Source organism: Psychromonas sp. psych-6C06 (assembly GCF_002835465.1).
Taxonomy (GTDB): Bacteria; Pseudomonadota; Gammaproteobacteria; order Enterobacterales; family Psychromonadaceae; genus Psychromonas.
Genome location: NZ_PIZM01000002.1, coordinates 1 through 115,343 on the forward strand (window position 1 = coordinate 1; position 115,343 = coordinate 115,343).

Consider the following 115,343-nt stretch of genomic DNA (forward strand, 5'->3'; position numbering starts at 1 on the left):
GGAAACTGGAGTTACTCTGCCGATAACTCTCAAACAGCGATTCAATCTTTGGGCGAAGGAGAGCAGTTAACAGACACAATTAAAGTGACTTCCAAAGACGGTACAACGCATGATGTCGTGGTAACCATCAATGGTAGTAACGACAGGCCTTATTGCTCTTCAGAAGTACAGCTCAACGCAGGAACTGAAGATACGAGACAAACCATTACAGCGGTACAACTTTTACAAAATTCAATAGATGTCGATAAAAATGACTCTGGACTGCTTACAGTAGCAAACCTTCATCCAGATCATGGCTCGATTTTAGATAACCAAGATGGTACATACACTTTCACGCCAGAAAAAGACTATAACGGCCAAGTTCACTTCACTTATGATGTGCAAGATGCTCACGGCGGGATTACGCATACTGGCGCAAGCACCTCACTGAGTGCAGTGCGTGATGCAGCCATTATTACAGAAGTAACCAGCGAAAATATCACAGAAGATGGTTCACACAGCAGCCACAATGCAGGGGTTACAACTGAGCTCGCGAATGGAAGACTACAAGTTGTGGACCCAGATAGCGGGGAGAATAAATTCCAATACAGCCAGTTTGGTGAATCAGCAGTTCACGATCCGTTTGGTGGCATGTTACGTATTGATAGCATGGGCAATTGGGGGTACAGCGTTAATAATGCCAATTTGCAACACCTTGCTCAAGGGCAAACTGAAACCGTTATCTACCGTGTTCATAGTTATGATGGAACGGCATACGAGTTGCACATAGACGTTGTAGGCACCAATGATGCGCCAACCGTTACCCAAGTTGCGCTAAGTAACGGCACTGAAGACACGCACTACCAAATGCAAGCTAGTCAGTTTGGTTTTACTGATGTTGATAGTGGCGACACATTACATGCCATCAAAATCACAGATATCCCAGCAGTATCCCAAGGTAAGTTTGTGCTTGATGGACAAGAGGTAAGTGCGGGTCAAAGTATATCAACTGCCGATATCAGCAAACTACAATTTGTACCGGCTAAAGACTTCAATGGTGATGTACAATTTAAATATACCGTTAGCGATGGTCGTACTGATTCAGTAGAAGCAACGAATACTTTGCACATAGCCAATACAGATGATGCTTCTGTTATTTCTGGTGATAGACAAGCTGTTGTTAATGAAGGCGATATTGGCGATACCGTTACTGCTACAGGGCAGTTATCAATTACAGATGTTGATACTGGTGATAATCCAAGCTTTATAGATGTAGCATCAACGGCGACAACATACGGCCATATTCAAATGCGCAATGGCCAATGGACCTATACCCTAGACGAGAGCAAAGTTCAGCATCTAGATCCCGATCAACCTGCGGTACAGGATCACTACACATTTAAAGCCAGTGATGGCTCGACGCAAATTGTAGATATCACCATTCAAGGCACCAACGATAAACCTATCATCGAGTCAGCACACGCAGCACCGGTAGGCACATCAAGCACCTTAAAATTACAAGATGTTGACGTAATCTCAAACCCAACAGGCGCCAACATTGATGTTGCGCCAAGTAATGCAGAAAATATGGCGCGTTGGGGGACTGATCAGGTCGGTGTCGGATCAGGGGTAAAATTAGTCGGACTATATAAACCTGGATCAGATCATAACTGGATAACAAACCCTGCAACAACAACAACAGCACATAGTGGCGCAGGTGGCTTCAGCCGAATTGATAACCATGATTGGTGGCATACAAATGGAGTTCCAGATACGGTAAACACAGGCTCTGGCGGAGCAACGGGCCATGGCAATGCATGGACAGGCGGGATAGCTGTATTTGAAGATAACACAGGCCATCAGACAATTGCGATTGTAAATCGTGTTTGTACAGGCGGTGGCAGTGAAGTAGATTACCTCTACTATCACTCATATCAACACCTACAAGTAGGTAATACTGTTTATAGTGGCACTGCAACTGCAGGTGAAACAATCAATGTGATGGAGGGTAATCATCAAATAGCCTCTGTTATTGCCGATACTAATGGCCATTGGGAAATTTCTGCAAGCAATTTAACTGATGGTAAACATACTATACATGTCGAAAATAGCGCAGGTGAACATTCTGCTGAAACTATTTTACAAGTCAGTGGCCATACGGTTCAAAATATTACGCCTGCAGCACTTAATGCAGAAATAAAAGAAGATGCAGCTCAAACAACAATCAATGGTGAATTAAGAACATCAGATGTTGATACAGGCGATACTGCAAGTTTCACGGTACAAGCTGATCACGCAACTAAATATGGCCATTTCTCCATAGATAGTAATGGCCATTATCATTTCACCATTGATAATAATAATGCTGACGTTGATCACCTTGGTGTACATCAGACATTAACTGAAGTCATTCCAGTGACCTCAACTTCAACAGATGGTACTTCAGTTACCACAAATGTCACAATCACTATTCAAGGCTCACTAGATAAACCAATTCTAAATGCGACAGCACCAGATGCACAGCAAGGCACCACTATTGCGTTAAATTTAAATGTGGCTACAACAGATACGGGTGGTGATACTGAAGATCTGTTAATAAAAATTAGCGGCTTACCTGATGCAGCTACACTAAATCATGGTACACACGATGCGGTTGCAAAAATGTGGGTTCTTCATAAATCAGACCTTAATGGTTTAGAACTTAACCTTCATAACGCTAACTTCCATGGGGATTTGCATTTTAATGCAACAGCAACAGCTTCAGCGGGAAGTGAATCTCAATCAGCAACGCAAGCTATTTCATTATTTGTAAATGCCCCTCCTTCAGTTACTTCCGGAGTAACTGGCAGCAAAGCTGAAGACTCAGGAATGGGTGCAATAGATCTTCTTTCTGGTGCTACTGATGCTGATACAGGCGATACATTATCTGTTGGCCATATCGAATATCAAATAGGGGCCAATACAAAAACGGCTACTATGCCGTCTTTTTTAACATTGGCTAAAGATGGTCACACGTTAATTATTGATTCAAATATACAAGTATTTCAACATTTAGCTGCCGGAGAAACTGAAACAGTAACACTGTCATATAATATTAGTGATAGTCATGGCGGAGCTGTAAAGCAGACAGCGACTTTGATAATTACGGGTACGAATGACAAACCAGTGATTAGTGGTTCAACCACTGCAAGTGAACTAACAGAAGATAACAACGTATTTGCCTATAATCATCGAATCAGTTCAAACCAGCACAATATAAATATTGTGGACCCAGATAACCAAGAAAGCCTTATGGTACCCACTGGGCATTTAAATGGAACTGGGAGTGCTGCAACAGGTAGCTGGATATCAGGCGATAAAAGTGTCGGCGAATTTATAGTACATGCAGATGGGCGTTGGTTATATCATGTCGATAACCAAAATACGGCTATTCAGGGTCTAAAAGAAGGGGAAACCTTCACCGAGACAATCACGGTTCATACCAAAGATGGCACTGATGTCACATTAACTGCCACAGTTAACGGCACGGACGATAAACCTGTCGTCAGCGGAGCCGTTGACTTGGGTAGCACGGCAGAAGACACCACCAAACATTTTAGCGCGGCTGACTTATTGGCGAACACCACAGACGCAGATGGTGATGCCCTTTCCATCGTCGATGGTTCTGTAACCGCTGAGCATGGCACCCTATCGGGCGATGCTGTGCATGGCTTTGTCTTCACCCCCGACGCTAACTATCATGGCACAGACATCGCTATTACGTTTACAGCCACTGACGGGCACTCAATAGTTGCTGGCACGGCGACACTTGATGTAACAGCAACCAACGATGCAACAAAGGTCGTAGCGACGAGCGCTAGCACCACAGAAGACACCGATATCGTCCTGACTAAATCGCAGCTTTTGGCTGGCGCGACCGACGTAGATGGCGACACGCTGGATATCAACAGCGTAACTGTTAATGGTGGCCACGGCACAGTAACTGATAATCACGATGGTACTTGGACGCTGCACCCTGAAGAAAATTACAAGGGTGACATCACTTTAGGCTACAAGGTCAACGATGGCACCGCGGATGTCGATAATCACATGACCGTGGCGGTGACATCGGTTACCGACGCTGCGGAGATAAACCTTTCTGTTGCACCGCAAAAAGGCTTTCAGACGGATTCTGCCCATCATCTTTCAATCGATGCGATACTTAATCCTGATGGCGGTGGTGACCACACAGCTAAAGACTACGGAGATACGCTGACCTTTGAGATGGGGATCACGCTTGATAAGAGCGAGAGTTACCACAATGGTGATGTGATCGCCCAGTACGGAGGGCATATTAGTAGTCCAGGTAAATTGGATTATGCTCAAATGCATTATTATTCGGATGGTTCGAAATTCGGGAACGGCGGAGTAACCCTTACAAACCCCCACAGTGTTACCGTTTGGATTTCGGGCATGGATCCTATTGAAACCCACATTGATATTACCGATGGCAAACACCACCGATTAACGGTGGTTGTAGATGATGGGCAAGGCATTAAAGCGCCCACCATGTCGATATTCGATAATGGTAAGCCTGTTGATTACCCTGATGGTTCAAACTCTGAAAGTATGCCAACGCATTATCTAGGCGACAGCGGTTCGAGTGAGCATTATTTAACAGCACCGAAAGCTGGCATGACACTAACGGAAGATGGCTTTGTTGACGCGTCAACTATCTCGATCCCTTACGGCGGTGGCCACGCGAATGTGCCCAAGTCTATTGTCGAGCGAGCAGGCTCGACCGAGCTACTAATCGGAACGGGTCGAAGCCCTATATCACTTGGAGATGGGCGTTATGCTACTGGATATGAGCATGGCCATATTGTCTGGAGTCACGGTTCGAATCACGGTGGCGGAAACGTACCTCCCATTACACCCATCGTCGCAACGATCGAACACGTAACGGTAGTAAAAGAAGCAGTTGCAGCGGCTCAGGTAGCTCAAGGGCCACTCGGTGAGCAGGGTCTAGATCCAAAACATGTGTTGATCGATCTAGGGGTGAACGGGGCAGGTATTGTTGACCATACCGGGCTCCACAGCACCGTAGTTCCTTCTGGGTCAGACCATTCGCACGTGATAAACACGGCAGGAATCAATGTTACCAATGACCCACACCACTTAGTCATCAATGCCGATGTGACGCCACACGATAAAGACGACGCGCTCCAAGCTGTTCATCTACACGGTCTACCCATTGGCTCAGTTGTCACTGATGGCACACATACGCACACCATCGATGCGACGGACCAAAAAGATGGCTTAGATATTTTGGGTTGGACACGTGGTTCACTCGAAGTTAACATTCCATCTGGTGTTTCGTACAATGCGATTATTACCGTGGAAGCAACCACTCAAAATCAGGATGGTACCAGTGCGCATAGCGCATCATCGGCACCGGTAATACTAGACCCAGCACATGCGGGTGATGTCATTGTATCTGCTCCACCAATTAGTGGTGTTGAAGACAAGGGGCCCTACGACCTTACCTTAACCGCTATCGACCCAACAGACGCTCATGCAGCAGTCACTTTTGCGGTATCAGGTTTGCCTGCAGGGGCAACGTTAAGCGCTGGTAGCTACGATGCGAATACCAAAACGTGGACAATTACACCAAGTGAGGCGAACGGTCTGCAGATAACGCTGCCGAAGGACTTCTCAGGCAGTGTGACCCCCCACATTACAGCAACATCAAGTGCCGGCCATAGTCATAGTATTGATATGAGCGGAAGTATCACCGATACACAAGATGTAGCGGTGATTTCAGGCACCGATAGCGCGAGTATCACAGAAGATATTCACGTACAGTCGTCGGGGATAATTGAAACCAACCAGAATCAGCTCAATGTACAGGATCCAGACGCAGGTGAAGCCCTGTTTACGCCTACGGGCACTCCATCGGGGTCGGGTAGCACAGCAACGGGTAGCTGGGTTGCAGGTGATAAGGGGATAGGGCAGTTCATTCTGCATGCTGACGGCCGTTGGCTCTACAAAGTTGACAACGATAACCCCCATATTAACAGTCTCGGCGATGGTGATACCTTTACCGAAACCCTAACCGTTCATTCTAAGGATGGTACAACACACCAATTAACGTCGACGATTCATGGTACTAACGACAAACCTGTCATTGATGCTACTTCAGCCGTTACTGCTATTGAAGGTGGCCATACTGCGCATAAAGGGCAAATCACAACAACAGATGTTGATACTGGTGATAGCGCTACATACACGGCAATTACGCCAACGACGGGTCAGCATGTTCCAGGCTTTACACTTAATGCAGATGGTAGTTATGAGTTTGATGCCACCGATGCGGGTTACGATCATTTAGCATTAGGTAAAACTGAACAAGTAAGCGTTTCTGTAACGGTAACTGATGGCGCAGGCGCTACGGATCAAAAAGACTTAATCATTACAATCACTGGCACCAACGACAGACCAACAGTTGTTTCGTCACTTGCTCAGCATATTCACTCGATTGATGAAGATACAACACAACACTTTAGCGCTAAAGATTTTGGTTTTATCGATAAAGATCACGGCGACCAGCTTGACCATATAACGATTACCGCACTGCCAGATGCTTTTAAAGGGCAATTTGAGTATGACGGCCACCCTATCACTATTCCTTTGGATGTGTTGACGGCTGATATCAGTAAATTAACCTTTGTACCTGCTCAAGATTATAACGGCGGCGTGCAATTTGGCTTTACCGTAAATGATGGACATACCGATTCCTTTCCTAAAATAGGTAATTTCGAAATCATACCGGTCGATGATATTTCTACGGTTAGTGGTACTGATACATTGTCAATGACGGAAGGGAGTGCCGCCAATACCCATGCAGACTTAACCGTCGCCAAAGGAGCATGGCTAGCGAATGTTGATGGCCATTTTGACTTCCCTGAGGTCGTAGCTAATGACCCTAATGCAGGGCGTTGGTATGCAATAGTGGGGGCAGGTGTAGCGGGAGGCGCAGCCCATGGTATGAAAATCGAAACAACACAATGGGTCATGAACATGGGAGACCCCAATTACGGTCATAATGGCTATATGACATTTACCCGTAATACCAATAGTGCCACTGCTTCCTATAATGCAGTAGACCGTGTCGAGGGAGATTTACTCATTAATGACCCAGACACAGTACCAGCAACCTTTATTGATGTAACCGATAGTTTGGGTGATAACGGTTATGGCAATTTTTCAATGCATAATGGGCACTGGTCGTTTGTTGGTGGTGACAAAACCACTGCGCTAGCGGATGGCGAAAAAGCGACCGAGACCTTTACATTTAATACCTCCGATGGTGTGACACATCAGGTGACCGTTAACCTTACAGGTAGCGATACCAAGGCTGAGTTTAAAGGTGATATTTCTGCCAACCTCAAAGAGGGAGATATCGGTGATACTGTATCTGCACATGGCACCCTTAATATTGTGGATGTTGATACAGGGCAAAATCCGATAATTGCAGATTTTCATGATAAAAGTGGAGTCAATGGTTACGGACATTTTTCAATGGTCAATAATCAATGGACTTATGAGATTGATCAAACGAAAGTTCAAAAACTTAATGCGAGTGAATCAGTTCAGGATAAAATAACGGTGACCGCCAGTGATGGCACCACACAAGATATTGTCATTAGTATAAGAGGTACAAACGATGCTCCTGAAGTGACGGGCGCAGTGGCGAATACCGACGATAGCGAAGGTCATGCAATCGACATGACACTCCCATCAAATTTATTTACCGATGCAGAGGGAGATAGCTTTACGTTAAGTTTAGCTGTTTCGCAACATACTGAGGAAGCAGTCAACCCTGATAGCGTCAACCCAGGTTGGCAAGGTAAAGATACAGCTTTAGGTATGCCAAGTTGGCTTCATTTTGATGAGAAAACTGGGCGCATCTGGGGGACTCCACCACATAGCGCAGACGGTGACTTAGATATCACGGTCACGGCAACAGATGCTAAGGGTGCAACAGGTACTTATGACTTTCATATCGCGGTTACTGATGTTGATGCAAGTGGCATTGCACACGCCAATGTGAATGAAGATGATAGAGCAACGGGTCAACATTCAGCGAATGGACAGTTAGATGCGTATCATAATGGTCAACATATTATCTGGCATGAACAAGCTACAGGGCAAGATAGCACCCCTAATATGATTCAGGGTACATATGGTCACTTGCAAATATCAACAGGTGGCACATGGATTTATTACCTTGATCATGATGGCGCTAGAAGTTATTCCAATAAAGATCTTAATGCTCTAAAAGCAGGTCAGGTAGAGCAGGAGCATTTCACCATTCATGGTTTACAAAATGGTAAAGAGGTCGCTACCGAGCAAGTTATTATTGCGGTTACGGGTAAAAATGATGGTGCGACTATTAATGGTACCATGACAAGTAAAAGCGTAAGTGCAATTACAGAAGATGCTACAAAGGATACATTAGCTGGTCACTTGAATTTAAAAGATGCCGATCATGGTGAAGATCTGTTCACACCAGATCCACACATTGCAGGAACTTATGGACATCTAGAATTAGCAGCCAATGGAGACTGGGTATATCATCTTGATAATAGTTTGGCGACTACAAATTCATTAAGCTCTGCGCATGGTGGAACAGAAACCTTTACAATACACTCACCAGATAATACTGCTTCTCATACAATAACAATTAATGTGAATGGGGTTGATGATCCATTAACTGCTGTTACGTCACCAGCCCCACCTCCGCCAGTACTACATGATGAACCTGACTTTAGTGCTGATACGAGTGAAGCTCCCTCTGTCACCCTTGATGATGTTGGTCTCGTTGTCCCCGATAGCCAACATCTAGCAGTAAATGATCACCCTGTTACTGGCGCAGCTGCTTATCTTGATGCATTGGGGATTACACCTGCAGCGCCTGTAGCAGATGCACCTGAACATCAACTACCTGCTGATATGGATATTGTGATGGCGGAAGCGGATCATATTGTATTAGGACATGATGATGTGGCGCATCTAGATTTATCGGGTGCGCTTGAACACCAAGGGCATGAACATGATACTAACCAACAGGATCACGATGATACGCAACATCATCAAGAGGATGATTTACCAGACATTGATCCCAATAGTTAACGCATAAAATGCCAATCACTAAAACCAAAAAAGGAACACTATTTAGTGTTCCTTTTTATTTCTATTCTCTTTTAAATTTCAGTTATAACTTTTAACTATAAAACAAACTAACGCTCCCCAAACGCGACACTCACGTTGGTATAAATCGGTTTCCATAAATACTGAAATACTGACTTTTCACCCGTAGTAATATCAACTTCGCCGGTCATACCCGGTAAAATAGAGAATTTCTCAGGGTTATCATGAAAGTAAGATTTCTCAACTGAAATGACTACATCATAAAAAATGTTACCTTTTTGGTCTTGCGATGTCGTTGGTGAAATACTTTTAACGGTGCCTTTTAACGCGCCAAAACGACTGTAATCAAAGGCATCAACTTTTACGCGTGCCGATTGCCCCACACTCACAAAACCAATGTCACGTGGTGATAACTGTGCTTTAAAGTCAGCTTTACCGCCGATAGGCACAATTTCAGCGACGGTGCCACCCGGAGGAATAACAGCCCCAATTCGGGTACTAGGTAGGCTTTGTACCAACCCTTGTACAGGTGAAACCAATACTGTATTACTCAATTTAGCTTTACCAGAACTTACTCGTGATCTTAATGCAGAAAGGTCAGATACAGCTTCAGAGCGCTGATCACTGACTTCCACTTTTGCTTCTGCTAATAACTGTTCAATTTTTTGTTCATTACTCTCTGCCTGCTTTAACAATACCGCTTTTTTTCCTAGCGTTTCCTGATACTGCTGTTCGATAGAAGCTAACTTCTGCTGCATTTCAAGGACTCTCAGCTTCGAAGTATTCCCGGCTTTTAGACCTTTTTGTAAAATTTTCAGCTCTTGTTGTGTCGCTGATAATTGTCTTTTATTGGCAGGTAATGATTTTTCGATACTGTTTAGTTGTTCAGCTATTTCTGCACTATTTTTTTCTAATACAATGCGCCTTTGAAAATACAGCGCTTTTTGCGCATTTAACTGTGCTAATTGTTGGCGGGCTATTTCTGGATACTTCGTTTCAAATTCTGAAAAGTTGGGTTCTCTTCCTTCAATTAATGCATTCATTCTTTCAATACTTGCGACCAAGGTAATGCGTTGAGAGTCTAATTCTTCTAATGCTGCTTGCTGAAAGGTGGCATCAAACTCAACTAATGGCTGATTTAATTCGACTAACTGCCCTTCTTTCACTAGTATTGATTTTAATTTCCCACCGATATCACTCTGAATAACTTGTCTTTCTCCCTCGGGGATCACCGCGCCTTTGGATTTAGCTATTTCATCCACTTGGGTAAACACAGACCAAATTGCAAAAGCAAATACACAACACCCCACCGCCCATGTCGCTAATGATAACGTACGACGGGTTACTTCAGATTCAACAATATCTGCATATATTTTAGATTCATGTTGTGACGCTAATTTATCCATGATTTACCTCGGGTTGTGCTTGTAAAGTATCTTGATGTGTTTGCTCAGGAGCTTGTTCGTCTGCTTGTTGCAACGGACCTGCATAAACAACACTGCCTGCCTCTAGTACCACAACAGTATCTGCGAGTTTAATGAGTTCTGGATCATGAGAGCTAAACACAACACTGGCTTTTCCGCGTTTTTGCTCAATAAACTCATTGAAGATCCGTTTATTCGTCGGGTGATTATCCGGCACCGGATTATCTAATAAATACAACGGGTAATCATGTACTAAGGATTTGGCATTAACCAGTATTTGTGAACTATTGGATATTTGCCATTGTTGAATGCCATTAGCTTGAGCTGCTGCGATTTCGGTGTCTAATCCATGATCTAAGCTATTCAGCCATCTTTCACCATCAACCTGACGTATCGCTTCTCGCATTTTTGCATCCGAAATATCTCGACCATCACTTAACCAGTCTCGAATCGATAACACCATTAATTCTGGCAATGCGGCGCGCATAAAACACCAATGTCGATAAAGTTGCGGATCATATTGCGACAAATTCACACCATTAACTTGTACCAGTCCATTTTGGGGCATTACTAATCCAGCCATCAACTCCATTAGCGTTGTTTTGCCGCAACCTGAAGGACCTACGATAGCCACTACCTGTCCGGGTTCAACAGAGAAACTAACACCGCTTAAAGCAGGTTTAGGTTGTTTTGCATAGCGCAGAGTAACTTGATCTAACGTCATGCTAGGCGCTACATCTGTTAAAGGGTGATGTTGATAAGTAAAATCACGCTCTGCAGGTTGCTGCATAATGCGATTTAATTGTGCTGATGATTGTTTAAATGACTGTAAGCGCATTGCACTATTCGCCAACATTTGAGCAGGACCTGTTACCTTAGATATCAGCATCATGGCAGCAATCAAACCACCAGCGGTTAATACATTCTCAAAGATAAGATCGATTCCTAAGCCCATCACAGCAAGAGTTGCACCAATATTTATCAAATAATAGAGGGAGGTGTAACGGCTTTGAATGGTGGTTTGTGAAAAACTCGATTTAGCGGCAAGGTGATTAGCTTTCTCAAAACGGATTAACCAAGCGGTTAACATGCCGGATTGACGAATAAAGCCCAGCTTACTGGTTAATTCGTTCAACATGTTTTGACGATTACTGCCTGCAATGGTTGACTGCAGTGCCCGTTTTGAGCTTACTTTCAAATAACGCATGACAAAAAACGCGTATAAGGCTAACGCCAGTATTGGCACGATCACCAGATAACCACCTAACACTGCAATGGCGATAATAAAAATCAGCACAAAGGGAATATCAAAAAGCGCATTACCAAGCGGACCTGATAACACCGCAGCGATCCTCTCACCCAATTGTGTTTGTGATAACTGACTCGTGGTGCTGCTTTGTTGATTAACGGCGTAACTGTTATTTAAAATTTTGTGCACAACCGCTTGCGATATTTCTCGGCTGAGTCGATTTGAAATCATGGTAAATGCTTTACTACGCAACATCCGTAATAACCCCATCATCACAAATAATAACAAGGCACCAATAGCAATACCTTGCAACTCATGTCCTGCATCGCCACCAATCACATGGTCATAAATAGACATGGTAATAAATGGAATACACAGCGCAAACAAGTTACTGATAAAACTGACCAGTAACAATTTCGGTAGCATCGGTCTAAATGCGTGTAGACGCTCTCCTACCCAATCTGTGCTGGCTTTTTCTTTCGGCGCGTTTTCAATTAATACATAAAACATGACAGCCGTGTCTGCTTTCACATGCCGGCTTTCTAGTAATTGTATGTTTGTTTCTGACTGAACGGAAAAAGCCCAATGATAGCGATTCATGTCTTGATGCTTAACATTTGGTACTAAAACATAATCAAGTTGAAGCCTGTCAAACAGCGCAAATAAGTCGTCTAAATTCGACAGTCCATTCTCTTCACTCCATTGCTCTGCAAAATACTGAATATTCGCATTCAGCTCTAATTGCTGCAGTGCCTCTAAGGTGACTTGTTTAACATTACTCATTCACTTCCCCCTTATTTGACTGCTTAATTCGAAGTTTTTTTGTCGCTAACGCAATAAGCTGTGGATGGTAAGTAACCATTACAATGATTCTGCCTTGCTTAGCCTCTTCACTTAATGTGTCAGCTAGTTGATTGACACTTTCAATATCTAAAGCAACATCAGGACGTTCTAACAAAACAAGTGGTAATGGCCTTGCTAACTGTGCGACTAAAGCAACGCGCTTAATACTGCCCATGCTAAAGGGAACTGAATGGCTATGTCCTATTTTAGTTTCAAGGCCTTCAGATAATTGGGTGATTATATTATGAAGCCCTAACCGCTTACTGAAATCGATTGCTGCATTGGTATTATTAACATCAAAACCACATAAGTTATCCAGAATTGACCCCGAAATTAATTGCGCGTTTGCAGGGCAAAAAGCACTACTGGCAAATAATGTTTTCAGGCTATCAGGATTATCATCAATGCAGATTGATCCACTTAAGCTATCCCCAGCTCCAGCTAAACTTGCTAAAAAGTGGCTTTCTAAATCAGAATATTGACTTTCTAATAAGACAATATCTCCCGGATTTAGCCACATCTGCTCTAAACTGAATTGCTCCGTACCATTGGCTAATGAAATCTCTTTTAATTGAATTTGGCTATTCGGTGCGATGACATTGTTTATTTTCGCCTGCGTTGGTAATGAATGAAGTGCTTCAATAGCTTGTTTCGCACTATGCATACTATTTAACCTGATGCGGATCCCCATCAGTGCACTTAAAGGCGCAACAGCACGTCCAGATAAAATTGAACAAGCCGCTAGGCCACCACTGGTCAGGTCACCGCTTAAGACCCACAAGCTACCGACTATCACTAAGATAACCGAGGTCGCTAGTGCCGCAAGTTGGATGCACTCCTGCGCCAATGCATTTTTACGCTCTTCTGCAATTTTACTGGTAAATCGTTGTTCATTTCTGGATTTGAACTGTTGAAAAATGCGCGATTCAATCGCTTGACGTTTGATGCCTTGCAATGTATTTAATGCAACGTTCAGAAAAGTACGGCTCTGTAATTCATTAGCCGCGCTTTGTTCACTGAGTTGCTTAGCTTGCATCGACGCAATGTATACAATCAACAAGGTAATTAACCAGACAGTGATCGGGACAAGCACCAACACGCCACCAATATAATAAACTAAGCCTAAAAAGATAATCGCAAAGGGGAGATCGATAAGCCCGACCAACACCCCACCTGAATACCACTCTTTGACTCTGGCGACAGCGTTAAAACTTTTAGACACCCCATCTCGACCTAAATTGTTCAGTTGATCATTAGCGGTAAGGTTAATTTTTTGTAATAGGGAAGAGTAAGTTATTTTCTCTGTATTGCTCGCAGCAGCCGCTAATAACCAAGCGCGCACAAAGCGTAAAAACGCTTCCATTAACAAGGCGATAAAAGCACCCGCAATCAATAAGCTAGCCGTACCATAACTTTGATTAGGTAAGATACGATCATAGATTTGTAAAACCGTTAACGGTACAGCTAGAGAGAGAAGATTGATCAGTAAAGAAGGCATCAATACTTTCATAAATAACGATGACTTTTTGAGTTCTAATGCTTGCATACAAAATCCTTTGTCGTTGAACTAAATAGATTGGTATACATGAGCGGAATATGCAACTAGTTGATTGTATTTATTTTAATGTTACAAAGCTCATCACTGCAAAAAGATATTATGAGCAGTAATCAAAATAATTAACTTCCTTAATAATGAATTCAAGGAGTTAATATATGGATTAAATAGATGAAGAAACGCGACACACTATCGCCATTTAATAAAGTAAAAGGACAGTAAATAGACAAGAGAAGCGCATAAAATTAGTTTGTTGGTATCTTGGCTATATTGACGGTTCTTGCACAGTTTTACATAACCTTGCTCTTACTTACCTGCGTAAATGCACAGGGAGTGCACAGAGAAGACAGGATATGAACCATAAGTTCATAATCAAACGTAAATTAAGCAGTTAAAAACAAGTCATAACATTAAGCTAAGCAGAAAAAAAAAGGAACCTAACCTACTGATAATTAAAGCATAAACAACAAGGCACTGGAAAACCTTCCCTTTACTGTTTTCTTTTATTGCACAGTTGATGATTTAGCGCATGCTCTTGCACCAAACGGACTTTTTATCCTGAACAAAAATCAGGTAAGATACAACGCAATGACCCCTGCCTGCGCGGTAGCGGTAAAAAATTTAAAAAATGTTGCGCTAATCATTAGCAAGAAAACCGAGATAAACATGGAAAAGAAAATACTATTGACCGATTGCCCAGATAGCAAAGGTCTGATTGCACAAATTACTAATATTTGTCAAAAGCATCAGTTAAACATCGTCAAGAATAACGAGTTCGTAGATCATCAATATGGTCGTTTTTTTATGCGCACAGAAGTAGAGGGTTATTTTAATGATGAAACCTTACTTGCTGACTTAGATTACAGCTTACCTAAGGGCTCACATCGTTCACTTATTTCAGCAAGAAAAAAACGAATTGTAATCTTAGTAACAAAAGAAGCACACTGTATTGGTGATATTTTAATGAAGAGTACCTATGGTGGTATCGATGTTGAAATTGCAGCAGTTATTGGTAACCATAGCGTACTAGAAGATTTGGTGAGCAAGTTTAATATCCCTTATCATACAGTGAGCCATGAAGGTTTAACACGCGAAGAACACGAACAAAAAATGTTAGATACTATTGCTCCTTACACGCCTGATTATGTTATTTTAGCTAAGTATATTCGTATATTGACGCCTAATTTTGTAGAGCAATACGAAAACAAAATTATTAACATTCATCACTCATTTTTACCTGCTTTTATCGGTGCTAAGCCTTATCAGCAAGCATTCGATCGCGGTGTAAAAATCATTGGTGCGACTGCGCATTTTGTTAATAACGCACTCGATGAAGGACCTATTATCACTCAAGATGTCGCACATATTGACCATGCTTACAGCGCGGCTGACTTAGCAAAAGCAGGTCGTGATGTTGAGCGCTCAGTCTTAAGCCGAGCACTACAACAAGTACTTGATGATAAAGTTTTTGTTTATGCAAACCGTACCGTTGTATTCAAGTAATACGGTAATTTTTCAGTTTATTTTGTATAAAAATAAGGGAAATGTAGCGTATTACCTTACACTTGCTTTGCAATCAATACCGGATAGCGCTAGTATTGCCTGAAATAACTTGTTATTCATCACAAAATGGGAATTAAAAATGAAAAAATTACTTATAGCTTCAACTCTATTAGCTTCAACAGCAGCTTTTGCAGAAGAAGCACCGGTTATGTTTTCTACAATCGATTTTAATGCACCAGCTGCAGAATCAGTTAAAGGCGCTCGCTTAACGGTATTACACGGCAAGGTTGATGAGCTAACAGGCGTAGATTTTGCTCTCTTGGGAATGTCAGAAACAAACAAGACAACAGGTGTTAACTTAGGTATTTGGGGTGCTGCAAAAGTAAACCAAGATATGACAGGTGCATCATTAGGTCTGTTCAACTGGATACCAGGACAAACTACAGGTTTAAACCTGGGTACAGTTAATATCACTGGCGATGTTAAAGGCGCAAACCTTGGTTTTGTAAACTATTCAGAAGGTAACACCGTTTTTGACTGGGCTGCGGTTAGTGTTTCAGATTCATCAACGGTTCAACTAGGTTTTGTTAACGTTACTAAAGAGATACGTGGCGTTCAGATCGGTATTTTAAACTGTGCAGACAATGGTTTCTTTAAATGTTTCCCAATTGTTAACTTTGCAAAGTAATTTCAATAAAAGAGAAATATACTGATAGTTGCACTTGAAAAAAGCCCCATTAATTTGATTAATGGGGCTTTTTATTTTAACAATTTAATTACCATCTTAAACATTAAAATTTACTGCCGGTAAGCATTCAAAACCAGGTTTGGCAAAGTAATATCCTTGCATTAATTCAACGCCCGCTTTTTTTAACCATAAATACTCTTCATGGGTTTCTATCCCCTCAGCTAACGCCGTTATGTCTAAATCGTCGAAAATCCTCAAAGAGTGACCAATAATTGATTGCCTTGTAATATCTGCATCAATATTACGAATTAATGCCATATCAAGCTTTACAATATCTGTTTGAAAATCAGCTAATAAATTAAGCCCAGAATAACCAGAGCCAAAATCATCTATGGCCGTTTTAAATCCCATCGATTGGTAACACGCGACAATATTCTTTACATGCTCACAGTCTTCAATTTTTTCAACCTCAGTAAATTCAAACATAATCCTTGATGCTGGGAATTGATGTTTTTTAGCGGCATCAAGTGTTGTTCTGATACAACGCTCAGGTTTATAAATTGCATTGGGTAAGAAGTTGATACTTAACATTGCATTAATTTCTAGCTTTGCAGCTAAAGCAATCGCTTTGACACGACAGAGTTGATCAAAAAGATAACGATTTTCATCATTTACTTGTGAAATAATTGAATATGCTGATTCATTATTTAGGCCTCTGACTAAGGCTTCATAACCAAAAATATTGTTACTTTTACAGTTAACAATTGGCTGAAATGCCATTGTGAAATCAAAGTCTAGCGTTTGAGTATCCTTGCAGTTGTCACAAAATTTTCTACTACAGTCGAACTCACTCTGTTCCATTATTATCAGGCCTAAGGTTTGTATTAGTAAAATAAGGTTAGTTAGTCCCGTAAATTAACGCAACCAACAAGTAAGGGCTACACGACATATTTTGAAAACTATCGAAAAACGCGACGCATTGATAAATTTACTAACGAGGAATAAAGTGAATATTTTCCCCTTCTGCAGTTAAAATAGAAACCTGCTCAGGTTTACCGTCACTATCAAGGCGTAACTCTCCTATCGCACTTTTATTGACCAATTTATTGTGATTAACACCATTATGATCTCGTTTAGAAATTAATAAATTTTTTCGCTTAGTTAACCAGTTTAATGGTGAATGAGGGCTGTAAAGGATCCTATCCAAAAAGTCACACACTCGCAGTAATGCATTCGGAAATTCATTTTTGAATCCACTACAGGTAATTTGATAGATATCGGGACTAGATTTACTGTGGCGTAATTTAATGTCATAAGCAAAGGAGTAATGCACGTCACCTGATAAAATAACAAAATTTTGCGGTGTTTTAGGATGGGTGAGAATATTTAATAGCGTATTTGCTGAGCCTGCATGCGCCATCCAGTTTTCAGCATCTATAACTAAAGGTTGGCCAAGTACCGTCATTGCCTTTTGTAAAGCTTCTATAAACTTAACACCAAAAACAGGAGCAGCAGAAACAATGATAATCGCCTCTTGCTCAATTAATTCATGTTGTAAATCCAATAGCGCTTCCCAATCCATCAGCCCTGAAGGTTTATTGGTATTTGACTCAGATCTCCAACGACGAGTTCGTGTATCTAAGACAACCACTTTGGGTGTTGTAGCAATACTATAATGCCATTGTTCAAAGCGTTGTAGTTGCCACATCAAGTCGCAATGCTGTTGATGCTGATAGTCACTATATAGTTCACGGAAATGACCTATAAACTCATCATCAAACTGTTCGGGGTTATTTCCCCAACCTTGACACAAAAAGTAACTCATTAATCCATTACCAATAACCTGGGAAGCTAATGGGTGACCATTCACAGCATTTTCCCAGCCTATGGTTAAATTCCAATCATCGGTGATATCATGATCATCAAAAATCATATAGGTAGGAAGGTGTGCAAATAATTGTTGCACTTCTACTAACCCTTCAACAAATTGTTCAATAATCGGCTTCTCTTTTTGCCATCGCTGTTGCCATTTGCTATTCAGATCAGGCACTGTCTCTGGGAGTGTCACACACTCCCAAAGCGTTGGCGACCAAACCAACAGATACATAACAAAAAACTCAGCAAAGGTGATAAGGTGATTTTGGTGTTCGCTCGCGCTAAAAATAGGGCGTGAACGATACAGGTTAACCCGTGACAAGAAATTAGTCGTATCAGTGTAATGAGGTAAAATTTTATCGCGATGATACAAGTTGTAGGCATCGTTATAAAGTGCCGAACAATGACTGAGTTTATCATCAGGCAAATGTTCCTCAAATAAGCCTAACTGTTTAATAATCTGCTGAATTGCCACCAGCATTGGCCCAGCAACATCATCTGCGTATATCTGATCACCGCTCATCATCAACATGCTTGGACGATCTATAATCTCACTTTTTTTCAATTTTTGATTGGCGACCACTAAACTATCTTTACTAGGATAGTGCGGGTTTCGACAAGAGCCATGCAATATATAGTCAGCCTGATCTTTAATAATCAAAGAAAACTGGTCATTTCCTGGGTAAAGAAGCTCAGGTAATAAACGCGATAATGTGCCATGTTGCGTCGAGATATCGTAATAAATAACACTATTGAGTGGAAACGTTTGTTCGCATTGTAATAAATAAACCCATGCATGTTTACCTAACTGAATGCCCTGATTATCATTGATTTCAAAGTCATATTTATCCTGACCACAATTAAAAGTCGTATATCCTTCAAGGCGCTCTGAAGTGGTGAGCCATATACTAATCTGGCTAGCACTGACTTTTCTTATTATTGGTCCAGCTAGAATTAAAGGTAAGCTCTGTTTCATTAATGCAAAAAACTCCTAACGGTAATAACGGGTTAAAATGGCTTATCTGTTCGTTGAAGCTTTAAAAAAGGAATCACCATTTACGTCTGCCTTTCTCTGAATTGACTCATTTTTCTGGGCAAAGTTTAGAGCTCAGACTTAATTCAATTGGTAAAAAGCGGGATAAAACATCGACAATGACATAATATACCCTATCATTTTGGCATAGAATGTCTCAAAAAATTAGTTAAAACTAAGCACTAGGTCGTTAACTTAGGGGTTAAAAAGTTATTCGCTATGGTGTGTATGTTATTAGCAGTCACCCTACTTGATACTATCAAATCGCTTAATGGTCTGCTTTTTCACTTTCTGATAGTTGATACGTTAGTAAAGCTTGTGCTGTTGTAATGCCTAAGCAGGTATTGTTGTAGTTATTAATAATGATCACATCTGAGGGGTGCTGCGCAAAAAAATGTAGCGCTTTTTCGATGGGGGCATCAATGTGTAAACAGAAAAAATCTTTTCGCATAATTTGATGCGCACGCTTACTTAAGGTAAGCAAATCTCTTTTTTGTTCTCCTTTAGTGCCAATATAAGGACTGACAGCCGCATGATAATCCTCACGGCATAATACTCCCGCACACTGTTTATTATCGAGAATAATAAAATGTTGATCCTCACAATTTTCAAAACGCTTTTTAATGCTTGAAAGGCGCTCATCAAACTCAACGACCGTAAACTCTTTACAACAAATATCACGCAGTGTCGGTTGATAGATCTCATAAACACTCGTTGCAAGCGTTTCAGAATAGGGTGTGATTGGCGACGCTAATAACGTCTCTAAGCTCATAGGACGACTAAATAGGTATCCCTGTAATAAATCGACCTTTGCTCGAGACAGTAACCTAAAGTCGTCAACTGTTTCAACGCCCTCTGCAATTACTTTTGCCCCCATTTTATGGGCAAGTTTGCAGAGCATTTCAATCATTGTATATTCATTACTCTCTAAGGTTAAACCAGTAACAAATGAGCGATCAATCTTGATATAATCTACCGATAAATTGTGCAGGTAAGCAAAGGAAGAGTAACCAGTACCAAAGTCATCAATAGCAACCTTAGCCCCCTGTTTTTGAAGTGCTTCAACCCATTGCTTTTGTTGATCAAAATTATCAAAAACAGCTGACTCAGTTAACTCTATCGTTACTTTGCTAAGATCTGCCTTAGAATCAAGTAAAATAGCAATCGTGTCCTGTAAGCAACAATGAGTGACTCTGTCGTTAGCTAACGAACGATTAATCGCCATAGCAATGTTATCATTCTGATAATGTTGTTGAATTTTAGGCAAAGAGGCCAAAGCTACTTTAGTCACCATGGCATCAATTTCATCAATCCAATTATAGGTTTCAGCAATGCCAATAAGCTCTTGCGTATCGTAATCTAAATCAGTATCTAAATTGATTCGAAATAGAGCTTCAAATTCTTCAATTTGCAACGATGGGATCGCAACAATAGGCTGATAGTAAACCTCTACTTTCTTTTCTTTTAGCGCATTTTTTAATAAGCTAGCCAGTACTTGGTTGCGATCAAAACGTTTAGATAATCGAGGGTCAAAATAATATACTGATGAGTAATCCTTAGCAGGGTTTGCAATTAATGTTTGCATACTATGCGCGATCAACTGTGCAGGCTTTTTAGCATCAACAGAGAGAATGGAAACACCAATATTCACACTCGAAAAAAGATCAAAGCCACTTTCATCAAAACCATCACTAAATATTTTTAATAAATTTCGTAATAAGCCGTCTATTTTATCGGGGTTTTTATCTTCAGCCCAGAAAATAGAATATATCCCTTTGCTAATTTCCCCCAATGTACCTTGTTGTTTTGAAAGTTGAAACCGCTGCAATATCAACCAACTTTCCGTAAACTCACTTATTTTTTGTAACCATTTAATTTTAAAAGTGGCAACCACAATAGTCTGGTCGCTACTCAGCGTTTTAAAAGCTTTTTGTAATGCTTGTACATAACTATCTTTATCAGGCACATTTGAAGGGTGATCTCCGGGTGCTTGGAGATCTAACTGTGATGAAGGGATGTCTAGTTTGACGCTACTAGCAAAGTAAAAATGACAACCATCTTCCATATCAAAACGCTGTAAGCGCATATCGCGCGCATATACTTCCCCTTGCTTATTTTTTGCTAGTAGCTCCCCGCGCCAATGCTTAGTGGTATCAACGGTCTCCCATAGTTTTGCATAAAATTCTGGCTCATATTGACCAGATTTGATGATTCGAGTGCTTTGGCCTACCAACTCATGCTCTTTATAACCCGTTTCAGCACAGAAAGTTTTATTAGCCATAACTACACGGTGATCACTGGTTGCTAACATACGTGCATTATCTGCTTGTAAAAAAACCTCTTTTAAAAACTTACTTTCCAAATCAATACTTGGGAAAGGTTGCACATAACAAAGTGATCCTTCAACAATATGAGGATTAGATTCATTTAAGAAAATTGAAAAATCTACAATATAACGATGCTCAGCGCTATTAATTAATGTTTGAGTATCAAAGCGTGTTTGAGAAGCAATAACCTCTTTAAAGGCTTGACTGATAACGCTTGCTTGATGCGATTCAAAGCGACTAAAAAATTGCCCTAATGATATTTTTTTAGTCGCTTCAAAACCTAAAAAGGGAGGTAGCAAAGGATCACAATTAAATATCTTGTTCGATAAATTGAACTGCCAAGTAAACTGTTGGCCTGATTTAAATGTACTAGCTAATTGCATAAAGAGAAGATTCCCATTTTAGTTATCGTATTTTCTTTTAAGGGTAATACATCTATCCTATCTAGCTCTGCAATTATCATTTTACTCGCTTAACTTTCTAGCTAGATCACCTTCTTATCACATAAAAATATAGCACGGGTTCATATTGTCAAACTCTTCCATAAAAGATTTATTAAAATAGTAATATAAACCCGTAATTTAATATTCAGAACGATTACTAATCCGCATAAGCATTTGATCTAAATTGATTGTTAAAACAATAGATAATGACGTTGCCTTCCATCGTATTAGCGAGCAATTACGCAATCATGCGCTCCTCTCTGCATTATTTTTCATCAACAAGATCTGCTCACAATAAGATGTGTAATGGTATAAGTACAATGGGGGGGAATAGGTGAGCTATAGGAAAAGGTAAAAGGGGAAATCCCCCGTATATCATACCTCTACGCGTTTGATATTTTTAAATTCGCTTATCACCCCAATAAACAGCGAATGCGCGATTTAAGTAAATCGGCAGCAATACGGTTTTTGCCACCACGCGGAACGATCAGATCAGCATGTTGCTTGGAAGGCTCAATAAACTGCAGGAACATTGGGCGCACCGTCGCGGTGTATTGTTCAATAACCGATTCCATACTTCGACCACGCTCTTCAATATCACGTTTTAGGCGACGCATTAAACAGATATCAAGTGGTGTATCTATAAAAATACTTGCATCTAGCTGCTCACGAACACTGGCATCAGTTAGAAGCAATATTCCTTCTAAAATAATAATTTTCTTTGGAGATAACTTTATTGTTTCATTTAAACGGGTATGTTCAGTGTAACTATAAACAGGAATATCTACCGACTGCTTATTTTTAAGTGCTTTTAAATGATCGCAAAGCAGATCATGATCAAACGCTTTAGGGTGATCATAATTCGTTAAAACACGTTGCTCCATTGAAAGGTGCGATTGATTTTTGTAATAGGCATCTTCGGAGACAATACCTATCTGCTCAGTGCCAAGCTCTGCACACAACTCATTGTAAATAGTATTTGCAATCAGACTTTTACCAGATGCAGATGCTCCTGCAATCGCAATAATCACACAATCTTTAGTATTCAATTTACATCTACCTTATTTTATTCGTTGTTCAGATCTGGCTAAAGCCCGCATTGTACATGATTAACAATAAAGTGTAGTCGTGCAGTAAAAATTTGACGAAAAACTTATCTTTATCATAGAGGTGCGCAAATCAATAAGGGCACTCCGCTTCCTGCTGTTTGAACATTGTTGTTGCTTGAACTCTCATTGCTATCACTTATAATCGCGCTTTACCTATTTGATAAGCAAAAGAGAACACTTGTGGAACTACTAAAAATTGACTGCCTAGGAAAAATGCTTCGCCTTGAGGGCTCTATGGCCGGTTGGCAACAGCTCTATTGGGGTGACACCGTTGTTGCAGTGAAACATGCTAGTGCAGATAATGAAGGCCCTTATCGTCATGAGTTTGAATTAGTCAGTCAAATCCCACAAAGTACAGAAACTAAGACAACCACTATTCGTCTTGAAATTGACCTGCAATGGCAACCTTTTAACTTAAAATACCAACTATTTAATGGGCAAGAGTTGCTTACAGAAGGTAGCCGAAATACTAAAGATATAGAACAACAAGTTCCAGTTACTCCCGTTGAAGTTCAACGTAAAATTAGTTTAGTCGGCATTGCCTCACTGGGCTTTAAACTACTCAAAAGCGCAAAAGTGATTAAAGTGGTGCTCGCAGGAGCGAGTGTGGCTGCATATTCATGGCTATTTTCTTTACAATTTGCACTCGCCCTAATCGCTTGTTTGGTGTTTCACGAGTATGGCCATATTAAAGCGATGAAACATTTTGGAATGAAAACCAAGGGTATTTATCTGATCCCATTTATGGGTGGATTGGCAATGAGTGATGAAAAAATCAATACTCGTTGGCAAGATGTTGTTATCTCTATCATGGGCCCCTGTTTTGGATTGTTCATGTCGGTTGCATCGCTGATTGCCTATTGGCTGACTGGTGAGTCATTTTTTGCTGGTCTAGCGGCTTTCAATGCACTACTTAACCTATTTAACTTATTACCAATTTTACCTCTTGATGGTGGCCATATTCTTAAAAGTATCAGCTTTTCTATGAATAGCACAACTGGGCTTTTCGCGTGTATTGCAGGGGCAGGAATTGGGGTGTATTTAAGCTATAGTTTAGGCTTAGCCTTACTAGGTTTTCTGTTATTAATCGGTAGCCTTGAGATAGTCTTTGAATGGAAAACACGACATCAAAGCCATTTATTACCGCTAGACAGATACGGACAAATTTTTTCCGCGCTATGGTATTTTTTGACTGTCGGTGCCTTAATTGCAATTATCTGGTACTTCGCAAGTAGTGGTGATGAGATATTGGCTTTACCGCTTAAAATCCTGCAAAGTTAGTGACGATGACAGTGTTGAGTTTATTGTTACAAAATTAAATAGAAAAAATACAGCTAAAATTATGAGCATTGTTATGTAGGCTCAATAGCCTCTAAGAATTGTATCGTTACTTGCTTTACAGATAGGAATCTTTTATGAATTATCGCCTACTTCTTCTCTCATTTTTCGCAATGTTATTGTTTGCATGCTCAGATAAAAATCAACAAGCGACGATTGAACATGGCTCTCTACAAGTACGCGATAGAATCGTCGATCATGCAGACCCTCTTGCCAAGCAGTACCATGAAGAGGTGAAACCAGTGCTTGAAAACCGCTGTGTGGTTTGCCACGCCTGCTATGATGCACCTTGCCAATTAAAACTTTCATCGCCAGAAGGAATAGACAGAGGTTTTTCTCCTGAGCTTGTGTATGGCACGCGTTTTAAAGAAACCGACCCGATGCGTTTATTTATCGATGCACAAACAACACAACAGTGGCGAGAAAAAGGTTATAAGGGTGTATTAAACGAGCGCGATCAATCTCCACAAGCCAATCTTGAGCAAAGTGTTCTTTATCATCTGCTTGAACTAAAAAAGAATAACCCACTTCCTCAAACAGAAACGCTCTCAGGGAAAGACTTTGATTTTGCGCTTAATCGCGAGCAAACCTGCCCAGATATGAGCAATATTGATGATTATAAGCAACAACAGCCTTTAGCTGGTATGCCTTACGGTTTACCAGGGCTTGATAATAATGAGTTCAACACATTAAAGTCTTGGCTTGAAAAGGGCTCTCCAATGGCACAACCTCTCCCACTTAGTGCCAGCGTAGAACAACGCATCATAGAGTGGGAAAACATCTTTAATCAGCAAGATAAAAAATCTAAACTTATCAATCGTTACCTTTATGAACACCTTTTCCTCGGACACCTGTATTTCTCGGAGGAGCCTTTTTCAGATTCACAAGGGCCAGTCTTTTTCAATTTAGTGCGTTCATCGACTCCACCCGGTGAAGCAATACAAGTGATCCCTTCAAGACGCCCCTATGATGATCCAGAAGTGCAAACATTCTATTATCGACTAAGGCAATACACTGGCACTATTGTTAATAAAACCCATATGCCCTATGCCTTAAATGCACAAAGGTTACAACGCTGGAATGAACTCTTTTATGACGCGCCTTTTAGCGTTGATACCCTACCAGGGTATCAAAATGGTAGTAATCCATTTAAGAACTTTGTGTCACTTCCTACAGCTTCGCGCCATCAATTTCTATTAGATGAAGCACAGTACACCATCATGGGCTTTATCAAAGGCCCTGTCTGTCGAGGACAAACCGCATTAGATGTTATTCAAGATAAATTTTGGGTGTTTTTTACTTCACCTGAAACACTGCATTCAAAAAAATACAGCCAGTTTATTTTCGAACAAGCTGATAACTTAGAGCTCCCCTCAGATTACAGTGCAACGAACTTTGCCATCACCTCTTGGTACAAATATGCCAAAAGAGAGAAAGCCTTTATTAATGCGGAAAAACAAGTTCTTGGGCAGGTAAAGGGTAAAAACTTACAACAGTATATTGGCATCGATAAATTATGGTCAGGGAGTGATAACGCTAGTTTAACGATATTTCGACATTTCGATAGCGCAGAAGTCGTGAAAGGACTACAAGGGGAAGCGCCCAAAAATGCATGGGTCATTAACTACCCTTCTTTAGAGCGTATTCACTACTTATTGGTTGCTGGCTACGATGTGTTTGGCTCTATCAAGCATCAATTGATCACCCGCTTATACATGGACTTTCTGAGAATTGAGAGTGAAATGGCATTTCTTATCCTATTACCAGCAGAAGATCGTAAAGCTGAGCTCGATTATTGGTATACCGATGCAACCTCAGATTTAAAAACATTTATCCATGATAACGACATCATTTTTTCTCAGAAAAATAATATCGTCTATCAAAGCAAAGATGCGAAAAAAGCGCTTTTTTCGATGCTAAAGGAGCAGTATAAAACCGCTAAACAGTACAACTTAGATGTGTATGATGAGCCATTAGCCTCCTTAAACAGATTGCCAAGCCCTGCTATTCAACAACTCCCACAGGTGAGTATGATCATGGTTCAGAATCAGCAAGGTGAACATTCAGTTTATAGTTTGCTACGTCATAATGAACGAACCAATGTCTCTACTTTATTAAAAGAACATAAAACACGCTTACCAGAGCAAGACAAAGCAGAAATTTTTAAAGGGGTATTAAGCAGTTATCCGCAGGTTATTTTCAGTATAGAGGAGACACAGTTAGACACCTTTATTAGCCAATTACAACAGGTAGAAAATAATTCCCAATATCAGCAATTCCTAACGGGCTTTGCAATTAGACGTACCGATCCTGATTTTTGGAAAGTCAGCGATCAATTACATCAAACCTTTCAACAGAAAAATCCTATCGAATATGGCCTATTCGATTATAACCGCCTCGAGAACCGATAACTTATATGGCTAAGAACATACAGAGCAACAATAAAAAACTATCTATAAAAGGGATCACCTGCTTCCTTTTCATCTATTTGTTAAGCGCACAAAGCGTTGCAACAACACAATGGAAATGGAGCGATTTGATTCCTGATAATACGCAACAAGCGAGTAACCCCTTTGCCAACTTTACCTCTATCCAACGCTACGATCTTTTGATTATCAGTAATCTACAACGTTCTCCACACAATGAGAAATTACAGAAAGAATCACAGATTTCATTACAACGGTTTAAAGATGCGGGTATCGATATTTTACCGCTAATCAAAAAACAACAAAAAACGGCAAAAGCACGACAAACAGCGGCAAAAATGGTCAATAAAGCACGCTTAGGTGAACAGGGTAAATTAGCCGGTTACCTTGTTCCTTTACAATTGTCGGGGGAAAAAATCACTCAATTTTTATTGGTTCCTACCGCAGGAGCCTGCATACATAGCCCTCCACCACCAGCGAATCAAATAATTTTGGTTGATTTTCCTAGCGGTTTTGAAATGGTTGGTTTATATACTCCCATTTGGGTTGAAGGAACGCTACACGCCGAAAGTAACCTTCCTAACGTACAGCTTTCCGATGGCGAGTTAGCAGTGAATACGGCTTATATGATGCAAGCTAAAAAGGTTCGTTTATACAATTAGACCTTAAGCCCCTTTTAAATGCCCAGCATGAAAAATTAAGTGCTCATCGATAAAGCTACTGATAAAAAAGTAACTATGATCGTATCCAGACTGCATCCTTAGTAGTAAGTCAGCATTATTTTCCTTAGCGGCTTTCACTAATAATTCAGGGTGAAGCTGGGTCGATAAAAACGAATCATCTTCACCTTGGTCAACCAAAATAGGCAAGCTAGCACCCGTTTTGATTAACGTTACAGCATCGTAAGCAAGCCAATCCTGCTGATCATCACCAAGGTAATGCGTAAATGCTTTTATTCCCCATGGGCAACCTATTGGATGACATATAGGACTAAAAGCAGAAATTGAACGATAACTTTGTTGGTTTTTTAAACCTAATGTTAAAGCGCCATGTCCGCCCATGCTATGCCCAGCGATCGATTTTTGTGCACTAACTGGAAAATGTTTCTCAATTAATTGTGGTAACTCTTGGCTAATATAATCCGCCATTTGATAATGCTTACTCCAAGGTAATTGGGTGGCATTAACATAAAAACCAGCCCCTAAGCCAAGATCATAATCACCATTCTTATCATCAGGAACGCCATCACCACGCGGGCTAGTATCTGGGCAAACAATCGCAATGCCCAGCTCGGCTGCTTTTTTAAACGCTCCCGCTTTTTGCATGAAGTTTTGGTCATCACAGGTCAATCCCGATAACCAATACAATACCGGCACAGGGTTCTCTTCGCTGGCATTCGGCGGTAAAAAAAGAGCAAATTGCATTCGACAATTTACCGTTTGAGCATCATGTTGATACTGCTGATGCAACCCCTCTGCAACTTTATTCTGGCTAATACGTTGTAAGTTCATAAAAATTCCTATGCCCCTTAACTGAAAGTTAAAGGGCTAATAAACCGCTATTTATGCGAATTTCTGCGTTATTCTGCGTTAAATTGATAATGGCGTTCCCATTAACCAGCATTAAGGTTATTTAGCAAAGTGAATCACACTACGGATACTTTTCCCTTCATGCATCAAATCAAAAGCCTCATTAATCTTCTCAAGCGCCATAGTATGAGTAATAAAGTCATCTAATGCGAACTCACCCGCCATGTATCGATTAACAATATCAGGTAACTCCGAGCGGCCTTTTACGCCACCAAAGGCAGTGCCTCGCCATACACGACCAGTCACTAACTGAAATGGTCGCGTTGAAATCTCTTGACCAGCCCCCGCAACACCGATAATAACTGACTCGCCCCACCCCTTATGGCAACACTCTAGCGCAGAACGCATCACATCGACATTACCGATACATTCAAAGGAGTATTCCACGCCACCATCAGTCATTTCTACAATGACATCTTGAATAGGACGGTCGTAATCTTGCGGATTAATACAATCTGTTGCACCTAACTTTTTCGCCAGTTCATATTTACTTTCATTAATATCAATACCAATAATTCGATTTGCCCCCGCCATTTTAGCGCCAATAATCGCAGATAAACCGATTCCGCCTAAGCCAAAAATAGCAATGTTATCGCCCTTTTCTACCTTAGCCGTATTTAATACCGCCCCCATGCCCGTTGTGACACCACAGCCTAATAAACAGACCTCTTCAAGTGGTGCTTCTGGGTTGACTTTAGCAAGCGATATTTCTGGTAACACCGTATATTCAGAAAAAGTTGAACACCCCATATAATGATAAATTGGCAGCCCATCTTTATAAAAACGAGTAGTCCCATCAGGCATTAACCCCTTACCTTGGGTCTCTCGTACTGCACTACAAAGGTTTGTTTTACCCGATTTGCAGAACTTACATTCACCACATTCAGCGGTATACAGTGGAATAACATGATCGCCCACGGCAACGCTGGAAACACCTTCACCAACTTGTTCAACAATACCACCACCTTCATGGCCTAATATTGTTGGAAATACACCTTCAGGATCTTCACCTGACAACGTAAAAGCATCAGTATGACAAACACCACTCGCCACAATTCGCACTAACACTTCACCTTTGCGCGGTAACATCACATCGACTTCCTCTACCGTTAAAGGTTGATTAGGTCCCCAAGCGATGGCGGCTTTAGATTTGATAAACTTATCTGTCATTGTGACTCCTTTTGAATTGTTTTTTATAACCTTCATTGCGAATAATCAAAGCGATATAACACCGCTATTTTCGAAAACTTAGACGTTAAATATCCTACAACTAAACCGTTTTGTGAAAATAATTGGCATAGAATTACGCAAACTGACACTACGGTGTAGAAAATTTAACTGTTTGATTTAAATAAATAATATCGCTGACATCAATCTGAATTGAGGTTAAATAATGGGTAGCGACGCTCTTCGCGTAAATTCCGTCGCTAAATGTAACATCTAAATTTAATTTCTCTGCTACATAATAAGCGCGACGCTTAAGCCCACTAACTATAGGCAAAAACTTGAAACTAAACACGCGCTTTATTATACGAGGGTCAGTAAAAAACAGTTCAGTGCTTTTGGGGATAAAAAGTGACTCGCAAAAATAACTCACATTATAAGAAGGTTTTTATATGACCGACGACATGTGGCTACCACTGCAACCGATTAGCAACAATGGTTTGCTCTTTTTGCAAGGGTAAATCCCCGTTGTAAAACCATACTTCAATCAGATACTGAGATTGATCATTTAATGCCATAAAAGATTGCTGAAACTGACCATTATTCAACTCACCCGCTAAAATTCGACTTGAAGCCTTTGCATAAAACTGTCCGCTATCAAGCTCTGTATAATCGCTATACACCGATAAATAGGCACGTGAAGCACTTCGTTGCTGAGATGCCAATAACGATTGTAGATCAACACTTACCTGTACCTGTTGTTTACTACTAAAACTAAAGCTGTCATCCGCCTGTAAATCATTCATTTTCATCACAGCAGGCTCTAGAGTTGGCGTTATTTGTAATAAGGTTTGCCCAACAACCAGTGGCTTTGAATCACTACTTGTCACTAGCGTAGCAGGCTCGGTAATATTCTGCACCGCGCTACCTGATCCACCTGAACCACCACAAGCGGCTAAAGTTGTGACAATAGCGAAAGCGAAAATTTTATCTATTTTACTATTCATAAGTCCTCCTAAAATTAAAATAAGTGTGAAGCGTTAGCTAGCGTGGATTTGAACCAGGTACTATTTTGAACGCCGTTACTCTCAACAAAAAATTGAAACGCAGGATAAGCAAGCAGCAGCGGAGTGCGTTCCATTGGCCACTGCCATGGCTCTGTGATCTCTAATGCCCAAGGTAAGTTATTGCGGTTTCGAAAATAACGCCCGATTAATGGATCACTGCTATCATCAGCTAAACCATAAAAGTCAGTATTAAATTTGTCTGTTGGCGCGCGATCAACTAAATGAATCTCAAGCCCTCTTCCTGGGTGGCTAGTAAATATATCACCATGATATAAGCCCTCTGTGGCGAAAATAAATGGATCATAGGGCGCGTTAAGTATGTCTAAATCAATGGCATTTATAAGAGGAATACTTAATTCAAAATCGAATTGTTGCGCTTGTTTACAACCTTGCTCAGTGCGGTGATATTGGCAAACTGTATCTACTTGCTTCCAGAGATCTTGGCTAATCATTAATACTGCATTACGGTTACCTGACTCTAAAATAGGGTAAGTGGTTGCACCATTAGTCCCGCTATATTGCTGTTGCACATTATTATGTAACAAGCGCAAACTCTGCTGATTAATATTATCGCTAGCAACATCAGGTAGTTGCACAGCAAAGCCATTGTGGTAATCCCCCCCTAACGCCTGTAGTTCACCAATAATGTCGATACGAACAATTTGGCCATCACGTATCACTTCTACCGTGCGATAATGCATAACTACATCATTCATATCGTAATCATCACTTGCGGGCCACTGATCTTCGTAGGCCAAAGTCACCCAGCTATTGGCACTTGGGTAATAACGGTAACTGATACCAGATTCACTTATCGTCACAGGATGATCTTCTACTTCACCAGAATTACTACCACCAAAATAATTCAAACCCGCTTGCTCGCTAAAACGAAAGCGGCTCCAAGTGTTGCCCGCGACCGCATCATCAGGAACACGAAGCGAAATAATATTTACCCCCTCCTGCAACGCCATATCAATTAAAGTATGTTCATTTGAGTCTGCAAAGTCGCCATCACCATTCCAGTCAAACCATGCACTTAAAATACCTTCACGTGATGCATAAACGGTGATCACTGAATCTAAGCCTACCTCTAAGGCTGTCACAAAATTAACACCGTCTTCATCATCAAGGCTCAATACATTAACGATGCTACTATCATCCGAGTCTGCGCCTGTATAACCATCGTAATCACCATCAGGAGCACTCAGTCCTAAATAGGTTTGATTGTCTAGCAGGTGGCGAGGGCCATTATCAGCCAGGAGTGTCGCATAGCTTGCTGGCGCATCACCAAAATCAATCGTAGAGGGGGTATCTTCATCTATCAGTGGTGCAGAAGCACAACGTGCACCATCATTTTGACTTGAACTTGGACCATCAGCAAAATGAATAGCAGTTACATCTAGCTCACTGATTTGCGAATGCTCTGTTTCACTATTAAGCATCGACAAATCAATTCGATATATTTTCCCATCCTGATTACGTGATAAATAAAAATAACCATTTACATCAAAGTACATCGCACCAAAAGTCCCCTTTTCACCACTGTCTCCAAGTAAGCTAAAGGCACCTGTTTCAGGGTTAATTTGATATAAATCACCGCTGCCATTATCAACACCATAAAGCATCATATCGTTAGGATGAAAAGCAATGTCTGTGAGATTAACCGATGCGTTTGCAGTAATTAACTGCGCAGTTAAAGAAGCATTAATATCATTATCTAAAGGGGTTAAATCGATACGGTATAAACCGACATTTTTACGGTATAAATAGTAATAATGGTTAGCAATATCACCAACAAAAAAAGAGGTAGAAGCAGGTAAGCCTGTCACATTAAGCGCTGTTGCTTGATAATCACCATCTAATCTCACCACAGTTAAATCACTGGTATTAAAACCGTATAAATATCTATCCTGTTCATCAAAACCAAGGCCATTAATATTAGCATCTACACCTGAATCATCTTCAATTAACGCAAAACTCCCCGTCACTAAATTAACACCATAGGTGGATACAGGGTTTCCTTGAAAAAGGAATGCTTTACTTGGACAAGTGCTAAATGGCGAGGCATAAACAGACTGAATACTCAGCAGTAACGGTAGTAACGCTGCCGTGCCCAGCCTGTGTAGTGAACAACACATCAAACGGTGAATAAATGATGGTGCTTGATATTGCTGATTTAAGTCCATAGTGACTCTCCTTGATTAAATAAATGCAATCTTATTTTCTGCGTAATCAGTAGAAGAGAGTCAATTGTTGTGCCAAGCACAATTTTTTTTAAAAACAATACTAGTGAGCCCTTAGTTCACAAGGAGTGCAACATAAAAATCAGTATTAACAATTCAATATTTTCACGAATTAAAGTGATATAACGGCGCCCTTATTTGCATTTTGCAACGCGAACTGCGTAATGTTTCGCATTTTATCTACAGATGCAGTTATGTAATACCAATGCAATTTATAAAGTGATCTCGTATTGCGGAGGAAAAATTTAAACTACCAGGGAGTGAGTTGTAGAAATTAGTTGTTCTCTCTTCAGGGCTCACAACGCAGGTAGCGTAAATTTTAACAAGTAAGACAGATCACCTTTAACTCTTTTGCTATAAGCCCTCATTCAAAGCCTTTCCTGTCGGCATCAAACTTGCAGTGTTTCATGACAACACCGATACGAGATAACAGCATTGATAATAGTGCGGGAGGGAATGATGGAAAACAATATAATCTGGTTACTGCTCGATAGCAGTAAAGGCGGGGGGATTGAGTCACATGTGATGCAACTTGCTGAAGGTTTACAACAGCATGGAGAGCAGGTTGAAGTGGTTTTTTTGAGCAACTACGGTAAGCACCCGATGCATGATGCATTGCTAAAACAAGGTATTAATAGCCGTACCTTAGATGGATCATTTAGCATGTTAACGCGCACCTTAAAAAACACGCGTCCTCGTGTTGTCCATACTCATGGTTATAAAGCAGGTATTTTAGGTCGGCTCGCTGCATGGATGAACTCTATTGCTTGTATTAGTACCTTCCACGCGGGGGAAATAGCGACTGGTAAACTGGCCCTTTATGATTGGCTAGATAGAATCAGCGCCGGCTTAGCAGATCATCGGTTTGCGGTCAGTCCGCAAATAGCCTCTCGCTTACCCGCTAAAACCTCCCTGTTTAAGAACTTTGTAAATAACCATAACCTTACGACTTCCCAAGGAAATCAAATTGCTTTTGTCGGTCGGGTCAGTGCAGAAAAAGGACCCGATCATTTTGCGGCACTCGCAACGACCTTTGCCAACACACGCTTACATTTGTACGGTGATGGCCCAGAGTTAGCTTCACTACAAGCGCACTGCCCAAGTAACTTGATACTTCATGGACAACAAGATGATATGTCTAAAGTATGGCCTAAAATCGGATTACTAGTGATGCCATCTCGCTACGAAGGATTACCAATGGCGGCGCTTGAAGCGATGGCAAGAGGTATTCCTGTGGTTGCTTTTAATGTTGGCGCATTTGATACTTTGATTGAACATCAGTGCAATGGCTGGTTAGTGGAACCGGGTAATTTAAGCGAGTTAGCAAAGTATATTCATCAATGGCAACAAGCTAGTCCGCAGCATAAACACTTTGTACAGCTAGCATGCCAGCAAACTATTGCATCACAATATTGTAGCGATGTCGCCATTCCAGATCTGATCGAAAATTATCACATGGTAGCCACAGCAAATTAACACTAACTATAAGCTACAACAATACAATGATAAACGATAAGCCCAAACACAGTGGTGCAATGGTTGGGTATAATAAAAACGCTTCAATCGCACCACGCAGCTCGTGCAAACGACTAATAATACCAATTCCGCTAATATAGTGATCAAATATTACGCAGGAAAAAGGAGTTAGTGCAAGGCGAAATTTGATGCAAATGGTTGTTCCCTTTATGAAATTTTTAACGCTGAAATAGCTTCTTTTAACCAGTTAGATTGATCCACTATTTAGTGGATTTGGTATAATAATCACATCTATATCTGTCCTATTTATTTCGGTGACTACTCTCCCATTGCAAAGTGCAATGCAAGATAATAATCGTATCCATTAAAACCTGATTCACCACCAACAAAAAACAAAACAACTTAATAGTATCAGCAACTTAAAAAAATGGCTTAACCTTTGCAGTATTCCTAACTACAACCCCAAACGCGAAATTAATAGCGAGGAATATCACCATGAAAACAGTTAATCACGAGACGCAAGTGCAAACTATTCTCTTCACTCATTATGGTGATAATTGGATCCGTGGTAGTGAACGATGTTTACTTGACCTGTTAAAGCACCTTGATAAAACCTGCTTTAAACCGTTGTTGTGGTGCAATCAGCCAATAATGGAAAGCGAAGCAAAAGCACTTGGAATAGAAGTCGTTTGCACCCCTTTTCCACTTTTATTTGGCTGGCAAGCACCTCGCTTTGATCTACAAAGCTTTTACAATCTAATTAAACAAGCAGAGCAATTAATCAAACAACACGACATTAAGTTAATTCATGCAAACAGTGCAGCACCTTGCCAATGGTTAAATTTTGTGGCCAAAAAATGTGCCGTTCCTCTACTTTGCCAACTGCACACGCTCTATCAACTCCGTGACCGACTCACCCTTGGTTTATATCAAACCGACATGGTAGTGGGAGTAAGCCAGTATGTTGTTGCGCCTTTATACAAAGATAAAAAGCCTCATCAGCAGCTGAAAGTAATTGCAAATGGTATTGATACACAAAGGTTACTTTCACAGCCAGAAGTAAACCTTCGTGCTACTGGTAATGTACGTATCGGTGATTTTGTGATCGCCACGGTTGGTTCATTAATCAAACGTAAAGGTGTCGATAGACTTATTAATAGTATTGCCATATTAATTAAGAAACAGATCCCCGTTCATTTAGTTGTAATCGGTAATGGCCCTGAACTTGAAAATTTAAATAGGCAGATCAAGGCACTTAATTTACAGCGACACATCACCCTGCTTGGCGAATGTGAAAATGCCCACGGTATTTTACGAGGTAGTGCCGACCTGTTTGTTTCAGGTGCGCGTGAAGAGGCCTTTGGCTTAGTCTTTGCTGAAGCGAGCCTTGCAGGACTTGCAATTGTTGCCCCTAATATCGGGGGGATTAGTGAAGTTGTACAGCAGCAAAAAAATGGTATTTTAATTACCGATTCAACCGATAAACATTTTATATGCACTCTGGCAGAAACAGTTGAATTACTTTATTTTTCACCTATTCGCTGCAATGCTATTGGTAAAAATGGTCAACAACATATTCTAAAAAACTTTACCATCGAGCAAAATTGCAAAAAATTCAGCGACCTATACCAACAATTATTAACGAATAAAACAGTACAAGTATCCAGATCTGAGCAACTACTCGGTGCAGGAATGCAAATAAGGAGCATTGGCATCGCTTTGCTCAATGCCTATCGCCGAGCCCATCAAGCAGTAAACGATAACCCTTTCAGTAGTGATGCACCTAATAACAAGACAATATCGAACACTGGCGGAGGATTACTCCATGAAAAATAAACATCACCTTATTATTATTGACCCAACGGCTTTTGCGGGTGGCTCAAAAGTAGCCACCGAAAATATTTTAGCTTTGCTCAATAAAGACAACATTCGCATTACAGTCTTAACTGCAGATAACAGCTCGTGGCAACACGCAAACATTCGACGTGTCTCGCTAAATGAGCCCTCTTGGTTAGCTCAACAAGAGCAAGGTATTGCTTATTTTTTTCGCCATGCTTTTATTGCTTTAATGCTACTGATAACACGTATACGGTTTGGACATATAGATATCGCACTCGGCGCGTCAGGGCCCGGTGTGGATTTAGCACTTTACCTGTTAAGACCAGTGCTAAAATTTCCCATTATTCAATTGATCCATGGCCCTGTTGCGCCCTCACGAACAATCGCACGCTGTTTAAAAGTGGCACATCAAGTTCATTACCTGCAAACATCAGCGCCCTCTTTGCTACTTGCCCTAAATACACTTAATAACGCACAAGAAACACTACCGAGCCACTTTCAACTTTTACAAAATGGCTTGTCAACACAACATTGGCCAACAGCTTGTCAGCAGCATTCAGCCTCTATTTTTTGGGCAGCATCATTATTAAAGTGGAAAGGTTTGGAGCAGTTGCTCGGCGCATTACAGTTAATGCCAGAGGAAAGGCGCCCGACAACACACATTTGTTACATAAAGCCACAGGGATTACAGCTACCGATCAGCGAGGCACCTATAAAAATACCTAAGATTAACTGGTATGAAAATCCACGCAAATTAGACAGCATTCGCGCTAGCGCTAATATTTTTGTGTCCACCAGCATCAACGAACCCTTCGGTTTATCTATTTTAGAAGCCTTAGCGGCCGGGCAAGCGGTCGTTATTCCAAAAGATGGTGCGTACTGGGACCAACAGCTACAACACAACGTAAACTGTATTAAATACCAAACGAATGATGAACATGATCTTAAAGAGGCATTACAAAAGCTCAGTAGCGATCTTCATTTAATACGCCGATTAGGTGCGCAAGCGAAACACGTCGCACTGCAATATCGTGCAGAACAACAATATCGCCCCGTCATTAACGGCATTGAAAACGCTCTTTTAAAGTACCCGGCAAGTAACAGATTAACAGGGAGCGTATAATGAAGATTTTGACTCATAAACTTTCGCCTGCCATGCAACAGGGTATGCTTTACGGCGCCAGCATCGCGTTAATGAAAGGCACATCATTATTAATGCTTCCTTTTATTGCCAATCATATTACAGCAGACCAATTTGGTCGCTTAGAGGTGATCAGCACCTTAGCAGTTATCGGCAGTATTTTAGTTGGTATGGGTCTTGAAGATACACTATTTCGCTTTGCTGGAACGGAAAAATGCACTCATAAACGCGCCAAAATAAGTGCAGAAATATTTACGTTAACGCTTTTAATTGGTTTATTAACGCTACTAGTTAGTTGGTTTGTTGCCCCTCTATTAAGCCCTGTTTTTCCAGGAGGAGCGACAGTTTATGAATTACGTTTAGTCCTTTCCGTTTTAGCCTTAGAGGGTTGCATTGCTATACCACTAGGTTGGTTGCGTATGAACAATCATGCCTTCTCTTTCTTTTTTGCCAGCACTGCTCGAGCCTTACTACAAGCCTTTTTAGTTGTTGTTTTCCTATATTTTGAGCGTGGTGTAAGTGGTATTTTAGAGGCAAGTTTGATTGCAACCGTGGCGCAAATGTTATTCTTAACAGTATTGCAACTACGTGATACAGGAATAAGATTTAATATTGCCACTTGTAAACGGGCATTTATCTATAGCTTACCTATTGTAGCGAGTGGGCTGGTCGCCTTTGCGCTTAACGGAATGGATCGATGGGTACTGGCAGAGCAAACCAGTTTAGCCGACGTCGCACAATTTGCGATTGCAGCTAAGTTTGCTTTAGCAATGGTACTGTTAATGCAGCCCTTTGGCATGTGGTGGTCACCACGTAGATTTAGTGTATTAAATACAGAAAATGGTAAACAAAAAGTATCCCATTATATCGCCATCGGTTGCGTTATCGCACTGCTCATCACAGTGAGTGTCGCTATTATTTCACCGCCACTAATTACGACTCTCTTACCTGCAAGCTATCAACAAGCGACGTATTATGTGGTGGCAATTACCATAATCATGTTATTAAAGGAACTTGTAGAGCTGTTTAATATTGGTTGCTTTAATGGTGAGACTACATCCAGCCAATTAATCATTAACCTTATCGGGGCAATCGTAGGCATGACAAGCATGCTTTATTTAGCGCCGATTTATCAAGTATGGGGGGTGATATTGGCACTATTGTTAGCACAATCATTACGTTTACTCATGTTTTATTACGTTAGCCAGTATTTTTTAACCCTCAACTATCCAATCCGCGCTCTATTGTCATTAAGTATTGCGAGTGCGTTATGGTTAATCGTGGCATCACAGATACAAAACCTAGCACAGGGTTTAGGGCAATCAATCATACTGTTAATTGTAGCAACCAGCAGTTTGCTATGGTTTGCACAACGCTTAGGTCTAATTAACTTAAACCACACTATGCTCACTCGAGTGACTCAATAATGTATTGCCTAGGCAGAAAGTTTCAACAAAATATGTTGTTACCATTACTTTTGTGTGGCGTCGTTGCGCCATTGTTACTTTTGCTATGGCTTTTCGTTCCTCACCCTATTATTTTTATTGCCATTGGTTTACTACCAATTGCTATCTTAGTGGTGCTTCACCAACCCTTTCTCTTTGTATTACTGTTTGTTATCTTCTCTTTTTTTCGAATTCATGAAGTGTTTCCGCAACTCTATAATTTTAAAATTCCATTACTTTTATCACTCGCCTCGCTCGGCGCATTAACTTGGCATGTAGCAATAAGTAGAAAGTTACGTGTTTACTGGAGCGCTGAATTTACCACTATCAGCATATTCTTTATATTAGTTATCGCAGGCGTGTTATTGGCGAGTAACCGCCCGATTGCAATTGAATACTTCAAGGGAATATATTGGAAGATTATCCTCATGACTTTTGCAATTGCTTGGTTATCGCGCACTGAAAAAGACTTTGCACTCGCATCACGTTTAATTACCTTTTTTGGCTTGCTTGTTGGTGCTGTTGCACTAGCAAATCAGGTGAATGGAGTGGGTTTAGTTGAAGGTACACGGGTCACAATCGGACGAGATATCGGCTCAGTTTTAGGGGATCCGAACGATTTAGCCTTGGTATTAATGTTTCCAGTCGCTTTTGCCTGTAGTTTGATAATAACGCCAAACATTGGTACTTACAGTAAATGTTTAGGCTGGCTAAGTGCCATTATTCTTTTTTTAGCTATCATTGCGACACAAAGCCGGGGTGGATTACTGGGTATGATGGCAATTTTTGCGGTGTTTGGTTATCGCCGTATTCAATCAAAAACATTATTTATATGTCTTGGTATCATCGTCGCCATCGCCCTCTTTGTGTTTGCGGGTATCTCTGATCGTGCTTCTGGGGGAGCCGCAGAAGCAGGTATTGATGCTTCTGCAATGGGGCGCTTATATGCGTGGGAGGCGGCCTTTGGCATGGCAGTGCATAACCCATTAAGCGGGGTTGGAATTAATAATTTTTATTCAAATTATTACTATTACAGCCCGCATTGGGATGGCCTTAATCATGCAGTGCATAGCACTTGGTTTGGCGTACTTGCTGAAACAGGCTTTTTAGGCTTAATTGTTTTTGTCCTCTGTATCTATTCATTAGTGCGAACATCAATGCGTAGCCTGAACGATATTGAAGCACAAATTAAACATAGCACTAATAAAGAGGGAGCAGTAAAGCGCGTAGCAGCAGATATTCACGCCAGTGCACAGGCCGTATTTGCTGGATTGATAGGCACTATCGTATCAGCAACATTTCTCACTCAAGGATTTACTTGGCCAATCTATATTTTAGCGGCTTTCGTTATCGCAATCGCACAATACAATGCACAACATTTAACGATGACAAAAAGAACTAATTGAAAGCAAGGCAGAGGGAATGTGGCTGGTTATAATTAGCTTCCTTTCGCTTGCAGTAACAATTTTCAGTTTAATGTTCTGCTTATCTGCTTACTTTAAAGAGCCAATAGCTTGAATTACAGCCCCTAAGCCATTGTGATTGATGCCTTCATTTACAACACGATCAACATCTTCTAAATGGCTAAATGCAAACTTGGGAAGTTCATTTACTAGGGTTTCTTTTGAAGCCATCATCGAGGCAACGGGAGGACCACCTGTTTTATTGTCTAACTGTTCAGGTCGGTAACCTTCTAAAAAGAAAACGCCAGAGGGTTTAATTGCCTGTTCAATTTTTTTATATAAAGCCTGCCTAATTGTGGGTGGCAAATGGCAATAAATAGAAACAATGCCATCCCATTTTTTATCACCAAGATCAAACTCGGCCAGATCAGCACAAATGGTTTCAATTTTGACGTTATTTTCGCTAGCAAGCTTTTCTGCTTTTTTCAAACCTACACAGGAGAGATCAACAGCTGTCACTGAGTAACCTAATTTAGCAAGAAAAACTGCATTTCGTCCTTCCCCTTCCGCAAGCATTAATACTTTTCCCTTTGGAATCGCTTGATAATGACTTTTAAGGAAATCATTTGGCAATTTTCCGTACACATATTCTTCTCTATCGTATTCTTTATCCCACATAAAACACTCTCAGGTAAGTTTTATTGTTTATTAACATCGCTTTAAAAAACCAATCGTTCGCCATGGTAAATGACGCATAGCGATTCAAACAACTTGTTAGTTTTGTTTAATGCTGTGCTGCCACAACAGAGCAAGATTTGTTGCCCACCTCAATTTTGTTCACAAAACCCATTTTTCCTATCGAAGTGGAATAAACGCATGGCATTGATTAAACCTTGTATTGATAGCCAACAAATTGTCGCAAAAATGAATTTGGAAAATCAACAGCGCTAGAAACAGCTGATAAAAATGTTCAATATAAATATTGCTATTTTAATTTAGAAAAAACTGTTCTCCTAAATCAAAAATACTGTCGTGGTGGTTCGCTTCAATCAACTAACGTGTATTTACTTGATAAATGATGGCAAAGCCATTTATACAAATTGAACGCGATCATACTCTTTGCAGTAGGTAAACCATTCCCATCTAAAAAGGATTCACCTTTAAAGGTGATCACACCATGTTGCTCAGCAACACTCTCGACCTTAACACCTTCAATAAAGTCTTCATGCTCTGGTAGCTGTGCATTGGCTACCACTATCAAGTCAGCACTTGTTATAGTTTGTTTTTCATTAGTCATCTATTTATTCCTTTCACTATATTTAGTATAAACGAGGTTAGCCAAGTTCAATTGTTAAACCTCATGCACCTTACTTAAATTTTACAGCTGGCTAAATCGCTTGCAAAGTCGCCGCTATATTGGCGCCCCAAGTTTTTAAGGGTTGCTTCGTTCATAATGATCGAGTTAGGCGCTATGCATCTATCGTTGTTATTTAGGTCAGCGTTATTTTGATGCGAGCTCGATACAGCTTGGATGTTTTGTTGAACCTTACAAAATTGTCCCTGAGAAAAGTTGACCGCTTTTAAATACTCACGAAAAGCGCTCACGCTGTTATTGGTATAACAGTTAATAATTTTTTCTACTTCCGGGTTATCTATATTATCGTCAATAACATTGATCGCTTTTACAAGTGTTCCCTCGCGATCTGAATAACCACCTAACTCACCAATAGATTGATAAATGATATGTTGCACAGTCATCTCTTCAGCCTCACTAGTGTCGTCAGATAAAAAATAGATACTCAAAACAAGCGTCACTATAAAACAAGCAAAAATGAGTAATGCACTAACCAACGCTCTCATGGTTTTAATATTGTTCAAGCTATGTTCCCCTCGCTAATATTCAATCGATTGCAGTTTCTTTAATTTCCTCTATTTTACTTATTTATTCAAGCCTCTTTATCCATAAAAGCAGCACTAGGAGAGGTTGCTCTTGCGAGTATGTTTTCACAACAATTTGTTAACTATTTTTGCAAGACAGAGTTTCATTTCGCCTCCTCCTAAAGTACACCGAACTTAAAAAATTTAAACAACAAAAATCAGCAGGCCGAGTAAAATAAAATATCTGATTATTCAGCTATCACCTTCAAGTTCGCCCCTATACTTCACTCAAGGGTAAAATATTATAATTATACTAATCACTTTAAAGGTGTCGCTAACTTTTGCGAAGGAAAAATGTTTTCAACCAATCAAAAAACACATAAAACCATGATTTAAAACAAAAAATTAACAATGAGACAAATCACCTTAACCGGTAGAATAGAGCTGTAATTCATTTCATTTGCTATTATCTGTGTTGCATAAACAATTTTAAAAAAGCAAACCTAAATTCATATTTCTTTAACTAAACTGTCATTTATCGGTGTTAAGTTTTGGAGCGATGGAAAAATCGAAATTAGTTCGATATTTAAAGCGCCCTCAAAAAGGAATATTTATTATGATTACATTAACAAACGTTGAATTGAACGTGAACTTATATAGTCCAGTTATATTTTTTGATTTAGAAGGTAAAAAATACGCAATCTTCACTGATGATCCTGATAAGGTACTCACTGGAGAAATGGATGGAGTTTGTGATGTCCTTTCATCACAACTGCAAATGAATAATAATTCAGAGGATGAAAGCACCACTTTCAAGTTCAATGATTTCCATATTATTGCTAGCGGTGGTGTTGCAACAGGCGCTTTAAATTAACTCACTAGCCCAATATTAAGGAGAAAGTTTATACTTTCTCCCCTTTCTAGATCCATTTTTTACCAATCGAATTAAATATGTGATCTAAATTTTGCGCAGGAAGAGTGACTTAACTTCGAGGTGAAATTTAACGTAAACGATCCTTCTCTTTGCGAAAACTTCAATTAAGAGATAAGTTATTCAAACCAGTAAAATAGACCAGCTATTCACTATGTTTACTGTAATCTAGCGATTTTATTTTCAGGGCCGATTCTGAAATGCTTACGCTAAAAAACAACCCCATACTCCTCAGCTTAAAATTGAATTTTAAGTAAAGATTTACAGTGATGATTGCGATCTCACTATAAAAATTGCTAAGCTCAGTTAAAATAATCGTACAAATAAATTTTTAAATGTGATGAACTTAACAAGACATTGATTTTTATCTAATTAATTACTATTGTTGTTCACAAATACCAACTCATTAGCTAATGGAGCTTTGCTGAAATGTATTATTTTTGGGTACCCTTTTTACCCATGCTGGGGATCATCATTCCCCTCTTGACCAATAAAGTTAGTCGCAGTGCCTGTGCACTGGCCACTGCAATACTTCCGGCTTTAGCCTTAATTTTAATTTTACTGGATTTACCAGCAGTATTTGCAGGGCACGCTTTTCACCAAAGTATTGAGTGGATCCCACAGTTAGGCTTGGCATTGTCATTTCGACTCGATGGCTTATCTGCACTATTTAGCCTGCTAATTTTAGGTATTGGTTTACTAGTCATTTTGTATGCTCGCTACTACTTATCTGAAAAAGATAATATGGGCCGCTTTTACTGCTACTTAATCATGTTTATGACGGCAATGCTCGGCATTGTAATGTCAAACAATATGTTACAGCTTTGGTTTTATTGGGAATTAACCAGTATTAGTTCGTTCTTACTCATTGGCTTTTGGTCGCATAGTAGTGACGCACGTAAGGGTGCAAGAATGGCGCTTACTATTACCGGTGCCGGTGGTTTAGCACTATTAGCAGGCATAATCTTACTGGGACAAGTAGTCGGTAGTTATGAGCTAGATGTAGTATTAAATAGTGGCGAGTTAATCAAGCAGCATCCTTATTATTTAGCTATTTTAGGGCTATTTTTGATTGGTGCTTTTACTAAATCAGCACAATTTCCATTTCACTTTTGGCTTCCACACGCAATGGCGGCTCCAACACCAGTAAGTGCTTACCTACACTCTGCCACCATGGTTAAAGCAGGTATCTTTTTACTGGCACGTTTTTATCCAGTATTAGCTGGCACAGAAACATGGTTCGTCGTAGTATCATTAACAGGCTTATTCACCCTATTATTGGGCGCATATACAGCACTATTTAAACATGATTTAAAAGGCCTCCTGGCTTATTCAACTATTAGTCACCTTGGCTTAATTGTCTTGTTACTCGGTTTAAATACCGAATTAGCCGCTATTGCAGCCATCTTCCACATCATGAATCATGCTATTTTTAAAGCTTCTTTATTTATGGCAGCAGGTATCATTGACCATGAATCTGGGTCGCGTGATATGCGCCAACTAAATGGTTTGTGGAAATACATGCCGATCACAGCAACTTTAGCGATGGTTGCCTCTGCATCGATGGCAGGTGTGCCATTACTCAATGGCTTTTTATCCAAAGAGATGTTCTTTGCAGAGACTCTAAACCAAAGTATTTTAGGGTCAATATCATGGTTAATCCCGGTGTTAGCTACAATTGCCGGCGCTTTCGCGGTTGCCTATTCACTGCGCTTTATCCACGATGTGTTTTTCAACGGCGAACCTAAAGGGCTTACTAAAACACCGCATGAACCCCCACGTTATATGCGCGTTCCAGTGGAAATTTTAGTGGCTCTTTGTCTCGTAGTTGGCATATTACCCCACGATACCATTGGACCAATGTTACAAAGTGCCTCTCTAGCAGTGCTCAACCATCCAGTTCCTAACTACAGTTTGTCTTTATGGCATGGGTTTAATATTCCATTGATGATGAGTGGTTTTGCCATAGCGGGTGGATTAGCCATTTACTTGAACCGTCAGTATCTATTTAAGTTTGCAGGAAAGTTCCCAATCATTGATGCAAAAGCAGAGTTTGAAGGTTTTATACAAATCTGCGTTAAATGGGCACAACAAATAACAGAGAAATTAGAAACGGGCTCGTTACAACGCTACGCATTTTGTTTGTGTTTTTTCGCTTTATTATTAATAGCTCCACCTTTATTAGAGCTCGATTCAACACGAGGTAGCTTGGCAGGTTCACCAATTAATGGTGCGGTTATTGTGGCGGCTGTTTTAATCATCGCGGGCTCAATGGCAACGGTTATTTGGAGTCATTATCGTTTAATCGCGTTGTTAATGCTGTCGTTGGTCGGATTAGTCGTGTCGATTACTTTCGCCTACTTCTCTGCGCCTGATTTAGCGCTAACTCAGCTTTCGGTAGAAATTGTAACGGTAATTTTACTGTTGCTCGCGCTGTATTTCTTCCCACAACATACCCCAACCAGTAAAAGCCGTCCGAGTCATTTCGTCCGTGATATGGCAGTAGCAGCCTTAATTGGTTGTATTATCGGGAGCATCTGTTTTGCTTTAATGACCCATCCTTTAGATAGTATTTCTGATTTTTTCTTAGCAAATGCAAAAACTGGCGGTGGCGGTACGAACGTAGTTAACGTTATTTTAGTTGATTTCCGTGGCTTTGATACCTTTGGTGAAATTACCGTATTAGGTATTGCAGCATTAGGTATTCACAAACTGATCGCCGGTATGCGTTTATCAATGCGTACTAAAGATCACGATGGACGCCTCTGGGCTAGCGATAAATACCCGATGTTACTTTCTGTTGTCTCGCAAAGCTTATTACCACTATTCTTGCTTATTTCTGCTTATATCTTTATGCGCGGACATAATCTTCCAGGTGGTGGCTTTATTGCTGGGTTAATCACCTCTATTGCGCTAATTCAACAATACCTTGCACATGGTGTTGGATGGATGACTAAACGAGTAAGTATTAGCTATCACTATATGACAGCAATTGGTTTAGTAACCGCAGGCTTAACTGGCTTAGGCAGTTGGATGTTTGGCAGACCATTCTTAACCTCTTGGTTTGAATATGTGTCTTTGCCTTGGATAGGGAAATTTGAACTTACCAGCGCATTAGTTTTTGATCTGGGTGTTTACTTTACCGTTATCGGTGCCACCCTACTTATCTTAGCGAGCCTCGGTAAGCTAACTACTAAAGAACGTGTTAAAGAAGGAGAAAGGTAATGGAATTAGTCTACGCCGTGTGTGTCGGCTTCATGAGTGCCTGTGGCATCTTTTTAATGTTGCGTGGCCATACATTTACCTTAGTGATTGGCCTTACAATGTTATCGTACGCCGTTAACCTATTTTTATTTGCCAGTGGTGGTTTAACCATCGGCGCGCCTGCCGTTTTAAACGGCAGTGAAAATTATGCAGACCCACTACCGCAAGCTCTAGTATTGACTGCGATTGTAATTGGCTTTGCGATGACCGCTTTTGCCGTTATTTTAGCAATGCGTGGTCGCTCAGAACTCGGTAATGACCATGTGGATGGAACTGAGCCCTTTGATCGCTTAGCTGCAGAGGACAAATCCTAATGAGCTTGTTTGACCATTTAGTTATTTTTCCCGTATTAGTCCCTTTTTTCATCGCAGTTGCGTTGCTTCTGCCAAGTTTAACTAATTCCTTAGCACGACAACGAGTGATAACCATCACTGCCAATATATTAATGGTTGTTATCGCATTTACTTTACTTTTCACAGTGAAAGAACAAGGGATCCAAGTTTATGCTCTTGGAGATTGGAGTGCGCCTTTTGGTATTGTTTTAGTCGCAGATACTTTTTCAGTACTACTCGTTTGTTTAAGTGCAATTTTAGGCTTAGCAGTGACGTTATATGCGAGTGCAGGCGAAGATAAAAACGGTGACTTTTTCCACCCACTGATTATGTTTCAATTGATGGGAATTAACGGCGCCTTTTTAACTGGTGATGCCTTTAATCTATTCGTATTTTTCGAAGTACTGCTCATCGCTTCTTACGCTTTATTAATGCATGGTGGCGGAAAACAACGCATACAGGCGAATATCCATTACGTATTTCTTAATCTAATTGGCTCGTCTCTGTTTTTGTTTGCTCTTGGTACGTTATACGGCACCTTAGGTACACTTAACTTCGCAGATATGGCCGATAGAATTCCGTTACTCTCACACAACGAATTATTGATCACGAAATCAGGCGCTTTATTGCTATTGGCCGTATTCGGTTTGAAAGCAGCAATGCTACCTTTGCATTTCTGGTTACCCAAAGCTTATGCAAGTACAAGTGCACCTGTCGCCGCGTTATTTGCAATCATGACTAAAGTGGGTATCTATAGTATTTGGCGCATACACGGTGCAATGTTTGCTGATCAAGCGGGTGAACTAGCTAACATCGCCTTGCCCTGGTTATGGCCTATTGCATTATTAACCATTGCTATTGGCGCAATTGCAGTATTGGCAAGTCAAAGCTTACGAGTACTTTGTAGTAACTTAGTAGTGGTATCTGTAGGTACGCTTTTGGTCACTATCTGCCTAAATACTGTACAAGCAACAGCAGCAGGTATTTACTACCTGTTACATAGTACCATTGCCTGTGCAGCCATGTTTTTACTGGCGGGATTAATTCAGCAGCAACGCGGTAAAGCGGAAGATCGCTTCGTTGCCAGCCGGGCAATGCCACAAGCAGGTATTTTAGGGTTTGTTTTTGCCTTATTAGCGATAGCGTTAATTGGCATGCCGCCGTTATCTGGGTTTGTGGGTAAAGCATTAATTTTACAATCAGTCACAAATGCTAACCAAGCAATGTGGGTTTGGCCATTAGTACTTGTTGCTGGACTTATCGCTTTAATCGCCTTGTCACGTGCAGGTACTTCACTATTTTGGCGAACCAGTGGCGAGAGTACAAATGAATTAAAGGGGCAACCTATTCAATATGTTGCCATCGGTTTATTGGTTGCGATATTACCGCTGATGGTCATTTTTGGTGGTGCAGTCAGTGACTTTTCTCAACTAGCAGCAGAGCAACTCAAAACGGGTTTAACCCTGCAACAACTTAATGAGGTAGCCCAATAATGGATAAGGTACGTAAGTTTATTTGGTTCCCTACTCCCTACCACAGCATACTACTGTGGTTAGTGTGGCAAATACTGCATGATTTTAGTCGCGGTCACATGATATTAGGGGCGGTTTTTGCCATTGTTATTCCTTGGATTGTTGCCCCCCTAAGTGAAAAAGAATCGGTGGCTAAAAAGCCACTAAAATTATTGACTTATACTTTGCGGTTACTGTTTGACATCATTGTTTCCAACTATGATGTTGCAAAGCGTGTACTGCAAAGTAATCGCAGCTTACAGCCTGCTTTTATCGCTGTGCCATTAGACATTAGTGAGCCGTTACCATTAACTCTATTCACTAGTAGCGTTTCATTAACACCGGGAACCGTGAGTGTCGAATTGTCTGATAATAGACAGTGGCTATATGTTCATGTGCTTCACCTTGAAGATGAACAACAATTAATTAACCTTATTAAAAAACGATATGAAATGCCTTTAAAGGAGATTTTCGGATGTTAAGTTACGCTATTCTCATCGCTTGTGGCCTAATCTGTAGTGCATTGGCCTTAAATGCTTGGCGTTTGATCATTGGTCCAACAACACCAGATAGAATTATTGCCGTTGATACCATGTACATTAATAGTATTGCATTGATTATATTGTTAGGCCTTTACCAAGGTTCAGCAAGTTACTATGAAGGGGCATTATTAATTGCACTGCTTGGGTTTGTAAGTACTTCTGCATTTTGTAAGTACTTATTACGTGGCGATATAATCGAGTAAGGAACTCAGATGACTGTATTTTTAGAAGTAATAGTAAGTGTACTAGTAGTGCTCGGTGCGATTGTGATGCTAATAGGCTCTATTGGTTTAGCAAAGTTTCCTGATTATTTCACTCGTTTACATGCACCAACCAAGGCGAGCACTCTCGGAGTTGCCTGTATTCTCATCGCATCAATGATATTTTTCAGTGTAAAAATCGGACATGTGGACTTTAAAGAGTTATTAATCAGCATGTTTTTGTTGATCACGGCACCAGTGGCGGCACATATGCTCGCAAAAGCAGGCCTGCACTATAAAGTTAAGATGAAAGATAGTACTCAAAATCAACATTTGGCTAAAAAGGCTTATTTACATCAAAATCCAAATGAAAAATAAACACCCTGTTAAGCAGGACTTATTATTGCTAAACCGATTACATTATTAACCTTATTAATATGCCTCACACAAAACAGATGCGGTAAATTAACGATAGGGGGTAAGTCTTAGTAGCTTCGCCCCCTGTTTGTCCTCAAGAATCCATATTGCCCCATTATCATCTTGATCCACCTCTCGAATCCTACTATTTAAGAGAAAACGCTCTGCCTCAAAAGCTTTATCACCTTTAATAACAACTCGTATTAATGATTGAGACCTTAGTCCACCAATCAACGCATTACCTTTCCACTTTGTAAACATAGTGCCTGAATAGATGATAAGTCCGGATGGTGCAATGGTCGGTATCCAATAAACCTCAGGGGCATTAAACTCTGGCCGAGTATCATGATCTGCAATGGCAATGCCTGAATATTGATCTCCCCATGACACAAGTGGCCAGCCATAATTACCTCCTGCTAGGGTAAGGTTAAGTTCATCACCATCTTTAGGGCCCATTTCATGGGTCCATAGCCTCCCCTGTTGATCAAAGGCAATACCTAATACATTACGGTGACCCAGTGACCAAAAGGTTTTAGCAAGCTCGCCTTTGTTTTGAAAAGGGTTATCCAATGGTAACGAGCCGTCATCATTTAACCTAATCACCTTACCAAGGTTTTGTGTCCACTCTTGGGCCGGGGCCTGTTTTTGACGATCACCAGATGTAATAAACAGCTTGTCATCAGGGCTAAATGCTAATCTATAGGAGTAATGCCCACTTCCAGAAACTTTAGGTTCTTGCTTCCAGATAACCTGTTTTTCTTTCAGTTTCAGAGGTTTTACTTGAGTATTTAACCGCGCTCGAAGCACCACTGCACCTCTATTTCCTGCTTTATCTTGCTCAACGTAGGATAGATATATCCAATTGTTTTTATGGTATTGAGGGTGAATAATGACATCCCCCAATCCACCCTGCCCTGCTAATGATACTTCAGGTACGCCCATCACAGAGGCTTTGGCTCGAGAATCAGGAGAAAATAAAAATAATGCTCCGTTTTTCTCTGTGATCAAAAGATCGCCGTCCGGTAGGAAGCTCATCGCCCAAGGGTTATGAAATATTGCAAAGGCCTCTGAGATAATCTGCGAACCAGCACTCCCCTGTATTTTTTTAGTCGTAGCTTGTACCAAGCTATTTCCACAAAAAAGTATTAGCAGTATAGGTGGTAGGTAGGTTGTAAAACAGAATCTGACCATTGCATTATCTCTAATTTAGTTAAAACAATTCGTATCGAAATGCATAAAAAATCAACATTTACACTTTGTACCGCTCGAGTATAGAAACAATAAAAACACAGTCAATATTGGCTTTTGAAATAGCATCCATAAAAACCGACTATAAAAGTAGATAAACCTTCTCCCCCTTAAGCTATTCGCAAAATGCGAATGCACTTTGCAAATAAATACAATTCATCTCATTTAAAAAAGAGAAGAAAAACACTAACACACTGATTTTAAATAAAATAAAAAACTGGCGCACTCTGTGCAATATCCCTCTTACTAATCGAAAAGTATCAGATGGGAGCACGATCATGAAAGCATTAACTTTAAACCAAACCAAGCAGTGGCTTAAAACTAGCCAACACCCAATGGCCAAAATGATCTTTTCTCAGCTAAAGAAATTATTTCGTTTTGAACTACCCGCACCTAAATTCATTTTGCGTCCAATGTATTTTATTTACCAGTTCAGTACCCAACTATTTCTCACTTTTACCCGCGTTATTATTTGGACCCCATTACTAAAGGGTCGTCTCCATCGATTTGGTGAGAACCTTAACCTCTATGGAGGCTTGCCTTACATAAGTGGGCCACTACAAATCTCTCTCGGAGACAATTGCCGTATATCAGGCCAATCGACGTTGACGGGCAGAAGTTGTGCACCACAAACACCACAATTAATACTGGGCGATAACATTGATATTGGCTGGATGACCACCATTGCAGTCGCTACGCGTGTTCAACTTGGCAATAATGTACGTATTGCTGGTCGCGCTCTATTAGCCGGTTACCCTGGGCACCCTATTGATGCTGAAGCGCGTGCAATAGGTTTACCTGAAACAGATGATCAAGTTGGTGACATTGTCTTGGAAGACGATGTTTGGTTAGCCACTGGTGTATCAGTCATGGCAGGAGTAACAATTGGACAAGGAACCATTGTCGCGGCAGGTAGTGTGGTCACTCATGATCTTCCAGCAATGGTATTAGCAGCAGGCATTCCAGCTAAAGTTATTCGCTCTCTTGCCCACAATAATTCAGCCCAGGAGCTATAACATGCATCATGATCTGATTGTATTTGCCGAGGATTGGGGTGGACTACCAAGTAGCACACAACACCTGATCAAACAGCTTGCTAAAACACGAAAAGTAATTTGGATAAACTCTATCGGCTTACGTCAACCTACTTTTACTCTTCGTGACATTAAACGTGCTTTTAATAAGTTAATAGCGACAAAAGTGGATAGCGAAACGCCACAAACTAGCGTGCCTGTTAATCCTCATTTTCAGATTATTAATCCACGCACGTTACCTGCGCCACGTAGCCATTTTGCTCGTTTTATAGCCAAAAAACTCTTGTTGTTACAGTTAAAACCAATTATTAAACAAGCGCAGTTACAAGATCCTATTCTGTGGACATCCCTTCCTACTGCTGTTGATGTGGCTGGTTACCTCAATGAGAGCGCATTAGTATATTACTGTGGTGATGATTTTTCTGGCCTTGCAGGGGTTGATCATGCCACCGTTGCACAGCGCGAATATGAACTGAGCTTAAAAGCAGATTTGATCATGGTATCAAGTGACAAACTTCTACAGCAATTTCCCTCATCTCGGACACAACTGCTCACTCATGGGGTGGATTTTACGCTATTCGCAACACCCGTGGCTCGCGCAAATGACTTACCAGATAACGGCCGTCCTATTGCTGGTTTCTATGGCAGTATTTCAGCGTGGCTTGATATTGATCTATTAGCAGCCATCATAAAGAAAATGCCACATTGGCAGTTTGTATTTATTGGCGCTACGGTTGTAGATACTTGTAAAATAAGCATCTTTGAAAACGTAACATTCTTAGGCCCACGGGATCATAGTCAGCTACCTTCATACTGCCAACACTGGACGGTTTCATTATTACCTTTTGTTGATAATGCACAAATTCAAGCTTGTAACCCCCTTAAATTAAAAGAATACCTAGCGGCGGGACGCCCTATTATTAGTACCGATTTTGCGGCCATCACCCCCTATAAAGGGTTAGTGCAAATTGCCAATAACGTCGATGCGATGGTAGAAGCCCTAAATGCGAGTGAGCAGTTACAAACACTGCCACATTTTAGTGATGCGTTACAAAGTAAAGTAATCAACAAAAGCTGGGAGTCACGCGCGACAGAGGTTAATCATTGGCTGGAGTGTTTATGAATAGCTTAAATTACCGTTTTTATTTTATTTTAGCGGGCGCTTGGCGTCGTCGCTACAGCATTCTGATACCAATGATCATTTTGCCATTGCTTGCCAGTTTATTAAGCTTTATTAGCCCTAAAAACTATGCATCGCACACCAGTATGTTAATTCAGGAAACATCAAAACTTAACCCTTTCTTGGAAGATTTAGCGGTGTCATCAATGCTAAAAGAGCGCATCAACTCATTGAAAATACTACTCCACAGTCGCCATATTTTAGGCGCTGTAGCGTCTGAACAGGGACTGGTTGATGAGCATACAACCGCGGCGCAGCACGATCACGTTATCGCTCAATTATCAAATGCGTTAAGTATTGAAATGTTGGGCAAAGATCTTATTCGTATCGATTACCAATCAAACTCACCGCTGGGTATGAAGGAGATGTTGGAATCAGTGAGCACGCAATTTATCGAGCAAGTACTCGCGCCTGAGCGATCTTCTATGAATGATTCAAGTCGCTTTTTAGCTGAGCACCTTAATAAGCGTCAAATTGAGCTTGATAAAGCAGAACTGGCAATGGCGCAATACAAAGATGCCAACGCAAATGAGTTACCAGAGCTTTACCTTACCAACATTTCTCGCCTTGCTCAGATGAAACAACGCCTTGCTGAACGTCAAGCAACACTTGATGGTGCAAGCCGAAGCTTAGGTGGCATCAATCAACAACTGTCTAAAACAAATCCTGTGCTTGGGCTTATTGAGCAGAAAATTATCGTATTACAAAGCGAATTAGCTTTATTACAAGGTCGCTATACAAATCAGCATAGCAAAGTGGTCACTGCGGTGAAAAACTTAAATCTTCTGCAAGAAGAGCGTCAAAAACTACTTAATGCTATCGAAACAAACCAAGATGAAAACTTAAGTATCGAGAAACTCTGGGCGATTGGTAATAATTACCAGATTAATAATTCACAACTACAAAACGCCACCAGCAAACAACCCCTTCTTATTTCGCAGTTAGAAAATATGCAACTGACCAGTGGCAAGGTACAGGGGTTAATTGAAGAGGTAAAAAGCTTAAAAAGCATGATTGCTGAAATTGAACAACAAATTGCCAGTTATGGTGCTAATGCCAGTCTGCTTTCAAAGTTAGAGCGAGAAGTTGCCGTTAAACGCGATCTTTACGATGACATGTTAGTACGTTTTGAAAAAGCAGGAATTACCTCTTCACTGGGGGTTTTTGAACAAGATAAACGCGTGAAGGTGATTGACCGCCCTTTCACTCCAACACGCTCTACGAATAAACCTTTAATCCTATTTATCATCAGTGGTCTCATCGGTGGCATTTTACTCGGCTGTGGATTGGCCATTATTCAAGAGTTAAGTGATAGCACACTGCGCACTCGTGAACATCTACACCGCTTAACCGGAGCACCGGTATTTAGTCGCATACCACGTATCCATAACTCACTAAACAATGAACGCATGGTTAACCCCGTTAGCAACAACCACCTTTCCAATAATTCTGCTCAAGGAGAATTCGCATGAAAACCGTCCTTCAAGTTGTACAGCACCTACGCCCAGGCGGTATCGAAACGATCGCGCTGGATCTAATCTCTTTTGCGTCGCAGGATGAACAGCACTTCATTGTTAGTTTAGAGGGGGATTTAGCTTCAGCAATCAAACAATGGCCGAAACTTGCATCCTTTGAAAAACAATTAATCTTTTTAAATAAACAGCCTGGCCTAAGCTACTCGTTACTTTTCTCATTATTAAAGTTATTCAAAAACATGTCGCCGGTAGCGGTTCATACTCACCATATTGGGCCACTATTATACGCAGGCTTAGCCGCGCGTTTAAGCTCAGTTAAACACCTTATTCATACAGAGCATGATGCTTGGCACCTAAATGATAAAAAACGTCGTTTATTACAACGTAACGCCATTAAGGTATTACACCCCACCTTAATAGCGGATGCAAAAACCGTTGCTGAGCAGATGAAAATACGCCTTAAAAGCAAACATAAGATCCGCGTTATACGCAATGGTATTAACTGTGAAACCTTCACCCCGGGCAACAAACCATCAGCCAGAGCACACTTTGATTTGCCTGAAGATAAAGTGATCATTGGTTGTAGTGGACGAATGGAAAAAGTGAAAGGACAAAGTGTCCTTATTAACGCATTAAGTATCCTACCGAAGCATGTACACCTTGCCTTTGCAGGGAGTGGTAGTACTGAAGCTGCACTACGTGAATTAGTCGACATGCTTGCGCTTAACGAACGAGTTCATTTTCTCGGTCATGTTGATCAGATGCCCCGTTTTTATCAATCCTTAGACATTTTTTGCTTACCCTCTTTAAATGAAGGTTTTCCACTTTCACCACTGGAAGCACAAGCTTGCAATATCACAACATTGGTTACCAATGTCGGTGCCAGTAAAGAAACCGTTTGCCCAGTTACAGGGCGATATGTAGTGCCTAATAACGCTAGCGCGATGGCAAAAGTACTGAAAGAAATGCTAATGACGGTCAATGAATGCTCGCCACGCACATTTGTTGAGCAACATGGCAACCTGCGTAGCATGATTAATGCCTACGCTAGCCTTCGTCATTCGCCACAATTCACAGGAGTCTGTTATGAGTAATTTACTTTTAATTGTTATTACCTTAGGCAGTGGTTTATTAGTGATTTACCATCACATTGGCTACCCATTAATGCTGCGTTTGTTAGCGAAACAGCGTTTACAAACAAAGCACAAAACAGAGCCGATTAAAGGAGATCGCCACTACACTGACTCCGACGAAGATGCGCAACTTGCTGATATTGCTATTGTGATGCCCGCTTATAATGAAGCGCAATGGATTGCTGAAAAAATTCGTAACCTGGCTGCCTTAGATTACCCAGCTAGCCATCTACAAATTATTATTGGTTGTGATGGTTGCAGTGATGATACTTTCGCATTAGCAACATCAACCGCAAAAGAGCCAGAGTGTGCACACCTCAATATCAACATTATTGAGTTTAAAGAAAACCGAGGAAAGGTTGCCCTACTCAATGACCTACTGAGCAATATCGATTGTGAATTAGTGGCACTTACCGATACTTCTGCACTGCTCTCCATTGATGCCCTATTAGTTGCAACGCAACGTTTTAACGATCCTAACATTGGCGTATTAAATGGCCATTATCGAGTTATTTCACCTGGTTCACAGGGCGAGCAAACCTACTGGGATTACCAAAGCCAAATTAAATTAAGTGAAGCTGCGCTTGGTTCAACGCTTGGAGCACACGGGGCTTTTTATATGTTTCGTTATGCACTCTTTGAGCCGCTTGCAAGCGATACTATCAATGATGATTTTATTTTACCCATGAAAATAGTAGCAGCTGGTTACCGCGCGGATTACGAACAAGCGATCAATGCGTTGGAATTAGAGAGCGCAGATAACCAACAAGATCATCACCGTCGTCGTCGTATTGCAGCCGGAAATTTACAACAACTATTGCGTTTAAAAGCACTACTGTTACCACGCTATAAAGGCGTAGCATTCTCATTTATCTCAGGTAAAGCATTACGCGTTTTAATGCCCTTTTTAATGCTCAGTGCATTATTAGGATCACTAATATTAGCCAGCCAACATGTGCTTTTTTTAGGCTTAGCCATTGCACAATTAACCGCTTATTGCATGGCAGCATGGCAGCTCATCTTCAAGCCACAACAAAGTAATAAAGCCAGTAAATTACTCGCTTATTTAGTCAGTGGTCATTGCGCAGGGTTAATTGGCAGTGTGCGATACCTGCTTCGTTTAGACAAAGGCCACTGGCACAAAGTTAACAGTTCAAAGTAACGGTTCAAAGTACCAGAAAGACAAATACAGATTAAAAATATAAATCATCACTTAAAATAGCTTAAGGAAAACATTATGAATACATTTACCCAACGTTTCGATAACAAGCCCCTTACTTCTGAGACCTATATTCACCCTGTGGTTGTATATGGAAAACGCCTTTTTGATATCCTTTTCTCAATCTGCGCATTACTCATCTTATTCCCGATTTTACCATTTATCGCGCTAGCAATTAAACTTGATAGCACTGGCCCGGTTTTTTATCTGCAACCACGACTAGGGCAATCACAGAAAGGCAACCTTAACGTTTTTAATGTGATTAAATTTAGAACCATGGGCATCGATGCTGAAAAAGAGGGAAAGGCATTATTAGCAACAAAATCTGATCCGCGTATTACACGTGTGGGTGCTTTTTTACGTAAAACTCGTTTTGATGAAACGCCACAATTTATCAATATATTACGTGGAGAGATGTCATTAATTGGTCCTCGCCCTGAGCGCCCTGAGCTCACCAGCGCAATCGATAAAAAAATGCCTTTTTTCAGTGAACGGACCTACCAAGTCCTACCAGGTTTAACTGGATTGGCACAAATAAAACAAAGTTACCTTGGCAGTGTCGATGATATTGACCAAAAACTTGCCTTTGACCATGCATATTCACTGTCTATCAGCCACCCTCTTAATTGGCTAAAAACAGATATGTTCATTTTGCTACAAACAGTACTAACGGTATTAAAGTGCAATGGATAAATTAATTAAAAAAAGCCAGCTTATGCAACGGATTTTTATAGTCATTTTGGGGCTGTCGGTATTATTGTTACTGCTTCCTGCAATAGCAAATAATATCCCTGTCTGGTGGTTAGATAACCTGCTTAATTTGCAGCTACAATGGGCACTACTGAGTGGCTTATTAATCATGCTTAACTGGTTGTATATAAAACAATGGCGCATGAGTAGTAGCTTGTTACTCAGCGGGTTAATTTTCTATAATTTAAGTTGGTTGTATTTTCCCGTTATGCAAACATCAGAAAATAAACATCAGCAAGTGACGCAAACACTGACCGTTGCTCAGTTTAATTTAAATTATAACAACCCTAATTTAAAACAGTTATTACCCAAACTCGGAAACTCAAGCTTTGATCTATTGGTTATTCAAGAGGCATCTGATAGTGAGCATAAGAACATTAATGCCCTTGCTAAATACTATCCCTATTCATTTGGATTAAGTAAGCTAGAAGCCACCCCTTCTGGTATGGCAATATTTTCACGCTGGCCAATTAGCGAACAACAGGTGCACGATCTTGGTTATAAAAGCGGGCATATATTAGAAGTTATTCTGCAAATAGGTGATATAAACACACCAGTACAGCTTTTTGCGCTTCACCCAGGCTCCCCGCGAAGCATTGAATTATGGGAGCGACGTAATCAAACATTAGCAACCGTTGCCAATAAAGTTGCCCACTCGACCTTCATAAATAAAATCGTTATTGGCGATTTTAATAGCTCACCGTGGACCACCTCATTTAAACAGTTTCAACATACAAGTGGTTTAAAAAACAGTGCGCAGGGATTTGGTTATCTACCAAGTTGGTCCTATAGCGCCAAACCAGTGCTAGCCATGTTGAGTAGCGTTTATATCGATCATCACCTAGTTAGCCCTACTTTTAAAGTCCTTGATAAGCACACACAACGTTTAGCTGGATCAGATCATTTAATGGTGATCACCGAATTAGCAATGTAAAAAATAACAAAATATCATTGCAAAAGGATTTGCAAATTGCGAAAAACTAACCTTAAAAAACCATAAAAAACGCCTAAAAAACCGTAAGCAATTGTTTTTAAATAACATAATATTTTAGGCACACCCCCTGCAATACCCCATATATCTTCAACAACCTATGGGTGATAACGATGAATATTATACAACTAGACAACAACGATCGTGCGCTTATGATTCAACTAAGCGGTGAAATGGATGCGCAAGGATGCAGTAAAATCCGTCCCGATTTAGAACAAGTAACTCAGCAACAACAGCCTCACGTCATAATCGATCTCAATGCAGTCAGCTTTATCGACTCATCTGGTATCGGCGCCATTGTGTTTCTATTTAAACGTTTAAAGGCACAAAATCGTAACTTAGAAATTATTGGCGTTCAGGGGCAACCTAAAGAGTTAATGCAGCTACTTCGTATGGACTCTGCAATTCCAATGCAATACCTTACTGAATCACAGGAGGCCCTATGCGCGCAATAATGCCTCCACTATGTCTTGCTATATTGTTAAGCACGGCAGGCTGTTCAACGACAGCCCCTAAAGGGCAAGGTGGTTTTGCTGAACATGACTATAGCCGTGATGCAAGTAGCGACGATGACTATATTAATAACTATAGCGAATCACAAAGCCATCCGATTGGTCTGGAAAATGCCCTTTATTTTGAGCAACAGTTATCAAAGCGTCACCTCGACAGCTTAATTATTGCGGGTGCGAATATCTGTTTTCCAGCAACTGTCAAGACAGCAAAGATTCGCCAAGCACGCATTTCACGTGAGCTACAAGGTGGTTTAAAAGAAGATGCAGCAAACGATTTAATCATTCAACGAGATCAGTTAAACCGTTTAGAGCGTCGCCTTAATTATGTGCAGATGCAAGAGAGTTGTTTACCAAGTTCATCGGCCAATACAGCCACATTGTCAGATGCAAGTAACGCTTCGCAAGCAAACAACTTAACAGCGGAAAAATTAGCGTATATCAGCACGTTATTAAACAATAATAATCAGTTTGTTGTTAACTCTAGTGAGCTTAACCCGCGTTATATCGGTCAACTTTCTGAAGCGTCACAGTTATTACGCGATCATCCTCAATATCATCTTAAGCTGACAGGCCACAGTGATAAAACCGGAAACTCAGAACGTAATTTAAAACTTTCTATCGCTCGAGCAACACAGGTAGAGCGTTACCTGCTGATTTTTGGTTTTAACCCCAACAATATTAGCGTTCATGGTAGTGGCGAAAAAGAGCCTTTATTTACCCAAGATAAAGCCCCTGCACGACTTGTTAACCGTCGCGTCAGCATTGAGTTATTCGAACAGAGTCCTTCATTAGAGGTAATGCCACTATGAATATCTTAAACTTGAAACGTTATTTCGCGCTGCTAATCCTGTTCACATCATCTATGATAGTGAGCGCCAACTCTATCGAGTATCAGATCCAAAATGGTGATCTTTTACAAATATCACTTCCAGGAGAGGTAGCACTTGCACAACCTTTTCAAGTAGATAGAGAGGGACGAATTATTTTACCCGAAGTAGGTGCGATGCAGGTTAGTGGCTTAACAATTGCAGCGATGACGCGTCAAGTTAGCGATAAACTTAAACAAGTTTATCTTGATATCGATAACCTCAATATTTACCTACTTAAGAAGCAGTTAATCATCAACGTTCGTGGTTATGTAGTTGAGCCAGGTGAGTTTACCCTGCAATCGGACGCTTCAATCCAATTAGCGATCTATGCTGCCGGTGGCCTACGTAAAGGGGCTCAGCTCGATAGGTTACAACTTATTCGTAATAAAAAAACCACCGTATTTAACTATAAACAATACCTCGACAGCGGTGATAGTAGCCTGCTACCTACATTACAATCGATGGATTCATTGTTCATCCCTGCTTCACCGATGACCGGAAACGTTGAAGTAGAATACAACCCTTCTGAATTAACTAATGCCGGCGACTCAGAAAATAATAGTAGCGCGATTAAAGTATTTGGCGAAGTGAACCACCCAGGTAGTTTTGCCTACAAAGAGTCGATGGATATTGTTGACCTATTAATGGGCTCAGGTGGCGTGACGCGTTACGCAGGCGTTGAAAAAATTCGTGTGATAACCGATGGCAAACCCACGTTATTTAATCTAAAAAAATACCTTGATTCAGGCGATCAACAGCACCTCCCAGCCATTCAACAAGGTGCAACCATCTTTGTCCCTAAACAGGAAGAGGAGATAAAAAGTGGTGCGAATATGGTTTACGTGATGGGTGAAGTCGCGAAACCCGGCGCTTATGAAAGCACCAAAGGCGCCACTTTTATGGATATCCTTGCCAATGCGGGCGGACCAACTCGTTTTGCAGAGTCACGCCAAATTCGAATTATTAAAGCAGATAACAGCATCATTGCTTTCGATCTAAGCGCTTATACAGAAGGACGCATTAAAAACATTCCAACCATATCAGCGGGCGACGCAATTTTTGTTCCCGAAAAAACCGACATGAATGAGAAATCGTGGTTGAAAGTGACCCCCAATCGCGCCGTCAGAGTACTTGGGTCTGTGGTAAAACCGGGCCGAATCGAATGGTCTGATGAGATGTCATTATTAGACCTATTAGCACACGTCGGGGGCCCAACACCTGAAGCTGATACCGCTAATATCGAAATAGTGGTACCACAGAGCAATGGCAGCACTCAGGTACATAACTTTAACCTAAATGCATTTTTAAAAGAGGGACAGAGCGATAAGCAGTTACCCGTGATTAAAGCAGGAAGTACGATTATGCTGCAACAGTTGCCTCAAGATCCAAGCGATAATAAATCTCAGTGGGTACGCCAATCATCGCAAAAATCGATCTATATTTTCGGACAAGTAGGCGCACCAGGCCGTTACATGTTCACTAATGAGATGAATTTTTTAGATATTTTAGCCGCCGCTGATGGCCCTACTGAACAAGCAGATCTGCGCAATATTCGTATTAATCACCGCGATGATATGCGCAAAGGCGTGAGCAAATTAGATCTCGCTTTATATTTTGAAACCGGTGACGACCACTTATTACCGAACGTTAGAACCGGCGATACTATCTACATTCCTGAAAAAAACCGTATCTGGTTAGACAAAAGCAAAGAGAGCACGGTACGTGTGCTAGGCGCAGTCAATAAACCCGGCCGTTACCGTTTTGATGACACCATGACACTGTTAGACCTACTCGCAGAGTCTGGCGGGACGGTAGAAGATGCTTTTATTGAAAATATTACCGTGGTTAATATGTCTTGCTGTCGCGATCAAGCACGTCGCTTTGATCTAAAAGAATTTACTCACACAGCAGCGTTTTCAGACCTCCCCGTGTTAAGAGCTGGCGATACTATCTATATTCCATACCGAAGCGAAAGTGGTTATGAAAAATTTCGTAAAGGTTTGACAGATGTAGTTCAGATTGTCGCGCTAGGCGCATTAATTGGTCTGTTATAAATATCAATTTATTAATACAAGTAAGGAGACAAGGTATGAATATTCCCTATCACAATATGGAAATTGAACAGATATACACACAGCTACTCAGCAATCCTCGTGCCTCTATCGCTATCTGCGCAGCGGAGCAAGGTGAAGGCGTCACCAGCCTTGCTTTTGCATTAGCGCAACGTAATTTATTAGCAGGTCATTCAACACTGTTGGTCGACCTTAACCTTTATCGCCCTTCAATAAAAAGTTTACTTACGTTTCAGGCCGACCCGACAACCTTCGCGGGTCAAACGAATAAACACAGTAAACGATCGTTATTAGGTTTACCGCAGTTAGTCTGTAGTGAGCAGAACAGCGCTGTACTCAATGGCGTGATTGCACCAAATAAGCGCCAACATATTATGAAGCTTCGTCAGCCTGGAGTTTTAGAACAATGTATCGAGGAGTGGCTTGAAGAATACGATACGGTGATCATTGATACTTCGCCACTCAATAGAATTAATGCACAAAATATTCCCCCAGAGCGAATTGCAGCTGCCTGTGATGGTGCAATATTGTGTGTACTTGCAGGGCGTACTCCTGAAGCGGCTATCGATAATGCCATGGTAAAATTAAACAGCACCCAAGCTCAATTATTAGGTTGTGTATTTAATGATCGCGACAACCCGACCTTAAAACAAGAGTTATTACGTGAAGTCGACCGTATCAAACCTATGCTTAACTTTATCAGCAGACCATTAAGAAATATGATCAATAAGAGCCGCTTACTGGCATTGGAAGTGTAATGATGGAAACGATTATAATAGAAATATTTAAACCTGTTTCAGAGAATATTGCCCGTGAATGTCGACATGCGCTACAAGAAAGCTTTGCAGAGCAAATCCCCAACACCATTGCATCGCGTATTTTACTCTGCGTCTCTGAAGCCGTCACTAACTTAGTTGAACATAACAAGCCAGCCCCTACAGACATAGGAGTTCGTTTTTTACGAATAACAAATGGCTGGCAACTTACCGTATTTGATAACGGCCAGACATGGGATCCGACAGCCAATTTAAATGACGACCTACTTACCGAATTTAGTGATATAGAAAGTGGCAGAGGCATCGCCCTATTGCATGCCCAAAGTGATGCAATTAAATACCAAGCCAGTAGCAAGTTCCATGCATTTAACCAACTACAGCTATTCTGGTCACAGCCACTGCCTACCCCTAAACAAACGATTTTACTTGTTGAGGATAACAACAGTCTGCGCTTATTGTACCAAGCGTACTTGGATAAAAAGTATCATATTGTCACGGCAAGTAATGGTTATGAAGCGCTTGATAAACTCAACCAGCAACATATTGATTTGGTGTTATCAGATATTAAAATGCCTCAAATGAATGGCCTTTCACTGCGTAAAAAAATTAACCAGCAAACTAAAAAAGCATTGCTCCCCTTTGTTTTTTTAACGGCACAAGATGATGATCTCGTTCAGCAACAGGCCTCACAATTGGGTATCGATGATTACCTTATCAAACCCGTTAACAAAGCACGTCTTTTAACCGTCATTGCGCGTGTACTTGGTCGAACACAACAGGTATACCATGGTTTGACAGAGCGCATTGATCAACAAATTAGTGACTCATTACAACCGACATTACCAACAACTTGTGATGGCTGGAATATACAAGTAGCGACACGCAATACAGGCTCTGGTGGAGGAGATTTATTACTGCATCACCGCCTAGAAAATATGACACAATTATTATTAACTGACATTATGGGCCATGATGATAGTGCTAAGTTTTTCTCGCATGCATATGGTGGTTATCTTCACGGGTTACTGCAATCGGTGCACAGTACACAACATGCTGGGACTATTTTAGAACAGCTATCTAATTGCGCTGCGCAAGACAAACTACTATCACAGGTAACACTCACCTGCTGCTCGGTACAATTATTAAAAGAAGGGATCATTTCTTTTGCCAGTGCAGGACACCCAGCCCCACTACTCATTTCAGAACAGGGCATAAGTACAGTCGAAGTATCTGGCATGCTACCTGGCTTGATGGAAAACACTCAATACCAAAGTCATCAAATAACCCTGAGAAAAGGACAGCGTATTGCTCTATTCACAGATGGTTTATTTGAGTCCGCTGAAAATAACCAAGCACGCCAACAACTCCAACAGCAAATAAGTGCTGAACTATTAGCTACGCGACAACAACCCATAGCCCAAGCAATACAGCAGGTAATGTCACGCTTTGACCAATTAACAGGTGCACAACCAAGTGATGATACATTGTTACTGTTGCTTGAGCCAATTCAGTACTAATATCAATAACAAAGGAGAGCTTATGTTATTTTGGAATACACAAAAAACCATCCTCATCATTGATGATGATCGCACCTTATTAAGGCGAGTTTCCTTTCATTTAAATAAATATAAAGGCATTGAAAGTATTGTTTTCGACAATGCTACAGAAGGGTTAGCAGCCGCCACTAGTTTAAAACCCAACCTGATTATTCTTGATTGGACCTTACCGGATATCGAGGGTATTGATGTGCTTGCTAAACTTAAAACAGCGGCAGAAACAAAAAATATTCCAGTCCTGATGCTTACAGGGCATAACAAAATTGGCAACATTGAAGATGCGTTTGAAATCGGGGCAGAGGCTTATATGGTTAAGCCCTTTGAACTTGAAAAGCTCGCAAAAAAATCTTTAAGTTTAATGAAGTAAAAAGATCATGGATATGCGTCACTCAAAGGATTGGATATGAAAAAATTTATTTTTAGCCTACTGTTGGTATTTAACAGTACTTACCTCAATGCAGAGCCCCTCACATTTGCAGTAGTGCCACAGCAGTCGCCCACTAAATTAGCAAAATTATGGCAACCTATTATTGAAAAAATTTCACAACAAACAGGCCTATCAATAAAATTTGCCACAGCTCCCAATATTCCAACCTTTGAAAAACGTTTGGCACAGGGGAAATATGATATCGCTTATATGAACCCATACCACTTCGTAGTTTTTAATCAGTCCCCAGGTTACCAAGCGATTGCAAAAGCCAAAAACAAAAGAATTAAAGGTATTATTGTGGTCGCCAAAAAGAGCCCAATAACGCAATTAAGTGAACTCAATAACGCTACATTAGCTTTTCCTGCACCAGCGGCATTTGCGGCAAGTATATTAACTCAATCAGAGCTAAGCCAACATCAGGTGAAATTCACCGCTAAATATGTATCCTCACATGACTCAGTTTATTTAACCGTAGCCAAAGGAATTTACCCTGCTGGCGGGGGAATTTTACGTACCTTTAACAATGTTTCTGCAGATATCAAAGCCAAACTTAGGGTATTGCATACAACTCCCGGTTATACACCACATGCAATAGCAGTACACCCAAGAGTCAATGCACAACAAACAGAAAAAATTCAGCAAGCATTAATCAACCTTACAGATGATGAACAAGGTGAAAGATTAATCAACAATATTAACATTAAAGGTTTTCAGGGCGCGGTCAATAAAGACTGGGATGATGTTCGCAACTTAAATTTATCGATACAGGTGACTCAATGAGCTTTCGTTTAAAGATTATTCTAGGTATTGCGTTTATTGAATCAGCATTACTCATTTTACTCATTCTCAGTGGCATGAGCTTTCTCAGTGATACCAACGAAGCGCAACTTAAACACCGTGCTGAAGCCACCTCCCTTTTATTTGCAAAAGCAGTTAAAAACCCCCTCATATCTTCCGACTTAGCAACGCTTGAAAGTTTTACACAAGATATCCTAACACTACCTGAAATCGCTTATGCACGTATTAGTAATAACGACTTTATTTTAGCAGAGGGTGGTATAGCTGAATTCCTTAATCGCCCACATGTTGCAGATAATAGCCTTGCAGAGGTTGATGACGGTACCTTTGATATTGTAATTGACATCACTGAGGGAGGTACTGTTTTCGGTACTGTCGAAATTGGGTTGTCAACAGATGCCATTAAACATTCGATCTATCAGGCACAAAGCAGAGCAATTGTCATTGCATGCCTAGAAGTCCTGTTAGTTGGCATATTCTCTTTCATGTTAGTTACTTACCTAACGCAGCAGCTACGCGAGTTAAAAAAAGCATCTGATAAAATATCAATATCAGGCCCTGGTCATCAGGTAAAGGTGACTGGAAAAGATGAAATTGCGGAGGTAGCCAACGCCTTTAATAGCATGTCATCCACCCTTGCTTCAAATTATCAAAAACTCTCTGAAAGTATTGATGCAGAGAGAAAGATGAGTGCCATTGCAAAACGTAATCAAGCACAAAACCATGCGATTCTTAGTGCTTCATTAGATGCATTAATAACTATCGATCAAGCAGGAAAAGTGGTCGATTTTAATAACGTCGCTGAAGTTACTTTTGGCTGGAAGTACGATGAAATATTTGGAAAAAATCTTGCTGATTTTATTATTCCCAAAAATAAACGCAGTGCTCATCATGCTGGTATGCAACATTTCATTCTTAATAAAGAATCCCCCGTCATTAATCAACGTTTACAGCTTAACGCATTACATAAATTGGGGCATAGCTTCCCAATCGAGATAAATATAGCACCAATCGAAACTGAACAGGGCTTACTCTTTACTGCATTTATTCGTGATATTAGTACGCGCTTAGAAGCTGAAGCAGAGCTGCGCATTGCGGCACAAACCTTTGAGTCAAGTGAAGCGATGTTTATTAGCGATGCACAGGGAAATATCATACGTGTTAATCACGCATTCACCAATATAACCGGTTATGGCGAACAGGATGTACTTGGTCAAAACCCGAAAATATTATCATCCGGCCTACATCCCACAACGTATTATCAATCGATGTGGACGACATTAGTTGAGCAAGGGAAATGGAGCGGTGAAATTTACAATAAGCGTAAAAATGGCGAAATATACCCTGAATACCTTAACATCTCAGCAGTGAAAGATGAAAGTGGTGAAACTAGCCATTACATTGCGCATTTTATGGATATCTCTGAACAAAAGAATAATGAAGAAAACCTTCGTAAAGCGCGATTAGAAGCAGAAGCAAGTAATGAATCTAAAAGTCGTTTCTTAGCCTCTATGAGTCATGAAATACGCACCCCCATGAATGCTGTTTTAGGCATCTTAGATCTACTAAAAGATACACAATTAACCGAAAAACAATTAACTCTGATCTCTACCGCGCGTGACTCTGGTGAACTATTGATGACCATCATTAATGATATTCTTGATTTCACAAAAATGGATATCGATGAAAAAGTATTACAATTATCAGTATTTGACCTACACCGACTGCTAAATAACTGTACCTCATTACTCAAACATCTTGCTGATAAAAAAGCACTTAATCTGCGAATAGAGCAATCATCAGACTTGCCACAATTTGTTCAAGGCGATCCCGATAGAATTCAGCAAATACTCATCAACCTCATTAACAATGCCATTAAATTTACTGAACAGGGCGAAGTTAGTATCATCGCAAGCCTCGACTCCGAGATAGATGGAAAATTCATTTTACGTATAAAAATAAACGATACAGGTATTGGCATTGCGCAAGATAACCAAGCTATCCTGTTTGAAGAATTTACCATGGTGGATCAAAGCCACTCTAGACGCTACGAAGGAACTGGACTCGGGCTGGCTATTTGTAAACGATTAATTACCTTGATGAATGGCGAAATTAAAGTTTGTAGTGAACTCGGTAAAGGCAGTAGCTTCGAATTTACAATCATGCTTGATAAGGCCGATGAAAATAATATTCAACAAACAATCGAGCGGGTGAAACCTCAAAAGCCTCGATCCAATATTCGCCTTTTGCTGGCTGAAGATAATCTTGCAAATCAGATGGTTATTAAAAGTATTTTAGAATTTTCTGGCTTGCAAGTTGATGTCGTCAACAATGGCTATGAGGCATTACAAGCGGTGCAAAAATCAGAATATGATATTGTTTTAATGGATATTTCTATGCCTGAAATGGATGGGATGAGCGCAACAAAAGCGATACGAGCACTTTCCTCGCCGGTCTCACAGCTTCCCATTATCGCACTGACGGCACACACACTTAGTGGCGATAAAGAGCGCTTTATTGAAGCGGGTATGAATGATTATTTAAGCAAACCCATCAATCGAAGCGCTACACTTAGTTGTATTGCACGTTGGACAGAAAGAAGACTAGAGCCACGCGATGAAACGCAAAATACTGCGCAGGCTGATGAGTCCGATAGCCAATATGTCGATGAATCTATATTAATACAGTTAGTTAATGATACCGATGCGGAAATCGTGCCAGAGTTAATTCGCTTATATGTTGAAGATAGCGAACAACGAATGCAAAAAATCGAATTAGCGATCACAGAAAGTGATATTGCCACACTTGAATTTGAGACTCATACCATCGGTAGCAGCGCAGTTGCTCATGGCAATGCTAAGCTTTATAAATTAGCAAGAAGCATTGAGCATCAATGCAGAGAAAATGAACATGAACAAGCACTTAAAGATGCAAAACAATTATTACTGGTTGCTAAAAAATCTTTTTCTTTACTCACAACACGTGCACAAAAAGGGTTTGGGTAATGTATGGCAACAAATATTGCATTGGATACCCAGACTTTAAGTTAGTTAAGTAAACGCGATAAAGTAAGCAGTGCATTATCATCATTAAGGAAGGTTTAATGAATAAAAAGCCCAGAATATTAATTGTTGAAGATTCCGCTCCACAGTCACGATTATATGAACAATATTTAAAAGGGGATGATTTAGATATTAGCGTTGTTACGAATGGCTCTGATATGCAAAAATTCATTAAAGCAACGCCACCCGATCTTATTCTTCTCGATTATAAGTTACCCGATATGGATGGCTTACAGATATTACAGTGGATGAAAAAAGATAAATTTAATTGCTTTGTCATTGTAATTACAGCGCACAGCTCTGTTGATGTCGCGGTTGATATGATGCGAAGTGGCGCCAACGACTTTCTTGAAAAACCAGTATCCGCAAGTCGCTTGAAAACCTCTGTAAAAAATCTACTTGAGCGTGCACGTTTACAATCTTTACTAGAAAATTATCAAAATACCTTTGAACGAAAAAATTACCATGGTTTTATTGGTTCAAGTTTACCAATGCAAGCAGTTTACCGAATTATCGATGCGGCAGCTCCGAGTAAAGCAACAGTGTTTATCACCGGTGAAAGTGGCACCGGAAAAGAGGTTTGCGCAGAAGCTATCCATGCCCAAGGTAGTCGCGCTAAGAAATCATTTGTGGCATTAAATTGTGGTGCCATTCCACATGATTTAATGGAAAGTGAGATCTTTGGCCATGTCAAAGGTGCATTTACCGGGGCGGTTTCAGAGCGCCAAGGCGCAGCTTCACAGGCCGATGGCGGTAGCCTTTTTTTAGATGAAATTTGTGAAATGAATTTAGACTTACAAACTAAGTTGCTACGCTTTATTCAAACAGGCACCTTTAAAAAAGTAGGCAGTAATAAGTTAGAAAAAGTCGATATTCGTTTTATCTGTGCCACTAATCGAGATCCCTTAGATGATGTGGCACAGGGGAAGTTTCGTGAAGATTTATATTATCGATTACATGTTTTACCAATTCAACTCCCTCCTTTGCGAGAGCGCGGGAGCGACATTATTGAGATTGCTACGCGTTTCCTTACAGAGTATTCGCAGGAAGAGCAAAAAGCATTTGTTACTTTTTCAGCAGAAGTTAAAACATTAATGACGGAGCAATATGATTGGCCAGGAAATGTACGCCAGTTACAAAATGTGATCCGTAATATTGTTGTATTACACAATGATACTATGGTGCAATTAGCACATCTTCCAGCTCCGTTAAACAGCTTGCAACTTCCAGTTACGACTTCAATAGAGGGGACAGAAAACAGCGATATTAGACAAGCTTCTATTCAAGGATCAACTATTTCTATTAGACCGCTTGCGCAAGTAGAAAAGGAAACTATCGAAACAGCCATTAACTTTTGTGACGGCAATATTCCCAAGGCAGCCGCCTTGTTAGATGTTAGCCCATCGACTATTTATCGTAAAAAGCAGAGTTGGGAATAAACCTAGATAAAGTGGTAAAATTACTTCAAAATTTTAATTTAATTTCGAAGTAAATTTACAGCAATAATAAATGATTGGAGTCAGGTGAGGATTTAAACTTACAGGCTCCTTGTATTAGGCTGTTTATTTTCAAGCTTTCACCGCCCAAAATTAACAGCCCATAGCAATCAAATAATAAACTTATTCACCTCTGTATTAATACGCTCTCCGATACTAGAAAGCTCTTGAGTCGTATTAACCACTTCATTGGCGCCCTCGTAGGTTCGCTCTGTCGCATCTGAAATATTGGTGATATTACGTGCAATCTCTTCAGTCACATTCGTTTGCTCTTCAGAGGCTGTCGCAATCTGTAGGTTCATCTCAGACATACGTGATATCGATTGAGATATTCTTGCTAGTGATGCACTTGCCTCACCCGCTTTTTCAACACTTACATCACTGGTTTCACGGCTTTTCTTCATCGACTCAACAGCGCGCAATGCACCATTCTGTAAACTCTCGATTTTGGCATTGATCTCTTTCGTACTTTCTTGGGTTTTACCCGCTAAACTTCTCACTTCATCTGCAACTACGGCAAAACCTCGTCCTTGCTCGCCGGCCCTAGCCGCTTCAATAGCCGCATTTAAAGCCAATAGGTTTGTTTGGTCAGCAATTCCTCTGATAACATCTAACACACTACTAATGCTTGCGACTTCATCCTCAAGCAACGCAATATCTTTTTCTGCTGAGCCTAAGCTTTCTGCTAAGCCAGTAATTGACGACATCGCATCTTCAACCACTTGATTGGCAACATTTCCCTCTTCATCCGCTTCATTTGACGCTTCAGCAGCTCCCTGTGCATTGCTAGCAATTTCAGAAGCAGCAGCAGACATTTCAGCAACGGCAGTGGCAACTTGCTCAGTTTCTTGTCGCTGTTGCCCCATCTCTAGCTTACTTTGGTCTGAAATTGTATTCATTTTTTGCGCAATGCTATTCATATCATCGGATTGGACTTTAAAATCCTGCATCATAATATGAATGTTTTCGACAAAACGGTTGAAGTATTTCGCTAGCTCCCCTAATTCATCTTTACTATCGACAGCTAAACGCTGTGTTAAATCTGCGTCACCTTCAGCGATATCTTTCATCGCCACTTTTAATTCACGTAAAGGTTTTGTTAAACGGTTTAATAACAGCGTCAATAACACCACTGCAATAATCACCGCAATAGGGGTAAATAATAAAGCGCTATTACGAATGCTCCCCATTGATGCAAAAGCTTTTTGCTTATCCACCTCAACGGCTAAATACCAATCAACAGAAGAGACACCTTTAATTGGGTAATAACCCACTAGGTAAGTTTTATCTGACCGTTGTTGCTCAACAAAATCAGATTGCAATGAGCCGTTTTGTCCTGAATAAATTTGTTGCACATTTTTGCCATTCATAGTGCTGTCGTTGTGTACCAGAATATCGCCTTTTTTAGACACTAAATAAACTTGCCCTTTACCTGAAAAATTAACCATTCCTAACACTTCACCAATATAATTTAAGGTCAAGTCAGACGCCGCAACACCAATAATAGTATTGTTATTTTTGATCGGAGTGGCGGACGAGATAAGAAGCTCGCCAGATGTTGCATCGCGGTAAGGTTCTGTAAAGGATGCATGGCCTAACTGTTTAGCTTGAGTATACCAAGGGCGACTTCGTGGATCATAGCCCGCAGGCAGTGTGTCCTGCGTTGCCTGATCATGCATCACCATTGCGCCCTGTTCACTAGCAACATAAGTACCAAGAAAGTTATTTGCATTATTAATAAGCAACATATGCGAGCGTTCCATATCAGTTGAAATCGCTGTCGTAGTATCAGCCAAAGACTGAATAGCTAATAACTTACTATTAAGCCAATTTGCAATATTAGTGGAGGCACCAAGCGAGGTTTCTTGTAAGTTTTCTTGTAAATTTTTCTGCAAATTTGTTTTTGCCACGCCATAACTGACCACTGATAAAGCCACTAAGCCGAGCATAATGATGGCCGCTGAGGCGACTGTTATTTTTTGAGAAAAGCTTAAGTTCGTCATAATATTCCTTGAGTACACATTTACATGTTGTTGATTGATATCAAAGGAAACTATAGAAGAGATTAAGTATTTCACCGTTATTTAGCCTTGTTTTATGCGCAATAAGGGTTATTGATCTCAATAATTAGTAATATTTAGTGAATTATTATTCAATCTTAGTTTGCATCGGAAAATAAGTACCCAAATACTAGGATCTGTTGATCTTTCGAGTTTATTTTTGCAACAATTTGTTGGCTATTGCTGTAATGACTTCGTCTAACGCAATACAAAACGAAAAGACGTTTTGCTATACGTTAGACGAAACTCGCTTAGAGTGCCTAAACTACGTTCCATTTGCCTTTTCCAAAATGCGTTGTGTTGAACAAAATTAAACGGTAAAGATCAACATCCTCTCGGCATGAAATAATTGAGATCAAAGTGAAAGGAGAGTGAATTAAGCAAGCTAGCCTGTATCACTAAGTAACGCGATACAGGTTGTTTTTAACTCTAGCTATAATGCACTTAAGTATGACTTTAGCGCTTTTAGGCGCACTGTAGCACCACCGATAATATCCATAAAGCCTAAAACTGGCATTGGTTTTTCAGCAGAGATCCATGCAGATCCTGTTGCGCCAATTGGTATGTTGTACCCTTGTGGCTCAATAAATTCGATAATCACTGTACGTCCATGAGATCCAGCATTGTTACCAACATGTTGCCTTACTTGTTGCTCTGATGCGCGGTTATTCAACATTGCCTCACCGGTTCCGGCAGTTAAACTGTGTACACGACCACGAAATATTTCTCCCGGAAAAGCATCAACATAAAACTCAGCAAACTGCCCGACTTTGATATAGCGGTATGCCTGATCCGGAATACGCATCTCTAGGAACTTTTTACTCGTATCATAAATATGTAGATTACCTAATCGAGTACCATCAGCTAAGGTCGTTACAGACATCTGTCCATCAAAGGGAGCACGAACGACTTTACGATCGTTACTCCATTTGGCTGCATTAATGTCAGCGTTTAATTTATTAATATCTGCTTCACCAACAATTAAATTAGCTTCCGCTGTTTCAATTTTAGCCAGTAAATCATCTCGACTTGACTCACTTGCAAAATCATTGAGTCGAGTTAATCGGCTAAGGTTTTTATAATCATTTTTAATGGTCACTTTTAACGATTCGATAGATGCTTTCTTAGCATTGACCTGTGCAACGAGGGCTTCAATCTTTTCATCGCCATCTGTAGAAACCAATTTATAAATTACATCACCTTTTTTAACTACTTGATTATGGACAACATGAACTGAATCTACTTCCTCACCAAATAAAGGACTTAATACCGCATGAGGCGCCTTGATAGTCGAACTATCAGTAAGGTCGGCAGGAGACCAAAATCGATGAGCAGTAAATAGCATCAGCGATAAAAACAGGCCTATTCCAACATAGATCACCGCATTACGAAGTGTCCACTGGATAACCCCCGTTTTAACTAATACCCAAATAATAAAGATATAAGGTAACATTATCTCCTTCATTTTTTCTCTCCTGTACGGCCATTAGCAATGATTTCCGAAATTTTATGTGCCAGTAAATCCCAACGTGTAAATGCGATAATGACCGCTAATACCCACCACGCTTTATGGATAAACAAACCACACAAAGACAGTGCAAATACGAGTTGTATTTGCTGACTAGCCATCGCTTGCGCTTTATGAACCGCCACCTCATGTAATCCCCACAGTAACCAAATAACATAAACTACAATGGTCAGAGTGATAACAAAAATAATGCCCATAAATAGCTCAGAATCAAGTAACCCCAATATGCTCGGATAGCCGTTGATAAAGTACTCTGCTGGGATCTGTTTACCATGAATGGTCGCAAGCTTTGAAATAATCACTGATATGCCAATAAAGACAGCAAAATATGTGATAGCCTTAATCGTTTTTAGCAATCCGCTCGCAACTTTCTGTCCGAATGATTTTTGTGGCGCGATAACTGCAACCGCTTCATTCATAGTATCTTTCATAATTCCCCCTTTAAATTAGAAGCTTAGCGATGCGGTAATAAAGTGGATACGATTGTTACTGTATTCCCCATTTAATGGGCCTGAGCCTGATATTTGCGCATCGCCTAATGATTGGTACTGATATGCTAGCCCCAATACCATGTTGTTTTTTAGCTTTTTCTCAGCACCAAGGCCGAATCGCCATTGCGTATCTAGCGGCAATGCATGACCACGATTATCTGCAGCTAGCGGACTACTGTCTGCACTTATCCCCGAGTGCAGTCTCCAGCTATCTAGTTGATAACTCATGGCAACACCACCACCATATGTATCATCGTAACCGTTATTGAACTGGCTCCATTGTTGCCAATTCACACTGGCCATCATGCTTAGTTGTGCAGTAAGTTGGTGTTGTAAGCCGAATTCAACACTTTGTGGCCAGTTAAACGACTGCTCAACAGATCCTTCTAATATTGAAAAGGCCAAATCATGCTTTGCCCCCGCGTTGTAATTCACGCCAACATGTGTGCTGTCATTGATTTGATACAGTGCAGATAATGCAAAGGAAGGAGTCCAATCATCGGCCTCAATTTCAGTATTCTTTGTAGCTGCGGAAAGCGTGCTATTAACGGCTGCATACTGGGCAATGATAGAGCCACCTAAGGATAAATTAGCGTTCACTTGGTAAGAAGCAGAAGCCGTTAAATTTATCGTCGTAATACTGCTTGTATCAACCAGACCTAAACCAGTAAGACCATTATCATAATCAAGCCCTAAACCACCTGGAGCATGAAGTGCAACACCGGTCACCCACTGCTCATTGAGTCGCTTCGCGTAGGAAATATGCGGTATTATTGCACCATCACTGCCGTTACTAGTGAGTTCATTTTCGCTTGCTTGGAAGTCATTATTTACATCTAAATATTGCACGCCAAACATAAAGCTTGAATCGTCAATACCAGACAAAGCAGCCGCATTGCTGACCGTAGCAGAGGCATCTTGGTTGTTAGTAACATTACTCACGCCAGCTGTTGCAGTGCTTTGAGTCGTGCCAATTTGCGACAAACTCAACCCACCAGCATGACTCAAAGAACTGAGGGACAATAGTGCAATTGAAAAGGGATAGTTAATTTTTATCATAAGAGACCTGTATAAATTGGTAACCGGAGCTTATTTTAGGCCTCATTCCCTTGCTTTATAGCGCGTTACCAAGAATGTTTATGCCGTTAACGAGATTGAATAAAGTATTTTAAAAGGTGTTAAACAAAATAAGCACGCTAACCAGCGCTTTAACTGATTAGCATGCGCAACCTAAGCGTTGTTAAACAACAGCTTTAGAAGGTTATTTCATTACTTTTTGACGAACTTGCTCAAGTTGTTGCAATTTACCCTGCAGCATATAAGTGTTCTGATTAAAGTTACCCGGATTTAAAACTTGGCTTTCTTGACGTGGGTAATCTGGTAATGTACCGATAAACTCTTGGACCTGATTACCAACGGGGACAAATAACCACATATTGTCAGCCATCCAACGCAAGTACATACCAGATTCATGTGGTGCTTTTTCAAATGGGTCGGCGCGTAAATGTACTACTTGTGGCCAGTTTGATTGGAAACGAACGGCATCTGTAATGTTACCTTCCATCGTTGCAAAAGAAACTTTAAAGTCACCTGTACGCACTGCGTTTAGTTCAGCATTGGCCGAGAAATATAACATCCCGTCACGTGGCCCTTCTGCCTCTTTACCTTCAAAGTATGGCAAGAAGTTATAGCCATCCATGTGGACACGCCAGTTCGTGCCGTTATAGTTCGCACCTTTATCAGATTTTAATTTCTCAACGACTTTGTCATCTCCTGCGGCAGCCATTAGCGTTGGCAACCAATCTTTATGAGACATAATATCGTTAATCTTAGTCCCCGGCTTAATCACCCCCGGCCAACGCACTAACTGAGGAACACGCATACCACCTTCAAATGTCGTTCCTTTTTCACCATGGAAGAACGTTGCACCTCCATCAGGCCATGACACCGTTTCAGCACCATTATCGGTAGAATAGATAACGATAGTATTGTCGGTAATACCTAACTCATCGATTTTATCTAATAAAATACCAACATGGTCATCGTGCTCTATCATTCCATCAGCATAAATAGAGATACCTGAGATACCTTGATATTTCTCCTGTAAACGTGTCCAAACGTGCATACGTGTGGTGTTATGCCAAATAAAGAATGGCTTCTTTGCTTTCACCGCTTTTTCCATAAAGGCAAGCGATTCTTCTAAAAACTCTTCATCAGCGTTTTCCATGCGCTTACGCGTCATTGGGCCGGTATCTTCAATCTTGCCATCAGCTGTCGACTTAATAACGCCACGAGGGCCATATTTCTTAACGAATTCAGCATCTTTAGGGTAATAGTAAGTTTCAGGCTCCTCTTCTGCATTGAGGTGATAGAGGTTACCAAAGAACTCATCAAAACCATGTGCAGTAGGAAGGTGCTTATCTTGGTCACCCATATGGTTTTTACCAAATTGCGCAGTCATATACCCCTGCTCTTTTAGAAGGTCAGCAATAGTGGGTGTCCAATCGGGAATACCCGCTTGCGATCCCGGCATACCAATAGTCAATAAACCGGTACGAAATGGTTCTTGGCCTGTTAAAAATGCAGCACGACCAGCGGTACATGATTGCTGACCATAGTGGTCAGTAAACAGTGCACCTTCGTTAGCGATACGGTCGATGTTTGGCGTTTGGTATCCCATCATGCCATTGTTGTAAGCACTGATATTAAAGATACCAATATCGTCGCCCCAAATAGCAAGGATATTAGGTTTATCAGCGGCATTTGCAACCGTGGTTGCGGCTAACAAGCTAGTGCATAAGGCGGTTTTATTAAAGCGATATGATTGTGCCATAGATACTCCGGTAAAGTGTTTAGTGACTGATTTAAGAATATATAGAATCTATTTCTTAGACGATTGGATTATATGAAGTTGGGAACTTTAGTCACTGAATAGACGGTATAACCTTTGGTTATACCTAAGCAGGGTAGGAATAGTTTAAGATGAGCATTACAAATAAATTAACTGATTTGGGAGAGATATCGTGGACACACCCTTAGCAAAAATTAACGCTGTTATCGCGCAAGTTCAACAGTCTGTGATTGGCCAGCCTCAGGTTATTAACGCCCTCGTCATTGGATTGCTAACCAAGGGGCATGTTTTGCTAGAAGGCCTGCCAGGTACCGCCAAAACACGCTCTATAAAATCATTAGCAACCTCTATCAATGCTTCGTTTGGCCGTGTGCAATTTACGCCCGATTTATTACCCTCCGATATTACAGGGACCATTCAATATCAAGATAATAACGGCAAGCCACTCTTAACTTTTCAACAAGGGCCTTTATTTAATAACCTCGTGTTAGCCGACGAAATAAACCGCGCGCCCGCTAAGGTACAGGCAGCATTATTAGAAGCAATGGCTGAAAATACCGTAACCGTTGGCGATAGTAGCCATAAACTCGGTGAAATGTTTATGGTATTAGCAACACAAAATCCCGTTGAGCAAGAGGGGACTTATCCGTTGCCTGAAGCGCAAATGGATCGCTTTATGATGAAAGTGACTGTCGACTATCCCAATGATGATGTCGAGCTCGATATTATCCGCTTAATGCGACTTGAAGAAAATTCACAGCAAAATACACAGCCCCCTATAAAGCAACAAGTAGATCATAAAATAGATCCACAACTATTTTTTACTGCACGCCAACAAGTAAGTGAGGTTCGTGTATCTGACATCATCGAGCGATATATGGTTGCACTAGTAATGGCAACACGTGATCCACAACGTTACCCAAATACATCATTAGCCAACTGGATAAAAACAGGCTCTAGCCCACGCGCAACGATTGCACTAGATAAATGCGCGCGCGCCCATGCTTGGTTAGCCGGACGTGATCATGTACTACCAGATGATGTCCGTAGCATTGCACATGCAGTCTTATCTCACCGTATTACCTTAAGTTATGATGCTTTAGCAGAAGATATCTCTAGCCAACGCGTGGTGGATACCCTATTAGATAACGTACTCATTGGGTAAAGGCCATGACTAGATTTATGCGTGACAATGCGAACACAGAAGCAAAAGATCAACGTATCTACACTGATTATCGGCGTTTACTTGCACTTCAGCCGTTAAGTCACTCCTTTCGTTTACTGCCAAAATGGCAAGCGAAAAGCTTAATGACTGGTCGCCATCAGTCACAGTTTCGTGGTCGAGGCTTAAACTTTGAAGAACTGAAACATTATCAAGTAGGCGATGATATTCGTAATTTGGATTGGAAAGTTACCCTTAGAACCGGTCAACCTCACGTGCGTTTATACAGCGAAGAAAAAGATCGTAATGTGGTGGTATTGGTTGACCAAGGCGCAAACATGTTTTTTGCTTCAACTCATACTCTTAAATCCGTGGTCGCGGCAGAGGTTGCTTCATTAGTTGCATGGCGTGTCTTGCGTGAAGGAGATCGTATCGGCTTTTTAATCAAAGAAAGCGATAATCACCAATGGTTTGCACCAATGCGTGGCCAGCAACACCTTTTGCACCTGCTAAAAAAACTAAGTGAAAGTAATCAAAGGTTGAATGCTCAATCCGACACTAAAATATCTTTTTCCGAGACTTTAATACAATTATCGAAGCGCGATTTACGCCAAGCAACGGTGATTTTACTGAGCGATTTTTTAACTCTCAACGAAACAGATATGCGCACTTTAAAAAGTATTCAACGCAGTAATGATCTATTAACCATTCGAATATCCGACCCAATGGAGCACAGTATTCCTGAGCAGCTACAGTGGGTCATGGGAGATGGGCAATCTCAGTTTAACCTTGAGCAGCAACAAATAACCAAGGTTAACCAACATTTTTCCCGCACCACCAGCGAACAAGCTAAAAAGCTAAACCAGTTAATGGCGCGCCATAATTTACCATTACTTGAGCTAAGTACTGACGGTAACCATTTAAACCAACTAAAACGTTTAATTGGAGGTTAGTATGCAACACACACCACCCTCAACTTATATTTTACGAGATCTTATCGATGTGCAAGCGGCCCCCTCAGTATCGTGGTGGCCGGGTTTTGAACAATTACCCATTGGTTGGTGGTTTTTAATTGCGCTTGCATCTCTTTTGATATTCGCTCTTTCTGCAATGGCATTGAGGCATATTTATAAAAATCGATATCGTCGTGAAGCCTTAAATGCAGTACGTGACATTATGCTTAACGCGCAATATAACAACGCAGGTAAACATCCACAAAATCAAAATCAACAGATTTCTGAGCAACTTTTTTATACCTTAAAACAGGTGCTATTTTATCTTGATCCGCAAACCGCAAAGCTGAACGATAATGCGTTTTTTAACAAACTCGATGCATGCTGTCATCAAGGTGAGCAAGGGATCTGGCAAACAACCTTAACAGAACGTTGGATGAATAGTTTGTATCATCCCAATAGCGATTTAAACGATGCCGATATCAGCTGTTTAGTAAAAAAAAGCAAACAATGGATAAAAAATCACCGTAATCATTTCCCATTACGAAGCAACTTTTTATCAGTTCTTTTTAGGGAGCAATAAGATGTTTTCAATCACGCTTGCATATCCATGGATGCTACTATTACTCCCACTTCCAGTGTTGGTAATGCAATTTACGCGCGCCTACAAAAGCAAACAAACAGCAATCAAAGTGCCCTTTTTTAATGCACTTATCAACAGCCTTGGCGAGCAACCAAGCGAAGGAGCGAGTTTACTTAAAGCGCGTCTTTGGCAGCGTATTGTTTTAGTACTGAGTTGGAGCTGTTTAATTGTTGCAATAGCAAAACCGGTGCAATTAAGTGAACCACAATTACGTGAACAATTAGGCCGAGATGTAATGATTGCTTTAGATTTATCTGGGTCAATGAATGAACAAGACTTTATTAACGACAACGATAAAGCCGATAAAAACGCAACAAAAAAAATGAGTCGTATTGATGTTGCGAAACAAGTACTGGAAGATTTTTCAAACACACGTCAAGGAGATAGATTAGGCCTTATTCTTTTTGCCGATGCTGCTTTTTTACAAACCCCGTTTACTGCAGACATTGATGTTTGGCAAACTCTATTAGCTCAGTCAGATACAGGGATGGCAGGTCAAAGCACGCATTTAGGAGATGCAATCGGCCTTGCAATTAAGGTATTTGAACAGGCGGAGCAAGATAAACAAAGTCAGCCAAACAACAATGAAAAGGTGCTTATTTTATTAACCGATGGTAACGATACAGGCAGCTTTGTCAGCCCAATTGATGCAGCTAAAGTCGCTGCAGTCAAAGGTATTCGCATACATGTGATCGCCATGGGCGACCCACAAACAGTTGGTGAGCAAGCCTTGGATATGCAGACTATTAAACGCATCGCAAAAGAGACCGGCGGTCAAACTTTTGAGGCACTGGATAAACAACAACTCACACAGGCCTATGAAACAATCTCAGCGTTAGAGCCACAACTCTTTAACAGTACCAGTTATCAAATAACGCAGACACTACACCACTACCTTGTGCTTTTTATTCTCGCGCTTTATTTAATCGCCTTTAGTGTCAGCTTAGTGTTTTCTAGGCAGAGAGATAACGCTAAGACACTTGTAGCACAATCAGTAAAACAGGGAGAATAGAATGTTTGATAACACTTTTATCAACCTATTATGGACCAATTTTCATTTTATTCGCCCACAAGTTTTACTGCTATTGTTGCCATTTTCAGCCATTATTTATTTACGTTGGCAACGTGTTCAAGCGGCCACATCACAACAACATTTACCACCTCATTTACAAAAGGTGTTGACGGTTGGAGAACAAGGTTGGCGAAAAATGCTGCCACTTAAAATACTCAGTTTGTTGTTGTTATTAACCATAATCAGTAGTGCAGGCCCAACATGGACGCGTGCAGAATCGCCCTTCAATGAAGATAAAGGCGCCTTAGTGGTGATCGTGGATCTAAGCGAATCGATGCTCGAAAACGATATAGCGCCTAACCGATTAATACGTGCTCAACATAAAATAATCGACCTGATAGAACAACGTGATGGTGGCAAAACTGCGCTTATCGCCTATGCGGGATCAGCACATGTTGTGATGCCATTAACTTCAGATAAACAAGTATTTATGCCCTTTGTGAGCGCCCTTTCTCCAGAAATAATGCCTCGCGAGGGAAAACAAGCAGAACAGGCATTACCTTTAGTTGATCGCTTGTTAAGCGACGAAAAGAGCGCCAGTATTCTATTAATAAGCGATGGCATGCCACCAGAAACAATTTCCGCATACGAGCAATACTTTGATCAGTCAGATCACCAATTATTACTGCTCGGCGTCGGCGATAATAAGCGTGAAGCGACCATTCCATTCGATTTACGTTCATTGCAAAATTTAGCGGATAAAACCAACGCTAGTTTGCATTTACTAAGCATCGATAACCAAGATATAAAGTGGTTACTCAGACAGATACAACGCCATATACAAATTAGTAGCGATAGCATCATGCCTTGGCAAGATATGGGATATTACCTATTGTTTCCCATCGCTCTCTTATTGCTACTTTGGTTCAGAAAAGGCTGGCTTGTTCAGTGGTCGCTATTACTGATTATTTCCGCTAATGCAGTGATGCTACCTAGCACTAGTTATGCTTCACAAGTGCAACAAAGTGCACAACTTGAGCAAAGCTTATGGTCTGAAGGTAAACAGTTTTGGTCTAATCTTTGGTTGACCCCAGACCAACAAGGAGAGCGCGCGTTTCAAAATAAAGACTACTTAAGCGCTGCGCAGCATTACCAAGATCCTCTGCGTAAAGGTATTGCATATTATTATGCAGCTCAATTTAAAGCGGCTCATATCAGCTTTATGCAACAACCAACCGATCTCAGTCTTTTTTATGCGAGCAATGCACTCGCAAGGCAAAGGGAATATATTGCGGCCAGAAACTTACTCGTCGACCTTGACAAGAAAATGGAGCAAGAGCACCTCACTTCTCAATTGGCGTTACATACAAAAGTTAGGAATAACTTACAAGCAATTCAAGCGATTATTGATGATATAAACCGTTATAGCGAAAGCCAAAAAGGCACCACAGATGGCCTTGAAGAATCCTTTGAGGTAGGTAAGGACGATCCTATTACCTCCGATGGATATGACGAAATTTCACCCGAAGAAGTTTTAAATAAAGAAACATTAAATGCACGTGAAATCTTGGGCAGTGAAGCATTGGCTGACAAATGGTTAAAACGTGTACAAGCGGATCCGAAACGGTTTTTACAAGCTAAGTTTTACCTGCAACATCAAGCACAGGAGCAATAACATGAATCATTTATTATCAATGAACGGCTGTCGCTCCTTAATTTTGCTATTGGCTATGTTAATCACCCCCACAACCCTATGGGCGATAAGTATTAGTGATTTGCAGCAGGACAAATTGTTAAGTATTGAAACGTGGTTATCTACTGAAACAACCGCTAACCGTGACACAGAAAATAAACAGGGCAGTGCACAAAACAAAATACTTACCGCGGCAATTGGTGAGCAAGTTGTTTTAAATATACAGTTAGGTACAAATCGCTGGTTTACTCGCGCGCCAAACATTCCTGAAATTGAAATTGCAAATGTGATGAATCGTCAGCGTCAGCCTTTTTCGGTACATAGTAGCAAACGAATTAATGGCGAAACGTGGTCATTTCAATTGTGGCAAATATCACTACTGCCTCAGAGCTCAGGCCATTATGAACTCGGAGAGTTAGCGCTAGATATCGAAGTGATGTCACCTAATGATGGGAAAGTTGCTGGTACGGTGCGAACTCAGGCACAAGGTTTCAAAGTAATATTACCCGATGCAAACTTGGTTGAAGAAAACTGGTTTAGCGCCTCACAGGTAAACATTAAACAGCAATGGCACCAATCCAATAACAAGATAATGGTCGGCGATAGCATTCGTCGCGACGTTACCATTGAGGCTTCAAATACTTTATCCGTATTACTTCCGAATGTTTTACAACAGCAAGAAAATACACAATTTCAAACTTATGAGACACCCGCTGTTTTACAAGACCATGAACATCGTGGCGATTACCTATCAACACGCAAAGAGCAACAAACCTATATCCTGCAACAAGGCGGAGAAGTCTCGTTTCCCGATATCGTCGTTACTTGGTGGGATACAAAAAATCAACAACTGGTAAAACAGGTAATACAAGGTAAAACGATCAACGTCACCCACACATTGTCGTCGTGGTTACAACACCATCGTCGCATTTTAGTTTTCTTTACCATCGCCTTGCTATTTATATTGGCATCTATTTTAAAGTTACGTCAGCACCTAAGGCGCCATGGCAAACCAACATGGTGGTTATACTTCAAAGCAGTTAATGCACAAAATTGGTCATTATCACTCGCATTACTGTATAAAAAAATTCGTAATAATAGTGGTCAACTCACCCTTAAAAGAGGGATCACTTCATCTCAACAACAATCAGCTAAAAATTTGCAACAAACGATCAGTCTGCCAGATAATAATCATCAGATAGCTAAACGCTGTGTTTTTTCGATGTGGTTTGCAGTGCGTCAACAACATCGAAATGTAAACAGTGCCTTCAAAATATGGCGTCATGGCATACTCCCACGCGCTCTGCCTCAACTAAAAAGAGGCCTTCAAAAGCGAGGGATAGATAAACTAAAACGATAAAAGTGGCCATTAACTTAACAGGTCAGTAAAAAAATAGTTTATGCTTAACAGTCAATGAGTTGAATGAAATGAGCGCTATGAAAAATACTGATCTGAACCTTATCCCTATCTTTGTCGCTATTTATGAAGAGCAGAGTTTATCGAAATCAGCGGATCGTTTAGGAATTACGCAACCTGCGGTTAGTAAAGCATTAAAACGATTGCGTGATATTTATAATGACACTCTATTCCTGCGTGAAAACAGCAGCATGTTACCCACGCCTCGCGCCATTGATATTTACCCAGCTATATCAGCGGCATTAACCAATTATACGAGTACAATCAATAATGAAGGTACTTTTAATCCGGCTACCGCTGAACGGGTTTATTCCTTTGCAGTTATCTCTGGTTTAGGGCACACCTTTTTACCCGCTTTTTTCAGTAAACTGCGCGAACATGCACCACACCTACATTTTGAAATTCACCCTAAGTTCTCTAAAGATACTGAATTAGATTTACGTCTACAGCGCTATGATTTTGTTATCGATGCCGAACATTTTGCACCGACATTTATTAAATCACAGCACCTCTTTGATGAAGAGATCGTCGCGGTGATGAATGCAGACCACCCAAGAATTGCAGATGAGATGAGCCTTGAGCAGTTTTTAGCAGAACAACATACTGTTGTATCAGGTTGGCAAGCCCGCAGTAGTATGATGAGTGGTGCACAAATTTCAGAATTAGACTCACGCAAAATTGTCTATCGTAGTAGCGCGATTACTGAGTGTTTACCACTTGTAGAACAAACCGATATTCTTGCTTTGTGTTCAAAACGTATTGTCGAAAAACATCTATCTGTTTATAACATCAAAGCATTACCTGTACCGCTTGATATAAACAAAATCAGTATCAACTTGTATTGGCATCCATCAAGAAATACCGACCTTGGCCATGTGTGGCTTCGAAAATTATTAATCAAAGAAGGGATCGCGTTTAAAAATTCAACGATGTAATTTCCCAGGGGTAAAAGAGCGTAATAAAGCAACAATGGATATACCAATTACAGTAAATAGCTGTTCTATTTTACAGCTTTAAACAACTGACTTGCACGCTAACATTTTGCATTATTAAACAGAAGCTTACGTAAATAACACCTTGAATAAAGCTGTTTTTCTACATCAAGTTTAAAGCGCATATTTAATGTAATTGGTACTCGTGAAAACGATTATATCCCTCTTATAAAAGTGATTTAATTAAGCAACTTTTCATGCAAATCATCGATCACTTCCGGCGGTGCAATATCTGCTAAGGTGTTAATGCACTGTTCACTGTCTTGATGCTTATTACGCGCATAAATATCACACAATGCATATAAATTTTCAGCTGAACCTGACACGAGATAAGCATGTTTGAAGGAATTAATGGCCAACTCCGTATCAATTGGCTCCTGTAATACGCCATTTAAATACCAATAATAAGCGTTTTCCGGCGAAAACTGTGTCGCTTTTTGCATCGCAATAGCCGCTCTACCTTTTTGCTCTAGACGTACCAGAGCCAGTGCTTGAGCATAATATAAAGCTGCGTTTTGGTTATCAAAATTAATCCCTTGTTCAAGGATACTAAGGGCATTGTGTTCATCCCCTAGCGCATGATAATTCAGCGATGCATTTAAAAATAACGTTGCATTCTTTTGCTCTGATTCAAGCAGGTTTTTATAAAGGTGTTGCGATGCCTCAAAACGAAAGGTCAAACGATAGATATCTGCGAGTAAAAGTTGCTCTGAATAACTCTTCTTATCACTTAATTGCATGACTAATTTATCAGCATGCTGTGTTAGTTGCGCCTGCTCATCCATAGCCAATAAGTCATAGTCTTTAAGTAAATACACAAGTGCATCACCACGGACTGATTGCACGGGATCATTTAATAAAGGCGAAACCATGCGGTAACGATGCTTTAATGGATACGGGCTTGCGCCAGCAATAGCCGCTTGTCGAATTAAAGCGTGTTCATCCTTGAGTGCTCTAGCAACGGCTACAAGGCTATTTTGATTGGGATGTTGACTAATAAAGTGTAATGCTTGAACACGTTTTTCAACAGGTTCATTACTGTTTTGCGCAATGAATGCCATGCTCTCTGGTGTTGTTTCCGCAGTTGTCATTGACGTTGCACGCGCAGTTAGGCTCATACTTAATAACAGTAAACAGCTGATAACAAAGGACGCAGTACTAAACATTGGTCGGTTAAATATCATAGTGAACACCTCGAAATAGGGACTTATGTAGTGGGTTAGTGATTTTGCATTATTTGATCGTTGTATTTACCGTGTGCAACGCGATGCCCAGTATGGCGAAGAATATGTGCAAGTGGTTTATCGATATAAGCAAAAAACTTTTTCCAGCCAGCACAAAGGTAGTTAAGACCTGGCTCACCATCACGATTACTGATGAAACGATTTTTAGGGCATTCACCATAACAAGCAAATTGATATTCACAACGCTGGCATTGCGAATTCATATCGCGCGATTTTGCAAAACCAAATGCCTGCTGTTTTTTAGAAAAAGCCATTTTATCCAGCGCAGTTTCATTAATGTTCCCAATTTTATATTCTGGATAAACGTAATGATCACATGCAAACACATCACCATTAGGCTCTAACGCGAGCCCTTTTCCGCAAACTTCGCCCAACGTGCATAATGGGTTCTTGTTGCCCATCCAAGCCTCTACACTGGCTTCAAAATATTGCACCATCACTTTACCAAAATCGTTTAACACCCACTCATTAAACACCGTGATTAAAAAATCCCCCCAAGCGTGATCAGACACACACCATGGTTCCATGATGGACTCAGCGTGATCTGGCGCTAGACGCGCATCACCTTGACAATATTGCGCAGCCTGTTGATTGCTTTGTGGCGCTTGGGTACGAAAACTCTTTTGTTCAACAATTGGGATAAACTGCATCTGTGGAGACTTCACCACATCTCGTAAAAAACGGTATAACGCCAAAGGATTTTTACTGGTGACGTCATTAACACAAGTGAGTGTGGCAAAGCGCACCTCATACTTATGGAGCAACGCCACAGCGGCCATTACCTGCTTAAAAGTACCGCGACCAGCACGATTAGTTCGATAGGTATTATGCATCAGCTCAGGGCCATCGATACTTAAGCCCACAAGAAAATTATTTTCTTTTAAGAAAATACACCATTGCGCGTTCAGTAATGTGCCGTTAGTTTGTAAATCATTAGAGATAGCTACCCCTTCTGGGCAATACTTGTGCTGTAACTCAACCACTTTTTTAAAGTAGTTAAGACCTAACATTGTAGGCTCCCCACCCTGCCATGAAAAAATTATTTCCGGCGTATTTTGCTGTTCAATATATTGTTTAATATAGGTTTCAAGCAATGCTTCATCCATTTCCGGCGAGCAGCCTTTTTTGTACTCTAAGAGATCCTGCTTGCTCAAATAGTAGCAATAATCACAATCAATATTACATACTGCACCGATAGGTTTAGCCATCACATGCATACGCTTTGATGCCTTACCGTTATATTGTGGAACGTTAATTATGGTCATATCAACCCCTATTAATATCTTTACAAACAAGCCAGTGCACTTTATTTACGTACTTTATGAGCTAAATTGTAAGTGAATAACCCCATCACCATAAGCCCTATTTGGCTATACCTAATATAACCAATAGTTTGCTTATCAGACGCGCCAATCTGCTTATAATCATGGTTCATCACATTGCTGCCACTAGGGGTTAATATGCAACGCGCTAAGACTAATTTATTCAACAGATATTCAAGCCAATTTATGCCCATACTCATTTCAATGGCATTATTTATATTGGCCGGTTGTAGCCACTCTAACGCCACACCAGAGCATCCAATTGCAGCTCAAATCATGTCTGATATGGTACTTGTTGAGGGGGGCACATATATGATGGGCTCAGATTTGCCACAGGCAAAAAAATCTGAACAGCCAGCGCATCAGGTGAGTGTTGATAGCTTTTATATCTCTAAATTTGAAGTGACTCAGGGTTTATTTGAATCGGTAATGGGGGGCTCTAACAGTTTTTTTGTGGATGAGAATGTACCGGTTAATAATTTAAGTTGGCAACAAGCGATATATTTTATCCAACGGCTCAATACTCTTACGGGTGAAAACTTTCGTTTGCCGACAGAAGCAGAATGGGAGTTTGCAGCCATCGGGGGCAACCAGTCAAAAGGCTTTAAATACAGTGGCTCAAACAATATTGATGATGTCGCATGGTATTCGGAAAACGCCAATAACAGCGCTCATGCAGTGGGTTTAAAAGCGCCCAATGAGCTCGGTTTGTATGATATGACAGGTAATGTTGGTGAATTTGTCATTGATCAGTTCGATGAAAATTTTTATAAAAACTCTCCCCTAAACAACCCTAATAATGCCCAACATTCCGACATTAATTTAACCCATAAAACTACCCGTGGGGGGAGTTTTGCTTACGGTGAAGATGAGTCTGAAAACTTCCGTAGAGATTTCGCAAGCCAATCAATATTGATGTCCGACTTAGGCTTACGTTTAGCCAAAGATATTAATTAATCTCGCTATTAACCTTTCCTGACTATCGCTTTAAACCGCCCTTCGCAAGGGTATAAAAAGCGATCGCTGAAGAACTAATGACAATACAATGCGTGGAGATGACAATCGCCAGCAGTGATATCGAAAGCAATCAGGTACCACATAGCAGAGCAGTAAAGCCGAGAGCAATAATCATCACCCTCAATGCTTGGGCGATGTATATATCCTGTTCTCCGAACGAAAGTACATCAATAATTTAGAGGGCTCAAAACAGGGTTCACCATGGCGTTATGGTACTCATGTCGCTATTATTTTTGCAGGCCATGACATTACAAAAGTAGCGTATAGCTCGCGAAGTAATGGCCTATGATATAGCTCCAATACGGTCTAATAAAATACGAATTACTCTACCTAGTGGCGCAACAGGTGCAGTTTGGGAAGAGGTGAGCCATTAAGCTTAACCATAAATTAATAATCAGGTATCAAGATTATAAAAAACGCTATCTTGATACACTCAATCCCTTTAACAATGGTAGCTTTAACAATGGTAGCTTTAACAACAGGGGTTAACAAAAAAGACCATACACAGAATCTTTTAAGCGTTGATATATAAAACGACCTTCGTAGCAAATCATTCATAAAACATACACTTACCCATCACATTTAAGTCACAAAACTGTCTTTTTAAATCTTTATAGTCGCTATAACCTTTCTAATTAGCGAGTAATAAACATGAAAAAAAGTTCTTTATATGTAGCACTATTCTGCACGGCAAGCACACTCATTGGTTGTAATAGTTCCACTGATGACGTTACTGTGAACACACCTAACTCAACGTTAACCGAGCCAGCAGAAGGCACTCAACTTAAAATACGTTTGTTAGAAACAACTGATATTCACGCCAACCTCTTAAATTACAATTATTTTTCAGATAAACAAGATGACAAAGTTGGCTTAGTCAAGACCGCAACCTTAATTCGCGCAGCCCGAGATGAAGTGAGCAATACGATACTCGTCGATAATGGTGATTTAATCCAAGGTAGTCCACTAGGGGACTATATGGCCAAGGTTAAACAGCTTCAGCCAGCGCAAGTACATCCTGTTTATAAAGCAATGAATACCCTTGATTATGATGTTGCGAACATAGGAAACCATGAGTTTAATTTTGGCATCGCGTTTTTACAGGAAGCGATCAACGATGCTAACTTTCCTTATATTTCCGCGAATACCTTCGTCGATGATGGTGACAATAATCCAGACAATGATAAGCCACTCTTCGCACCTTACTTAATTCAAGAAAAGTCTTTCATTGATAACCAAGGTAAACAGCACAACCTTAAGGTTGGCTTTATCGGTTTTGTTCCACCGCAAATTATGCAGTGGGATAAAGCGAATTTGAGTGGCAAAGTGATCGCCAAAGATATTGTTGCCATGGCTAATAAATATGTCCCAGAAATGCAAGCTGCAGGAGCTGATTTAATTATTGCGATCCCTCACTCAGGTATTGATACCTCAGAGCCCCTGCCACTTGCTGAAAATGCCAGTTACTACCTGTCTCAAGTCGATGGCATTGATGCGATTTTGTTTGGCCATTCACACGCTAACTTCCCAGGAAAAAATTACGCTGATATGCAAGCTTTTGGAATCGATAATGACAAAGGTACAATCAATGGCGTAGCAGCGGTAATGCCTGGTTTTTGGGGTAATCACTTAGGTCAAATAGACTTATCTCTAGAATATACAAGCAACAGTTGGCAAGTAACCGATTCACAATCAAGCCTACAAGCGATTTATAAGACAGACGAAAATCGAATGACTATTTCGCTGGTTGAAAACGATGGTGCGGTCGAAAGTGAAGTAATGGTTGAACACGATGAAACCCGCACTTGGGTTAATCAACCCTTTGCAAAGGTTTCAGGCCCAATCAACAGCTATTTTGCATTGGTTAACGATGATCCTTCCATTCAAATTGTCACTGATGCACAAACTTGGTATACGCAAAAAATAATACAGGGCACTGAACTTGATGGGTTACCTATTCTCTCTGCTGGTGCACCTTTTAGAGCTGGTCGAGGCGGTTCAGATGATTACACCGCCATTGATGCCGGAGAGATTGCTTATCGAAATGTGGCAGACTTATACATTTACCCAAATATCTTAAAAGTGTTGAAGTTAAACGGTGCACAGGTAAAGCAGTGGTTAGAGATGTCTGCCGGCCAATTTAATCAAATTGATACCCAATCAGCACAACAACAAAACCTGATCAATGATGATTTTCCCTCCTACAATTTTGATGTAATTGATGGTGTAAATTACCAAATCGATATCACGCAAGCAGCAAGGTATAACAGTAAAGGAGACAAAATATCTGATGCTGAACGAATTAAAGCGCTTACTTATCAGGGAAATCCTGTGACTGATGAGCAACTTTTTTTAGTCGTTACAAACAACTACCGTGCATCTGGTGGCGGTAACTTCCCCGCAATCACTTCCGATAAAATAGTGATTGATTCCCCTAATGAAAACCGCCAAGTAGTGGCTGATTACTTAACCGAGCAAACACGACTCAATAGTGAAAATGGGCTTGATCCCGCAGCCGATATGAATTGGTCTTTCAGCCCGATTGCTAATGTAAACATTCTGTTTAAAAGTGCCAACAACGCTGATGCGAAAAGTTATAGCCAACAATTTAGCCATATTCAAACCACTGCAGAGACCACCAGTGATGGTTTTGCTATTTACTCTTTAGATTTAAGCCCAAAGTAACTCCAAGTATGAATGAACTGCCACAGTTCATTTTAGTTAACGTTTTAAAATCATTAATTTAACAGGAATTAAAAATATGAATGACAAGATGTTTACGCACAACTCTCAACTGTCCGCATTAATTATCGCATTCGGATTAAGCATATCGCCACAGCCCCTGCAAGCCACAGAGGCCTATACTTGGAATAATGTTATTCCCGTAAAAGTCCCCTCTGCAAATACCGATAATGGGAAAATCGTACTCTTTGATACCTCTCATGGCGGTGTCGAAGGGAATGCAGACTGGGTTATTGATGGTGCTTTCTCAGACTTTGCTGATGCATTGGTTGAAGAGGGATATCAAGTTCAAGAATATCGTGGCATTGATTTAAATAACGATGGAGCCATTCGCTACTTTGATAGTAAAAGTACAAATCAAAATGAAGCGATCATTACTTATCAAGGAATCAGCCATGCAGATGTATTCGTCTTAGCAGAAACAAACCGACCTTTTACTCAAGGTGAGCAACAAGCACTCGAACAGTTTGTGGCAGCAGGGAAAGGAATATTCTTTATTGCCGATCACTACGATGCCGATCGTAATTTAAATACCTGGGATGCAACAGAGGTTTTTAATGGTTATAACCGTTCAGCTCTTCCTAAGTATGAGATGAGTGGCGAATACGGTGACTGGCGCAACCCTAAAATGGCTAATGCAGGTTGGTTAGTAGAAAATTTTGGTATTCGATTTCGTTTTAATAGCATCGATTATAAACAGGGTGTGAGTGGTATTGTCTCGCCACAACAAAGCGAAGGGATAACTCAAGGAGTTCAGCCTATCTTAATGGCTGGTGGCGCGACACTGGCTATCGTGAATGAGCAGAAAGCCAAAGGGTTAGTATACTTTTCAGAATCAGATACGCCGGTAAAATGGAATTATGCAAAAGATAAAGGGCTCTATTTTGGTGGTGAAGCAGAAGGCCCCTATGTTGCAATAGCTAAATCTGGCGCAGGTAAAGCCGCTTTTATTGGTGACTCGTCCCCGATAGAAGATGCAACCCCTAAATATAAACGCCAAGATAACGGGCAAAATAAAAGAACCTATCCGGGTTGGACAGACTCTGGCAACGCCGCTACTTTATCGGTCAATCTTATTAATTGGCTATCCACACCAGAAAGCTATCAATACTTTGATAATCAAAATGGTCACTTAGTCGGTATTGCGACCCCTAATGCAATGGCGCAAGAAGAGATGTCCGATCCAAATAATGGGCAGCCATGGGGAGATCGCGCAAGTGGTTTTAATCCAAATGACACTAACAGTTACCAAAATAACAGTTACAACGCTCCCTATGGGGATGGGGGCACTACCTCAACCCCAATGCCACAAAACAGTGTTTCAGTGACACAAGCGCTTGCTTCAGCACAGGGCACACTACTTACAGTCAGAGGTAAAGTCAGTGCTGAAGTAAACGGTATATATGGCTTAATTTTAAACGACATTAATGATCCCACAACAGCAATCTACGTTAAATTAGAAAGCGATCAACGTACAGACTTTAATCCGCAACTTAATCCTGAAATATTAAACCAAAGCATCATCGTCACCGGGGTACGTTCAAGTTATATGAACGAAGCTGGAATCCGTGACGTGAGTGATATTCAAATTGCACCAAGCACTTTATCGGTAGCGCAAGCGTTAGCGACAGCAAAGGGAGAGGCGATTGAATTTACGGGTAAAGTCATAGCACCATTAAATGATATTTATGGTTTATTGCTCGCAGACAATAACGATCCGAGCCTTACTATTAATGTAAAATTAGAGAGCAATCAGCGTGAGCAATTTAGTCCACAATTAAACCCAGACTTACTAGATTCGTCACTTACTATCAAAGGAACACGTGATAGCTACATGGGCGAAGCAGGCATCCGTCAAGTTGTGAGTATTGAATTGCTAACCGATACTCAGCCTAGCAATATGGATCTGTCGATCAATGAAGTATTAGGTATGGAAAATGGAACGCCTGTAGTATTAAGCGGACAGATTAAGGGCAAGGTATTTGGTAAACGCGGTATTGAGTTAATTAACCCGGAAAATCCAAACAGCCATATATACATCAAACTAAAAGTGGCGCAACGCGCCGACTTTAGCCCAAAAATCAACCCAACATTAATAGGAAAAAAACTCAGAGTAGAAGGTATTATCAAACCATTTAGAGGCCATGATGGTATCAAACGCGTCACAAAATTAACCTTACTAGACTAAACACTTACCATTTTAATTATAAAGAGCAACGTGATTTGCGTTGCTTTTTAACACACTTAAAAATGATTTAGTTTAACCACTCTAATCTGCTGGCATTAACCGAAAGGTTAAGTTAATACGTTTATTCATAGGCCGTTTGCTTTTAGGGATAGTATGCTTCCAATTCTCCTGTAGGCAACCATCCATTAATAACAGTGAGTTATTCCTTAAATCCACCTTTAACGTCGATACACTATTTTGATTATGTTTGATCAAAAAGCGCCTTGTTTCACCTAAACTATATGAGGCAATCACAGGGTTAACACCTAAAATAGCTTCATCGTCTGCATGATAACCAACACCATCATGCTCATCACGATATAGATTGGCCAAAACACAATTAAATCGATAACCGGTTTGCGCCTCTATTTTGTCTTTTAATAACAATAAATTATCCGTTAAAGGCTGTGCACTGGTACGTTCTTGATAGCCACCATCTGCACGCATGCCAAATTCCCCATACCAACAGGTTAAGCGTGGCTGTTGATAGCGTTTTCCGTATACCGATATCTCCTCAACCTGCCACTGACTGTTTAACAATAACTCATCGAACAACGCACTGGCTATGTGTTCATCTAGAAAGTGAGCCCAATAAATCACACGACCATCGTGATCAACCAAGGTAATGGGATCACTTTCAAAGTTAAACAGTTGCAAAATATCTCTCTACCTTTACTTTATACCAAACGAAATAAATAGCTGAACTATTTTACGGATTAAAGCAACTTACCTGTTCGTTGAAACTTTCAGCTATATAACAATCACTTACGTTAAGCTTCGCCTTGAGTTAAGTCACTTTTCCTACGCAAAATTTAGATCACATACTTAATTCGATTGGTATTATTCAATATTAATTGAAATTAGAAACCCATTGTTTATTCGCCATTAAGTAAGCGAATTAATTTTGCAGGCATTCCACCAACAAGCGTATCCGGTAAGACATCCTTAGTCACAACCGAACCAGCTGCAATAACCGAACGCGCCCCGATAGTTACTCCTTGACAGATAACCACATTTCCACCAATCCAAACATCATCTTGCACTGTAATAGGCAAGCACTGAACCTCCCATTTTCTGCGTTTTTGATAATTTAACGGGTGTGTCGGTGTATAAAACTGTGTGCTAGGCCCAATCAAAACATTATTACCAATACTAATAGGTGCATTATCTAACATCGTGACCCCCATATTAATAAACGTATCACGCCCAACAGAGATAGTTTTACCATATTCACATAAAAAAGGAGGACAGATAACACTATTTTCGCCAACAGTTTCGAGTAACTTAACCACAAAAGGTTTCGCCTCTTCAAATTGACGCTGATTAATCTCTCGTAATAAATCAAAGGCACTTTTTCTAAGCACAGTAAACTCAGGGCTTGTTGCATCATAGTCGAGACCTAAGCACATTTTTTTAAATTCACTCATACATACCTCCGATAGACGTGATTGATGTTCTCACCAATTAAAATTACTCGCCATACCCGCATTGCTATTTCAATCCATCATGGCGTTATATTAGTGTGTTTATCTTTATAGATTATGGGCACCAGTTGCTATATTCACGACAGTATCCACAATGATCTGTTTTTTTATTTATCATAAGTCACAGAAACTACCTGTTGTTACAGGTAAATATGTTAATTACCGCTAATTTTATAGCTTCTAAAGTCAGCAACAATGATTAACATTTTTTTCTTTAACTGCATAGCCTATACTGTTAAACACCATTTATGTTCTGTGCGAGAAACGATGAAAAAACGATACTCCTTTGCCTATTTAACGTCATTATTTACTAATCAAATGGGCCGAGAATTGTATTTGGGAATGAAGGAGGCTTTACAGGATAAAGAGGTCGATTTAACGGTTTTTGTGGGCGGGGCTCTACAAGGAAAAGAGACGCTTTGTTCCGATCTTGCAGATAATACAGCCTATGAACTTGCTCAAAAAGGAGACTTTGATGGCATTATTATCTATGGTGGTGCGATTGGGCAATTAATAAGTAAAGAGGAGGTAGAAGCCTTTTGTAATAGTTTTAGTCCCATTCCTGTTGTTAATATCTCCTTACAATTACCCAATATCCCCTCCGTTGTTATTTCTAATTATCAAGGTATGTATAAGCTGACAGAGCATTTAATAAGCGCCCACGATTGTAACAACTTTGCCTTTATCAAGGGCCCAGAGACACATGAAGAAGCAGAACAACGCTTTAATGCTTTTCATGATGCATTAGCGGATAACCAAATAAGCATTAATGAAGAGTTTATTCTGCCGGGTAACTTTTCCATGGAAGCGGGTGTCGCTGCGGTTGCAGAATTAATGAAAAAACCTAAAAGTTGCTTACCCGATGCGATCGTTTGTGTCGATGATGACACAGCCTTAGGCGTAATAAACGCCTTAAAAGAACAAAAAATCTCGGTGCCTTCAGAAATTATCGTCACAGGCTTTGATGATGCTCGTTTTGCTAAAAACTGTGTTCCATCAATAACTAGCGTGCAACAACCCTTTCAGAAGCTTGGCCAAACAGCAGCTTTACAGTTATTCGAAAAAGTAAATGGTAATCCGATTGCACAGTTGATAGAAGTTGAATCATTGCCAGTCATCCATGAGTCCTGTGGTTGTTATGGTCATCAGCAATTTCCTTTTATAGCGAGAACAGAAAACGAAGAAAATGATGACAACATGTTTATCGATAGCATGATTGGCAGTTACCAAGAAAATCTAACGATTAACAGCTTACTGCTAATGCAGCTGTTAAGCAGTTTAGAAAAAGTCTGCAATGGAGAAACTGAAGTCGTTTTCTATAACGCTTTTAGTTTATTTATGGACAACCAGAGCGCCCCGCAGGAAAAAATCCCCTTCATTTTAAACTTATTAGCAAACTTGAAAAATCATGTGCAACACAAATTTGAAGAGCGTTTATTAAATGCAATTTTCCAACAAGCCGCACTTAATGCCCACTCCATCATTCAACGTACCTCTGCACTAGCGCAATATCAAACAGAAGAAAATTACAATCAACTCAACTTCGTTAATCAAAAATTACATCAAGCGACCAGCTTGAAACAGTTCTATGAGATGAGTCACAAGCTATTAGGCAGTCAATATATCAACCGCTGTGCCATTTTACTGTATCAAGAAAGAGGGAAGAAACTCGATAATTTGCGCATGACTTTTTCTTATAATCAACAACAATTATCGATCCCTTCAGAAGCAAGCCCAATCTGTTTAACTAGCATATTTGATGACTTTTTCCAGCGTGGTAAGAGTAATGCCATCGTCATGCCATTAACATTAAGCCGTGAAAAAATAGGTATCGTGCTCTTAGATTTGAATAATGATATTTTGGATTTAAGCCAAACATTGAGCTGGCATTTCAGTAGCATTTTAAAACGCTTACAAACCATATCAGAAAATGAGCAAAAAAGAGGGCAACTTGAAAGCACCTTACAAGATTTACAAAAAACACAACAACGACTTATTGAAACAGAAAAACTTGCGGCATTGGGAAAGCTAGTAGCAGATGTAGCCCATGAGATGAACACACCGCTTGGTGTAAGCATCACTTACTCCTCATTGATCGTTGATACTACAGAAAAAATAGAACAACTCATTAATAACGGCCCTGTCAAGAAAAGTGAGTTAAATGCACAACTGGCATTACTTAATAAAGCAGGTAAAGCGAATTTAGTTAATTTAGGGCGCTCTAGCGACTTAGTAAACAGTTTTAAAAACTTAGCGATTGAGCATGATCCTACGCAATTACGGACGCTCTTTATCAAAGAAACCATTGAAGATGCGATCGTACCAATGCGTAACCGCCTCAATAAAGCTCATCACCAAGTGACAATCAACAGTCCTAGTAAGCTGGTTGCTTATAGTTACCCGAGATCACTGGTTCAAGTGTTAATGGCATTTATTGATAATTCGCTATGTCATGCTTATAAGCTCGATGAAAGAGGCTGTATCACCATTTCAGCAGAGCAAGATGAAGAGCAGATTATGATAATTTATGAGGATGATGGTTGTGGTATTTCTGACCACGATCGTAACCATATACTTGAGCCTTTTTTCACCACTAAACGGAACCAAGGACACGTGGGCTTAGGATTAACAACCATTCATAATATTGTTCGAAAAAACCTTCATGGAAAGCTAAAAATTTGTAACGTGGCTCAAGGTACTAGAATACAGCTAAGCTTTCCTGTTGATATAAAAAAAGCACTTAGCACAGATCAAGATATCAATTAACGATCAGTTATTTTAATTAGCAGATAAATTGTGCAAGAAAAGAAAAGAACTTGAATATAGAACGGTGTGGCTCGTATCAAGAAATGGAAGTGAGGAGATACAAGTCAATATCACCATTAGCGAGCAAGTAAAAGTAATGATTAGCTAATATACGCAAACTAGCTAATCATTAATTCGAAGGCGTTCAAAATTCTGTGATGCTGCTTAATCATTATCAGTAAATTTAGTTTCAGCTTAGAAGCAGTTTTGCTTTTAATTCAAACATCAGCGCCCTTCTCGTCAGGTAACGAGTATCTACCAAACATAAAGGCTATTGACACTCTCCTTCATGATACGCAACAACTTGAGCATCTGCGCAAGCAGTACAACCCGTCGCATAGGTTTGAGTTTCGCCTTTGTTATCAGTGCCACATACGGGTGCATATTCCATTGTACAAACTTCCGGTCTCGGCTCTGTACATTGCTTAAGGCCTTCATCCTGTGCACTCTGATTCGATGTACAAGAAAACAGAAAAAAACACGTGGATAACAAACCTAATTTAATTAAATATTTCATAAATACCTACTTATAAGTGTGGGTTAGACAATAAAGGGTTAAAAAGTGCCGTACTGCAAATAAAAACGTTATCAGTACATATTATACGATAGCACTGTCTGTCAAACAGATAATTTACACAACATTATAAAAATGCTAAAACCTAACATCACTAAAAGAGAGTACTTTAATAGCGCCACAATATTTATAACTGATTAAATATAATTTTAAGATCGTGGGTCGAGGTTGAATTATTAACTTTAGCAATAAGCTGACCTGTAAAGTTACCTTTACGTATTACGATAGACTGCTCATCAGCCTCATAACGAAAAGCATAACGTTTCCCATTAGTAGTAAACCAAAGCATATTGCCTGTTTCAGTGTCACCACTTCTCACCTGAATATCTGATTGTTCATCCATGGTTAAGATGATAAATCCAAGAAGAGGATAGATGATTTCATTTACATTGGTGGAGAGATGCTCAGATCGCTCGACCACTTTTAAAAAATGCTCTTTTAATACTTCAACTTCGTTTACGCTAACAGCCATTATTACAACTCCTTTTGATTTATTGCATCATCAACTTACCTTGTATGCGCCGATGACAGCCTAGTTTATCCGTTAAATACTTCGCTAGTGAGGTAAATTAAATCACGCGCATCCATTACAGCGTGTAGGATATGCTCTTATCATTCCCTATTTTATCAAATTTGCAACAGGAATTATTGCTACCAAGGATGATAAGCAAGCAGGGAAGCTTTAAATACAGTTGGAAAGCTGATTTAGGAAAATTATCACTATTAATATACGAGTAGCAGGAGATAGTTATTCTCACTTCAAAACACGTAGCGTAAATTTTAACAAGTAATACCGACCTAGATAACTATCTGATCAATATTGCTGGTAAAATCAATGATTATGCCATTATTTTCAATTCCAATAGCCAGCTATTTCCCAATCAAACGCCTTATTTTTATTATACCAATTCCACTAATATAGAGATCAAATATTACGCAGGAAAAAGGAGTTAGTTCAAGGCGAAAATTGATTCAAATGGTTGTTCCCTTTACAAACATTTTAACGAAGAGATTGGTTTCTTTAACCAGTAATATAGGTTTATCGTTTGCTATCAACCGTAATAGAAATAATAAAAGGAGTAAATTAGGATCTTTGGGAAGGATAGTTAATTCTTAGCTGAAAATTATATTTATATATAAAAAAGCTTTTTAAACTTTATCAGTATTTATTAGCGCTTGAAGGTTGAGAGTTAGGTATTGATTTGGAGTTTTATAGAAATAATTTACAGTGATATTGGTTGCGAGAGCAGGATTTGATAAACATACTACGATCTTCGCTTGTTTATGAAGAGCTAGCCCGACGAACTACAAATCAAATAATAGATAAATCTATTTTATGTTGTCGGTTTTTTTTTGGGGGGGGGGATTAGGAATATGTTACTTGAAGTTGGTTGCGAGAGCAGGATTTGAACCTACGACCTTCGGTGATAAACATACTACGACCTTCGCTTGTTTATGAAGAGCTAGCCCAACGAACTACAAATCAAATAATAGATAAATCTATTTTATGTTGTCGGTTTTTTATTTTTTTGGGGAGGATTAGGAATATGTTACTTGAAGTTGGTTGCGAGAGTAGGATTTGATAAACATACTACGACCTTCGACTGTTTATTAAGAGCTAGCCCGACGAACTACAAATAAAATAATAGATAAATCTATTTTATGTTGTCTGTTTTTTATTTTTTTGGGGGGGCTATTAGGAATATGTTGCTTGAAATTGGTTGCGAGAGCAGGATTTGAACCTACGACCTTCGGGTTATGAGCCCGACGAGCTACCAAGCTGCTCCATCTCGCGTCCGTTATTGGTGTTTCTTTTCTAATACTTTGCAAATCAAAATTGGTTGCGAGAGCAGGATTTGAACCTACGACCTTCGGGTTATGAGCCCGACGAGCTACCAAGCTGCTCCATCTCGCGTCCGTTATTGGTGTTTCTTTTCTAATGCTTTGCAAATCAAAATTGGTTGCGAGAGCAGGATTAATAAACCTACCTACGCCCTTCGCCTATTTATGAAGAGCTAGCCCGACAAGCGGTCATTACTTTTCTAAAAGTCGAAAGTTGGTTGCGAGAGCAGGATTTGAACCTACGACCTTCGGGTTATGAGCCCGACGAGCTACCAAGCTGCTCCATCTCGCGTCCGTTATTGGAATATCATGGTGGGCGATACTGGGCTTGAACCAGTGACCCCCGCCTTGTAAGGGCGGTGCTCTCCCAACTGAGCTAATCGCCCATGATATAATTGTAGTGATTTTACTTCGAAATACAATAGAAGATCTAGTATATGATGTGGTGGGCGATACTGGGCTTGAACCAGTGACCCCCGCCTTGTAAGGGCGGTGCTCTCCCAACTGAGCTAATCGCCCACATTACATACACTAAACATTTTAATTATGGTGGGCGATACTGGGCTTGAACCAGTGACCCCCGCCTTGTAAGGGCGGTGCTCTCCCAACTGAGCTAATCGCCCATAATTAAAATAACAACTCTTTATTCTCTTGTTGTTAAGAGGTGTAAATTGAATTGGTGGGCGATACTGGGCTTGAACCAGTGACCCCCGCCTTGTAAGGGCGGTGCTCTCCCAACTGAGCTAATCGCCCAATTCAATATAACGCTGTTCTTTTTGGCATTGCCTTGGGAACGAGGCGAATAATATAGAACCTGATTGGTTGATGCAAGCACTTTATTAAAATCAATTTGTCGACTGCTCAACTCTTAAACAACCTGATTATTATGCCTGCATAAAGGTTAATGATTAAACGGATTACCCCAGATAATGCTCTTCAACCTGTTTAATAAAATCGTTAAGCTGCTGGACAGGTAACGCATTAATACCAGCGGCAGCAGCTCGACCACCGCCTGTTGCAAATTTAATGCAGATATCCCCTGCCCCTTGTTTATTTTTTAGCGGTGCTCGCAGTGAAACAAGATAAGTACCGTCACTGTTTTTTGTTAACACAGCATGGGCGCTATCAACCGATTGATTGGCTAATAAGTTACCGTAAACCCCACTAATACGTCGAGACCAAGCTTCATTAGGCAATTCAAATACAGAAAGTAGCTCACTTTCATACAGAGCAGTAATTGATAGTGCGTTTTCCATATCCGATTTATAAGCTTTCTGAAGCTTATAAAAAGGTGAATTTAGATCAGCAATAAGATCAAAAGGTGAAGGATATGCTAATAAAGCGCGATATAGATCAGCAGGATCAAAGTGTAAATCAGCAATAGAAGCGCCATAACCATTGTAATTAATTAAGGTACCAATCTCTTTTAACTGCTCTGCTTGCGCTCGTGTATACCCTGCTTGCTTTGATAGTTCGTCTGCTTTGGCAATTAAGTTATCACCGTAAGCGGCTGTAATAGCCCACGCATGGTATTTACCATCTAATAGCTTATCAACAATCAAACCAGTACAAGTATTTGCATCTAAATCGATATGTGCTTCAAGGTTTGTATGATCAGGGATATCACCAGCGCGGTGGTGATCTGCATAAAAAACACAAGCGCCATTGTTTAAAGCATCATTAAGCCCTTGGATATTCTTTTCCATGGAAATATCTAAAATTGTGAGTGTATCTCCCGCTTTGACATTCACTCCTTTTACCAGTTGAATATCACGCTTAACTCCAGTCACTAACTGACTATCAGCGGGGTTTGCTAGGCGTAATTGAAGTAATGCGATAATGCCATCTGCATCACCGTTAAAAATATCGTAAAACATAAGAATCCATGGTGTTATTTAATACGGCAAGATAAGTTACGCAGAAAAACCGTAACTTTCCAGATATGGGTGAAACAAAGATAATAACCTATAAAGGTGACTATAAAAGCAATAAACATAAACATTTCAGAGAGCTGCATAATTTCACCAATAACGCCGATTAAAGCGAACACAACCGCTATGCAACAAATCAATACCAGCGTTTGTATTGACGATAAACCAAGGCGCTCACAGACATGGTGAATATGCTCACGGTCTGCTTTAAAGGGAGATTGTTGTTTTCGAATGCGACGCAACATGGTATAGGCCATATCCATCAATGGAATTGCAATGATCCAAAGTGCGGTGACAGGTTTGATTTGGTTGTCCATCTGTGGCCCAAACTCACGCTGACTTCCTTCTATTAATAACCAAATAACAGTAAAGCCAATAAATAAACTTCCTGAGTCACCCATAAAGACTTTCATTTTTCGTTTCGGTATTAGCCCCAAATTACACAAAACATAGGGGATGATCGATACAATAATAACTGTATTAAATAACAATAAATTAGTCTGACCATTCAATGCAAATAAAACCGCCAACGCAGAAAATGTCACCATGGACAACCCCCCTAGCAGGCCATCGAGTCCATCGACCATATTAAATGCAGTGACCGCACCAATAATGGCAATCACAGTAAACAATATCTCAGCATTATTTAAAAAAAGATCCCCGAAACCTATTAAATCACCAAGGTGATGAATTTTTATATCAGCAAAGACAACTAACCAGATAGAGATAGCGGTAATCAGTAGTACACGTATAAAAACACTTAAATCAAATTTGTCGTCGATCAAGCCAATTAATAACAGTAAGCCACTACAACAGATAAACACTTGGCTATTTGAGATTACATCGGGGACAAAAAAGAGCAGAATAACAATAGGTAAAAAGATGGAAACGCCACCGATCAGAGGGATGTTACCTTGGTGAAGTTTACGAGAAGTTGGACGGTCCACAAAGCCAACTTTAATCGCAATAGGATACAAAATGCAAAGTGTAAAACTTGCAAGACAAAAAGCGAATAATAAGGTTAAAAGCATAAAATCATTCTATGGAAATCTTAATAAAATATTAAACAAAAGAGTATAACCACAGTTTATGGTTATACAATCTATGTGCTTTCTTTTTTATGCTTTATTTGAATTTCAATGCTGTTATTGAATGAATCCCTCACTTTTGAGATATTCAATAACTTGCAATGCACAGTCTTGAATCGATTTCTCATCAGTTTTTACATGTACTTCTGGCGACACAGGGGCTTCATATGCCGAGTCGATACCCGTGAAGTTTTTAATCTCACCAGCACGTGCCTTTTTATATAACCCTTTCGGATCACGAGACTCACAAACCGATAATGGTGTATCGATAAACACTTCAATGAATTGCTTATTTGGTAATGACTCTCTCACCATTTCACGATCAGAGATAAAGGGAGATATGAATGCTGTAGAAACAAGCAACCCAGCATCAGCAAATAATTTTGCAACTTCTGATACTCGGCGAATATTTTCAACACGATCGGCATCAGAAAAACCAAGATCTCCATTTAGACCATGACGTACATTATCACCATCTAACACATAAGTTTTTACATCCATCTGGTGCAACATAAGATCTACTGCATTTGCAACCGTTGACTTCCCTGACCCACTTAATCCAGTAAACCATAGTACAGCAGCTTTATGACCGTTTAGTTTGATATGATCTTCATGCGACACACTCGCATTATGCCAAACAACATCCGATGATTTTTCACCATCAACTTTTTTTTCTACGTAAGGGGTACTCATAAAATCCTCCAAAAAAAGCTAGAATGAAAACAGAGCTTGAAGGCTTAAAGGTTTTCACCCCCTCACCTCTAGCTATATCGCCTTACAGCATTTTTTATAATTAACAATAATAATGCACGTAGGATAAACGCACCTAGCGTTCCAGCCTTCGCGCTTTTAAGCCTTAAAGCTTATTTCTACAATCCAAAAACAACAACGATCATCGTCACCGCAGTCAAGCTATAAGCAATGCTGACGGGAACGCCAATCTTAATAAAATCATTTAATTTATATTGCCCAGCATTAAATACCATTAAGTTTGTTTGATAGCCATAGGGGCTAATAAAGCTGGCACTTGCACCAAAAGCGACGGCCATGATAAAGGCCATTGGATTGGCATCAATACTCATGGCTAACCCATAAGCGATAGGAAAAACCAATGCAGCGGCAGCATTATTGGTTACTAACTCAGTCAATAACCAAGTAATAATATAAACCGCAATTAAGGCCATCAAAGGGCTAAACGCTTGATTATTTTCGCTAATCAGTTGTGTAAAGCTATCGATAACGCCACTATTTTGTAATGCATAGGAAAGTACAATCGCAGATGAAATAATGACCCAAATATCTGTCGGAAAACGACGTAACAATTCATTGGTACTAAAACATCCCGTTAATAAAAGAATGCCAAGCAGCAATAAAACTGATTTAAACAGTGGAAGGATACCAAGCGCAGAGACAACAATTGCAGTTAAGAACCCAGCAACAGCTAGCCATTCTTTCGCGCCAGACAAACGGGAGTCCAGTTCAACATCGGAGAGTAAAATAAAATTCTTACGAATATTACGACGCGATTTAAAATCTTCCCCCACAGCTAACACTAAAAAATCACCGGGCTTAATTTTTAAACGACCAATTTTGCCCGATACCTTCTCACCATCACGCTTAATAGCAACAACGGCAGCATCAAATAGCGAACGAAATCCCACCTGCTTAAGCGTTTTACGGGTAAGGATACTTTCCGGCCTAACTACCACTTCGCGTAAATTATCGATGGATAAACCATTGTTTTCTGCAAATATTGATAGGCCATCAAACATATTCAACTGGCTAACTTTTGAGATATCGCCACTAAAAATAAGTTTATCGTTTGCTTGTAAAATTTCGCTAGGCGCAATTGCACTCAACAACCTTTCACCACGTAAAATTTCTACTAAGAATAAAGATTGCAAATGACGCAATCCATTTTGCTCAACACTTTTCCCTACTAAACTGGAGTCGGGACTAATTTTCGCTTCAATAAAATAGGATTCAGCCTTTACATTTTGCGCTTTACGATCGGGCAAAAAGTGCCCACAAAAATAGAGCGTGAATCCACAGGCAAATACCAAACATAAACCGACTAGAGTGAAGTCAAAAAAACCAAGAGAGGGTAAATTAGCGTCGAGTACTAAACTGTTTACAATGAGATTAGTAGAGGTACCTACCAAGGTTAATGTCCCCCCTAAAATAGCAGCATAGGATAGAGGTATCAATAACTTACTTGCAGAGTGATGGGGGTTATTACGAATTGGCGCGAGCATAGTTGAGACGACAGCGGTATTATTAAGTAGCGCTGATGAAATAACAGTAAAGCCAAATAAACGGGTCCAAGTTGCTTGATAACTTGGCTTAATAACTTTCATTGCAACTAAACGCAACAAACGCGTTTTTTCTAATGCAATAGAGCATAGCATTAATAATATTAAGGTTAATAAACCTTGATTAGAAAGACTTTTTATCACTTGCTCAGTAGAAACCATATCGGTTGAAAATAAGGCTAATAAAGCAATACCAAACACCAGACTAGGACGTTGTTGATATTTTATTAAACCGATAATAGTAGAAAGGAATACAGCGAGTACGAAATAGGATTGAAGTGTCATAAGAAAGCCTAAAAGCTTAAAGCAGGAAGGCAGGAAGGCTGGAAAGCAGGTTTTGCCTTCAAGCCTTCAAGCCCTATAGCCTTAAAGCTTTGTTACGTCTTTTGCTTCCCAATGCGGGAAATGTTTACGAACTAATGCGTTAAATTCAACTTCAAACGCGCTGTAAGCGTGTTCTTGTTCTTGTTTAACTGCTTCAATTGAGCCACGAATCATACCAGCACCAACCGTAGCATTGCTTAGGCGGTCAATAATAATGAATGCGCCTGTACCACGGTTTTCATTATATGCATCAAACTGAACGTGTTCAGCGACCTCAAAGTTACAACTACCTATCTCATTTAATTCAAGTTGCGTAGCCGCGGTTTGCTCCATTGTATTTACATCAGTTTTAGAGTTAATCGCAACCACAGAGCCAACTGTTGAGTTAGTACCGACTTTAACAATGTATTCACGATCAACATGTAATGCATTTTCATCCATCCAAACCACATCAGCAACAAAGTTTTTGCTTGATTCAGGTTTTTCATGTGGACGAACAATCATGTCACCACGACTAATATCGATTTCATCTTCTAGCGTTAACGTGATCGCCATGCCTTCAAATGCAGACTCAATATTACCGTCAAAAGTAACAATCTCTTTCACTTTACTTTGCTTACCAGAAGGTAATGCTTCAATGGTATCACCTACACGAATTTCACCCGATGCGATAGTACCGGCAAAACCACGGAAGTTTAGGTTAGGGCGATTAACATATTGCACGCCTAAACGGAACTTTTCGTTAGTGTCGCTATTAATTTGCACAGAATCTAACAAACGCATTAACGGAGAACCTGGGTACCAAGGCATATTGGCACTTTGGTTAACTACGTTATCGCCTTTCAATGCAGAAATTGGCACAAAGCGCACATCAGCAATGTTTAACTGCTCAGCAAACTCACGGTAATCAGATTTGATTTTTTTGTAAACTTCTTGATCGTATCCAACCGCATCCATTTTGTTCACAGCGATAACAACGTGCTTAATACCCAATAGCGAACAGATATAAGAGTGACGACGCGTTTGAACTTGTACACCGTGACGCGCATCGATTAGAATAATCGCTAAATCACAGGTAGAAGCACCGGTGGCCATGTTACGTGTATACTGCTCATGCCCAGGAGTGTCCGCAATAATAAATTTGCGTTTCTCAGTTGCAAAGTAACGGTATGCAACGTCAATAGTAATACCCTGTTCACGCTCTGACTGAAGACCATCTACCAATAACGCTAAATCAAATGATTCATCGGTCGTATTAAATTTCTTTGAATCTTTTTCAATAGCGGCCATGTGATCTTCAAAAATCATCTTACTATCGTATAACAGACGACCAATCAGTGTTGATTTACCGTCATCTACGCTACCACAAGTGATAAAACGCATCATATCTTTGTTTTCGTGTGCGCGAAGATACCCTTCGATATCTGTCGCTAATAAATTTTGCTCATTAGACATTTTAAATTCCTTAAAACAAAGGCGAGAAAGCTATAATGCGTAAAGGCATTAAGGCAAATTCTTCGCATCCTCATTTATTCTCTTTATTAAGCCAGATAACATAGCTGCAATATGGCGCGTTTTATCGAGCCATTGTTGCCCAGCTTCGCTACCGATATAACCGATATCAATACCAATATAAACTTGCGTTCTTAATTCAGCACAAGAGGCTTTGGCAATCACTAAAAAGTGGCATTTATCTTTCGCCGTTTTGCGTGACATACCTTCAGCAATATTACTCGGTATCGATAAACCTGAGCGTGTTATCTGATCTTTAAATCCATAATCTCGAGAGGTTTGAAAGTGAAGGTATAATTCAACAGCCAGTTGCTTTGATTCCTGCCATACACTTAACTTCTCAAAATCCATTAACACTCCAATACAAATCTAGAAGGCTGTAATGCTTGAAGGTTTTGCTTTCTTGCCTTCTAGCTTTGAGCCTTTTAGCCTATCTCTAAGCCTTCGCTTAGAAGTAACCTTCCATCTTTTTCTTTTCCATTGAACCAGCTGAGTCATTATCGATAACACGGCCTTGACGTTCAGATGTCGTAGTTAATAACATCTCTTGGATAATTTCAGGTAATGTTTTAGCTTCAGATTCAATGGCACCTGTTAATGGGTAACAGCCTAACGTACGGAAACGGACGCTTTTCATTTCAGGGACTTCACCTTCTTCAAGTGGCATACGATCATCATCTACCATAATAAGTGAGCCATCACGTTCAACAACAGGACGAGGCGCAGAGAAGTACAGTGGAACCATCTCAATCTCTTCTTGATAAATGTACTGCCAGATATCAAGCTCAGTCCAGTTAGAAAGCGGGAATACACGAATACTTTCACCACGGTCAACTTTAGAGTTATAGATATTCCAAAGCTCAGGACGTTGGTTTTTAGGATCCCAACGGTGCTTCTTGTCACGGAACGAATATACACGCTCTTTAGCACGAGATTTTTCTTCGTCACGACGCGCGCCACCAAAAGCAGCATCAAAACCACCCGCATCTAAAGCCTGTTTAAGACCCTGTGTTTTCATCACATCGGTATGCTTAGCGCTGCCATGTGTAAAAGGTCCCATACCCATTGCTAACCCTTCAGGGTTTTTATGAACAAGCAACTCAAAATCATATTTTTTCGCTAAGTTATCGCGAAATTCAATCATCTCTTTGAATTTCCAGTCTGTATCTACATGCAATAAAGGAAATGGGATTTTACCTGGGTAAAATGCTTTACGTGCTAAATGCAGAAGTACTGAAGAATCTTTACCAATTGAGTAAAGCATTACTGGGTTATCAAATTCAGCGGCTACTTCGCGCATAATTTGAATTGACTCAGCTTCCAATGCTTTCAGGTGAGTTAATCTATTTTTATTCATGACTTTCCTTCGTTAAACATGATGTAGTTGCGAATGATTATGCCCTAATGTGCCGACATAGTTAATAATATCAAGGGAGTTTATTGATGTTAGAATGCTATAACATAGAATTTTTTGTCATTAAGCAACAAAAGCAATTAGTTATAATAGTTTTAAAAGCGATGATTCAAACTAATTAACTAAAAAAAGATAAATTAAAGTTCCCTATAGATAGCAATAGCTTCAGCGAGATCGGAATAAAAAGTTAATCCCCCCTGGTGTAAAATAATTGCACTATCACAAAACTCTTCAATCTCTTTAATATCATGGCTTACCATGATCACATTTGCAGTTTTACTTTTATCAAGTAATGCTTGACGGGCTTTTTTGCGGAATTTTTGGTCTCCGACCGATGTTGCTTCATCGATAAGGTAAACCTCAAAGTCGATTGCAATACAACAACCAAAGGCAAGACGTGAGCGCATACCACTTGAGTAACTTTTTACTGGTAGATCATACTTTATTCCTAATTCAGCGAAGTTTTTCACCTTCTCTTCATATTCATCTAAATCTGCAACGCCATTCACGCGACCGATAAAACGTGTGTTTTCACGCCCAGTCATTTGCGGATGAATACCCGTTGCTAAAGCAACAGGCCAAGAGATAGCTTTATCAGTAATCACTTTGCCCTTATTCGGATATTCACTGCCCGCTAAAATACGAAACAACGTGGATTTACCCGCACCGTTTGACCCCAAAATGCCAATATTATGCCCTTCAGGAATGGTGAAGTTAATATCTTGAAATATATACTGATTACCTAAATCGGAAGGGTAATACTTGGTGAGATTTTGTAGTTTAATCATAAGTTTCAACTATCTATTTAAAATCAATCGCAGTGTTAACGCTAATATAACAGCAAGCAATCTAATAAAAAACCAATTCACCACAGAGTATGCAGAGGGACACAGAGAAATAATGAGAAAAATTATTTTTTGAACCTTTTACTTCTTGTGTTTTCCTCTGTGTAAGCGAGGCGCTCTGTTGATGAATTCAAACCGAAACAACGTTTCGCAGTTGAATAAAGTGTGCGTGGTGATCGTCTTTAAAGAATTAAACCTTTATCACTACCAATTAGCGAACTTACACCTTCTAATGCAAGCTTCTCTGCCAATGCTTGCTTAGCACCATCATCACCGTGGACAATAATTACTTGCTTGGGTTGGTGGCGTATTCGTTTAACAAAATTAACCAAATTAAATTGGTCTGCATGAGCAGAATAGCCAGAAATAGTATGAACCCCAGCCCTCACATCTAACTTAACACCATCAATAAATACATAACCACCACTAGGCCCATAACGCTGAATATCAGCCCCTAATGTACCTCGCGCTTGATAACCTACAAACAAAACATCAGCGGTGGGTTCATTAATGAAACGTTGCAAATAATTAACCACACGGCCGCCACTACACATTCCACTCGCGGCAATGACAATCGCCGGTTTGTCACGTTTGGCTAAATATTCAATGGTTTGTAAATGCTCTGCATGCGTATTTACCGTATACAAACTATCAAAGTTTAACGGCTGACGACCTTGTTTTACGCGCCGTTTCGCTTCGGCATCCCAAAGTTTTTGAAAGTGTTGGTAATGTTCAGTGAATTTAGCTGCCATTGGCGAATCAACAATCACCTCAATATCAGCAAGCTTTTGATATTTTGATCGCCCCACTATCTGCTCTAGTTCATACAACAACTCTTGCGTACGACCAATACTAAACGCAGGAATAATCACCACACCATTATCACTAATCGCTTTGACTAATACTTTCTCTAAACTTTTAGCGCGATCTTTTCGCCCTTGATGATTTTTATCACCATAAGTACTTTCAATAACAACAATATCAGCTTTATAGGGGCTTTTAGGCGCCGCAAGTAAAGGGGAATAGGTAGCACCGAGATCACCCGAAAAAACAATACGTTTCGCTTGCTGATTTTCGGGTTTAACATCAATTTCGATATAAGCAGAACCAAGAATATGTCCGGCAGGTTGAAACTTCACTTTGCCTTTGACCACACCTTGCAAATCAAGCGCAAACCATTTTTTATAAGGCACAGCAACGAGCTGTTTTTTTAACAATGATAAACACGCTTTAATAATCGAACGATTACGTGTAACACCAACCTTCAAAGCATCTTCAATCACCATCGGTAATAAAGCAGCCGTTGCTTCAGTCGCAATAATAGGCCCCGTAAATCCAGTAGCTAACAGGTAAGGAATGCGCCCAACATGGTCGATATGGCAATGGGTCACCAATAACGCTTGAACGGTGGAAATATCAAACTTAATGGAGAGCAAATCATCATCACCACGGCCAGAGGTTTCAGCGCCTTGAAATAGACCACAATCTATCAAAAGGCTATTTTGCGAATCAATAACTAACTGGTGGCAAGAGCCTGTTACGCCATTAACAGCACCGAGATGAAGTATTTGCATACTAAGCTCCTATTATTCAAGTAATAACAGATACAGGGGAATTACATCTCTATTTTACTCATTACCGTTTTAGCCATCTGTTGCATGATAACTTTACGTGAAAACTGATCAATAAAAGACTGTCTGCTACATTTTTCAAGGCGTAATAACTTTAGCTTTTCAACCGCAGAATTCGGGTCGTTGGGTATAAAAACCTGCGCATTGTCAATTTCAGTTTCTATAAATTGTTGAGTAAATCCAGTTGCCCCACATAACATCGGTTTACCGCTGGCAGCATACTCAAACAGTTTAGAAGGGATAACATAACTTAACGATTCACTACTGTCTAAATTCAGAAATAACACATCGGCACGCTGATAATAATAAGGCAGCTCATCACGAGCAACAGGGGGAATGACCTCAACATTAGTGACCTTTAGCGTCTCTAATTTAGCGATAAGCTTTGCCATTCGCCTGCCATCACCAATTACCTTAAACTTAACCGTTTCCCCTAATAACAGAGCAATTTTAGGAATAACATTTTCTAATGTTTGCGCGCGACCTATATTACCAGCATATAAAACCGTTAAGGGAGTTTTAAAATTAGAAGAGGGAAAACGAGGGTTGTCAGCTAAAAAAACATCATCAATACCATTTGTATAAAAAGAACGAGAAGCACTAATATACTTTTTGGAAAAGAATGGCTTAAAACCAGAAGAAACTAGATTAATATGGGTAGCTTGTTTAAAGGTGTAATAATTTAAAAAAGTCAGCACAGGTAACAGAAAAAACTTCACTTTAGCTGAGAAAAAATCTTTTACATTTTCAGCAAACAAATCTCGAATATCAAGCACTAAAGGCGCATCTTTTTTACGTGATAAGTAACTAGCAACAGAGGCGGTTAATAATTTGGCTGAAGTCGCATAAATAAGATCATACTTTTCTCGTTTGACTTTTTTTATAACTTGCCTGAAAAACGAACTGGCAGCAAAAAGTTCACCTATGAACCGCCCACTATGTGAAGGGATTGCAATGCGCGTAATCGTGACGTTATCAAAGTGGCTCATATTATTGATAGCCGGCTTAAATGAAGAATAACGAGATGGGGTTGTTGTGACCACCTCAAAAGTGACATTAGGGTATTGTTCAGCAAGTGCAATAATTAATGCATGACTTCTAAATGAGCAAGCAGAAATATCTGGGGCAAAAAAGTAACTTAGGATTAACACTCGTTTTTTATTAACCATCATTTATAGAGAGCCTGTCGATAGAGTTCAACCAATTTATGCTCTTGCTCTTGCCAACATAAATGTGGAGCTGCCTTGACAGCATTACCTTTATATACCTCTCGCAATTCAGGAGAACACACCAATTTATTTAACACAACCACTAGCGCATTAAGATCGTTGTCAGGAACAACTTCACCAACTTGGTATTGTTGTACCACTTTACGAATCTCAGGAAAATTAGTCGCCACCACCGGTAGCTCAGCCAATATATATTCAAACAGTTTATTTGAATCGGTAGAAAAATGATTCAAGCAAGTATTTTCAATCGGTTGAACGCCAATATCAGCTGAAGCGGTATACTCAGGTAGTTCGGCTAATGCCACTGTCGGAATGAACTTCACTCTACCTGTCACACAAAGATGCTCTGCAAGTTGCATCAGTTCAGTAGTTTGGCGACCGCCGCCGATAAATACAAAATAAGCGTTCGGCACATTCGATGCACATTCAACTAACTTGGGTAAACCTCGCCCCTGTTGTAAGCCACCTTGATAAACAATAATAGGCCAATCATCATGCTTTAGTTCAAGTTCTTTGCGTAATCGATTACTATTTACACTAGAGGTATAATTTTCAGACAAGCAAGGCCTATTTTGTAAAACAATAGGCCTTGCTATGCCGTAAGCACGCGCAAAAAATTTAGCACGCATATCAGTCGTCGTTATAGTGGCCACCGCTTTTGGCATCAGTTTTTTTTCAACCCAGCCAACCACATTACGAAAGGCTTGGTAACCTTCACGGCTAGTGCTGATTTCATGGGCGTCGTACACCAATGGAACTCGGCATATTTTTGAAGCAAACCATGCAGTCGGTAGTACATTCACATCATGTGCATGAATGGCATCGGGTTTGCTTTTAACCATCTGATAACACAAACCAGCATGTGTTGATAAACGTGCAATTAGGCGAAGTATCTGACGATGGGTAGCGAGTGATTTGACTTTAACTGGCGTAACAACGTGCTTAGTATTATCAACATGTTTTTTATGTTTACCACGTAATTTCCAAAAAGGGCTGCGTGCAACACGCTGCACTTTCACACCACTCGCTAATATCTCTTTCTCTTGTGTTTTATTGGGGGTGTGTAATGCAAACACCGTAACCTGATAACCAACACCTTGCAAAGTTTGCGCTTCTTTTAAAACACGAGCATCGTTAAGAAACTCATTCCAAACGAGCATGTGAATTTTTTTATTGTTTTTATTTTTAATCATACAGGGTACTTATAGACACGAATAGACACACACACGATAGTTGGTCAAACCTTTAACACTCTTTTCGACTCAGTAAAAAATGATAAACTACTTTACCCACTGCATGTAAACTTACACTAAAAAATGATAGTAGAAATAGTTTATCATAGCAGTAATCATCGAACTCAAGTGAATGTGGGGACTCTCGTCAAAAAATAGACAAGAAACAAGAAAAGAAAGGGGACATCCTAACCTTATTTGAGAATTTTAACTCAATTGATAAGCCAAATGCACAAAAAACCAACTCCCCCGGCTGTTATAGATATGTAGTGGTTGGGCATGACGGCATAGGCACAGACTTCACTTGAAAAAACATTCGTTAAAAGCGAACGTGATCAATCATCCATTAACGACAATGTTAAAAACTTTGGACTTTATATTTAGCCATAGGTTGTCATTGAAGTTACGTGAAAAAGGTTTGGGTGCCTTACTCTTTACTACTACTGCTTCTAAGGAGTGACCATATATGCCTTACCTTTCTCGCTTTTCTCTATTAAGCTCTATTTTCAATTTTTGTGCGGCAGTTAGTCGATAATCTAAAATATAATGAAATGGCGCTATACCCCATTTATGGTTAAAATCAGGTGTGAACACTTTTAGAGGGAAAGAATAAACTTGCTCTTTATCTAAAACACTCTCAATAACATTGTAAAGTTTATCCAAATAATCATTGCGTTCTTTAGTCTCGCATTTTGAGTATTTCCATTCCGAATTAGGGGGATTAGGGAAACACCAATAGACTTTATTAAGCCTTACTTTGTCTAATAAATTGAATTTTTTAAGCTCTTCAATAAAATTATTCCATCCACGCAACCAATATGAAAAATGTTCCTCTGTCCCAGACCTAATGACCTGGAAATCTATTTCATTAAACAATTGCTTAAAAGAAGGTGACATTGTAGCAATACTCCCATTTGATGAAACACATAAATCAAGACGCTCATCAATCAAATCAATTAAAATAAGATCTGGATTATAATTTTTTACTGTTTCAAATAACTGCTTATTCAAATCAAACTCTACCATTTTGGCTTGGAACTTTGACTTTATAGATTCAGTATCGGGTATGTGCTCAAATTTATCTGGTAAAAAAGAAGCTAATGATGTTCGAGCGTGATAATTAATATTAAATAATTTTTTTATTTCAGAAACTTCAAAAATATCCCTAGTTACACAAGACCCAACAATAAGGCACTTCATATTACGCTCCACTTACTATTTTATGTTTCATATCTAGTCTTTAAATTTAATTTATCTGCCACTGTAAATCATGAACTCTGGGAGTATTCCAAGCTTAGAAAGTAACTTTCTTTAGCAAAAGATCAAAGTTTGAAATTTCATCAAAATTAGTAACAATGCACTTACTACCAAATAGTTTTTTTGTTACAGAGGTTAAACGTTCTATGTCGTTAAGATCTGTAAATTCATCGTCAATCATCATATATTGGTAATTTTGAGTGTTACTAATCACAAAGATAATTCTTTTGGCTTTATCACACAATTCAAACATTCTTTTTAGCCTTTTATTTAAAGTATCGCTAATATTTTTAACATTCAAATTTTTGTCATATATTCCTTTACTTTTATTTTTAGTTGCAAGTTTATGCCAGTTATAATGTGCTAATACATACCTATTTTTTACATCTAACGTATAATAACCAAATGTAGAGTCAAGGTAATTGTTGATTGTATCAATATTTGACGAGCTTACTAACTTATCAATTTCCTCATATGAACTA

Annotated in this window: 86 protein-coding genes and 7 tRNA genes (1 of these 93 running past the window's edge); 46 read left to right on the top strand and 47 right to left on the bottom strand. The window is 40.2% G+C overall.

Annotated elements, in window-relative coordinates:
• On the top strand, nt 1-9,153 hold a 9,153-nt coding region (locus CW745_RS03190; RefSeq protein WP_153069735.1), incomplete at its 5' end, for a VCBS domain-containing protein.
• 107 nt (nt 9,154-9,260) lie between these two features.
• On the opposite strand, the gene CW745_RS03195 is transcribed toward CW745_RS03190, so the two are convergent.
• From CW745_RS03195 to CW745_RS03205, 3 genes are read right to left on the bottom strand one after another with little or no spacing between them, the layout of a single operon-like run.
• Nucleotides 9,261-10,577, bottom strand: a complete 1,317-nt coding sequence (locus CW745_RS03195; RefSeq protein ID WP_101107090.1) for an HlyD family type I secretion periplasmic adaptor subunit — start codon at nt 10,575-10,577, stop codon at nt 9,261-9,263.
• On the bottom strand, nt 10,570-12,627 hold the full coding sequence (locus tag CW745_RS03200) for an ATP-binding cassette domain-containing protein (protein ID WP_101107091.1): 2,058 nt from the start codon (nt 12,625-12,627) through the stop codon (nt 10,570-10,572). Before CW745_RS03200 ends, CW745_RS03195 begins: the two co-directional genes overlap by 8 nt.
• The gene (locus tag CW745_RS03205; RefSeq protein ID WP_101107092.1) at nt 12,620-14,233 is read right to left on the bottom strand and encodes an ABC transporter transmembrane domain-containing protein; all 1,614 of its coding nucleotides are present in this window, start codon (nt 14,231-14,233) and stop codon (nt 12,620-12,622) included. The genes CW745_RS03200 and CW745_RS03205 overlap by 8 nt, the downstream gene beginning before the upstream one ends.
• 608 nt (nt 14,234-14,841) lie before the next feature.
• Between CW745_RS03205 and CW745_RS16885 the strand changes: the two genes are divergently transcribed.
• The 3 genes from CW745_RS16885 (at nt 14,842) to CW745_RS03220 (ending at nt 16,433) form a co-directional block, all read left to right on the top strand.
• The gene (locus CW745_RS16885; protein WP_238596725.1) at nt 14,842-14,889 is read left to right on the top strand and encodes an SEC-C metal-binding domain-containing protein; all 48 of its coding nucleotides are present in this window, start codon (nt 14,842-14,844) and stop codon (nt 14,887-14,889) included.
• A gap of 19 nt (nt 14,890-14,908) precedes the next feature.
• The gene (gene purU / locus CW745_RS03215) at nt 14,909-15,745 is read left to right on the top strand and encodes a formyltetrahydrofolate deformylase (protein WP_101107912.1); all 837 of its coding nucleotides are present in this window, start codon (nt 14,909-14,911) and stop codon (nt 15,743-15,745) included.
• A 139-nt stretch (nt 15,746-15,884) separates the two neighbouring features.
• The gene (locus tag CW745_RS03220; protein WP_101107093.1) at nt 15,885-16,433 is read left to right on the top strand and encodes a phaC PHA synthase; all 549 of its coding nucleotides are present in this window, start codon (nt 15,885-15,887) and stop codon (nt 16,431-16,433) included.
• A 96-nt stretch (nt 16,434-16,529) separates the two neighbouring features.
• Here the strand turns inward: CW745_RS03220 and CW745_RS03225 are convergent, their stop codons facing one another.
• From CW745_RS03225 to udk, 4 genes are all read right to left on the bottom strand, one after another.
• The gene (locus CW745_RS03225; protein ID WP_101107094.1) at nt 16,530-17,294 is read right to left on the bottom strand and encodes an EAL domain-containing protein; all 765 of its coding nucleotides are present in this window, start codon (nt 17,292-17,294) and stop codon (nt 16,530-16,532) included.
• 130 nt (nt 17,295-17,424) lie between these two features.
• Complete coding sequence (locus CW745_RS03230) at nt 17,425-19,284, bottom strand: alkaline phosphatase D family protein (protein ID WP_101107095.1); 1,860 nt, start codon at nt 19,282-19,284, stop codon at nt 17,425-17,427.
• A 325-nt stretch (nt 19,285-19,609) separates the two neighbouring features.
• Nucleotides 19,610-22,051, bottom strand: a complete 2,442-nt coding sequence (locus CW745_RS03235; protein ID WP_101107096.1) for an EAL domain-containing protein — start codon at nt 22,049-22,051, stop codon at nt 19,610-19,612.
• A gap of 473 nt (nt 22,052-22,524) precedes the next feature.
• Nucleotides 22,525-23,160 carry a uridine kinase gene (gene udk / locus CW745_RS03240; protein WP_101107097.1) on the bottom strand — a complete coding sequence of 212 codons (636 nt, stop codon included), beginning with the start codon at nt 23,158-23,160 and terminating at the stop codon, nt 22,525-22,527.
• 273 nt (nt 23,161-23,433) lie between these two features.
• Between udk and CW745_RS03245 the strand changes: the two genes are divergently transcribed.
• From CW745_RS03245 to CW745_RS03255, 3 genes are all read left to right on the top strand, one after another.
• Nucleotides 23,434-24,501: a site-2 protease family protein gene (locus tag CW745_RS03245; protein ID WP_193755553.1), complete on the top strand. Its 1,068-nt coding sequence runs from the start codon at nt 23,434-23,436 to the stop codon at nt 24,499-24,501.
• A gap of 134 nt (nt 24,502-24,635) precedes the next feature.
• Nucleotides 24,636-26,969 (top strand): fatty acid cis/trans isomerase, encoded by a 2,334-nt coding sequence (locus CW745_RS03250; protein WP_101107099.1) that lies wholly within the window; start codon nt 24,636-24,638, stop codon nt 26,967-26,969.
• Nucleotides 26,970-26,974: 5 nt separating this feature from the next.
• A complete protein-coding gene (locus CW745_RS03255; protein WP_101107100.1) occupies nt 26,975-27,646 on the top strand; it encodes a DUF3299 domain-containing protein in 672 nt (223 codons plus the stop codon).
• Nucleotides 27,647-27,649: 3 nt separating this feature from the next.
• On the opposite strand, the gene fghA is transcribed toward CW745_RS03255, so the two are convergent.
• The 4 genes from fghA to CW745_RS03275 all read right to left on the bottom strand — a co-directional run bounded on the left by fghA (nt 27,650) and on the right by CW745_RS03275 (nt 32,990).
• Nucleotides 27,650-28,495, bottom strand: coding sequence for an S-formylglutathione hydrolase (fghA, locus tag CW745_RS03260; RefSeq protein ID WP_101107101.1), 846 nt, complete (start codon nt 28,493-28,495; stop codon nt 27,650-27,652).
• 117 nt (nt 28,496-28,612) lie between these two features.
• On the bottom strand, nt 28,613-29,743 hold the full coding sequence (locus CW745_RS03265) for an S-(hydroxymethyl)glutathione dehydrogenase/class III alcohol dehydrogenase (protein ID WP_101107102.1): 1,131 nt from the start codon (nt 29,741-29,743) through the stop codon (nt 28,613-28,615).
• Nucleotides 29,744-30,207: 464 nt separating this feature from the next.
• Nucleotides 30,208-30,744, bottom strand: a complete 537-nt coding sequence (locus CW745_RS03270) for a hypothetical protein (protein WP_101107103.1) — start codon at nt 30,742-30,744, stop codon at nt 30,208-30,210.
• A 14-nt stretch (nt 30,745-30,758) separates the two neighbouring features.
• The gene (locus CW745_RS03275; protein ID WP_101107104.1) at nt 30,759-32,990 is read right to left on the bottom strand and encodes an LruC domain-containing protein; all 2,232 of its coding nucleotides are present in this window, start codon (nt 32,988-32,990) and stop codon (nt 30,759-30,761) included.
• Nucleotides 32,991-33,506: 516 nt separating this feature from the next.
• On the opposite strand from CW745_RS03275, the gene CW745_RS03280 reads away from it, so the two are divergent.
• The 5 genes from CW745_RS03280 (at nt 33,507) to CW745_RS03300 (ending at nt 40,354) form a co-directional block, all read left to right on the top strand.
• Complete coding sequence (locus CW745_RS03280) at nt 33,507-34,523, top strand: glycosyltransferase family 4 protein (protein WP_202973146.1); 1,017 nt, start codon at nt 33,507-33,509, stop codon at nt 34,521-34,523.
• Nucleotides 34,524-35,018: 495 nt separating this feature from the next.
• Complete coding sequence (locus tag CW745_RS03285) at nt 35,019-36,359, top strand: glycosyltransferase family 4 protein (RefSeq protein ID WP_101107106.1); 1,341 nt, start codon at nt 35,019-35,021, stop codon at nt 36,357-36,359.
• A complete protein-coding gene (locus CW745_RS03290; RefSeq protein WP_101107107.1) occupies nt 36,349-37,485 on the top strand; it encodes a glycosyltransferase family 4 protein in 1,137 nt (378 codons plus the stop codon). The genes CW745_RS03285 and CW745_RS03290 overlap by 11 nt, the downstream gene beginning before the upstream one ends.
• On the top strand, nt 37,485-38,930 hold the full coding sequence (locus CW745_RS03295) for an oligosaccharide flippase family protein (protein WP_101107108.1): 1,446 nt from the start codon (nt 37,485-37,487) through the stop codon (nt 38,928-38,930). The genes CW745_RS03290 and CW745_RS03295 overlap by 1 nt, the downstream gene beginning before the upstream one ends.
• Before the next feature lie 32 nt (nt 38,931-38,962).
• Nucleotides 38,963-40,354, top strand: a complete 1,392-nt coding sequence (locus CW745_RS03300) for an O-antigen ligase family protein (RefSeq protein WP_101107109.1) — start codon at nt 38,963-38,965, stop codon at nt 40,352-40,354.
• 87 nt (nt 40,355-40,441) lie between these two features.
• Here the strand turns inward: CW745_RS03300 and CW745_RS03305 are convergent, their stop codons facing one another.
• From CW745_RS03305 to CW745_RS03320, 3 genes are all read right to left on the bottom strand, one after another.
• Entirely contained in the window at nt 40,442-41,029 is a 588-nt protein-coding gene (locus CW745_RS03305) for a class I SAM-dependent methyltransferase (RefSeq protein ID WP_101107110.1), read from the bottom strand.
• A gap of 367 nt (nt 41,030-41,396) precedes the next feature.
• Nucleotides 41,397-41,648, bottom strand: coding sequence for a DUF2498 family protein (locus tag CW745_RS03315; protein WP_101107112.1), 252 nt, complete (start codon nt 41,646-41,648; stop codon nt 41,397-41,399).
• Nucleotides 41,649-41,722: 74 nt separating this feature from the next.
• Entirely contained in the window at nt 41,723-42,229 is a 507-nt protein-coding gene (locus CW745_RS03320; protein ID WP_101107113.1) for a hypothetical protein, read from the bottom strand.
• Between the two features lie 616 nt (nt 42,230-42,845).
• Between CW745_RS03320 and CW745_RS03325 the strand changes: the two genes are divergently transcribed.
• The 7 genes from CW745_RS03325 (at nt 42,846) to CW745_RS03355 (ending at nt 49,387) form a co-directional block, all read left to right on the top strand.
• Nucleotides 42,846-43,103, top strand: coding sequence for a hypothetical protein (locus CW745_RS03325; RefSeq protein WP_101107114.1), 258 nt, complete (start codon nt 42,846-42,848; stop codon nt 43,101-43,103).
• 486 nt (nt 43,104-43,589) lie between these two features.
• On the top strand, nt 43,590-46,385 hold the full coding sequence (locus CW745_RS03330; RefSeq protein ID WP_101107115.1) for a monovalent cation/H+ antiporter subunit A: 2,796 nt from the start codon (nt 43,590-43,592) through the stop codon (nt 46,383-46,385).
• Nucleotides 46,385-46,738, top strand: a complete 354-nt coding sequence (locus CW745_RS03335; protein WP_101107116.1) for a Na+/H+ antiporter subunit C — start codon at nt 46,385-46,387, stop codon at nt 46,736-46,738. Before CW745_RS03330 ends, CW745_RS03335 begins: the two co-directional genes overlap by 1 nt.
• Nucleotides 46,738-48,249 carry a monovalent cation/H+ antiporter subunit D gene (locus tag CW745_RS03340; RefSeq protein WP_101107117.1) on the top strand — a complete coding sequence of 504 codons (1,512 nt, stop codon included), beginning with the start codon at nt 46,738-46,740 and terminating at the stop codon, nt 48,247-48,249. The genes CW745_RS03335 and CW745_RS03340 overlap by 1 nt, the downstream gene beginning before the upstream one ends.
• Nucleotides 48,249-48,749: a Na+/H+ antiporter subunit E gene (locus CW745_RS03345; protein ID WP_101107118.1), complete on the top strand. Its 501-nt coding sequence runs from the start codon at nt 48,249-48,251 to the stop codon at nt 48,747-48,749. The genes CW745_RS03340 and CW745_RS03345 overlap by 1 nt, the downstream gene beginning before the upstream one ends.
• Entirely contained in the window at nt 48,743-49,012 is a 270-nt protein-coding gene (locus CW745_RS03350; protein WP_101107119.1) for a K+/H+ antiporter subunit F, read from the top strand. The genes CW745_RS03345 and CW745_RS03350 overlap by 7 nt, the downstream gene beginning before the upstream one ends.
• Before the next feature lie 9 nt (nt 49,013-49,021).
• Complete coding sequence (locus CW745_RS03355; RefSeq protein WP_101107120.1) at nt 49,022-49,387, top strand: Na+/H+ antiporter subunit G; 366 nt, start codon at nt 49,022-49,024, stop codon at nt 49,385-49,387.
• 87 nt (nt 49,388-49,474) lie between these two features.
• On the opposite strand, the gene CW745_RS03360 is transcribed toward CW745_RS03355, so the two are convergent.
• Entirely contained in the window at nt 49,475-50,551 is a 1,077-nt protein-coding gene (locus tag CW745_RS03360) for a PQQ-dependent sugar dehydrogenase (protein ID WP_238596679.1), read from the bottom strand.
• 401 nt (nt 50,552-50,952) lie between these two features.
• On the opposite strand from CW745_RS03360, the gene CW745_RS03365 reads away from it, so the two are divergent.
• The 16 genes from CW745_RS03365 (at nt 50,953) to CW745_RS03440 (ending at nt 69,970) form a co-directional block, all read left to right on the top strand.
• Nucleotides 50,953-51,690 (top strand): acyltransferase, encoded by a 738-nt coding sequence (locus tag CW745_RS03365; RefSeq protein WP_101107122.1) that lies wholly within the window; start codon nt 50,953-50,955, stop codon nt 51,688-51,690.
• A 1-nt stretch (nt 51,691) separates the two neighbouring features.
• Nucleotides 51,692-52,831, top strand: a complete 1,140-nt coding sequence (locus CW745_RS03370) for a glycosyltransferase (RefSeq protein WP_101107123.1) — start codon at nt 51,692-51,694, stop codon at nt 52,829-52,831.
• On the top strand, nt 52,828-54,360 hold the full coding sequence (locus CW745_RS03375) for a chain-length determining protein (RefSeq protein ID WP_101107124.1): 1,533 nt from the start codon (nt 52,828-52,830) through the stop codon (nt 54,358-54,360). The genes CW745_RS03370 and CW745_RS03375 overlap by 4 nt, the downstream gene beginning before the upstream one ends.
• Nucleotides 54,357-55,457 (top strand): glycosyltransferase, encoded by a 1,101-nt coding sequence (locus CW745_RS03380; protein WP_101107125.1) that lies wholly within the window; start codon nt 54,357-54,359, stop codon nt 55,455-55,457. The genes CW745_RS03375 and CW745_RS03380 overlap by 4 nt, the downstream gene beginning before the upstream one ends.
• Nucleotides 55,450-56,658: a glycosyltransferase family 2 protein gene (locus tag CW745_RS03385; protein ID WP_101107126.1), complete on the top strand. Its 1,209-nt coding sequence runs from the start codon at nt 55,450-55,452 to the stop codon at nt 56,656-56,658. Before CW745_RS03380 ends, CW745_RS03385 begins: the two co-directional genes overlap by 8 nt.
• Nucleotides 56,659-56,733: 75 nt before the next feature.
• Nucleotides 56,734-57,408, top strand: coding sequence for a sugar transferase (locus tag CW745_RS03390; protein ID WP_101107127.1), 675 nt, complete (start codon nt 56,734-56,736; stop codon nt 57,406-57,408).
• Nucleotides 57,401-58,399, top strand: a complete 999-nt coding sequence (locus CW745_RS03395; RefSeq protein WP_101107128.1) for an endonuclease/exonuclease/phosphatase family protein — start codon at nt 57,401-57,403, stop codon at nt 58,397-58,399. The genes CW745_RS03390 and CW745_RS03395 overlap by 8 nt, the downstream gene beginning before the upstream one ends.
• A 170-nt stretch (nt 58,400-58,569) precedes the next feature.
• Nucleotides 58,570-58,911: an STAS domain-containing protein gene (locus CW745_RS03400; RefSeq protein WP_101107129.1), complete on the top strand. Its 342-nt coding sequence runs from the start codon at nt 58,570-58,572 to the stop codon at nt 58,909-58,911.
• Nucleotides 58,899-59,777, top strand: a complete 879-nt coding sequence (locus tag CW745_RS03405) for an OmpA family protein (protein ID WP_101107130.1) — start codon at nt 58,899-58,901, stop codon at nt 59,775-59,777. The genes CW745_RS03400 and CW745_RS03405 overlap by 13 nt, the downstream gene beginning before the upstream one ends.
• Nucleotides 59,774-61,891 carry an SLBB domain-containing protein gene (locus CW745_RS03410; RefSeq protein ID WP_101107131.1) on the top strand — a complete coding sequence of 706 codons (2,118 nt, stop codon included), beginning with the start codon at nt 59,774-59,776 and terminating at the stop codon, nt 61,889-61,891. Before CW745_RS03405 ends, CW745_RS03410 begins: the two co-directional genes overlap by 4 nt.
• Nucleotides 61,892-61,926: 35 nt before the next feature.
• On the top strand, nt 61,927-62,667 hold the full coding sequence (locus CW745_RS03415; protein WP_101107132.1) for a protein SypD: 741 nt from the start codon (nt 61,927-61,929) through the stop codon (nt 62,665-62,667).
• Nucleotides 62,667-64,202 carry a SpoIIE family protein phosphatase gene (locus tag CW745_RS03420; RefSeq protein ID WP_101107133.1) on the top strand — a complete coding sequence of 512 codons (1,536 nt, stop codon included), beginning with the start codon at nt 62,667-62,669 and terminating at the stop codon, nt 64,200-64,202. Before CW745_RS03415 ends, CW745_RS03420 begins: the two co-directional genes overlap by 1 nt.
• A gap of 22 nt (nt 64,203-64,224) precedes the next feature.
• The gene (locus CW745_RS03425) at nt 64,225-64,608 is read left to right on the top strand and encodes a response regulator (protein WP_193755530.1); all 384 of its coding nucleotides are present in this window, start codon (nt 64,225-64,227) and stop codon (nt 64,606-64,608) included.
• A 36-nt stretch (nt 64,609-64,644) separates the two neighbouring features.
• Nucleotides 64,645-65,451 carry a phosphate/phosphite/phosphonate ABC transporter substrate-binding protein gene (locus tag CW745_RS03430; protein WP_101107135.1) on the top strand — a complete coding sequence of 269 codons (807 nt, stop codon included), beginning with the start codon at nt 64,645-64,647 and terminating at the stop codon, nt 65,449-65,451.
• Nucleotides 65,448-68,474, top strand: coding sequence for a PAS domain S-box protein (locus tag CW745_RS03435; RefSeq protein WP_101107136.1), 3,027 nt, complete (start codon nt 65,448-65,450; stop codon nt 68,472-68,474). The genes CW745_RS03430 and CW745_RS03435 overlap by 4 nt, the downstream gene beginning before the upstream one ends.
• Before the next feature lie 98 nt (nt 68,475-68,572).
• On the top strand, nt 68,573-69,970 hold the full coding sequence (locus CW745_RS03440) for a sigma-54 dependent transcriptional regulator (protein ID WP_101107137.1): 1,398 nt from the start codon (nt 68,573-68,575) through the stop codon (nt 69,968-69,970).
• Between the two features lie 167 nt (nt 69,971-70,137).
• On the opposite strand, the gene CW745_RS03445 is transcribed toward CW745_RS03440, so the two are convergent.
• From CW745_RS03445 to CW745_RS03465, 5 genes are all read right to left on the bottom strand, one after another.
• Nucleotides 70,138-72,030, bottom strand: a complete 1,893-nt coding sequence (locus tag CW745_RS03445; protein ID WP_101107138.1) for a methyl-accepting chemotaxis protein — start codon at nt 72,028-72,030, stop codon at nt 70,138-70,140.
• A gap of 490 nt (nt 72,031-72,520) precedes the next feature.
• Complete coding sequence (locus tag CW745_RS03450) at nt 72,521-73,552, bottom strand: efflux RND transporter periplasmic adaptor subunit (RefSeq protein WP_101107139.1); 1,032 nt, start codon at nt 73,550-73,552, stop codon at nt 72,521-72,523.
• Entirely contained in the window at nt 73,549-74,046 is a 498-nt protein-coding gene (locus CW745_RS03455) for a magnesium transporter (protein ID WP_202973148.1), read from the bottom strand. Before CW745_RS03455 ends, CW745_RS03450 begins: the two co-directional genes overlap by 4 nt.
• A 15-nt stretch (nt 74,047-74,061) precedes the next feature.
• On the bottom strand, nt 74,062-75,165 hold the full coding sequence (locus tag CW745_RS03460) for an outer membrane protein transport protein (protein ID WP_101107140.1): 1,104 nt from the start codon (nt 75,163-75,165) through the stop codon (nt 74,062-74,064).
• Between the two features lie 202 nt (nt 75,166-75,367).
• Nucleotides 75,368-76,939, bottom strand: coding sequence for an arylsulfatase (locus CW745_RS03465; protein ID WP_101107141.1), 1,572 nt, complete (start codon nt 76,937-76,939; stop codon nt 75,368-75,370).
• A gap of 187 nt (nt 76,940-77,126) precedes the next feature.
• Here CW745_RS03465 and CW745_RS03470 point away from each other — a divergent pair, with 187 nt between their 5' ends.
• From CW745_RS03470 to CW745_RS03500, 7 genes are all read left to right on the top strand, one after another.
• Nucleotides 77,127-78,122 carry a MoxR family ATPase gene (locus tag CW745_RS03470; protein WP_202973164.1) on the top strand — a complete coding sequence of 332 codons (996 nt, stop codon included), beginning with the start codon at nt 77,127-77,129 and terminating at the stop codon, nt 78,120-78,122.
• Between the two features lie 5 nt (nt 78,123-78,127).
• Nucleotides 78,128-79,072: a DUF58 domain-containing protein gene (locus tag CW745_RS03475; RefSeq protein WP_202973149.1), complete on the top strand. Its 945-nt coding sequence runs from the start codon at nt 78,128-78,130 to the stop codon at nt 79,070-79,072.
• A 1-nt stretch (nt 79,073) separates the two neighbouring features.
• Nucleotides 79,074-79,655, top strand: coding sequence for a DUF4381 domain-containing protein (locus tag CW745_RS03480; RefSeq protein ID WP_101107144.1), 582 nt, complete (start codon nt 79,074-79,076; stop codon nt 79,653-79,655).
• Nucleotide 79,656: 1 nt separating this feature from the next.
• Nucleotides 79,657-80,727, top strand: a complete 1,071-nt coding sequence (locus CW745_RS03485; RefSeq protein WP_101107145.1) for a VWA domain-containing protein — start codon at nt 79,657-79,659, stop codon at nt 80,725-80,727.
• A 1-nt stretch (nt 80,728) separates the two neighbouring features.
• Nucleotides 80,729-82,402 carry a VWA domain-containing protein gene (locus CW745_RS03490; RefSeq protein ID WP_101107146.1) on the top strand — a complete coding sequence of 558 codons (1,674 nt, stop codon included), beginning with the start codon at nt 80,729-80,731 and terminating at the stop codon, nt 82,400-82,402.
• A 1-nt stretch (nt 82,403) separates the two neighbouring features.
• The gene (locus CW745_RS03495) at nt 82,404-83,780 is read left to right on the top strand and encodes a BatD family protein (protein ID WP_101107147.1); all 1,377 of its coding nucleotides are present in this window, start codon (nt 82,404-82,406) and stop codon (nt 83,778-83,780) included.
• Nucleotides 83,781-83,857: 77 nt separating this feature from the next.
• Nucleotides 83,858-84,772, top strand: coding sequence for a LysR substrate-binding domain-containing protein (locus tag CW745_RS03500; protein ID WP_193755531.1), 915 nt, complete (start codon nt 83,858-83,860; stop codon nt 84,770-84,772).
• A 236-nt stretch (nt 84,773-85,008) separates the two neighbouring features.
• Here CW745_RS03500 and CW745_RS03505 read toward each other — a convergent pair whose 3' ends face one another.
• From CW745_RS03505 to CW745_RS03515, 3 genes are read right to left on the bottom strand one after another with little or no spacing between them, the layout of a single operon-like run.
• Nucleotides 85,009-86,013, bottom strand: coding sequence for a hypothetical protein (locus CW745_RS03505; RefSeq protein WP_101107149.1), 1,005 nt, complete (start codon nt 86,011-86,013; stop codon nt 85,009-85,011).
• Between the two features lie 35 nt (nt 86,014-86,048).
• Nucleotides 86,049-87,338, bottom strand: coding sequence for an anaerobic sulfatase maturase (locus CW745_RS03510; protein ID WP_101107150.1), 1,290 nt, complete (start codon nt 87,336-87,338; stop codon nt 86,049-86,051).
• Between the two features lie 41 nt (nt 87,339-87,379).
• Entirely contained in the window at nt 87,380-87,589 is a 210-nt protein-coding gene (locus CW745_RS03515) for a hypothetical protein (RefSeq protein ID WP_101107151.1), read from the bottom strand.
• Here CW745_RS03515 and CW745_RS03520 point away from each other — a divergent pair.
• The 3 genes from CW745_RS03520 to CW745_RS03530 all read left to right on the top strand — a co-directional run bounded on the left by CW745_RS03520 (nt 87,582) and on the right by CW745_RS03530 (nt 93,342).
• Complete coding sequence (locus CW745_RS03520; protein WP_101107152.1) at nt 87,582-88,352, top strand: SUMF1/EgtB/PvdO family nonheme iron enzyme; 771 nt, start codon at nt 87,582-87,584, stop codon at nt 88,350-88,352. The two genes, CW745_RS03515 and CW745_RS03520, sit on opposite strands and share 8 nt — an antisense overlap.
• A gap of 711 nt (nt 88,353-89,063) precedes the next feature.
• A complete protein-coding gene (locus tag CW745_RS03525; RefSeq protein WP_101107153.1) occupies nt 89,064-91,097 on the top strand; it encodes a bifunctional 2',3'-cyclic-nucleotide 2'-phosphodiesterase/3'-nucleotidase in 2,034 nt (677 codons plus the stop codon).
• Between the two features lie 76 nt (nt 91,098-91,173).
• Entirely contained in the window at nt 91,174-93,342 is a 2,169-nt protein-coding gene (locus CW745_RS03530) for a DUF6359 domain-containing protein (protein ID WP_238596682.1), read from the top strand.
• Between the two features lie 81 nt (nt 93,343-93,423).
• Here the strand turns inward: CW745_RS03530 and CW745_RS03535 are convergent, their stop codons facing one another.
• Nucleotides 93,424-94,038, bottom strand: coding sequence for an alpha-ketoglutarate-dependent dioxygenase AlkB (locus CW745_RS03535; protein WP_202973150.1), 615 nt, complete (start codon nt 94,036-94,038; stop codon nt 93,424-93,426).
• A 218-nt stretch (nt 94,039-94,256) separates the two neighbouring features.
• Nucleotides 94,257-94,808 (bottom strand): sugar O-acetyltransferase, encoded by a 552-nt coding sequence (locus CW745_RS03540; RefSeq protein WP_101107155.1) that lies wholly within the window; start codon nt 94,806-94,808, stop codon nt 94,257-94,259.
• 324 nt (nt 94,809-95,132) lie between these two features.
• Between CW745_RS03540 and CW745_RS03545 the strand changes: the two genes are divergently transcribed.
• Complete coding sequence (locus CW745_RS03545; RefSeq protein ID WP_193755532.1) at nt 95,133-97,631, top strand: substrate-binding domain-containing protein; 2,499 nt, start codon at nt 95,133-95,135, stop codon at nt 97,629-97,631.
• A 310-nt stretch (nt 97,632-97,941) separates the two neighbouring features.
• Here the strand turns inward: CW745_RS03545 and CW745_RS03550 are convergent, their stop codons facing one another.
• The 22 genes from CW745_RS03550 to CW745_RS03655 form a co-directional block, all read right to left on the bottom strand.
• Entirely contained in the window at nt 97,942-98,187 is a 246-nt protein-coding gene (locus CW745_RS03550) for a Kazal-type serine protease inhibitor domain-containing protein (RefSeq protein WP_101107157.1), read from the bottom strand.
• Nucleotides 98,188-98,371: 184 nt separating this feature from the next.
• A complete protein-coding gene (locus CW745_RS03555) occupies nt 98,372-98,716 on the bottom strand; it encodes a hypothetical protein (RefSeq protein ID WP_101107158.1) in 345 nt (114 codons plus the stop codon).
• 1,246 nt (nt 98,717-99,962) lie between these two features.
• A tRNA-Met gene (locus tag CW745_RS03560) sits at nt 99,963-100,039 on the bottom strand.
• Nucleotides 100,040-100,082: 43 nt separating this feature from the next.
• Nucleotides 100,083-100,159: transfer RNA gene (locus tag CW745_RS03565), tRNA-Met, on the bottom strand.
• Nucleotides 100,160-100,301: 142 nt separating this feature from the next.
• Nucleotides 100,302-100,378, bottom strand: a tRNA-Met gene (locus CW745_RS03570).
• A gap of 18 nt (nt 100,379-100,396) precedes the next feature.
• A tRNA-Val gene (locus tag CW745_RS03575) sits at nt 100,397-100,472 on the bottom strand.
• A 57-nt stretch (nt 100,473-100,529) separates the two neighbouring features.
• Nucleotides 100,530-100,605, bottom strand: a tRNA-Val gene (locus CW745_RS03580).
• 28 nt (nt 100,606-100,633) lie between these two features.
• Nucleotides 100,634-100,709: transfer RNA gene (locus CW745_RS03585), tRNA-Val, on the bottom strand.
• Nucleotides 100,710-100,763: 54 nt separating this feature from the next.
• A tRNA-Val gene (locus CW745_RS03590) sits at nt 100,764-100,839 on the bottom strand.
• A gap of 164 nt (nt 100,840-101,003) precedes the next feature.
• The gene (locus CW745_RS03595) at nt 101,004-101,963 is read right to left on the bottom strand and encodes an acetyltransferase (RefSeq protein ID WP_101107159.1); all 960 of its coding nucleotides are present in this window, start codon (nt 101,961-101,963) and stop codon (nt 101,004-101,006) included.
• Nucleotides 101,964-101,977: 14 nt separating this feature from the next.
• On the bottom strand, nt 101,978-103,048 hold the full coding sequence (wecA, locus tag CW745_RS03600; protein WP_101107160.1) for a UDP-N-acetylglucosamine--undecaprenyl-phosphate N-acetylglucosaminephosphotransferase: 1,071 nt from the start codon (nt 103,046-103,048) through the stop codon (nt 101,978-101,980).
• A gap of 114 nt (nt 103,049-103,162) precedes the next feature.
• Nucleotides 103,163-103,798, bottom strand: a complete 636-nt coding sequence (cysC, locus tag CW745_RS03605; protein ID WP_101107161.1) for an adenylyl-sulfate kinase — start codon at nt 103,796-103,798, stop codon at nt 103,163-103,165.
• A 176-nt stretch (nt 103,799-103,974) separates the two neighbouring features.
• On the bottom strand, nt 103,975-105,702 hold the full coding sequence (locus CW745_RS03610) for an SLC13 family permease (protein ID WP_101107162.1): 1,728 nt from the start codon (nt 105,700-105,702) through the stop codon (nt 103,975-103,977).
• Between the two features lie 81 nt (nt 105,703-105,783).
• Complete coding sequence (gene cysN / locus CW745_RS03615) at nt 105,784-107,196, bottom strand: sulfate adenylyltransferase subunit CysN (RefSeq protein ID WP_101107163.1); 1,413 nt, start codon at nt 107,194-107,196, stop codon at nt 105,784-105,786.
• A 48-nt stretch (nt 107,197-107,244) separates the two neighbouring features.
• Nucleotides 107,245-107,604 (bottom strand): four helix bundle protein, encoded by a 360-nt coding sequence (locus CW745_RS03620; protein WP_101107164.1) that lies wholly within the window; start codon nt 107,602-107,604, stop codon nt 107,245-107,247.
• Between the two features lie 97 nt (nt 107,605-107,701).
• Nucleotides 107,702-108,610, bottom strand: coding sequence for a sulfate adenylyltransferase subunit CysD (gene cysD, locus CW745_RS03625; RefSeq protein ID WP_101107165.1), 909 nt, complete (start codon nt 108,608-108,610; stop codon nt 107,702-107,704).
• Nucleotides 108,611-108,804: 194 nt separating this feature from the next.
• Entirely contained in the window at nt 108,805-109,455 is a 651-nt protein-coding gene (locus tag CW745_RS03630) for an ABC transporter ATP-binding protein (RefSeq protein WP_101107166.1), read from the bottom strand.
• A 239-nt stretch (nt 109,456-109,694) separates the two neighbouring features.
• On the bottom strand, nt 109,695-111,086 hold the full coding sequence (locus tag CW745_RS03635; protein WP_101107167.1) for an MBL fold metallo-hydrolase: 1,392 nt from the start codon (nt 111,084-111,086) through the stop codon (nt 109,695-109,697).
• 41 nt (nt 111,087-111,127) lie between these two features.
• Nucleotides 111,128-112,315 (bottom strand): glycosyltransferase family 4 protein, encoded by a 1,188-nt coding sequence (locus CW745_RS03640; RefSeq protein WP_101107168.1) that lies wholly within the window; start codon nt 112,313-112,315, stop codon nt 111,128-111,130.
• Complete coding sequence (locus CW745_RS03645; RefSeq protein WP_202973151.1) at nt 112,312-113,565, bottom strand: glycosyltransferase; 1,254 nt, start codon at nt 113,563-113,565, stop codon at nt 112,312-112,314. Before CW745_RS03645 ends, CW745_RS03640 begins: the two co-directional genes overlap by 4 nt.
• Nucleotides 113,566-114,075: 510 nt before the next feature.
• A complete protein-coding gene (locus tag CW745_RS03650) occupies nt 114,076-114,804 on the bottom strand; it encodes a DUF6270 domain-containing protein (protein WP_101107169.1) in 729 nt (242 codons plus the stop codon).
• A gap of 94 nt (nt 114,805-114,898) precedes the next feature.
• Nucleotides 114,899-115,343 carry the final stretch of a hypothetical protein gene (locus CW745_RS03655; RefSeq protein ID WP_101107170.1) on the bottom strand. Its footprint extends 458 nt past the window's final position, so only the last 445 of its 903 coding nucleotides appear in the window; its start codon lies beyond the right edge, outside the window; it ends in the stop codon at nt 114,899-114,901.

Bases quoted from the DNA above. Each gene is read 5' to 3' on its own strand.
- CW745_RS03195 (WP_101107090.1), bottom strand. From the start codon at position 10,577: ATGGATAAATTAGCGTCACAACATGAATCTAAAATATATGCAGATATT.
- CW745_RS03200 (WP_101107091.1), bottom strand. From the start codon at position 12,627: ATGAGTAATGTTAAACAAGTCACCTTAGAGGCACTGCAGCAATTAGAG.
- CW745_RS03205 (WP_101107092.1), bottom strand. From the start codon at position 14,233: ATGCAAGCATTAGAACTCAAAAAGTCATCGTTATTTATGAAAGTATTG.
- purU (WP_101107912.1), top strand. From the start codon at position 14,909: ATGGAAAAGAAAATACTATTGACCGATTGCCCAGATAGCAAAGGTCTG.
- CW745_RS03220 (WP_101107093.1), top strand. From the start codon at position 15,885: ATGAAAAAATTACTTATAGCTTCAACTCTATTAGCTTCAACAGCAGCT.
- CW745_RS03225 (WP_101107094.1), bottom strand. From the start codon at position 17,294: ATGGAACAGAGTGAGTTCGACTGTAGTAGAAAATTTTGTGACAACTGC.
- CW745_RS03230 (WP_101107095.1), bottom strand. From the start codon at position 19,284: ATGAAACAGAGCTTACCTTTAATTCTAGCTGGACCAATAATAAGAAAA.
- CW745_RS03235 (WP_101107096.1), bottom strand. From the start codon at position 22,051: ATGCAATTAGCTAGTACATTTAAATCAGGCCAACAGTTTACTTGGCAG.
- CW745_RS03245 (WP_193755553.1), top strand. From the start codon at position 23,434: ATGCTTCGCCTTGAGGGCTCTATGGCCGGTTGGCAACAGCTCTATTGG.
- CW745_RS03250 (WP_101107099.1), top strand. From the start codon at position 24,636: ATGAATTATCGCCTACTTCTTCTCTCATTTTTCGCAATGTTATTGTTT.
- CW745_RS03255 (WP_101107100.1), top strand. From the start codon at position 26,975: ATGGCTAAGAACATACAGAGCAACAATAAAAAACTATCTATAAAAGGG.
- fghA (WP_101107101.1), bottom strand. From the start codon at position 28,495: ATGAACTTACAACGTATTAGCCAGAATAAAGTTGCAGAGGGGTTGCAT.
- CW745_RS03265 (WP_101107102.1), bottom strand. From the start codon at position 29,743: ATGACAGATAAGTTTATCAAATCTAAAGCCGCCATCGCTTGGGGACCT.
- CW745_RS03270 (WP_101107103.1), bottom strand. From the start codon at position 30,744: ATGAATAGTAAAATAGATAAAATTTTCGCTTTCGCTATTGTCACAACT.
- CW745_RS03275 (WP_101107104.1), bottom strand. From the start codon at position 32,990: ATGGACTTAAATCAGCAATATCAAGCACCATCATTTATTCACCGTTTG.
- CW745_RS03280 (WP_202973146.1), top strand. From the start codon at position 33,507: ATGGAAAACAATATAATCTGGTTACTGCTCGATAGCAGTAAAGGCGGG.
- CW745_RS03285 (WP_101107106.1), top strand. From the start codon at position 35,019: ATGAAAACAGTTAATCACGAGACGCAAGTGCAAACTATTCTCTTCACT.
- CW745_RS03290 (WP_101107107.1), top strand. From the start codon at position 36,349: ATGAAAAATAAACATCACCTTATTATTATTGACCCAACGGCTTTTGCG.
- CW745_RS03295 (WP_101107108.1), top strand. From the start codon at position 37,485: ATGAAGATTTTGACTCATAAACTTTCGCCTGCCATGCAACAGGGTATG.
- CW745_RS03300 (WP_101107109.1), top strand. From the start codon at position 38,963: ATGTTGTTACCATTACTTTTGTGTGGCGTCGTTGCGCCATTGTTACTT.
- CW745_RS03305 (WP_101107110.1), bottom strand. From the start codon at position 41,029: ATGTGGGATAAAGAATACGATAGAGAAGAATATGTGTACGGAAAATTG.
- CW745_RS03315 (WP_101107112.1), bottom strand. From the start codon at position 41,648: ATGACTAATGAAAAACAAACTATAACAAGTGCTGACTTGATAGTGGTA.
- CW745_RS03325 (WP_101107114.1), top strand. From the start codon at position 42,846: ATGATTACATTAACAAACGTTGAATTGAACGTGAACTTATATAGTCCA.
- CW745_RS03330 (WP_101107115.1), top strand. From the start codon at position 43,590: ATGTATTATTTTTGGGTACCCTTTTTACCCATGCTGGGGATCATCATT.
- CW745_RS03335 (WP_101107116.1), top strand. From the start codon at position 46,385: ATGGAATTAGTCTACGCCGTGTGTGTCGGCTTCATGAGTGCCTGTGGC.
- CW745_RS03340 (WP_101107117.1), top strand. From the start codon at position 46,738: ATGAGCTTGTTTGACCATTTAGTTATTTTTCCCGTATTAGTCCCTTTT.
- CW745_RS03345 (WP_101107118.1), top strand. From the start codon at position 48,249: ATGGATAAGGTACGTAAGTTTATTTGGTTCCCTACTCCCTACCACAGC.
- CW745_RS03350 (WP_101107119.1), top strand. From the start codon at position 48,743: ATGTTAAGTTACGCTATTCTCATCGCTTGTGGCCTAATCTGTAGTGCA.
- CW745_RS03355 (WP_101107120.1), top strand. From the start codon at position 49,022: ATGACTGTATTTTTAGAAGTAATAGTAAGTGTACTAGTAGTGCTCGGT.
- CW745_RS03365 (WP_101107122.1), top strand. From the start codon at position 50,953: ATGAAAGCATTAACTTTAAACCAAACCAAGCAGTGGCTTAAAACTAGC.
- CW745_RS03370 (WP_101107123.1), top strand. From the start codon at position 51,692: ATGCATCATGATCTGATTGTATTTGCCGAGGATTGGGGTGGACTACCA.
- CW745_RS03375 (WP_101107124.1), top strand. From the start codon at position 52,828: ATGAATAGCTTAAATTACCGTTTTTATTTTATTTTAGCGGGCGCTTGG.
- CW745_RS03380 (WP_101107125.1), top strand. From the start codon at position 54,357: ATGAAAACCGTCCTTCAAGTTGTACAGCACCTACGCCCAGGCGGTATC.
- CW745_RS03385 (WP_101107126.1), top strand. From the start codon at position 55,450: ATGAGTAATTTACTTTTAATTGTTATTACCTTAGGCAGTGGTTTATTA.
- CW745_RS03390 (WP_101107127.1), top strand. From the start codon at position 56,734: ATGAATACATTTACCCAACGTTTCGATAACAAGCCCCTTACTTCTGAG.
- CW745_RS03395 (WP_101107128.1), top strand. From the start codon at position 57,401: ATGGATAAATTAATTAAAAAAAGCCAGCTTATGCAACGGATTTTTATA.
- CW745_RS03400 (WP_101107129.1), top strand. From the start codon at position 58,570: ATGAATATTATACAACTAGACAACAACGATCGTGCGCTTATGATTCAA.
- CW745_RS03405 (WP_101107130.1), top strand. From the start codon at position 58,899: ATGCGCGCAATAATGCCTCCACTATGTCTTGCTATATTGTTAAGCACG.
- CW745_RS03410 (WP_101107131.1), top strand. From the start codon at position 59,774: ATGAATATCTTAAACTTGAAACGTTATTTCGCGCTGCTAATCCTGTTC.
- CW745_RS03415 (WP_101107132.1), top strand. From the start codon at position 61,927: ATGAATATTCCCTATCACAATATGGAAATTGAACAGATATACACACAG.
- CW745_RS03420 (WP_101107133.1), top strand. From the start codon at position 62,667: ATGATGGAAACGATTATAATAGAAATATTTAAACCTGTTTCAGAGAAT.
- CW745_RS03425 (WP_193755530.1), top strand. From the start codon at position 64,225: ATGTTATTTTGGAATACACAAAAAACCATCCTCATCATTGATGATGAT.
- CW745_RS03430 (WP_101107135.1), top strand. From the start codon at position 64,645: ATGAAAAAATTTATTTTTAGCCTACTGTTGGTATTTAACAGTACTTAC.
- CW745_RS03435 (WP_101107136.1), top strand. From the start codon at position 65,448: ATGAGCTTTCGTTTAAAGATTATTCTAGGTATTGCGTTTATTGAATCA.
- CW745_RS03440 (WP_101107137.1), top strand. From the start codon at position 68,573: ATGAATAAAAAGCCCAGAATATTAATTGTTGAAGATTCCGCTCCACAG.
- CW745_RS03445 (WP_101107138.1), bottom strand. From the start codon at position 72,030: ATGACGAACTTAAGCTTTTCTCAAAAAATAACAGTCGCCTCAGCGGCC.
- CW745_RS03450 (WP_101107139.1), bottom strand. From the start codon at position 73,552: ATGAAGGAGATAATGTTACCTTATATCTTTATTATTTGGGTATTAGTT.
- CW745_RS03455 (WP_202973148.1), bottom strand. From the start codon at position 74,046: ATGAAAGATACTATGAATGAAGCGGTTGCAGTTATCGCGCCACAAAAA.
- CW745_RS03460 (WP_101107140.1), bottom strand. From the start codon at position 75,165: ATGATAAAAATTAACTATCCCTTTTCAATTGCACTATTGTCCCTCAGT.
- CW745_RS03465 (WP_101107141.1), bottom strand. From the start codon at position 76,939: ATGGCACAATCATATCGCTTTAATAAAACCGCCTTATGCACTAGCTTG.
- CW745_RS03475 (WP_202973149.1), top strand. From the start codon at position 78,128: ATGACTAGATTTATGCGTGACAATGCGAACACAGAAGCAAAAGATCAA.
- CW745_RS03480 (WP_101107144.1), top strand. From the start codon at position 79,074: ATGCAACACACACCACCCTCAACTTATATTTTACGAGATCTTATCGAT.
- CW745_RS03485 (WP_101107145.1), top strand. From the start codon at position 79,657: ATGTTTTCAATCACGCTTGCATATCCATGGATGCTACTATTACTCCCA.
- CW745_RS03490 (WP_101107146.1), top strand. From the start codon at position 80,729: ATGTTTGATAACACTTTTATCAACCTATTATGGACCAATTTTCATTTT.
- CW745_RS03495 (WP_101107147.1), top strand. From the start codon at position 82,404: ATGAATCATTTATTATCAATGAACGGCTGTCGCTCCTTAATTTTGCTA.
- CW745_RS03500 (WP_193755531.1), top strand. From the start codon at position 83,858: ATGAAAAATACTGATCTGAACCTTATCCCTATCTTTGTCGCTATTTAT.
- CW745_RS03505 (WP_101107149.1), bottom strand. From the start codon at position 86,013: ATGATATTTAACCGACCAATGTTTAGTACTGCGTCCTTTGTTATCAGC.
- CW745_RS03510 (WP_101107150.1), bottom strand. From the start codon at position 87,338: ATGACCATAATTAACGTTCCACAATATAACGGTAAGGCATCAAAGCGT.
- CW745_RS03520 (WP_101107152.1), top strand. From the start codon at position 87,582: ATGCCCATACTCATTTCAATGGCATTATTTATATTGGCCGGTTGTAGC.
- CW745_RS03515 (WP_101107151.1), bottom strand. From the start codon at position 87,589: ATGGGCATAAATTGGCTTGAATATCTGTTGAATAAATTAGTCTTAGCG.
- CW745_RS03525 (WP_101107153.1), top strand. From the start codon at position 89,064: ATGAAAAAAAGTTCTTTATATGTAGCACTATTCTGCACGGCAAGCACA.
- CW745_RS03530 (WP_238596682.1), top strand. From the start codon at position 91,174: ATGAATGACAAGATGTTTACGCACAACTCTCAACTGTCCGCATTAATT.
- CW745_RS03540 (WP_101107155.1), bottom strand. From the start codon at position 94,808: ATGAGTGAATTTAAAAAAATGTGCTTAGGTCTCGACTATGATGCAACA.
- CW745_RS03545 (WP_193755532.1), top strand. From the start codon at position 95,133: ATGAAAAAACGATACTCCTTTGCCTATTTAACGTCATTATTTACTAAT.
- CW745_RS03550 (WP_101107157.1), bottom strand. From the start codon at position 98,187: ATGAAATATTTAATTAAATTAGGTTTGTTATCCACGTGTTTTTTTCTG.
- CW745_RS03555 (WP_101107158.1), bottom strand. From the start codon at position 98,716: ATGGCTGTTAGCGTAAACGAAGTTGAAGTATTAAAAGAGCATTTTTTA.
- CW745_RS03595 (WP_101107159.1), bottom strand. From the start codon at position 101,963: ATGTTTTACGATATTTTTAACGGTGATGCAGATGGCATTATCGCATTA.
- wecA (WP_101107160.1), bottom strand. From the start codon at position 103,048: ATGCTTTTAACCTTATTATTCGCTTTTTGTCTTGCAAGTTTTACACTT.
- cysC (WP_101107161.1), bottom strand. From the start codon at position 103,798: ATGAGTACCCCTTACGTAGAAAAAAAAGTTGATGGTGAAAAATCATCG.
- CW745_RS03610 (WP_101107162.1), bottom strand. From the start codon at position 105,702: ATGACACTTCAATCCTATTTCGTACTCGCTGTATTCCTTTCTACTATT.
- cysN (WP_101107163.1), bottom strand. From the start codon at position 107,196: ATGTCTAATGAGCAAAATTTATTAGCGACAGATATCGAAGGGTATCTT.
- CW745_RS03620 (WP_101107164.1), bottom strand. From the start codon at position 107,604: ATGGATTTTGAGAAGTTAAGTGTATGGCAGGAATCAAAGCAACTGGCT.
- cysD (WP_101107165.1), bottom strand. From the start codon at position 108,610: ATGAATAAAAATAGATTAACTCACCTGAAAGCATTGGAAGCTGAGTCA.
- CW745_RS03630 (WP_101107166.1), bottom strand. From the start codon at position 109,455: ATGATTAAACTACAAAATCTCACCAAGTATTACCCTTCCGATTTAGGT.
- CW745_RS03635 (WP_101107167.1), bottom strand. From the start codon at position 111,086: ATGCAAATACTTCATCTCGGTGCTGTTAATGGCGTAACAGGCTCTTGC.
- CW745_RS03640 (WP_101107168.1), bottom strand. From the start codon at position 112,315: ATGATGGTTAATAAAAAACGAGTGTTAATCCTAAGTTACTTTTTTGCC.
- CW745_RS03645 (WP_202973151.1), bottom strand. From the start codon at position 113,565: ATGATTAAAAATAAAAACAATAAAAAAATTCACATGCTCGTTTGGAAT.
- CW745_RS03650 (WP_101107169.1), bottom strand. From the start codon at position 114,804: ATGAAGTGCCTTATTGTTGGGTCTTGTGTAACTAGGGATATTTTTGAA.